Origin of the sequence: Pseudomonas sp. D1-36 (assembly GCF_051132205.1) — a bacterium.
In the GTDB taxonomy this organism is placed as follows: domain Bacteria; phylum Pseudomonadota; class Gammaproteobacteria; order Pseudomonadales; family Pseudomonadaceae; genus Aquipseudomonas.
In genome coordinates, this window is sequence record NZ_CP071674.1 from 3,728,629 (window position 1) to 3,843,971 (window position 115,343).

Annotated in this window: 89 protein-coding genes (2 of these 89 only partly in view); 43 read left to right on the forward strand and 46 right to left on the reverse strand. The window is 61.7% G+C overall.

The window, feature by feature from the left end; all coding sequences use genetic code 11:
• The 4 genes from ligA to J3P76_RS16560 all read right to left on the reverse strand — a co-directional run.
• Window positions 1-1,800 carry the 5' portion of an NAD-dependent DNA ligase LigA gene (gene ligA, locus J3P76_RS16545; RefSeq protein ID WP_434650489.1) on the reverse strand. 558 nt of this gene lie to the left of the window's left edge, so only the first 1,800 of its 2,358 coding nucleotides appear in the window; the start codon lies at window positions 1,798-1,800; its stop codon lies off the left edge, out of view.
• A gap of 137 nt (window positions 1,801-1,937) precedes the next feature.
• Complete coding sequence (zipA, locus tag J3P76_RS16550; protein WP_434610511.1) at window positions 1,938-2,783, reverse strand: cell division protein ZipA; 846 nt, start codon at window positions 2,781-2,783, stop codon at window positions 1,938-1,940.
• A gap of 258 nt (window positions 2,784-3,041) precedes the next feature.
• Window positions 3,042-6,530 (reverse strand): chromosome segregation protein SMC, encoded by a 3,489-nt coding sequence (gene smc, locus J3P76_RS16555; RefSeq protein ID WP_434610508.1) that lies wholly within the window; start codon window positions 6,528-6,530, stop codon window positions 3,042-3,044.
• Window position 6,531: 1 nt separating this feature from the next.
• Entirely contained in the window at window positions 6,532-7,191 is a 660-nt protein-coding gene (locus tag J3P76_RS16560) for a GntR family transcriptional regulator (protein ID WP_420764728.1), read from the reverse strand.
• Between the two features lie 362 nt (window positions 7,192-7,553).
• On the opposite strand from J3P76_RS16560, the gene xdhA reads away from it, so the two are divergent.
• The 4 genes from xdhA (at window position 7,554) to guaD (ending at window position 13,674) form a co-directional block, all read left to right on the forward strand.
• Window positions 7,554-9,008 (forward strand): xanthine dehydrogenase small subunit, encoded by a 1,455-nt coding sequence (gene xdhA / locus J3P76_RS16565; RefSeq protein ID WP_434563224.1) that lies wholly within the window; start codon window positions 7,554-7,556, stop codon window positions 9,006-9,008.
• Entirely contained in the window at window positions 9,001-11,400 is a 2,400-nt protein-coding gene (gene xdhB / locus J3P76_RS16570) for a xanthine dehydrogenase molybdopterin binding subunit (protein ID WP_434700991.1), read from the forward strand. The genes xdhA and xdhB overlap by 8 nt, the downstream gene beginning before the upstream one ends.
• 112 nt (window positions 11,401-11,512) lie before the next feature.
• On the forward strand, window positions 11,513-12,349 hold the full coding sequence (gene xdhC / locus J3P76_RS16575; protein WP_434563220.1) for a xanthine dehydrogenase accessory protein XdhC: 837 nt from the start codon (window positions 11,513-11,515) through the stop codon (window positions 12,347-12,349).
• Window positions 12,350-12,369: 20 nt separating this feature from the next.
• A complete protein-coding gene (gene guaD / locus J3P76_RS16580; protein WP_434700992.1) occupies window positions 12,370-13,674 on the forward strand; it encodes a guanine deaminase in 1,305 nt (434 codons plus the stop codon).
• Between the two features lie 116 nt (window positions 13,675-13,790).
• Here guaD and J3P76_RS16585 read toward each other — a convergent pair whose 3' ends face one another.
• Window positions 13,791-14,555, reverse strand: coding sequence for a GntR family transcriptional regulator (locus J3P76_RS16585; protein WP_420764733.1), 765 nt, complete (start codon window positions 14,553-14,555; stop codon window positions 13,791-13,793).
• A 242-nt stretch (window positions 14,556-14,797) separates the two neighbouring features.
• Between J3P76_RS16585 and J3P76_RS16590 the strand changes: the two genes are divergently transcribed.
• The gene (locus J3P76_RS16590) at window positions 14,798-15,988 is read left to right on the forward strand and encodes a benzoate/H(+) symporter BenE family transporter (RefSeq protein ID WP_434563216.1); all 1,191 of its coding nucleotides are present in this window, start codon (window positions 14,798-14,800) and stop codon (window positions 15,986-15,988) included.
• 158 nt (window positions 15,989-16,146) lie between these two features.
• Here J3P76_RS16590 and J3P76_RS16595 read toward each other — a convergent pair whose 3' ends face one another.
• Window positions 16,147-16,491, reverse strand: coding sequence for a YggL family protein (locus tag J3P76_RS16595; RefSeq protein ID WP_249875505.1), 345 nt, complete (start codon window positions 16,489-16,491; stop codon window positions 16,147-16,149).
• A gap of 233 nt (window positions 16,492-16,724) precedes the next feature.
• Between J3P76_RS16595 and dacB the strand changes: the two genes are divergently transcribed.
• Entirely contained in the window at window positions 16,725-18,191 is a 1,467-nt protein-coding gene (gene dacB / locus J3P76_RS16600) for a D-alanyl-D-alanine carboxypeptidase/D-alanyl-D-alanine endopeptidase (protein ID WP_434675100.1), read from the forward strand.
• Window positions 18,192-18,321: 130 nt separating this feature from the next.
• Here the strand turns inward: dacB and J3P76_RS16605 are convergent, their stop codons facing one another.
• Together J3P76_RS16605 and rlmKL are read right to left on the reverse strand one after the other, a co-directional pair.
• On the reverse strand, window positions 18,322-20,706 hold the full coding sequence (locus tag J3P76_RS16605; protein WP_434700993.1) for a sensor domain-containing diguanylate cyclase: 2,385 nt from the start codon (window positions 20,704-20,706) through the stop codon (window positions 18,322-18,324).
• Window positions 20,707-20,847: 141 nt separating this feature from the next.
• Window positions 20,848-23,118, reverse strand: a complete 2,271-nt coding sequence (gene rlmKL, locus J3P76_RS16610; protein WP_434650472.1) for a bifunctional 23S rRNA (guanine(2069)-N(7))-methyltransferase RlmK/23S rRNA (guanine(2445)-N(2))-methyltransferase RlmL — start codon at window positions 23,116-23,118, stop codon at window positions 20,848-20,850.
• Between the two features lie 532 nt (window positions 23,119-23,650).
• Between rlmKL and rmf the strand changes: the two genes are divergently transcribed.
• Window positions 23,651-23,866 (forward strand): ribosome modulation factor, encoded by a 216-nt coding sequence (gene rmf, locus J3P76_RS16615; RefSeq protein WP_003223300.1) that lies wholly within the window; start codon window positions 23,651-23,653, stop codon window positions 23,864-23,866.
• A gap of 206 nt (window positions 23,867-24,072) precedes the next feature.
• On the opposite strand, the gene J3P76_RS16620 is transcribed toward rmf, so the two are convergent.
• Window positions 24,073-25,092, reverse strand: a complete 1,020-nt coding sequence (locus J3P76_RS16620) for a quinone-dependent dihydroorotate dehydrogenase (RefSeq protein WP_434610490.1) — start codon at window positions 25,090-25,092, stop codon at window positions 24,073-24,075.
• Window positions 25,093-25,326: 234 nt separating this feature from the next.
• On the opposite strand from J3P76_RS16620, the gene J3P76_RS16625 reads away from it, so the two are divergent.
• The 8 genes from J3P76_RS16625 to cobA all read left to right on the forward strand — a co-directional run bounded on the left by J3P76_RS16625 (window position 25,327) and on the right by cobA (window position 37,030).
• Window positions 25,327-26,538 carry a CmpA/NrtA family ABC transporter substrate-binding protein gene (locus J3P76_RS16625; RefSeq protein ID WP_434700994.1) on the forward strand — a complete coding sequence of 404 codons (1,212 nt, stop codon included), beginning with the start codon at window positions 25,327-25,329 and terminating at the stop codon, window positions 26,536-26,538.
• 14 nt (window positions 26,539-26,552) lie between these two features.
• Complete coding sequence (locus J3P76_RS16630) at window positions 26,553-27,128, forward strand: ANTAR domain-containing response regulator (RefSeq protein ID WP_420764740.1); 576 nt, start codon at window positions 26,553-26,555, stop codon at window positions 27,126-27,128.
• 332 nt (window positions 27,129-27,460) lie between these two features.
• On the forward strand, window positions 27,461-28,672 hold the full coding sequence (locus J3P76_RS16635) for a nitrate/nitrite transporter (RefSeq protein ID WP_025212688.1): 1,212 nt from the start codon (window positions 27,461-27,463) through the stop codon (window positions 28,670-28,672).
• A gap of 9 nt (window positions 28,673-28,681) precedes the next feature.
• Complete coding sequence (locus J3P76_RS16640) at window positions 28,682-30,352, forward strand: protein kinase domain-containing protein (RefSeq protein ID WP_434610487.1); 1,671 nt, start codon at window positions 28,682-28,684, stop codon at window positions 30,350-30,352.
• Between the two features lie 427 nt (window positions 30,353-30,779).
• Entirely contained in the window at window positions 30,780-33,233 is a 2,454-nt protein-coding gene (gene nirB / locus J3P76_RS16645; RefSeq protein WP_434700995.1) for a nitrite reductase large subunit NirB, read from the forward strand.
• The gene (nirD, locus tag J3P76_RS16650) at window positions 33,230-33,550 is read left to right on the forward strand and encodes a nitrite reductase small subunit NirD (protein ID WP_420764744.1); all 321 of its coding nucleotides are present in this window, start codon (window positions 33,230-33,232) and stop codon (window positions 33,548-33,550) included. Before nirB ends, nirD begins: the two co-directional genes overlap by 4 nt.
• Window positions 33,547-36,264: a nitrate reductase gene (locus tag J3P76_RS16655; protein ID WP_434700996.1), complete on the forward strand. Its 2,718-nt coding sequence runs from the start codon at window positions 33,547-33,549 to the stop codon at window positions 36,262-36,264. The genes nirD and J3P76_RS16655 overlap by 4 nt, the downstream gene beginning before the upstream one ends.
• 10 nt (window positions 36,265-36,274) lie before the next feature.
• Window positions 36,275-37,030 carry a uroporphyrinogen-III C-methyltransferase gene (gene cobA / locus J3P76_RS16660; protein WP_434675107.1) on the forward strand — a complete coding sequence of 252 codons (756 nt, stop codon included), beginning with the start codon at window positions 36,275-36,277 and terminating at the stop codon, window positions 37,028-37,030.
• 187 nt (window positions 37,031-37,217) lie between these two features.
• Here cobA and J3P76_RS16665 read toward each other — a convergent pair whose 3' ends face one another.
• The 8 genes from J3P76_RS16665 to ppsA form a co-directional block, all read right to left on the reverse strand.
• A complete protein-coding gene (locus J3P76_RS16665; protein ID WP_058542369.1) occupies window positions 37,218-38,252 on the reverse strand; it encodes an OmpA family protein in 1,035 nt (344 codons plus the stop codon).
• A gap of 107 nt (window positions 38,253-38,359) precedes the next feature.
• Window positions 38,360-38,950, reverse strand: a complete 591-nt coding sequence (sigX, locus tag J3P76_RS16670; RefSeq protein WP_420764747.1) for an RNA polymerase sigma factor SigX — start codon at window positions 38,948-38,950, stop codon at window positions 38,360-38,362.
• A 91-nt stretch (window positions 38,951-39,041) separates the two neighbouring features.
• Window positions 39,042-39,866 (reverse strand): mechanosensitive ion channel family protein, encoded by an 825-nt coding sequence (locus tag J3P76_RS16675; RefSeq protein WP_045155488.1) that lies wholly within the window; start codon window positions 39,864-39,866, stop codon window positions 39,042-39,044.
• Between the two features lie 2 nt (window positions 39,867-39,868).
• Window positions 39,869-40,114, reverse strand: a complete 246-nt coding sequence (locus tag J3P76_RS16680) for a CrfX protein (protein ID WP_420764748.1) — start codon at window positions 40,112-40,114, stop codon at window positions 39,869-39,871.
• 63 nt (window positions 40,115-40,177) lie between these two features.
• On the reverse strand, window positions 40,178-41,173 hold the full coding sequence (locus J3P76_RS16685) for a zinc transporter ZntB (protein ID WP_420764749.1): 996 nt from the start codon (window positions 41,171-41,173) through the stop codon (window positions 40,178-40,180).
• A gap of 25 nt (window positions 41,174-41,198) precedes the next feature.
• Window positions 41,199-41,690 (reverse strand): ribonuclease E activity regulator RraA, encoded by a 492-nt coding sequence (gene rraA, locus J3P76_RS16690; protein WP_420764750.1) that lies wholly within the window; start codon window positions 41,688-41,690, stop codon window positions 41,199-41,201.
• Window positions 41,691-41,818: 128 nt separating this feature from the next.
• Window positions 41,819-42,808, reverse strand: coding sequence for an alpha/beta fold hydrolase (locus J3P76_RS16695; protein WP_434628388.1), 990 nt, complete (start codon window positions 42,806-42,808; stop codon window positions 41,819-41,821).
• A 136-nt stretch (window positions 42,809-42,944) separates the two neighbouring features.
• Window positions 42,945-45,320, reverse strand: coding sequence for a phosphoenolpyruvate synthase (gene ppsA / locus J3P76_RS16700; RefSeq protein WP_434611545.1), 2,376 nt, complete (start codon window positions 45,318-45,320; stop codon window positions 42,945-42,947).
• 184 nt (window positions 45,321-45,504) lie between these two features.
• Between ppsA and ppsR the strand changes: the two genes are divergently transcribed.
• Window positions 45,505-46,323 carry a posphoenolpyruvate synthetase regulatory kinase/phosphorylase PpsR gene (gene ppsR, locus J3P76_RS16705; protein ID WP_420764752.1) on the forward strand — a complete coding sequence of 273 codons (819 nt, stop codon included), beginning with the start codon at window positions 45,505-45,507 and terminating at the stop codon, window positions 46,321-46,323.
• Window positions 46,324-46,444: 121 nt separating this feature from the next.
• On the opposite strand, the gene J3P76_RS16710 is transcribed toward ppsR, so the two are convergent.
• The 4 genes from J3P76_RS16710 to J3P76_RS16725 all read right to left on the reverse strand — a co-directional run bounded on the left by J3P76_RS16710 (window position 46,445) and on the right by J3P76_RS16725 (window position 50,299).
• Window positions 46,445-46,672, reverse strand: a complete 228-nt coding sequence (locus tag J3P76_RS16710) for an MbtH family protein (protein ID WP_420764753.1) — start codon at window positions 46,670-46,672, stop codon at window positions 46,445-46,447.
• A gap of 83 nt (window positions 46,673-46,755) precedes the next feature.
• Window positions 46,756-48,165: an aspartate aminotransferase family protein gene (locus tag J3P76_RS16715; RefSeq protein ID WP_434563195.1), complete on the reverse strand. Its 1,410-nt coding sequence runs from the start codon at window positions 48,163-48,165 to the stop codon at window positions 46,756-46,758.
• 122 nt (window positions 48,166-48,287) lie between these two features.
• Window positions 48,288-49,619 carry an ATP-binding protein gene (locus J3P76_RS16720; protein ID WP_434610473.1) on the reverse strand — a complete coding sequence of 444 codons (1,332 nt, stop codon included), beginning with the start codon at window positions 49,617-49,619 and terminating at the stop codon, window positions 48,288-48,290.
• Window positions 49,619-50,299: a response regulator gene (locus tag J3P76_RS16725; RefSeq protein WP_420764756.1), complete on the reverse strand. Its 681-nt coding sequence runs from the start codon at window positions 50,297-50,299 to the stop codon at window positions 49,619-49,621. Before J3P76_RS16725 ends, J3P76_RS16720 begins: the two co-directional genes overlap by 1 nt.
• Window positions 50,300-50,511: 212 nt before the next feature.
• On the opposite strand from J3P76_RS16725, the gene J3P76_RS16730 reads away from it, so the two are divergent.
• The 4 genes from J3P76_RS16730 (at window position 50,512) to dsbG (ending at window position 54,893) form a co-directional block, all read left to right on the forward strand.
• Window positions 50,512-51,450, forward strand: a complete 939-nt coding sequence (locus J3P76_RS16730) for a sel1 repeat family protein (protein WP_434700997.1) — start codon at window positions 50,512-50,514, stop codon at window positions 51,448-51,450.
• 103 nt (window positions 51,451-51,553) lie between these two features.
• On the forward strand, window positions 51,554-53,281 hold the full coding sequence (dsbD, locus tag J3P76_RS16735) for a protein-disulfide reductase DsbD (RefSeq protein WP_434700998.1): 1,728 nt from the start codon (window positions 51,554-51,556) through the stop codon (window positions 53,279-53,281).
• Window positions 53,281-54,150, forward strand: a complete 870-nt coding sequence (locus J3P76_RS16740; protein ID WP_434610468.1) for a TlpA family protein disulfide reductase — start codon at window positions 53,281-53,283, stop codon at window positions 54,148-54,150. The genes dsbD and J3P76_RS16740 overlap by 1 nt, the downstream gene beginning before the upstream one ends.
• Window positions 54,126-54,893 carry a thiol:disulfide interchange protein DsbG gene (gene dsbG, locus J3P76_RS16745; RefSeq protein WP_434610466.1) on the forward strand — a complete coding sequence of 256 codons (768 nt, stop codon included), beginning with the start codon at window positions 54,126-54,128 and terminating at the stop codon, window positions 54,891-54,893. The genes J3P76_RS16740 and dsbG overlap by 25 nt, the downstream gene beginning before the upstream one ends.
• A gap of 48 nt (window positions 54,894-54,941) precedes the next feature.
• Here dsbG and J3P76_RS16750 read toward each other — a convergent pair whose 3' ends face one another.
• Both J3P76_RS16750 and J3P76_RS16755 read right to left on the reverse strand, forming a co-directional pair.
• Window positions 54,942-55,754 carry an alpha/beta fold hydrolase gene (locus J3P76_RS16750; RefSeq protein ID WP_434610463.1) on the reverse strand — a complete coding sequence of 271 codons (813 nt, stop codon included), beginning with the start codon at window positions 55,752-55,754 and terminating at the stop codon, window positions 54,942-54,944.
• 277 nt (window positions 55,755-56,031) lie between these two features.
• Window positions 56,032-69,018, reverse strand: coding sequence for a non-ribosomal peptide synthetase (locus tag J3P76_RS16755; protein ID WP_434700999.1), 12,987 nt, complete (start codon window positions 69,016-69,018; stop codon window positions 56,032-56,034).
• A 282-nt stretch (window positions 69,019-69,300) separates the two neighbouring features.
• On the opposite strand from J3P76_RS16755, the gene J3P76_RS16760 reads away from it, so the two are divergent.
• A complete protein-coding gene (locus J3P76_RS16760) occupies window positions 69,301-69,849 on the forward strand; it encodes an RNA polymerase factor sigma-70 (RefSeq protein ID WP_039589001.1) in 549 nt (182 codons plus the stop codon).
• Window positions 69,850-69,952: 103 nt separating this feature from the next.
• Here J3P76_RS16760 and J3P76_RS16765 read toward each other — a convergent pair whose 3' ends face one another.
• The 3 genes from J3P76_RS16765 to J3P76_RS16775 all read right to left on the reverse strand — a co-directional run bounded on the left by J3P76_RS16765 (window position 69,953) and on the right by J3P76_RS16775 (window position 72,527).
• Complete coding sequence (locus J3P76_RS16765) at window positions 69,953-70,966, reverse strand: GNAT family N-acetyltransferase (RefSeq protein WP_434610459.1); 1,014 nt, start codon at window positions 70,964-70,966, stop codon at window positions 69,953-69,955.
• Window positions 70,967-71,033: 67 nt separating this feature from the next.
• Complete coding sequence (locus tag J3P76_RS16770) at window positions 71,034-71,828, reverse strand: substrate-binding periplasmic protein (protein WP_434610457.1); 795 nt, start codon at window positions 71,826-71,828, stop codon at window positions 71,034-71,036.
• Window positions 71,829-71,867: 39 nt separating this feature from the next.
• On the reverse strand, window positions 71,868-72,527 hold the full coding sequence (locus tag J3P76_RS16775) for a TetR/AcrR family transcriptional regulator (RefSeq protein ID WP_434610455.1): 660 nt from the start codon (window positions 72,525-72,527) through the stop codon (window positions 71,868-71,870).
• A gap of 213 nt (window positions 72,528-72,740) precedes the next feature.
• Between J3P76_RS16775 and J3P76_RS16780 the strand changes: the two genes are divergently transcribed.
• A complete protein-coding gene (locus J3P76_RS16780; protein ID WP_434563176.1) occupies window positions 72,741-73,283 on the forward strand; it encodes an exonuclease domain-containing protein in 543 nt (180 codons plus the stop codon).
• A 79-nt stretch (window positions 73,284-73,362) separates the two neighbouring features.
• Window positions 73,363-73,647 (forward strand): pyrimidine/purine nucleoside phosphorylase, encoded by a 285-nt coding sequence (locus J3P76_RS16785; RefSeq protein WP_003183665.1) that lies wholly within the window; start codon window positions 73,363-73,365, stop codon window positions 73,645-73,647.
• A gap of 87 nt (window positions 73,648-73,734) precedes the next feature.
• Here the strand turns inward: J3P76_RS16785 and J3P76_RS16790 are convergent, their stop codons facing one another.
• Window positions 73,735-74,544, reverse strand: coding sequence for an MOSC domain-containing protein (locus J3P76_RS16790; RefSeq protein WP_434610452.1), 810 nt, complete (start codon window positions 74,542-74,544; stop codon window positions 73,735-73,737).
• Between the two features lie 71 nt (window positions 74,545-74,615).
• Complete coding sequence (locus J3P76_RS16795; protein ID WP_039588994.1) at window positions 74,616-75,539, reverse strand: chemotaxis protein CheV; 924 nt, start codon at window positions 75,537-75,539, stop codon at window positions 74,616-74,618.
• 482 nt (window positions 75,540-76,021) lie between these two features.
• On the opposite strand from J3P76_RS16795, the gene J3P76_RS16800 reads away from it, so the two are divergent.
• The 3 genes from J3P76_RS16800 to J3P76_RS16810 all read left to right on the forward strand — a co-directional run bounded on the left by J3P76_RS16800 (window position 76,022) and on the right by J3P76_RS16810 (window position 78,264).
• The gene (locus J3P76_RS16800) at window positions 76,022-76,489 is read left to right on the forward strand and encodes a hypothetical protein (RefSeq protein WP_420764767.1); all 468 of its coding nucleotides are present in this window, start codon (window positions 76,022-76,024) and stop codon (window positions 76,487-76,489) included.
• 225 nt (window positions 76,490-76,714) lie between these two features.
• Window positions 76,715-77,608 (forward strand): sensor histidine kinase, encoded by an 894-nt coding sequence (locus tag J3P76_RS16805; protein WP_434564091.1) that lies wholly within the window; start codon window positions 76,715-76,717, stop codon window positions 77,606-77,608.
• Window positions 77,605-78,264: a response regulator gene (locus J3P76_RS16810; RefSeq protein ID WP_420764768.1), complete on the forward strand. Its 660-nt coding sequence runs from the start codon at window positions 77,605-77,607 to the stop codon at window positions 78,262-78,264. Before J3P76_RS16805 ends, J3P76_RS16810 begins: the two co-directional genes overlap by 4 nt.
• On the opposite strand, the gene yegS is transcribed toward J3P76_RS16810, so the two are convergent.
• The gene (yegS, locus tag J3P76_RS16815) at window positions 78,248-79,165 is read right to left on the reverse strand and encodes a lipid kinase YegS (RefSeq protein WP_420764769.1); all 918 of its coding nucleotides are present in this window, start codon (window positions 79,163-79,165) and stop codon (window positions 78,248-78,250) included. The genes J3P76_RS16810 and yegS overlap by 17 nt on opposite strands.
• Window positions 79,166-79,513: 348 nt before the next feature.
• On the opposite strand from yegS, the gene J3P76_RS16820 reads away from it, so the two are divergent.
• Window positions 79,514-79,822 (forward strand): hypothetical protein, encoded by a 309-nt coding sequence (locus tag J3P76_RS16820; protein WP_434563170.1) that lies wholly within the window; start codon window positions 79,514-79,516, stop codon window positions 79,820-79,822.
• A 60-nt stretch (window positions 79,823-79,882) separates the two neighbouring features.
• On the opposite strand, the gene J3P76_RS16825 is transcribed toward J3P76_RS16820, so the two are convergent.
• Together J3P76_RS16825 and moaB are read right to left on the reverse strand one after the other, a co-directional pair.
• A complete protein-coding gene (locus tag J3P76_RS16825) occupies window positions 79,883-81,070 on the reverse strand; it encodes a molybdopterin molybdotransferase MoeA (RefSeq protein ID WP_420764839.1) in 1,188 nt (395 codons plus the stop codon).
• Between the two features lie 22 nt (window positions 81,071-81,092).
• A complete protein-coding gene (gene moaB, locus J3P76_RS16830) occupies window positions 81,093-81,632 on the reverse strand; it encodes a molybdenum cofactor biosynthesis protein B (protein WP_434610448.1) in 540 nt (179 codons plus the stop codon).
• A 78-nt stretch (window positions 81,633-81,710) separates the two neighbouring features.
• Here moaB and mobA point away from each other — a divergent pair, with 78 nt between their 5' ends.
• Entirely contained in the window at window positions 81,711-82,313 is a 603-nt protein-coding gene (gene mobA / locus J3P76_RS16835; RefSeq protein ID WP_420764772.1) for a molybdenum cofactor guanylyltransferase MobA, read from the forward strand.
• Window positions 82,314-82,388: 75 nt separating this feature from the next.
• Window positions 82,389-82,610, forward strand: a complete 222-nt coding sequence (locus tag J3P76_RS16840; protein WP_039588986.1) for a YgdI/YgdR family lipoprotein — start codon at window positions 82,389-82,391, stop codon at window positions 82,608-82,610.
• 82 nt (window positions 82,611-82,692) lie between these two features.
• Here J3P76_RS16840 and J3P76_RS16845 read toward each other — a convergent pair whose 3' ends face one another.
• The 3 genes from J3P76_RS16845 to J3P76_RS16855 form a co-directional block, all read right to left on the reverse strand.
• Window positions 82,693-83,583: a pseudouridine synthase gene (locus J3P76_RS16845; RefSeq protein WP_434610445.1), complete on the reverse strand. Its 891-nt coding sequence runs from the start codon at window positions 83,581-83,583 to the stop codon at window positions 82,693-82,695.
• Window positions 83,584-83,656: 73 nt separating this feature from the next.
• Window positions 83,657-83,977 (reverse strand): transcriptional regulator, encoded by a 321-nt coding sequence (locus tag J3P76_RS16850; RefSeq protein WP_420764774.1) that lies wholly within the window; start codon window positions 83,975-83,977, stop codon window positions 83,657-83,659.
• Between the two features lie 90 nt (window positions 83,978-84,067).
• On the reverse strand, window positions 84,068-84,307 hold the full coding sequence (locus tag J3P76_RS16855; RefSeq protein WP_420764775.1) for a glutaredoxin family protein: 240 nt from the start codon (window positions 84,305-84,307) through the stop codon (window positions 84,068-84,070).
• 191 nt (window positions 84,308-84,498) lie between these two features.
• Between J3P76_RS16855 and J3P76_RS16860 the strand changes: the two genes are divergently transcribed.
• On the forward strand, window positions 84,499-86,211 hold the full coding sequence (locus tag J3P76_RS16860) for a cation:proton antiporter (protein WP_434563164.1): 1,713 nt from the start codon (window positions 84,499-84,501) through the stop codon (window positions 86,209-86,211).
• A 7-nt stretch (window positions 86,212-86,218) separates the two neighbouring features.
• On the opposite strand, the gene J3P76_RS16865 is transcribed toward J3P76_RS16860, so the two are convergent.
• Window positions 86,219-87,427, reverse strand: coding sequence for an ammonium transporter (locus J3P76_RS16865; protein ID WP_434563162.1), 1,209 nt, complete (start codon window positions 87,425-87,427; stop codon window positions 86,219-86,221).
• A gap of 340 nt (window positions 87,428-87,767) precedes the next feature.
• Between J3P76_RS16865 and J3P76_RS16870 the strand changes: the two genes are divergently transcribed.
• From J3P76_RS16870 to J3P76_RS16900, 7 genes are all read left to right on the forward strand, one after another.
• On the forward strand, window positions 87,768-88,082 hold the full coding sequence (locus J3P76_RS16870; protein ID WP_434610441.1) for a DUF883 family protein: 315 nt from the start codon (window positions 87,768-87,770) through the stop codon (window positions 88,080-88,082).
• Window positions 88,083-88,084: 2 nt separating this feature from the next.
• Window positions 88,085-88,474, forward strand: coding sequence for a phage holin family protein (locus J3P76_RS16875; RefSeq protein WP_434563160.1), 390 nt, complete (start codon window positions 88,085-88,087; stop codon window positions 88,472-88,474).
• Window positions 88,471-88,806, forward strand: coding sequence for a hypothetical protein (locus tag J3P76_RS16880; protein ID WP_420764780.1), 336 nt, complete (start codon window positions 88,471-88,473; stop codon window positions 88,804-88,806). Before J3P76_RS16875 ends, J3P76_RS16880 begins: the two co-directional genes overlap by 4 nt.
• A 150-nt stretch (window positions 88,807-88,956) precedes the next feature.
• Window positions 88,957-90,285 (forward strand): deoxyguanosinetriphosphate triphosphohydrolase, encoded by a 1,329-nt coding sequence (locus J3P76_RS16885; RefSeq protein WP_434563156.1) that lies wholly within the window; start codon window positions 88,957-88,959, stop codon window positions 90,283-90,285.
• 346 nt (window positions 90,286-90,631) lie between these two features.
• Complete coding sequence (locus J3P76_RS16890; RefSeq protein ID WP_420764782.1) at window positions 90,632-91,258, forward strand: response regulator; 627 nt, start codon at window positions 90,632-90,634, stop codon at window positions 91,256-91,258.
• An 11-nt stretch (window positions 91,259-91,269) separates the two neighbouring features.
• Window positions 91,270-94,890 carry a transporter substrate-binding domain-containing protein gene (locus J3P76_RS16895; protein WP_434701000.1) on the forward strand — a complete coding sequence of 1,207 codons (3,621 nt, stop codon included), beginning with the start codon at window positions 91,270-91,272 and terminating at the stop codon, window positions 94,888-94,890.
• 74 nt (window positions 94,891-94,964) lie between these two features.
• Window positions 94,965-97,913, forward strand: a complete 2,949-nt coding sequence (locus tag J3P76_RS16900; protein ID WP_434610434.1) for an HD domain-containing phosphohydrolase — start codon at window positions 94,965-94,967, stop codon at window positions 97,911-97,913.
• Here J3P76_RS16900 and J3P76_RS16905 read toward each other — a convergent pair whose 3' ends face one another.
• Complete coding sequence (locus J3P76_RS16905) at window positions 97,914-98,396, reverse strand: GAF domain-containing protein (RefSeq protein WP_434563150.1); 483 nt, start codon at window positions 98,394-98,396, stop codon at window positions 97,914-97,916. It lies immediately after the preceding gene.
• A complete protein-coding gene (locus J3P76_RS16910) occupies window positions 98,393-99,283 on the reverse strand; it encodes an ATP-binding protein (protein ID WP_434563148.1) in 891 nt (296 codons plus the stop codon). The genes J3P76_RS16905 and J3P76_RS16910 overlap by 4 nt, the downstream gene beginning before the upstream one ends.
• A 163-nt stretch (window positions 99,284-99,446) precedes the next feature.
• Here J3P76_RS16910 and J3P76_RS16915 point away from each other — a divergent pair, with 163 nt between their 5' ends.
• Window positions 99,447-101,768 (forward strand): response regulator, encoded by a 2,322-nt coding sequence (locus tag J3P76_RS16915; RefSeq protein ID WP_434701001.1) that lies wholly within the window; start codon window positions 99,447-99,449, stop codon window positions 101,766-101,768.
• On the opposite strand, the gene J3P76_RS16920 is transcribed toward J3P76_RS16915, so the two are convergent.
• The 3 genes from J3P76_RS16920 to msrB form a co-directional block, all read right to left on the reverse strand.
• On the reverse strand, window positions 101,752-102,213 hold the full coding sequence (locus J3P76_RS16920; protein ID WP_434563144.1) for a MarR family winged helix-turn-helix transcriptional regulator: 462 nt from the start codon (window positions 102,211-102,213) through the stop codon (window positions 101,752-101,754). The two genes, J3P76_RS16915 and J3P76_RS16920, sit on opposite strands and share 17 nt — an antisense overlap.
• Window positions 102,210-102,695, reverse strand: coding sequence for a glutathione peroxidase (locus tag J3P76_RS16925; RefSeq protein ID WP_434701002.1), 486 nt, complete (start codon window positions 102,693-102,695; stop codon window positions 102,210-102,212). The genes J3P76_RS16920 and J3P76_RS16925 overlap by 4 nt, the downstream gene beginning before the upstream one ends.
• A 265-nt stretch (window positions 102,696-102,960) precedes the next feature.
• The gene (gene msrB / locus J3P76_RS16930) at window positions 102,961-103,356 is read right to left on the reverse strand and encodes a peptide-methionine (R)-S-oxide reductase MsrB (RefSeq protein WP_420764790.1); all 396 of its coding nucleotides are present in this window, start codon (window positions 103,354-103,356) and stop codon (window positions 102,961-102,963) included.
• 220 nt (window positions 103,357-103,576) lie between these two features.
• Between msrB and J3P76_RS16935 the strand changes: the two genes are divergently transcribed.
• Window positions 103,577-104,788, forward strand: a complete 1,212-nt coding sequence (locus J3P76_RS16935; RefSeq protein WP_420764791.1) for a pyridoxal phosphate-dependent aminotransferase — start codon at window positions 103,577-103,579, stop codon at window positions 104,786-104,788.
• A 301-nt stretch (window positions 104,789-105,089) separates the two neighbouring features.
• Window positions 105,090-105,977 (forward strand): protease HtpX, encoded by an 888-nt coding sequence (htpX, locus tag J3P76_RS16940; RefSeq protein ID WP_003183732.1) that lies wholly within the window; start codon window positions 105,090-105,092, stop codon window positions 105,975-105,977.
• 48 nt (window positions 105,978-106,025) lie between these two features.
• Here htpX and J3P76_RS16945 read toward each other — a convergent pair whose 3' ends face one another.
• Window positions 106,026-106,730 (reverse strand): thiopurine S-methyltransferase, encoded by a 705-nt coding sequence (locus J3P76_RS16945; RefSeq protein WP_434610428.1) that lies wholly within the window; start codon window positions 106,728-106,730, stop codon window positions 106,026-106,028.
• Window positions 106,731-106,834: 104 nt separating this feature from the next.
• On the opposite strand from J3P76_RS16945, the gene J3P76_RS16950 reads away from it, so the two are divergent.
• Entirely contained in the window at window positions 106,835-107,602 is a 768-nt protein-coding gene (locus J3P76_RS16950; RefSeq protein WP_434563140.1) for a DODA-type extradiol aromatic ring-opening family dioxygenase, read from the forward strand.
• A gap of 200 nt (window positions 107,603-107,802) precedes the next feature.
• Here the strand turns inward: J3P76_RS16950 and J3P76_RS16955 are convergent, their stop codons facing one another.
• Both J3P76_RS16955 and J3P76_RS16960 read right to left on the reverse strand, forming a co-directional pair.
• Window positions 107,803-109,476 carry a DEAD/DEAH box helicase gene (locus J3P76_RS16955; RefSeq protein WP_030141884.1) on the reverse strand — a complete coding sequence of 558 codons (1,674 nt, stop codon included), beginning with the start codon at window positions 109,474-109,476 and terminating at the stop codon, window positions 107,803-107,805.
• A 465-nt stretch (window positions 109,477-109,941) separates the two neighbouring features.
• A complete protein-coding gene (locus J3P76_RS16960; protein WP_434610425.1) occupies window positions 109,942-110,697 on the reverse strand; it encodes a spermidine synthase in 756 nt (251 codons plus the stop codon).
• Window positions 110,698-110,838: 141 nt separating this feature from the next.
• On the opposite strand from J3P76_RS16960, the gene J3P76_RS16965 reads away from it, so the two are divergent.
• Window positions 110,839-112,185: a class II 3-deoxy-7-phosphoheptulonate synthase gene (locus J3P76_RS16965; protein WP_420764795.1), complete on the forward strand. Its 1,347-nt coding sequence runs from the start codon at window positions 110,839-110,841 to the stop codon at window positions 112,183-112,185.
• 132 nt (window positions 112,186-112,317) lie between these two features.
• Here the strand turns inward: J3P76_RS16965 and J3P76_RS16970 are convergent, their stop codons facing one another.
• Window positions 112,318-113,547, reverse strand: coding sequence for a winged helix-turn-helix domain-containing protein (locus J3P76_RS16970; protein ID WP_434610421.1), 1,230 nt, complete (start codon window positions 113,545-113,547; stop codon window positions 112,318-112,320).
• 64 nt (window positions 113,548-113,611) lie between these two features.
• Entirely contained in the window at window positions 113,612-113,833 is a 222-nt protein-coding gene (locus J3P76_RS16975) for a DUF1127 domain-containing protein (protein WP_420764797.1), read from the reverse strand.
• Window positions 113,834-113,930: 97 nt separating this feature from the next.
• Here J3P76_RS16975 and J3P76_RS16980 point away from each other — a divergent pair, with 97 nt between their 5' ends.
• Window positions 113,931-114,785: a LysR substrate-binding domain-containing protein gene (locus J3P76_RS16980; protein WP_420764840.1), complete on the forward strand. Its 855-nt coding sequence runs from the start codon at window positions 113,931-113,933 to the stop codon at window positions 114,783-114,785.
• Here the strand turns inward: J3P76_RS16980 and J3P76_RS16985 are convergent.
• On the reverse strand, window positions 114,775-115,343 hold the 3' portion of the coding sequence (locus tag J3P76_RS16985; RefSeq protein WP_434701003.1) for a sulfite exporter TauE/SafE family protein. The gene runs 181 nt beyond the window's last position; the window shows 569 of its 750 coding nt (coding positions 182-750); its start codon lies off the right edge, out of view; it ends in the stop codon at window positions 114,775-114,777. The genes J3P76_RS16980 and J3P76_RS16985 overlap by 11 nt on opposite strands.

Consider the following 115,343-nt stretch of genomic DNA (forward strand, 5'->3'; position numbering starts at 1 on the left):
CAGGCCATGGCGCAGCAGATCCTTGATGACCTGGCGATTGTGCGGGTCTTCGAAGAAGCTGTGGATCTCGTGGGCAACTTCCAGGCCGACATCCGGCAGGTACGTCAGCACCTGCGGCAGCGCCGCCTGCACGCGCTCCAGTGAACCGAGGGAGCGGGCCAGGACCTTGGCGGTCTCCTCGCCCACGTCGGGAATGCCGAGGGCGTAGATAAAACGCGCCAGACTCGGCTTCTTGCTGTCGACGATCGCTGACAGCAGATTCCTGCTCGACAGCTCGGCGAAGCCTTCCAGGTCGACGATCTGCTCGAACGTCAGCGCATACAGGTCAGCCGGCGACCCCACCAGGCCTTCGTCCACCAATTGTTCAACGCTCTTCTCGCCCAGCCCTTCGATATCCATGGCCCGGCGCGAGACAAAATGAATGATTGCCTGCTTGAGCTGCGCGCCACAGGCCAGGCGACCGACGCAGCGGTACACCGCGCCTTCGCTGACGGTTTCACGGCCCTTGCTGCGCTTGATCAGTTGCGTGCGTTCGACGTGGGAACCGCAAACCGGACATTGCTGCGGCACTGCCACCGGACGGGCATTGACTGGACGACGCTCGGTGACGACTTGCACCACTTGCGGGATGACATCACCGGCTCGGCGAATGATCACCGTGTCGCCGATCATCAGGCCCAGGCGCGCCACCTCGTCCATGTTGTGCAACGTGGCGTTGGCCACCGTCACGCCAGCCACCTTGACCGGCTTGAGCCGCGCCACGGGCGTGACGGCGCCGGTGCGGCCGACCTGGAACTCGACGTCCAGCAGTTCGGTAAGCTCTTCGCTGGCAGGGAATTTGTGAGCGATAGCCCAGCGAGGCTCCCGCGCGCGAAAACCCAGTTCGCGCTGTGACGCGATGCTGTTGACCTTGAACACCACGCCGTCGATTTCGTAGGGCAGCGAACTGCGCCGCTCACCAATGTCACGGTAGTAATCCAGGCATTCGTCGATGCCGTGGGCCAGCTTCAGCTCGCGGCTGATGGGCATGCCCCAAGCCTTGAGTTGTTTGAGATTGCCAATGTGGGTATCGGCGATGTCCGACGTCACCTGGCCGATGCCATAGCAGCAAAACTCAAGGGGACGATTGGCGGTTATCCGGGAGTCCAACTGGCGCAGGCTGCCTGCGGCAGCGTTGCGGGGGTTGGCGAACGTCTTGCCGCCCGCCTCCAGCTGGGTGGCGTTCAAGCGCTCGAAACCGGCCTTGGACATGTACACCTCGCCGCGCACCTCCAGCACCGGTGGCCAGCCGCTGCCTTGCAACTTGAGAGGAATGTTGCGCACGGTGCGCACGTTGACGCTGATGTCTTCGCCCGTGGTGCCGTCACCGCGCGTCGCGCCGCGCACCAGCATGCCGTCTTGATACAACAGGCTGACCGCCAGGCCATCGAGCTTCGGCTCGCAACTGTATTCCACCGCCGCGCCGCCGCCGAGCAAATCGCCCATGGGCAGGTCGAGGCCTTCGGTCACTCGCCGGTCGAACTCGCGCAAAGTGGTTTCGTCGAACACGTTGCCCAGGCTGAGCATCGGGATTTCGTGACGCACCTGGCTGAAGGCCGACAGCGCCACGCTGCCGACTCGCTGGGTCGGGGAATCGCTCGTCACCAGCTCCGGGTGTTGTTCTTCCAAGGCTTTGAGCTCATGGAAAAGACGATCGTACTCAGCGTCCGGAATGGAAGGTTCATCGAGGACGTGATAGCGGTAATTATGCTGGTCCAGCTCGGTGCGCAGCTCTAGGATGCGGGTTTCGACGGCGCTCATGGTGTTCTCTCATAAAGCAAAAGAGCAGCCTGGGCTGCTCAATTTTCTCAAGACGTTGAGGGGTACTTCGCACCCCAGCGGGAGCAAGCTCCCTCGCCACAAGAGGCTCTCCAACCAAGGGGAGCCGATCTCATCGCTCAACGCTTCTGGGTCAGCGCACGGCGTTCGAATTCGACAATGCGCTGGCGGTAGTGCTCGATGGTCTGAGCCGTCAGCACGCTGCGTTGGTCGTCCTTCAATTCGCCGTTGAGCTCCTGGGCCAGCTTGCGCGCAGCGGCCACCATCACGTCGAAAGCCTGCTTGGGATGACGCGGGCCTGGCAGGCCCAGAAAGAAGCTCACCGCCGGCGTGCTGAAATGATCGATGTCGTCCAGGTCGAACACGCCAGGCTTGACGGCGTTGGCCATGGAGAACAACACCTCGCCATTGCCTGCCATGCTTTCGTGGCGATGGAAGATGTCCATCTCGCCAAAACGCAGGCCGCTTTCCAGGATGTTCTGCAACAGCGCAGGGCCCTTGAAGCCGGCCGGGTCGCGGCAGATCACGCTGATCACCAGCACTTCTTCGGCCTGGGCCTGTTCCCTGTCGCCGCTGGATGACTTGCTCTCGTCCGGGAAATCACCGTCACGGCTGTTGAAGCTCGGCCCGCCATCGAGGTCGAGGTTCAGGTTCAAATCACCCTGGGACGGTTCGCTGTTGCGCTTGCCGCGCTTGGAACCCGACTCCCGTGGCTCACGGGCAGGCGCGCTCATGGACGGCAAATCGTGTTCGTCCAGCTGCGGCTCCTTGTGGGTGTCCAGCACCCGGGGCGGGCCCAACAGCTCGGCGCTGTCATCCTCATCGGGGAGGTTCGACAGGCTGCGATCCAGGCGAAACTTGAGTTTGCCCTTGCCGCCGCGCATGCGACGCCAGCCGTCGAAAAGAATACCGGCAATGACAATGATGCCGATGACGATCAGCCACTCGCGCAGACCGATTTCCATTTAATCCCGTGCCTCTATAAAAATGCTGAAAAATAAGGGGCTTAGCTATTTGCAAACCGCTTTAAAACGTGGCGCCAACTCTATGTTCTGAATGGCGTTTTGCCCACGCATACGAAAAATTGACATTAAACTAGCACGACCAAAGATAACTTTACACCGTCTGTCGCATAGGCTTGTGCCCAATCTGTGAATTGAACATCAGCCCCAAGGGTAAAAAACACCTACAGCGTTCAAAACAGAAGCCCTGCGAGCCTTTGTTCAGGCGTCCACCATGGCCATGGCCTCCTCCACATCCACCGCCACCAGCCGCGAACACCCCGGCTCATGCATGGTCACGCCCATCAACTGGTCGGCCATTTCCATGGCGATCTTGTTGTGGGTGATGTAGATGAACTGCACCGTTTCGGACATTTCCTTCACCAGCCGTGCGTAACGGCCGACGTTGGCGTCGTCCAGTGGTGCGTCGACCTCATCGAGCATGCAGAACGGCGCCGGGTTCAGTTTGAAAATGGCAAAGACCAGAGCCAGCGCCGTCAGCGCTTTTTCGCCGCCGGAGAGCAAATGGATGGTGCTGTTCTTCTTGCCGGGAGGACGCGCCATGATTGTCACCCCTGTATCGAGTAGATCTTCGCCCGTCAGTTCCAAGTAGGCGCTACCGCCACCGAAAACTTTTGGGAAAAGCGCCTGCAAACCGCCGTTGATCTGATCAAAGGTATCCTTGAAGCGGTTGCGGGTTTCCTTGTCGATTTTGCGGATGACGTTTTCCAGGGTCTCCAGCGCCTCCGCCAGATCGTCGTTCTGAGCGTCCAGGTAACGCTTGCGCTCTGACTGCTGCTGGTACTCGTCGATGGCCGCCAGGTTGATTGCCCCCAGGCGCTGGATGCGCTGGGCGATGCGTTCAAGTTCTTCCTCGGCGTCCTTTTCGTTCGCCCCGGCCACCAGGGTGGCGAGCACGCCGTCGAGGTCGTAGCCGTCTTCCAGCAATTGGTCCTGCAAGGCTTTGCGCCGCACCGTCAAGGCCTGCCACTCCATGCGCTGCTGCTCCATCTGGCCACGGATCAGCTGCGATTGCTGCTCGGCCTGGCTGCGGCGCTTCTCAGCGTCGCGCAGTTCGCGGTCGGCATCCTCCAGGGCAATCTGTGCAGTCTTGAGTTCTTCGTCGACGCTCATGCGTTTGTCGAGCAACTCTTCGAGCTTGAGGCGCAGTTCTTCCAGTGGCGCCTCGCCCTCTTCCAGGTTGAGGCTCAACTGCTCACGCTTTTCGGTCAGGCGCTCGGACTGCATTTCCAGACGTTCCAGGGCCTGGCGTGTGGAATCGTGCTGGGCCCTGAGCGAGCCCAGGCGTACCGCCAACTGATGGGCATGGTCTTTGTGCTGGCGCGCTTCCTGGCGCACGCGGTCCAGGCGTTCACGCAGGCTGTCGCGCTGGGCCAGCAGCAATTCACGCTGTTCGGTATCCACCGCCATCGCATCAAGGGCTTCTTGCAATTGCAGGCGCGCCTCGCCGATCTGTTCGTGTTCCAACGCCCGCTGCTCGCCCAACTCGGCGATTTCTTCGTCAAGACGGGTACGACGCAGGGCCAATTGTTCGACCTTGGCCTTGCCGGCAGACAGCTGCGCCTTGAGTTCGCCCTGCTGGCGCGCTTCATCTTGCAACAGCCGACGCAGGTGTTCGCGGCCGTTTTCCTGTTGGCGCTGTTGCGCCCGCAGGTTCTGTAGTTCGGTTTCCAGGGCTTCGACGCTGGCCTCGCGCTCTTCGCGCTCGGCGGCCAGGCGCTGGATTTCCTGGCCTCGGGCGAGCATGCCGCTCTCGGCTTCAGAGGCCCGGCGAACCCGCAGGAAATGCCGCCCGACCCAATACCCGTCGCGGCTGATCAGGCTTTCGCCGGCTGCCAATTGCCCACGCAAGGCCAAGGCGTGCTCGAGGCTGTCCACCGGCTTGACCTGCCCCAGCCAAGGCGACAGGTCGACCTGGGCTTCGACCTTGTCCAACAGACTCCCTGGCACCCGCACGCCGTCGCCGGCCGGGCTGAGCAGGCGCAGATCGCCCTGGCTGAAACCGGAAAGATCGAACCCAGCGAAATCATCCACCAGCACTGCTTGCAGATCGGCGCCCAGCACGGTTTCCACCGCCAGTTCCCAGCCGGCATCGACCTTCAAACCTTCGGCCAGGCGCGGGCGCTCGGCCAGGTGCTGGTCGCGCAGCCATTCGGCGGTGCCGGTGCCTGGGTCCAACGCGGCTTGCTGCAAGGCCTCCAGCGAGGCCAGCCGACCGTTGAGTCGCTGCAATTCGCCCTGGGCCTGTTGCTGGTTCTGCAAGGCCAGCTGCAAGGCTTGGCGCAGTTGTTCAAGGCGTTCGACCTGGGCATCTTCGCTGGCCTGCAGGTCTTCGAGGGTGGCTTCGCTGGTCGCCAGTTGCTCGCTCAGCTCCAGAATCGCGGCGTCTTCCGGATCCGCGGCGAGCAAGGCGCGCTCTTCAGACAGGCGACGCTGACGTTCGGCCAGGCGCTCCATGCTGGTTTCCAACTGCTGGATGCGCGACTGCTGGACTTCTGCCTGGCGCCGCGGCTCGGCCGAGGTCAGGTTGAAACTGTCCCACTGCTCTTGCCAACCATGCATGGTCAACTCGGCTTCTTCCAGGGCTGCGGCTGCCTCTTCGGCGGCGGCGCTGGTGAGTTCCTGCTCCGGCGTGAGCCGCTCCAGCTCCTCGCCGAGGGTCAGCAACAAGGTGCGATCGTGGCCCAGGTGGGATTCGGTTTCCAGGCGTGCGCGCTCAGCCTCCTTCAAATCTTCCTGCAACTGGCGCAGGCGCTGCTGGCCGTGCTGGATGCTTTGCTCGACCCTGGCAATGTCGCCTCCCACGGAATAGAAGCGCCCTTGCACCAGGTTGAAGCGCTCGGAAAGTTCATGGTGCCCGTCGCGCAGGCGCTCGATGGCGGCATCGGCGTTGCGCTGCTCGGCGACCAACGCTTCGAAGCTGACTTCCTGGTTGCCGATGATCGCCTCGCGCTGGCCCACCTGTTCGTTCAACGCCTGCCAGCGCAGGGCCGACAGTTGGGCCTTGAGCTGGCGCTCTTCGGCTTTGTATTCCTGGTATTTCTTTGCCGCCTCGGCCTGGCGATGCAGGCGTTCGAGCTGGCGCTCGAGTTCTTCACGCAGGTCAGTCAGACGCGCGAGGTTTTCGTGGGTACGGCGGATGCGGTTCTCGGTCTCGCGACGCCGTTCCTTGTATTTGGAGATGCCGGCGGCTTCTTCGATGAAGTTGCGCAGGTCTTCGGGCTTGGCCTCGATCAGCTTGGAGATCATGCCCTGCTCGATGATCGAATAGCTGCGCGGTCCCAGGCCGGTGCCAAGGAAGATGTCGGTGATGTCCCGGCGACGGCATTTGGCGCCGTTGAGGAAATAGCTGTTCTGGCTGTCACGGGTCACTTTGCGGCGGATGGAGATTTCCGCGTAGGCCGCGTATTCGCCGATGAGGGTGCCATCGGAATTATCGAACACCAGTTCGATGCTGGCCTGGCTCACTGGCTTGCGGCTGGTGGAGCCGTTGAAGATGACGTCGGTCATCGACTCGCCGCGCAGGTTCTTGGCCGAGCTTTCGCCCATCACCCAGCGCACGGCGTCGATGATGTTCGACTTGCCGCAACCATTGGGCCCGACCACCGCCGCCATGTTGCTGGGGAAGTTCACCGTCGTCGGGTCGACGAAGGATTTGAACCCCGCCAGCTTGATGCACTTGAGTCGCACGTCAGGCCGCCGTCAGGGCCGAAACCACCAGATCGCAACTGCGCTGGGCGTAAGCCGTCAGCACAGTGCGGATCTGCGGCAGATCACGGGCCAGCACGGCCGCGAGCAGGCGCTGGAACAGGTCGAGGAATTCGCTCATTTCCGCCTTGCGCTGCTCAAGAGCCAGGAAATAGGCGCGGCTCATGGCCGGTTGCAGGTTTTCAACGGTTTCCTGCAGATAAGGGTTGTTGGCAAAGGGATAGGCTGCTCGCATCACGCTGAAGCTATCGTCGACGAACGTACGGATGTCCTGGCGCTCGTAGGCTTCCTTGAGGCGCTGCTGGATCGCCACGAACGGCGCCATGTCGGCCTGCTCTTTCCAACCATGCGCCACTGCATTGCCCAGCAGGATATAGAGCTCGCTCATCAATGCGCAAAGGCTGCGCACCTTGTGTTCGGTGAGCTCGGTGACGTGGGCGCCACGGCGCGGCAAGATGGCGATCAGGTGACGCCGCTCCAGGATCAGCAAGGCCTCGCGGACCGAACCGCGGCTGACATTGAGCGCCAGCGTAACCTTCTGCTCCTGGATGCGCTCTCCCGGCTTCATTTCGCCGCGAATGATGCGCTCGGCGAGATGATGGGCGATTTGCTCGGCGAGGCTGTCCGGGGCCTTGAACGTCATGGTTGTCCTTCAAACTCTTCGATCTGCACAAGCGGCGCAGTGTAGCGCACTCAATACGTCATGGCGCAGGGCCTCCACCGGGTTTTGGCACGATATAAGCAAAATTTTTGGCGTCTTTCTGGAACAGATCCCTGTGGGAGCGAGCCTGCTCGCGAAGGTGCCGGGGCAGCTATGCATTTATTGACCGATATATCGCTTTCGCGAGCAGGCTCGCTCCCACAGGGTCAATACTCAGGTAGCAAGTTGTTTATCGACCAAACCGCTTTTCTTGACCTTTAAGTCAGAAAACAATTGACCGAAAAGTCAGAACTGCTAAATTCAGCTCACGTCGATACAACAATAATGAATCTGCGAGGCCTTCCGTGATCCAGTTTTTACTCAACCAGGAACTCCGTAGCGAGCATGCCCTGGACCCGAACCTGACCGTGCTCAATTACCTGCGCGAACACGTTGGTAAACCCGGCACCAAGGAAGGCTGCGCCAGCGGCGACTGCGGCGCATGCACCGTGGTGGTGGGCGAATTGGAGACGGACGCAGAAGGTGGCGAGCGTATTCGCTACCGCAGCCTCAATTCGTGCCTGACCTTCGTCTCGTCGCTGCACGGCAAGCAATTGATCAGCGTCGAAGACCTCAAGCACGATGGCCAGCTGCACAGCGTCCAGCAGGCGATGGTCGATTGCCACGGTTCGCAATGTGGTTTCTGTACCCCGGGCTTCGTCATGTCGTTGTTCGCCCTGCAAAAGAACAGCGAGCAGCCCGACGCCCATAAGGCCCACGAAGCGTTGGCCGGTAACTTGTGCCGCTGCACCGGTTACCGGCCGATCCTGGCCGCCGCCGACCAGGCCTGTTGCGCCAAGCAGCCCGACCAGTTCGACGCCCGTGAGGCCCAGACCATTGCCCGCCTCAAAGCCATCGCACCGACCGAGACCGGTGAACTCAACTGCGGCGACAAACGCTGCCTGGTGCCGCTGACCGTGGCTGACCTGGCCGACCTCTACGACGCCTACCCACAAGCACGGCTGCTGGCCGGCGGCACTGACCTGGCGCTGGAAGTCACCCAGTTCCACCGCACCCTGCCGGTGATGATCTACGTGGGCAACGTCGCCGAACTCAAGCGCGTCGAGCGTTTCGATGATCGCCTGGAAATCGGCGCGGCCACCGCGCTTTCCGATTGTTACGAGGCCCTGCAAGCCGAATATCCGGACTTCGGCGAACTGCTGCAGCGCTTCGCCTCGTTGCAGATCCGCAACCAGGGCACCCTGGGCGGGAACATCGGCAACGCCTCGCCCATTGGCGACTCGCCGCCCCTACTGATCGCCCTCGGCGCGCAGATTGTGCTGTGCAAAGGCCAGACTCGCCGCACCCTGGCCCTGGAAGATTATTTCATCGATTACCGGGTCACCGCCCGCCAGGAAAGCGAATTCATCGAAAAGATCATCGTGCCCCGGGCCAGCGCCGAGCAAGCGTTTCGCGCCTACAAAGTCTCCAAGCGCCTGGACGACGACATTTCCGCCGTGTGCGCGGCGTTCAACCTGCGCATCGACAACGGCATGGTCCGCGAGGCCCGTGTGGCCTTCGGTGGCATGGCCGCGACCCCCAAGCGCGCCAAGCACTGTGAGGCCGCCCTGATCGGCGCGCCCTGGACCGACAGCACCCTCGAACGCGCCTGCGCGGCCCTGGCGGAGGATTTCACGCCTCTGTCGGACTTCCGCGCCAGCAAGGAATACCGCCTGCTCAGTGCCCGCAACCTGCTGCGCAAATATTTCATCGAACTGCAAACGCCCCACATCGAGACTCGGGTGACCGCTTATGTCTAATCATCACGCCGTAGAAAAGACCCAAGCCGAACTGGCGCAACTGTTCGCCCGCGACCTCACCACCGGCGTGGGCCGCAGCGTCAAGCATGACAGCGCCGCGAAGCACGTTTCAGGCGAGGCACAGTACATCGACGACCGCCTGGAATTCCCGAACCAATTGCACGTCTATGCACGGCTCTCGGACCGCGCCCACGCGCGGATCCTGCGCATCGACACCGCGCCTTGCTACGCCTTCGAAGGCGTGCGCATCGCCATTACCCACCAGGACATCCCGGGCCTGAAGGACATCGGCCCGTTGCTGCCCGGTGACCCGCTGCTGGCGATCGACGATGTGCAGTTCGTTGGTCAACCCGTTCTGGCCGTTGCCGCCAGGGATCTCGAAACGGCGCGCAAGGCAGCCATGGCGGCCATAGTCGAATACGAGGACCTGGAACCGGTGCTGGATGTGGTCGAGGCGCTGCGCAAGCGGCATTTCGTGCTCGACAGCCATACCCACCAGCGCGGCGATTCAGCCACGGCGCTGGCAAGCGCCGAACATCGCATCCAGGGTTCACTGCACATCGGCGGCCAGGAACATTTCTACCTGGAAACCCAGATTTCCTCGGTGATGCCCACCGAAGACGGCGGCATGATCGTCTACTGCTCGACCCAGAACCCCACCGAAGTGCAAAAGCTGGTGGCCGAAGTGCTCGGCGTGTCGATGAACAAAGTGGTGGTGGACATGCGTCGCATGGGCGGTGGGTTCGGCGGCAAGGAAACCCAGGCCGCCAGCCCGGCGTGCCTGTGCGCCGTCATCGCGCACCTCACCGGCCAGCCGACCAAGATGCGCCTGCCCCGGGTCGAAGACATGCTGATGACCGGCAAGCGCCATCCCTTCTACATCGAATACGACGTCGGCTTCGACAGCACCGGTCGTCTGCACGGCATTGCCTTGGAACTGGCTGGCAATTGCGGCTGCTCGCCGGACCTGTCCGCCTCGATCGTCGACCGAGCGATGTTCCATGCCGACAACGCCTACTACCTGGGCGATGCAACGATCAACGGCCACCGCTGCAAGACCAACACCGCCTCGAACACCGCTTACCGTGGTTTCGGCGGCCCCCAAGGCATGGTCGCCATCGAAGAGGTGATGGACGCTATCGCCCGTCACCTGGGGCTCGACCCCCTGGCGGTGCGCAAGGCCAACTACTACGGCAAGACCGAGCGCAACGTCACGCATTACTACCAGACCGTCGAGCACAACATGCTCGAAGAGATGACCGCCGAGCTTGAACAAAGCAGCCAATACGCCGAGCGCCGCGAAGCGATCCGCCGCTACAACGCAGGCAGCCCGATCCTGAAAAAGGGCCTGGCGCTAACGCCGGTGAAGTTCGGCATTTCGTTCTCCGCCAGCTTCCTCAACCAGGCCGGCGCGTTGATTCACGTCTACACCGACGGCAGCATCCACCTCAATCACGGCGGCACAGAGATGGGCCAAGGCTTGAACACCAAGGTCGCCCAAGTGGTGGCCGAGGTATTCCAGGTGGAAATGGACCGCGTGCAGATCACCGCGACCAACACCGACAAGGTGCCGAACACCTCGCCCACCGCCGCGTCCAGTGGCGCCGACCTGAACGGCAAGGCGGCGCAGAATGCCGCCGAAACCATCAAGCGGCGCCTGGTGGAGTTCGCCGCGCGGCAATACAAGGTCAGCGAGGAAGACGTGGAATTCCACAACGGCCACGTGCGGGTGCGCGATCACATCCTGACCTTCGAGGCACTGGTTCAACAGGCGTATTTCGCGCAGGTCTCGCTGTCGAGCACCGGTTTCTACAAGACCCCCAAAATCTACTACGACCGCAGCCAGGCCCGTGGCAGGCCGTTCTACTACTACGCCTACGGCGCGGCGTGCGCCGAGGTGATCGTCGATACCCTCACCGGCGAGTACAAGATGCTGCGCACCGACATCCTTCACGACGTCGGCGCCTCGCTGAACCCGGCCATCGACATCGGCCAGGTCGAGGGCGGATTCATCCAGGGCATGGGCTGGCTGACCATGGAAGAACTGGTGTGGAACGACAAGGGCAAGCTGATGACCAATGGCCCGGCCAGCTACAAGATCCCCGCCGTGGCTGACATGCCATTGGATTTGCGGGTCAAGCTGGTGGAAAACCGCAAGAACCCCGAAGACACGGTGTTCCACTCCAAGGCCGTGGGCGAGCCGCCGTTCATGCTCGGCATCGCCGCTTGGTGCGCCATCAAGGACGCCGTGGCGAGCCTGGGGGATTACCGGCATCAACCGAAGATCGACGCGCCGGCGACGCCGGAGCGGGTGTTGTGGGGGTGTGAGCAGATGCGGCAGTTGAAGGCTGTGAAGCCTGCGCAAGCCGAGGTCGAGTTGGCTTCACTTTAAACCGCGGCGCGGCCTTCGCGAGCAGGCTCCCCCACAGGGACCGCGTTCCAAATGTGGGAGCGAGCCTGCTCGCGAAAACGGCCGAACAGACAACAGAGATGTCGAGGTGAACATGTACAACTGGATCAGCGCCCTCGCCGACCTGCAAACCCGCGGAGAACCCTGCGTGCTGGTGACGATCATCGAAGAGCTTGGCTCCACGCCGCGCAACGCCGGTTCGAAGATGGTCATCAGCGCCAGCCAGACGTTCGACACCATCGGTGGCGGTCACCTGGAATACAAGGCCATGGAAATCGCTCGGCAGATGCTCGCCAGCGGCCAGCAGAACACGCATCTGGAGCGTTTCAGCCTCGGCGCCAGCCTTGGCCAGTGCTGCGGCGGCGTCACCGTGTTGCTGTTCGAACCCATGGGGCAGGTCCAGGCGCAGATCGCCGTGTTCGGCGCCGGCCATGTCGGCCGGGCCTTGGTGCCGTTGCTGGCAAGCCTGCCCTGCCGGGTCCGCTGGATCGACTCGCGGGAGGCGGAGTTTCCTGAACAGTTACCCCATGGTGTGCGCAAGATCGTCACTGAAGAGCCATTGGATGAAGTCGACGACTTGCCCGCCGGCAGCTACTGCATCGTCATGACCCACAACCATCAGCTCGACCTGGAACTGAGCGCCGCGATTCTCAAGCGCAACGACTTCGCCTATTTCGGCCTGATCGGCTCGAAGACCAAACGGGTCAAGTTCGAACACCGCTTGCGGGATCGCGGCTTCGACAGCGGCACCCTGCAACGTATGCGTTGCCCGATGGGCATTGGCGAAGTCAAAGGCAAATTGCCTGTGGAAATCGCCATCTCCATCGCCGGCGAAATCATCGCCACCTATAACGCGGATTTCGGCCAGCACACCTCGCGCGCCGAACCCATTGCCAAGTTGCTGCCGGTTTCGCGCCGCAGCCAGCGTTAATCTTTTTATCGAGACAGACCATGCCCCTGACACGCAAAGCCTACCGCGCCGCCCTGCTCCACAGCCTCGCCGACCCGGTCGAAGTTGGCATCGAGGCGTCCTATGAATATTTCGAGGATGGCCTGCTGGTGGTGGAAAATGGCCAGATCAGCGCCATCGGCCACGCCCATGAGCTGCTGCCGACCCTGGCGGCGGATATCGAAATCGCCCATTACCCGGATGCGCTGATCACTCCAGGCCTCATCGATACCCATATCCACCTGCCTCAGACCGGTATGGTCGGCGCCTATGGCGAGCAACTGCTGGACTGGCTCAACACCTACACCTTCCCCTGCGAAAGCCAATTCGCCGACCCGGCCCACGCCGAGGCAGTGGCGGATATTTTCGTCAAGGAACTGCTGCGCAACGGCACTACCACGGCCCTGGTGTTTGGCAGCGTGCATCCCCAATCGGTAAATGCATTTTTCGAGGTGGCCGAGAAGCTCGACCTGCGCATGATTGCCGGCAAGGTGATGATGGACCGCAACGCCCCGGACTATCTGGTCGACACTGCCGAATCCAGCTACACCCAAAGCAAGGCACTGATCGAGCGTTGGCATGGCAAGGGTCGCCTGCACTACGCCGTGACGCCGCGCTTCGCGCCGACCAGCACCCCGGAGCAACTGACCCTGGCCGGCCAGTTGCTCAGTGAATACCCGGACCTGTACATGCAGACCCACATCAGTGAGAACCTGCAGGAAGTGCAATGGGTCAAGGAATTGTTCCCGGAGCGCAAGGGATACCTGGACGTCTACGACCACTACCAGTTGCTCGGCGAACGTTCGGTGTTCGCCCATGGCGTGCACCTGTGTGACGACGAATGCGCGCGCCTGGCCGAGACCGGATCGGCCATCGCCTTTTGCCCGACGTCGAACTTCTTCCTCGGCAGTGGCCTGTTCAACTTGCCGATGACGGAGAAGCACAAAGTGAACGTGGGCCTGGGCACGGACGTGGGCGGCGGCACCAGTTTTTCGCTGCTGCAAACCCTGAACGAAGCCTACAAGGTCATGCAACTGCAAGGGGTGCGGCTGAGCCCGTTCAAATCGCTGTACCTGGCCACCCTCGGCGGGGCCCGGGCCTTGCGCCTGGACGACAAGATCGGGACGTTGCAACCGGGAACGGACGCGGATTTCCTGGTGCTGGACTACAACGCCACGCCATTGCTGAGCTATCGCCTGAAGCAGGCCAAGGACATTGCCGAGCGGTTGTTCGTGCTGATGACGCTGGGGGATGATCGGGCGGTGGCGCAGACTTATGCGGCGGGTCGGTTGGTGCACCAGCGGTAGGTTGTATTGCCTGCCAGGACGCTATCGCGAGCAAGCTCCCACAGTGGATTTGTGGTGTACACATAACCCTGTGGGAGCGAGCTTGCTCGCGATTGGCGGTATGACTGGTTCAACCCTCAGAGCTTGGCAGGCGAACGCCCCGGCTTCTTGCTCTGCAACAGGTGCGAGAACACCGCGTGCAAGTCATCCGACGCGCTTTCTTCGTCGAGGTTGAGCTTGCTGTCGATGTGGTCCATGTGATGCATCATCAGGTTCACCGCCAAGGCCGCGTCACGGGCCTCGATGGCGTCGATCAATTGGGTGTGTTCGTCATAGGAACAGTGCGAGCGGTTGCCGCTTTCGTACTGGGCAATGATCAACGAAGTCTGCGACACCAGGCTGCGCTGGAAACTGATCAGCGGTGCGTTTTTTGCCGCCTCGGCCAGTTTCAGGTGGAACTCGCCCGACAGCCGGATGCCGGCGCCACGGTCGCCACGGGAAAAACTGTCGCGCTCGTCGCTGACCATCTGCCGCAGCTCGGCAAGCTGCTCGGCCGTGGCGTGCTGGACCGCCAGCTCCGTGATCGCCTTCTCCACCATGCGCCGGGCGAAGAACACCTGGCGGGCCTCTTCGACACTTGGGCTGGCAACCACCGCGCCACGATTGGGCCTCAGCAACACCACGCCTTCATGGGCCAGGCGCGACAGCGCGCGGCGAATGATCGTGCGGCTGACCCCGAAAATCTCCCCCAGCGCCTCTTCGCTCAATTTCGTACCGGGCGCCAGGCGCTGTTCGAGGATGGCCTCGAAAATGTGCGCATAGACAATATCGTCCTGGGTTCCGCTGCGGCCGGCTTTGCCAGCTCGCGGTTGTTTCTTGAGGGGCTGCAACTGTTCGTTCATGGGCACTCGAGTCGGGAGAACTGCGGCGATTTAACCGTGACTGTAATACGGCACAGCGGGTCGCTGGCAAGTATCGCGTAAAAAACACGGCGATTGTACACAACCTCTGATGGCAACACGACTGTACGGCTGTTTGCGGACACGGCTGTATCGCGACCGGTCGGTGCGTTGAGTTTAGGCTTTAAACCCGAACCTGTGGCGCCACTCGCCCAGTCAATCTACAACAAGGACCGCCGCCCACCATGACCGAAGTCACGACCGCGCCACTTCGTCCATTGGCCGATACATCGCCCTCGGCCATCGTTGCCGGTTTCATCGCCATGATGACCGGTTACACCAGTTCCCTGGTGCTGATGTTCCAGGCCGGACAAGCGGCGGGCCTGACCACCGGGCAGATTTCCTCGTGGATCTGGGCCATCTCCATCGGCATGGCGGTGTGCTCCATCGGTTTGTCGCTGCGCTACCGCACGCCCATCACCATCGCCTGGTCGACACCCGGCGCGGCGCTGCTGATTACCAGCCTCGGCGGCGTAAGTTATGGCGAGGCCATCGGCGCGTACATCACCTGCGCGGTACTGGTCACGATCTGCGGCCTGACCGGCAGCTTCGAGCGCCTGGTCAAGCGTATTCCTGCCTCCCTGGCGGCGGCGTTGCTGGCAGGCATTTTGTTCAAGATCGGCAGCGAGATTTTCGTCGCGGCCCAGCACCGCACCGGTCTGGTGCTGGGGATGTTTTTCACCTACCTGATCGTCAAGCGCCTGTCGCCACGTTATGCGGTGCTGGCGGCACTGCTGGTCGGCACGGCGCTGTCGGGCGTGCTGGGGCTCCTGGATTTCAGCGGTTTTGCCTTGGAAGTCGCGACGCCGGTCTGGACCACGCCGCACTTTTCCCTGGCCGCCACCATCAGCATCGGCATCCCATTGTTCGTGGTGGCAATGACCTCGCAGAACATGCCCGGCATCGCGGTGCTGCGCGCCGATGGCTACAACGTACCGGCCTCGCCGTTGATCACCAGCACCGGCATCGCCTCGCTGCTGTTGGCGCCGTTTGGCTCCCATGGCATCAACCTCGCTGCGATCAGCGCAGCGATCTGCACCGGGCCGCACGCCCACGAAGATCGCAACAAGCGCTACACGGCGGCCGTGTGGTGTGGAGTTTTCTACGGAATTGCCGGGGTTTTCGGCGCGACACTGGCGGCGTTGTTCGCGGCGCTGCCCAAGGAACTGGTGCTGTCCATCGCGGCGCTGGCCCTGTTCGGGTCGATCATCAACGGCCTGAGCATCGCCATGAGCGAAGCGAAGGAACGGGAAGCGGCGCTGATCACCTTCATGGTCACGGCGTCGGGGCTGACGCTGTTTTCCATCGGCTCGGCGTTCTGGGGAATTGTGGCGGGGGTGTTGACGTTGCTTATCCTCAACTGGCGCAACGCTTAAAAGCATCGCGAGCAGGCTCGCTCCCCCAGGGGACTTGTGTCGCTCACATAACCTCGTGGGAGCGAGCCTGCTCGCGAAAGCGGCCTGAAGGACGACAATTACTTAACAGACAGGCACAAAAAAACCGGCACCTGTGAAGGTCGCCGGTTTTTTTAACATCAAGCCTTCGAATTGATCGGCTTTTCCGGATACCACACGTCCAGCAACGGGCTGACTTCAACGCTGGTCAGCTCAGGACGGGCCTTGAGCCAGGCTTCGACGGCAGCGCGCTGCTCTTCGGTAACCGAGCCACGCTTCTGCAGGCAAACCAGGCCGTAGTCGTCACCGCCGACATAACCCAGGCCGTTGGCTTCCATGGCTTCTTTCAGGAAAGCGTCGAGGAAAGCGTCAATAGCCTCATCGGCCAGATCTTCTTTGAAATCCAGGTTCAGTTCGAAACCCAGCTCTTGAAATTCATCCACGCACAGCTTTTTGCGCAGACGCTGGGAACGGTTAGTCGCCATTGAAACAATCCTCATAAGTAATAACGGCCGGCACTTTACCAGTTTGGTGCGTCGATTGCCCGACTCATCGGGCATCTGTGCCTACCGTCGGTAAAAAAATACCGCTTCGGCGGGCTTGGGCACGGCACAAGCCGTTGCGCCTTGGGGCATAATGCCGAACTTTCATGACCGTTGAGGACGTTCATTTTCATGTCCTCGTCTTTTCTCCCCTCGCCTGCAGGGTTTTACTTCACATGATCAAATCTTTGCGTCCACTGCTTCTGGCCAGCCTTCTTCTTCCCCTGGCCTTTCCGGTCTCCACCAGCGCCGCCACCATCAACACCGCCCTGTCGCCCAATGTGCAAAAGGCCCTCAAGAACAGCAAGCTGCAAGACAACGCCCTCTCCCTGGTGATGGTGCCGCTCAACGGCCCCGGCACCCCGACGCTTTACAACGCCGACGTCTCGGTGAACCCGGCGTCCACCATGAAGCTGGTGACGACCTACGCGGCCCTGGAAATGCTCGGGCCGAACCACCAGTGGAAAACCGAGTTCTACACCGACGGGACCCTCAGCGGCGGGATCCTCAACGGTAACCTGTACCTCAAGGGCGGCGGCGACCCCAAGCTGAACATGGAGAAGCTCTGGCTGTTGATGCGCGATTTGCGAGCCAACGGCGTGCAACAAGTCACCGGCGACCTGGTGCTCGACCGCAGCTTTTTCATCCAGCCGCAATTGCCCGAGTTCAACGACGACGGCAACGATGTGAACAAGCCCTTCCTGGTCAAGCCCGACTCGCTGCTGGTCAACCTGAAGGCCCTGCGCTTCGTGGCCCGCAATGACGGGGGCCGGGTGCTGGTGTCGGTGGAGCCTCCCATTGCCAACATCCGCATCGAAAACGTGGTCAAGGCCGCCAACTCCAAGCAATGCACCGGCGGCGTGCGCTACAACCCGGTGGCCCAGGCGGACGGCAGCATGACGGTGACCGTCAGCGGCCAGCTCGGCGAGGGTTGCAGTTCCCAGACCTACCTGTCGCTGCTCGATCATGCCACCTACACCGCTGGCGCCGTACGGGCAATCTGGAAAGAACTGGGCGGCAGCATCCAGGGCAACGACCGCCTGGCCGCGACCCCGAAGAGCGCCAAACTGTTGGCCCGGGCGTTCTCCCCGGACCTGGCGGAGATCATCCGCGACATCAACAAATACAGTAACAACACCATGGCCCAACAACTGTTCCTGAGCCTGGGCGCGGAGTTTCGCAACGAGGCCGACGGTGACGACGCCAAGGCGGCGCAACGAGTGGTACGCCAATGGCTGGCCAAGAAAGGCATCACGGCGCCGCACCTGGTGATGGAAAACGGCTCGGGCCTGTCCCGCGCGGAACGGGTCAGCGCCCGGGAAATGGCGGCGATGCTGCAAGCGGCATGGCGCAGCCCGTACGCGGCGGAATTCGTCAGCTCGATGCCCATCGCCGGCACCGACGGCACCATGCGCAAACGCTTGAAGACCACTGCCATGGCGGGCGAAGCCCACATCAAGACCGGCACGCTGAACACCGTCCGCGCCATTGCCGGCTACAGCCGTGACATCAATGGCAATACCTGGGCGGTGGTGGCCATCCTCAACGATCCGAAGCCATGGGGCGCTTCCTCCGTGCTGGACCAGGTGCTGCTGGACCTGTATCGCCAGCCGAAACTGCCCCAGGCAGCGTCGCTGCTCTGAGCCAGGCCCCAACACCAACCCAATGTGGGAGCGAGCCCGGTCGCGATTCGGTTGACCAGCACACATCAATGCTGGTTGAGACACCGCTATCGCGAGCAAGCTCACTCCCGCAGCGGTTAGCGTGAAGCCATTATGCCAACTGCACCTCGACCCGATCCCGTCCTGCCTGCTTGGCCGCGTAAACCCCAGCGTCAGCCCGCAGCAGCAACGCATCGGCGCCTTCGCCGGCGCGCCAACTGGCCACGCCAAAACTGGCGGTGATGATGCCCACGTCGTCAATCGGCGCGCTGCGAAGACCATCCCACAACCCCAACGCCAGCGTGTAGGCGCTTTCGCTGTCGGTATCCGGGCATAGCACCACGAACTCCTCCCCGCCCAGCCGGCAAAACACATCGGTGCGGCGCAGTCGCTGGGTGATCCGCTGGCAGACCGCCTGCAACACCCGGTCCCCCACCGCATGGCCGTGCTGGTCGTTGATACGCTTGAAATGATCGATATCGAGCATGACCACCGTCAGCTCCCCGGAGCCACGTTCGACCCGGGTCATTTCCGCCGTCAGGCGCTCCTGGAAATAGCGCCGGTTGCGAATCCCGGTCAAGGCGTCGGTGACCGACAGCGCCCGCAGCTCTTCCTCGACGCGCTTGAGGTCCGAGATGTCGGAAATGTAGCCGTGCCATAACACGCCGCCGCCGGGCAACTGTTCGGGAGTCGCCTCGCCACGCACCCAACGCAGCCCGCGATGCGGCAGTTGCACCCGGTACTCCTCCCGCCAGGGGCTCAAGGTATCGGCCGAGGTGCGAATCGACGCGCGTACCCGTGCGCTGTCGGATGGATGGATACGCGAGAAAATCGCATCAGCGTGCCGCACCAGCACATCAGGCTCCAACTCATAAATGTCGCGGATGCCATCGCTGGCGTAGATCACACTGAACCCGCCGTTGAAATCCATCTTGAATTGATAGATGCCGCCAGGCACATGGGCGCTGAGTTTCTTCAACAGCAGATCCCTCGCCGCCAGCGCTTCGTGGACGCGCTTGCGCTCGGTGACGTCGATGCAGATCGCCAGGTGCCCGACCCATAATCCCTGCTCATCGAGCACCGGCGTAGCCAACATGTTGACCGTCAGGTGACTGCCGTCGCGGCGCACCAGGGTCCACTCACGAGCCTGTTGTCCACTTTGTTCGCCGCCCTCAAGCAGCATCGCGTGACATGTCGGGATCGGTTTTCCAAAGCGGGCCGCCAGTTGTGCGGCCCGGTGTTGCAACTCGCGGGGAACGTGGAGGCTCTCCAGGGTCATGCTTTGCAGGACGTCACAGCTGCGGTAGCCGAGCATCTGTTCGGCGCCGGCATTGAACGTAGTGATGACACCGCGCAGGTCGGTGGCGATGATCGCAACCTGGGTCGCGGCATCGAGCACGCCCCGCAGTTGGCCGTGGGTGCCGCGCAGTTCCGACTCCCGGGCCCGCAATTCCCGGGTGCGCTGCTCCACCAGTGCCAGGGCCCGCTGCCGTTGGCTGACCAGCGTATAAAACAACGCGCTCAGTAACAGGCTGAGCAATGCGCCCAGCACTGTCAGGCTTGTCACGCTGGAATGGTTGCTCGACAGGAACAGGCGGCTGGGACGCAATTCGACCCGGAAGTCCCGGTCCGCGAGGCGCAGTAACCGGGTCGCTGCCAAATCGCTTTTGCCCGGCTGGTCCGACGTCTCGTACAGCACCTCCCCATGATCGCCATCGGACAGGTCGATCACACGCATCGACAGATTGTCGCGGCCCGGCGCAGGCAGGTCATCGGCGACCAGCTGGCGCATGCTGACGGCGGCCACCACGTATCCGAACGGCTCACCGGCCAGATGCCGACTCACGGGGGCTGCGAGCACGACCCCGCGGGAAAAGGCCGGGTCGACCCCTATCAGGTTAACCGGTTGGGAAACCACCAGGGCGTTACGCTGGCGGGCCCGCTCCAGCGTCACACGGCGTAACGGCTGCGAAAGAAGATCCAGGCCCAGCGGCGAGCCATAGGACGGTTGGCTCTGGACGTACAGCACCGGTACGTATTCGTCCCGTTCTATGGCCGGGTGCAACATACCGGCTTCATCCTGTTCGCGAATGGCATAGGTGCCAGACACCTCGGCCCGCGCCTGTTGTTCAAACGGCTGCCGATCGTCCCGAAAGACCCGGGGCGCCCAGGCAAAGGCCCGGGTGCGCCGCAGCAGGGCTTCGGTGTAGCCATGGAACTCGCTGTTGGAAACCCCGGAGGAGTTGGCGAAGAAACGTCTCAGGCTGTCGAGGCGTTGCTCCTGATCCTGGAAACGTTCCTGGAGGCGGCTATAACGCTCTTCGGCTTGCAGTTCGAAGCGCTGGCGCAATTGCTGGTTGAACAGGTTCAGCGTGCCCCAGGCCAGCAAACCGGTCAGCAGCAAGCCCGTCATCAGGACCAGGGACGCCACTAGCCATGCCGAAACATCTTCACTGATAAAGCCCAGGATTCTGGGACGCACCTGATGTAATGCCATACACATAACTCAGAAAGGGACCAGGCATATGTACAGCCCCGGCCACAGCCTAGTTATAGCTATCTGCCATCACTTTAGCCAGCCCCAATGATGCCCGGGAGCCTTGTATTTCAAGGCTTCGCTGGATCCAATGCCTCGAGATCAGCGCGCCATGATTTTCCAGGCGCGGTGGATTTTGCCGTTGCGGGCGAAATCCGGGTCGATGGTCTTGGCGGTGATTTCCTCCACCGCATAACGCTCGGCCAGGTTTTCTTCGAGCTGGAACTTGCGGAAGTTGTTGGAAAAATACAGCACGCCGCCCGGCGCCAGGCGCGCCATGGCCAGGTCGAGCAGTTGCACGTGGTCGCGCTGCACGTCGAACACGCCTTCCATGCGCTTGGAGTTGGAGAAGGTCGGCGGGTCGATGAAGATCAAGTCGTACTCCTCGCGACTGGCTTCAAGCCAGGCCATGACGTCGCCCTGCTCCAGGCGGTTCTTGTCCGAAAAGCCATTGAGGGACAGGTTGCGCCGCGCCCAGTCCAGGTAGGTTTTCGACAAATCCACGCTGGTGGTGCTGCGCGCACCGCCCTTGGCGGCGTGGACGCTGGCGGTCGCGGTGTAGCAGAACAGGTTCAGGAAACGCTTGCCGGCTGCCTCCTTCTGGATCCGCAGGCGCATCGGCCGGTGGTCGAGGAACAACCCCGTGTCCAGGTAATCCGTGAGGTTGACCAACAGCTTCACGCCGCCTTCGCTGACCTCGGTGAATTTGCCTTGGGCGCTCTGGCGCTCGTACTGTTTGGTGCCGCTCTGGCGCTCGCGGCGCTTGATGACCACGCGGCTCTTGTCGACATTCAAGGCCTGGGGAATCGCCGCCAGCGCATCGAACAACCGGGCCGAGGCCTTTTCCGGATCGATGGATTTGGGCGCGACGTATTCCTGGACGTGCACCCAATCGTGGTACAGGTCGATGGCCATCGAGTATTCGGGCATGTCGGCATCGTAGACACGATAGCACTCCACGCCCTCACGCTTGGCCCACTTGCTCAGCAACTTCAGGTTTTTTTGCAGCCGGTTGGCAAACATCTGCCCGCCTTCGCTCAGGCGCGCCTGCTCGATCACCGGGGCGGGTGCCGGGGCTGGCTTGATGGGGTTGCCGTTCTTGTTGTACTGGCGCTCCTGGGGGACATCCGGGGCCTGGTCGTAGGCGGATTGTTCACGCTCGGCCTGGCGTTGTTCCGGGGTGCGACGCTCGCCCGTGACGAACTGATCCGGCAGCACCTTGATCAACAGCAGCTTGCAGGGCAAGGCGCCGTTCCAGAACGAATACTGCTTGTGGCTGCGAATGCCCATGCGCTTGCCCAGGTCCGGCGCGCCGGTGAACACCGCCGCTTCCCAGTTGAGGCAGGCCTGGCGCAGGCGTTCGCCGAGGTTCTGGTAGAGATACAGCAGGCTGGCTTCGTCGCCCAGACGCTCGCCATACGGTGGGTTGCAGATCACCAGGCCCTTCTGGTTCTGGTCCGGGCGTGGTTCGAAAGTGGCGACTTCGCCCTGGTAGATCTTGATCCACTCGCTCAGGCCCGCGCGTTCGACGTTGTTGCGGCCCGGCTGGATCAGCCGTGGGTCGGCCTCGTAGCCACGAATCCACAACGGCGGCTTGGCCAGTCCGGCGGCGGCGCGCTCGGTGGCCTCCTCATGGAGCTTGCGCCACAGCGCCGGCACATGGCCGAGCCAGGCGGTAAAGCCCCATTGCTGACGACGCAGGTTGGGCGCCATGTCGGCGGCGATCATGCCGGCTTCCACCAGGAACGTGCCGACGCCGCACATCGGGTCGGCCAGCGCCCCGCCTTCGGCGGCAATGCGCGGCCATCCGGCGCGGATCAGGATCGCGGCGGCGAGGTTTTCCTTCAATGGTGCGGCGCCTTGCTGCAAGCGATAGCCGCGCTGGTGCAGGCTGTGGCCCGAGAGATCCAGGGAAAGGATCGCTTCGCCACGGTCCAGGCGCAGGTGGATGCGCAGGTCCGGGTTGAGCTTATCGATGGAAGGACGGTCGCCCGAAGGGGTGCGCAATTTGTCGACGATAGCGTCCTTGACCTTCAAGGCGCCGAAATGGGTGTTGTCGATGCCCGAGCCGTGACCGCTGAATTCCACCGCCAGGGTGCCATCGGGCAGCATGTGGTCTTGCCAATCGACATCCAGTACGCCGTGGTAAAGGTCTTCAGCGTCCTTCATCGGGAAGCGCTTGAGCACCAGCAACACGCGGTTCGCCAGGCGCGACCATAGGCAGAGCCGATAGGCTGTCTCCATGTCAGCGCTGCCGCGAACGGCCGAGGTGTGCTCGCGCGCCTCTTCAAGGCCAAGCCCGACGGCTTCCTCAAGGAGCAGGCCTTCGAGGCCCTTGGGACAGGTGAGGAAGAGTTCGAAACGGTCGGACATGGGATTTCCAGAGCCTTTGGCTAAGTGGGCCGGGCAACGCATTGCCGGGCCGGGTTCAATCAGGTGCTTTTCTCAAGAGCACCCGCGTGGCACGAGCGTGTGCCGTTCCGTACTCGCCGCTCAGGTTCAAAGAGCTTAGATGCGTGTACAGATAAAAAAATTCTGTGCAACAAATTGTGAAAAGTCACCCCTTTCGTCGAATAGTACCCGAGTGCAACAGGGGGACATTCTCATCCGACCATGGCGACCGCCTTTCGGCGCAGGGCTGATCATACAGGGGTCTTGCTCAAAAGCGGGTATTGAACATCATGTTACTTATCGCACTAGCATCTTTAATGTTACGTGCTTATGACAAAACGATCATTCCATCCGTGTGACGCTTTGGTTAGAACTCACCACAGGTTGACGTCGCAACGGCGTCAACACCTCGGCTCGTCACGCCGGCAACGAGCCGCCAACGGCAGAATGATTCTGCCCCGGCCTCAATAGAGGTCGACGCTAAGCAACAGTCAACAAGTGAGGGCAACACCCTATGAGAAGACTTAAGCGTGATCCGTTGGAAAGAGCATTTTTACGCGGTTACCAATATGGCGTTGGTGGTAAATCCCGTGAGCTTTGCCCCTTTACTCTACCGTCGGTACGTCAAGCCTGGATCAATGGCTGGCGGGAAGGACGCGGCGACAACTGGGACGGTATGACCGGCACTGCGGGTATCCATAGACTCAACGAACTTCACGCCGTCGGCTGACACAGGGCTTATTACTCAAGAACTCGACAATTTGACATCCAAACCGATTTAACCACGCACGTCCCATCCGGACGGCGGGCTACGGCCCAAGGGGCTCCTTCTGGAGCCCTTTTTAATGCCCGGGATTCGCGGATTTGAGCTGAAAACACTGGTGTGGCGAGGGGAGTTATCCCCTCGCCACAAATGGACCTCACCAACCTGAGGAATCACCCCAACGCCGCAATCGCATCCACCGCCTCTCGAATCAGCGCCGGCCCCTTGTAGATGAAACCCGAATAAACCTGCACCAGGCTTGCCCCAGCGGTGATTTTCTCGGCGGCATGCCGGCCTTCGGTGATCCCGCCCGCCGCAATGATCGGCAAGCGTCCCGCCAGTTCACCCGCCAGGATTTTCACGGTATGGGTGCTCTTGTCACGCACCGGCGCACCAGACAAACCGCCCGCCTCGTCACCGTGTTCCAGCCCTTCGACGCCTTCGCGTCCCAGGGTGGTATTGGTGGCAATCACCGCGTCCATGCCGGTCTCGATCAGGGCCTGGGCCACTTGGACGGTTTCCTCGTCGCTCATGTCCGGGGCGATCTTGATGGCCAACGGAACATGCCGGCCATGGATAACCGCCAGCTCTGCGCGGCGCCGGGCCAGATCGGCGAGCAATTGCTTGAGGGAGTCACCAAATTGCAGGCTACGCAGCCCTGGGGTGTTCGGGGAGCTGACGTTTACGGTGACATAGCTGGCATGGGCGTAGACCTTGTCCAGGCAGATCAGATAGTCGTCGACGGCGCGCTCCACCGGGGTGTCGAAATTCTTGCCGATGTTGATGCCCAGCACGCCCTTGTACTTGGCCGCCGCGACACGGGCCAGCAGATGATCGACGCCCAGGTTGTTGAAGCCCATGCGATTGATGATCGCCTCGGCCTGAGGCAGACGGAACAATCGTGGCTTCGGGTTGCCCGGCTGTGGCCGCGGCGTCACGGTGCCGATCTCGACGAAGCCGAAACCCAGTTGCGCAAAGCCGTCGATGGCGGCGCCATTCTTGTCCAGGCCCGCCGCCAATCCGACCGGGTTGGGAAATTCCAGGCCCATGACCGTCACCGGCAGTTTCGCCGCAGCCTTGCACAGCAGACCGTTGAGGCCCAAGCGCCCGCCCGCGCCGATCAGGTCCAGGGACAGGTCGTGGGAGGTTTCCGGGGAGAGTTTGAACAGCAGTTCACGGGCCAGGGTGTACATGGGCGGCTTTGACTCGGGCGACGAAATGAGGCCGCGATTATAGCCGCGCAACGGCGTCGCAAGCGAGGCGCTCGCACAAAACCGCAGCGCTGGCATATGCCTTGCACCTTTTTGGTCATCAGCGCCCCATGCCAACGACGGAATGAGTGCCGCACTGTTTCAAAGGACAACGGCGTCGGCGTCCGGCCTTCCTTGGCCCGGACACGGCGCTTTTTGATGTGGAAGGTGATATCGATGAATGAAGTTCCAGCCACGCCCCTGGCCTGGGTCAATGGCAGCGATGCCCCGGAAAAAAGCGCGATCAATCTTGGCTTCATGGCCCTGAGCGACTGCGCCCCGGTGGTGGTGGCCGCCACCCAAGGCTTCGCCCAACCCTACGGCCTGACCTTGAACCTCAAGCGCCAGGCGTCCTGGGCCAACCTGCGGGACAAACTGGTCAGTGGCGAAATCGACGCAGCCCACAGCCTGTACGGCCTGATCTATGCCGTGCACCTGGGCATCGGCGGCGTCGCGCCCACCGACATGGCCGTGCTGATGGGGCTGAACCAGAACGGCCAGAGCATCAACCTGTCCCACGGCCTCCAGGCCCAAGGCGTGACCAGTCCTGAGGCACTGGAACAGCACGTGCACCAAACTCGCCCGAAACTGACGTTCGCCCAGACGTTCCCCACCGGCACCCACGCCATGTGGCTCTACTACTGGCTCGCGGCCCAGGGCATTCATCCTTTATCAGATGTCGACAGCGTCGTGGTGCCGCCGCCGCAAATGGTCGCGCACCTGCAAGCTGGTCGTATCGACGGCTTTTGCGTGGGCGAACCCTGGTGCGCCAGCGCGGTGAAGCAGAACCTTGGTTTTACCCTGGCGACCACCCAGACGATCTGGCCCGATCACCCGGAGAAAGTCCTCGCTTGCACCCGCGCTTTCGTCGAGCAATACCCCAATACCGCCCGGGCATTGGTCATGGCGATCCTCGAAGCCAGCCGTTTCATCGAGCAAAGCGTCGAGAACCGTCGCAGTACCGCGCAATTGCTCAGCGCGCCCGAATACCTCGATGCGCCGCTGGAATGCATCGAGCCGCGCCTGCTGGGCATCTACGCCGACGGCCTGGGCAACAGCTGGCAGGATCCCCATGCCATGCGCTTCCACGGAGGCGGCGAGGTGAACCTGCCATACTTGTCCGACGGCATGTGGTTCATGACACAGTTCCGCCGCTGGGGCCTGCTGCGCGAAGACCCGGACTACCTGGCCGTCGCGCGCCAGGTCCAGCAACTCGAGCTGTACCGTGAAGCCGCTGCGACACTGGGCATGACGCCCCCAGGCCAGGACATGCGCAGCAGCCAACTGATCGACGGCACCACCTGGGACGGCACGGACCCGGCCGGGTACGCCCGCAGCTTCAAACTGCACGCCTTGAGCGATGCGGCTCCCCTTCTCGCCAGCCGCTGACAGGAGCCACGATTATGCTGCGTATCCTGCTGATCAACGACACCGCGAAAAAAGTCGGCCGCCTTAGAGCGGCCTTGATTGAGGCCGGCTTTGAAGTGATCGACGAATCCGGCCTGACCATCGACCTGCCAGCGCGCGTCGAAACGGTGCGTCCGGACGTGATCCTGATCGATACCGAGTCACCCGGACGCGATGTGATGGAGCAAGTAGTGCTTGTCAGTCGCGACCAGCCGCGACCGATCGTCATGTTTACCGACGAGCACGATCCGGATGTGATGCGTCAGGCCATCAAGTCGGGTGTGAGTGCCTACATCGTCGAAGGCATCCACGCCGCGCGCCTGCAACCGATCCTTGATGTCGCCATGGCGCGCTTCGAAAGCGACCAGGCCCTGCGCGCCCAACTGCTGGCCCGCGACCAGCAACTGGCTGAACGCAAGCGCATCGAACTGGCCAAGGGCATGCTGATGAAGATGAAAGAGTGCAACGAGGAACAGGCCTACACGCTGATGCGCCGCCAGGCCATGAGCCGCCAGCAGAAGCTGATCCAGGTGGCGGAGCAGATCATTGCGATGAATGAATTGCTTGGCTGAAAGCCTTGTAGTGCCTGGCCTGCCCCATTCGCGAGCAGGCTCGCTCCCACAGAATCGGTGAACGCCTCAAATCCCCATGTGGGAGCGAGCCTGCTCGCGATAGCCATCCCCCTCCCTCGGGTTGGCACAGATCTCGCTTAAGCAACCCCACAGGTAACCAACGGCGGTTGCCCCACCTACGACAAAGACGTCGCACACCCTCTTGCCACTCAGGCAATCCGGGTTGCGGCGTTTTTTTGTTTTGGTCCCGCGGGACCGGTGGTGCGACCACAGGCGGCGCACTGCTCAAAGCACTGACTCATTTCTCGAGACTTTTACAGCTGAGGTGCGCGATGAATTCAAGCTTCTGGAAATCCGGCCACACCCCGACATTGTTCGCGGCCTTCCTCTATTTCGACCTGAGCTTCATGGTCTGGTACCTGCTTGGCCCGTTGGCGGTGCAGATCTCTGCCGACCTGCACCTGACCACGCAACAGCGCGGCCTGATGGTCGCCACCCCGATCCTCGCCGGTGCCGTACTGCGCCTGTTCATGGGCCTGCTGGCCGACCGGATTTCGCCGAAGACCGCCGGCATGGTCGGTCAGGTGATCGTCATTGGTGCGCTGTTCTGCGCCTGGAAACTGGGCATCCACAGCTACGAGCAAGCGCTGCTGCTAGGCCTGTTCCTCGGTGTGGCCGGCGCTTCGTTCGCCGTGGCCCTGCCGCTGGCCTCCCAGTGGTATCCGCCGCAGCACCAGGGCAAGGCCATGGGCATCGCCGGGGCTGGCAACTCGGGCACCGTGCTCGCCGCATTGATCGCACCGGTCATGGCCGTGGCCTTCGGCTGGACCAACGTGTTCGGCTTCGCGCTGATCCCGCTGGTGCTGACCCTGGTCCTCTTCGCCTGGCTGGCCAAGAACGCCCCTGAGCGCCCCAAGGCCAAATCCATGGCCGACTACCTCAAGGCCCTGGGCGACCGGGACAGCTGGTGGTTCATGTTTTTCTATAGCGTGACCTTCGGCGGCTTCATCGGCCTGGCCAGCGCCCTGCCCGGCTACTTCAATGACCAATATGGCCTGAGCCCGGTCACGGCCGGCTACTACACCGCCGCCTGCGTCTTTGGTGGCAGCCTCATGCGCCCATTGGGCGGCGCCCTGGCGGACCGTTTCGGCGGCATCCGCACCTTGCTCGGCATGTACACCGTCGCGGCCGTCTGCATCGCTGCGGTGGGGTTCAACCTGCCAAGTTCCTACGCGGCATTGGCTTTGTTCGTCTGCACCATGCTTGGCCTGGGTGCGGGCAACGGCGCGGTGTTCCAACTGGTGCCACAACGTTTCCGTCGGGAAATCGGCGTGATGACCGGGCTGATCGGCATGGCCGGCGGCATCGGCGGCTTCGCCCTCGCGGCGGGCATGGGCGCGATCAAGCAGAGCACCGGCAGCTACCAGTTGGCGTTGTGGTTGTTCGCCAGCCTTGGTGTCCTGGCCTGGTTCGGCCTGCACGGCGTCAAGCGTCGCTGGAGAACTACTTGGGGTTCGGCCGCCGTCACCGCTGCTCGGGTCTGACCGCCCATCATGAGCCTGCAATTGAGTTTTGCCGAAGCCAGTGCCATCGGCCCACGGGAGGAGAACCAGGACGCCCTGCGCCTGGTGACCCCTGCCCCGGCCTTGGCCGCCAGCAAGGGTTACCTGTTCGCCATCGCCGACGGTGTGAGCCAATGCGCCGATGGCGGGTTGGCGGCGCGCTCTACTTTGCAGGCACTGGCGCTGGACTACTACGCCACGCCGCAAACCTGGGGCGTGGCCCAGGCACTGGACCGGCTGCTGTCGGCGCAGAACCGCTGGCTGCAGGCCAACGGTGGCGGGCAGCCGCTGCTCACCACCGTCAGTGCCCTGGTGCTGCGGGGCCGGCGCTTCACCCTCGCCCATGTCGGCGATTGCCGGGTCTACCGCTGGCACGCCGACAACCTGCAACGGGTCAGCGAAGACCATGTCTGGGAACAACAGGGCATGCAGCATGTGCTCAAGCGCGCCCTGGGGTTGGATCAGCACCTGATCCTCGATTTCCTGGACGGGGAGCTACACGAAGACGAAACCTTCGTGCTGCTCAGCGACGGTGTCTGGGCGGTACTCGGGGACACGGCCATCGCCGGCATCCTGCGCGACCAGCCGGACCTCAATCTCGCCGCGCAGACGCTGGTCAACGCCGCGCATCTGGCCGGTAGCCAGGACAACGCCAGCGCGCTGCTGGTGCGGGTCGATGCGGTGGGCGAAGCGAGCATCGGCGACGCGTTGATCCAATTGCAGCAGTGGCCCCTGCCACCTGCGCTGAAGTCGGGCCAAGTGTTCGAGGGCTGGCAGATCGAAGGCGCGCTCGGCCAGAGCCAGCAGTCGTTGCTCTACCGGGTACGCGATGGCCAGGGCCAACCCTGGCTGCTGAAAACCTTGCCCGGGCAGTTACGGGACGACACCCGGGCCGGCCAGGCGCTGCTATCGGAAGAATGGTTTCTCAAGCGGGTCGCGGGCAGGCAATTTCCGGAGGTGCATGGCGTGCCTCAGCGCCAGCATCTGTACTACGTGATGCGCGAATACCCGGGCGCGACCCTGGCCGAGCTGTTCAACCAGGGCGGTCCGCTGTCGCTGGCCCAATGGCAAGACCTGGCGCAGCGGTTGGTGCGAGCGGTGGGTCTGCTGCATCGAAGGCAGATCTACCACCGCGACATCAAGCCGGAAAACCTGCACCTGGGAGACGATGGCGAATTGCGCCTGCTGGATTTTGGCCTCGCGTACTGCCCCGGCCTGTCCGAGGACCAGGCCAACGTGCTGCCCGGAACGCCCAGCTACATTGCCCCGGAAGCCTTCGGCGGCAACGCCCCTACGGCGCAACAGGATTTGTATGCGGTCGGCGTGACCTTGTATTTCCTGTTGACGGGGCACTATCCCTACGGCGAAATCGAAGCCTTCCAGCGCCCGCGTTTTGGCGTGCCGATCAACGCCAGCCGCTATCGACCGGACCTTGCCGAATGGCTTGGACAAAGCCTGGAACGGGCCGTGGCGGCAGACCCCGCGCAGCGCTTTGAAACAGCCGAGGAATGGCTGTTGGTTCTGGAACAGGGCGAGCGGCGCAGCATGAGCGTAAGGCCCAGACCTTTGCTCGAGAGGGAGCCGCTGAAGGTCTGGCGGACGTTGGCGCTGGTGTCGTTGGTGGTGAATGTGGTGCTGCTGTTCCTGGTGTTTAACAGCTGAAATCCGGTCGCCCCCCATCGCGAGCAAGCTCGCTCCCACACTGGATCCTCAGTGGAAACAAAACCTGTGGGAGCGAGCTTGCTCGCGATGGCGGCCTGTCTACCACTACAAAGCTATCGGCCCCACGCTCCATTAGCGAGCAACACGCTTTGATTCGGTGCAATAAATTCCCCTCGGTTTCACCCGACCCGCCGATCACCCAACAAATCCGCGTTCCCGAAGCACTTGGCACAACCACTGCATAACCTCTCTCACCATACATAAAGCAACGCTTCAACGATGAAGGCGGTGCTTCCCGAGAGAACGGGACCAGGACAAAGGCGTCCTCGCTAGCTGTGCTAGCGGGACGCCTTTTTTTGTTTTCGAAAAATTGTCGAGCCAGCCTGACCGCCGTGATGAAACAGGCCTGAGCTTGCGGAGAACCCTGATGAAAAAACTCAAACTGGTAATGATCGGCAACGGCATGGCCGGGGTTCGAACCCTCGAGGAACTGCTCAAGTTGAGCAATGAGCTCTACGACATCACTGTGTTCGGCGCCGAGCCCCACGCCAACTACAACCGCATCCTGCTCTCACCCGTGCTCGCCGGGGAACAGACGTTCGAAGAAATCGTGCTCAACGACCTGAACTGGTATCAGGAAAACAACATCAAGCTGTTGCTCAACCGCAAGGTAGTAGAGATCGACCGGGTCAAGCGCCGGGTTATCGCCGAAGACGGCAGCGAAGCCGAATACGACCGCTTGCTCATCGCCACCGGTTCCACGCCGTTCATCCTGCCGATCCCCGGCAATACCCTCAATGGCGTGATCGGCTACCGCGACATCGCCGACACCCAGGCGATGATCGACACCGCCAGGACCCATAAACACGCTGTGGTGATCGGTGGCGGCCTGCTGGGCCTGGAAGCCGCCAACGGCCTGAAGCTGCGCGGCATGGACGTGACCGTCGTGCACATCGGCGAATGGCTGCTGGAACGGCAATTGGACAAGACCAGCGGCCAACTGCTGCAAACCGCCCTGGAAAGCCGTGGCCTGAAATTCCGTCTCAGCGAACAGACCCAGGCCCTGCATGACGCCGGCAATGGCCGTGTCGGCTCGGTACAGTTCAAGAACGGCGACGTCATTCCCGCCGACCTGGTGGTGATGGCCGCTGGCATCCGTCCCAACACCGAGCTGGCGGAAAAATGCGGCATCCCGTGCAACCGCGGGATCCTGGTCAACGACACGATGCAGACCTACGACCCACGCGTTTACGCCATCGGCGAATGCGCCAGCCACCGTGGCACCGCTTATGGCCTGGTGGCGCCGTTGTTCGAACAGGCAAAAGTCTGCGCCAACCACCTCGCGCAACTGGGTTTCGCCACTTACAAGGGGTCAGTCACGTCGACCAAGCTGAAAGTCACCGGCATCGACCTGTTCTCCGCCGGCGACTTCATGGGCGGCGAAGGCACCGAGACCATCACCCTTTCCGACCCGATCGGCGGCGTCTACAAAAAGCTGGTGATCAAGGATGACGTGCTGGTCGGTGCCTGTCTGTACGGCGATACGGCGGATGGCGGCTGGTATTTCCGCCAGATCCGTGAGAATCACGCCATCAGCGAGATCCGCGACCACCTCATGTTCGGCGAAAACGCACTTGGCGATGTAGGCCATCAGGGCCAGGACAAAGCCATGAGCATGGCCGACACTGCCGAAGTCTGCGGCTGCAACGGCGTGTGCAAGGGCACCATCGTCAAGGCGATCCAGGAACACGGGCTGTTCAGCGTCGATGACGTGAAGAAACACACCAAGGCCGCCAGTTCCTGCGGCTCCTGCGCCGGCCTGGTGGAGCAGATCCTGATCAACACCGTGGGCGGCGCGGCGGACGTCAAGCCGAAAAGCGAGAAAGCCATCTGCGGCTGCAGCGACCTCAACCACGGCCAGATTCGCCAGGCGATCCGCGACCAGCATCTGCTGACCATCGCCGGAACCATGAGCTACCTGAACTGGCGCACCCCGAACGGCTGCGCCACCTGCCGACCTGCGCTGAACTATTACCTGATTTCCACCTGGCCCGGCGAAGCCCAGGACGATCCGCAGTCGCGCCTGATCAACGAACGCGCCCACGCCAATATCCAGAAAGACGGTACCTACTCCGTAGTGCCGCGGATGTGGGGCGGCGTGACCAACCCGTCCGAGCTGCGGCGCATTGCCGATGTCGCCGACAAGTACAACGTGCCCATGGTCAAGGTCACTGGCGGTCAGCGCATCGACTTGCTGGGCATCAAGAAGCAAGACCTGCCCGGCGTGTGGAAAGACCTCGATATGCCGTCCGGCCATGCCTACGGCAAATCCATCCGCACGGTGAAGACCTGCGTGGGCAGTGAGTTCTGCCGCTTCGGCACGCAGAACTCCACCCAGCTTGGCATCGAGCTGGAACATGACTTGTTCAATATGTGGTCGCCGCACAAAGTGAAGCTGGCTGTCTCCGGTTGCCCTCGCAACTGCTCGGAAGCAGGCATCAAGGACGTAGGCATTATCGGCGTCGATTCCGGCTGGGAGATGTACATCGGCGGCAACGGCGGGATCAAGACCGAGGTCGCCGAGTTTTTCGTCAAGCTCAAGACCGCCGAAGAAGTACGCGAATACAACGGTGCTTTTCTTCAGCTGTACCGCGAGGAAGCCTTCTACCTCGAACGCACCGTGCACTACATGCAGCGGGTCGGCATGGAGCACATCAAGAAAGCGGTATTGGAAGACCCGGAGCGGCGCAAGGCCCTCAACGAACGTCTGAAGTTTTCCCTGTCCCTGGAACAGGACCCTTGGAAACAGCGGCTGGAACAGCCTCAACTGAAAAAAGAGTTCGAGGCCATCCCCGTGAAAAACCTGGAGGTGCCGGCATGAACTGGCTGGATATCTGCGCGTTGGACGAAATCAACGCCCTGGGCTCACGCATCATCCAGGGGCCGAAGGGCGATATCGCGATTTTTCGTACCAGCGACGATGAAGTTTTCGCACTCGACGACCGCTGCCCGCACAAGGGCGGCCCATTGTCCCAAGGCCTGATCTACGGCAAGCGCGTGGCCTGCCCGCTGCACAACTGGCAGATCGACCTGGAAACCGGCCTGGCCCAAGCCCCGGACGTGGGTTGCGCCCACCACCATGCGGCCCGGGTAGAGAACGGCCGGGTCATGCTGGCCCTGCGGGAAGCAAGCTCATGAGCCGCCAGACCACAGCCTCGACCTGCTGTTATTGCGGGGTCGGTTGCGGCGTGTTGATCGAGCATGACGGCGAGCGGATCCTCGGCGTCAGTGGCGATCCTGCCCATCCGGCCAACTTCGGCAAACTGTGCAGCAAGGGCTCGACGCTGCACCTGACCGGCGACCTCGCCGCCCGCGCGCTCTACCCCGAGCTGCGCCTGGGCAAAGGCCTGGCCCGGGCCCGCACCGACTGGGACAGTGCGCTGGATCATGCTGCCAGTATTTTCGCCGAGACCATCGCCGAGCACGGCCCGGACAGCGTGGCCTTCTACATCTCCGGTCAATTGCTCACCGAGGATTACTACGCCTTCAACAAACTCGCCCGGGCTCTGGTGGGCACCAACAATATCGACAGCAACTCGCGGCTGTGCATGTCCTCCGCCGTGGTGGGCTACAAGCGAAGCCTCGGCGCCGACGCCCCACCTTGCAGCTACGAGGACCTGGAACTGAGCGACTGCGTGATGATCGTCGGCAGTAACATGGCCTACGCCCACCCGATCCTGTTTCGTCGCCTCGAAGAAGCCAAATCCCGCCGGCCAGAGATGAAAATCATCGTCATCGACCCCCGGCGCACCGACACCTGCGACCTGGCGGACCTGCACCTGGCGATCCTGCCGGGCACCGACGTCGCATTGTTCCATGGGATTTTGCACCTGCTGTTGTGGGAAGACTGGATTGATCGCAGTTTCATCAAGGCACACACCGAAGGCCTCGCGGACCTGAAGAACCTGGTACGCGACTACACGCCCGCCATGGTCGCCCAGCTGTGCGGTATCAGTGTCGAGCAACTGCACCAATGCGCCGAATGGGTCGGCACCTCTCCCAGTTTCCTGTCGTTGTGGTGCATGGGCCTGAACCAGTCCACCGCCGGCAGCGCCAAAAACAGCGCACTGATCAACCTGCACCTGGCCACCGGACAGATCGGCCGTCCGGGCGCGGGCCCGTTTTCCTTGACCGGCCAGCCCAACGCCATGGGCGGCCGCGAAACGGGCAGTCTGTCCAACCTGCTGCCCGGTCATCGCGAAGTAGCCAACCCGGAACATCGCGCTGAAGTAGCCGATTACTGGGGCGTCGAACAATTGCCGGCAACCCCCGGCCTCAGCGCCATCGAGTTGTTCGAGCAGGTGCGCAACGGCAAGATCAAGGCGCTGTGGATCGCCTGCACCAACCCGGCCCAATCAATGCCTGACCAGGCCGCCATACGCGAAGCCCTGCAAGCCTGCCCATTCGTGGTATTGCAGGAGGCTTTCCGCACCACCGAGACCGCCACCTTCGCCGACCTGCTGCTGCCAGCGGCCAGTTGGGGTGAGAAAGAAGGCTCGGTCACCAACTCCGAGCGGCGCATTTCACACGTTCGCCGGGCAATAAACGCACCGGGTGAAGCACGTCCGGACTGGGCCATTACTGTGGATTTCGCACAACGCCTGGAAAAACGTCTGCGCCCTACCTCCTCAAGCCTGTTCGGCTTCGAAACACCGGCGCAACTGTTCGATGAATACAAGCAGCTGACCCGTGGTCGCGACCTGGACCTGTCCGGTATCAGCCACGCGCTGATCGATCAGCTTGGCCCCCAGCAATGGCCTTTCCGCGAAGGCGCTACGGTCGGCACCGCCCGTTTATACGTAGACGGCGTGTTTCCTACGGAAAGCGGCCGGGCTCGGTTTGTAGCCGACCCCTATCGCGCCGCCAAGGAATTGCGTGACGCGCGCTATCCGTTGACCCTGAACACCGGCCGCTTGCGTGACCAGTGGCACGGCATGAGCCGCACCGGCACCGCCGCGCAATTGTTTGGCCATGTCAACGAAGCGGTGCTCAGCCTGCATCCCGACGAGCTGCTTCGCCATCGCCTGCAAGCGGGCGACCTGGTCAGCCTCAAAAGCCGTCGCGGCAGCCTGATCGTGGCGGTGGACAGCGACGAAAGCGTGCGCCCCGGACAGGCATTCCTGCCCATGCACTGGGGCGACCGGTTTCTCAAGGGCGGGGTCAACGTCCTGACTCAACCGGCGTTCGACCCTTTGTCGAAGCAGCCGGAGCTCAAGCACAGCGGCGTGCGCCTGGAACCGGTGAACCTGCCATGGCAGCTTTTCGCCTTGGTCGAAGGCGATGTTCAACAGCATCTGGAGACTTTGCGTCCTCTGTGTGAGGCGTTTGCCTACGTCAGCCTTAGCCTTACCGGACGTGAACGTCCCGCATTGCTGATTCGCGCCGCCAGCGCTGCTGCGCCCGCACCGCAACTGCTCCAGGCGATCGACGAGCAACTCGGCCTTATCGACGGGCCCGTCTTGGCCTATGACGATCCGCGCCGCTCCATTGGCAAGCGGGTGCGGATCGAAAACGGCCGCATCACGGCCATTCGGCTGGCCGGAGAAACCCTGGCTCGCCATTGGCTGCAGAACCTGTGGCTCGAAGGTCGCGCCGACGAGCAACTGCGGCGCTGGCTGCTGGCCCCCTTGAGCGCGCCACCGGGCAACACCGGTGCCGCCATGGGCGGCGGGAAAACCCTGTGCAATTGCATGAATGTCAGCCAGCGCGCGGTTTGCGCGGGTATCGAGCGCGGCCTGGATCTGCAGGGCCTGAAAAACGAACTGGGTTGCGGCACACAGTGCGGTTCCTGCGTACCGGAAATCAAACGCCTGCTGGTTGCCAACGCGCAACCGCTGGCGGCTATCTCGTGAGGAAAACACTATGAACGCAAAAGTCTGGCTGGTAGGTGCGGGTCCTGGCGACCCTGAATTGCTGACCCTCAAAGCCGTGCGCGCCATGGGCGAAGCCGACGTCGTGTTGATCGATGACCTGGTCAACGAGGCAGTGCTGGAACATTGTCCGGGCGCACGCATCATCGCCGTGGGCAAGCGCGGCGGTTGCCGCTCCACGCCACAAGCGTTCATTCATCGACTGATGCTGCGTTATGCCCGCCAAGGCAAATGCGTGGTACGCCTCAAGGGCGGCGACCCGTGCGTTTTCGGCCGGGGCGGCGAAGAAGCGCAGTGGCTGCGCGAACACGGGGTCGAGGTGGAACTGGTCAATGGCATCACGGCGGGTCTTGCCGGAGCCACCCAATGCGATATTCCACTGACCTTACGCGGCGTTGCCCGTGGCGTGACGCTGGTCACTGCCCATACCCAGGACGGCAGCAGCCTGAACTGGCAAGCCCTGGCCCAGGGCGGGACGACCCTTGTGGTGTATATGGGGGTGGCGAAACTGAGCGAGATCCGTGAGCAATTGCTGGCGGGCGGTATGGCGGCGAATACACCGGTCGCCATGATTGAAAACGCCTCCCTGCCCCACCAGCGCGACTGCCGCAGCGACCTGGCATCGATGGAAACCGACGCCAGCGCGTTTCAACTCAAGAGTCCGGCGATCCTGGTGATTGGTGCGGTGGCGGGTGTTGCCGAATTGCCCGTTTCTGCGCAGACCATGGCCCAGGCTCTAGCGGTCTAACTTACGACGATTACCAATGTGGGAGCGAGCCTGCTCGCGATTGCAATCGATCAGCCACTTGCAGGGTGACTGATACACCGCAATCGCGAGCAAGCTCGCTCCCACAGGTCCTGCACAAGCCGTCCCATTAAATCCCAGACAAAGAAAAACCCGGCCTAAGCCGGGTTTTTCTAGTGCTGTGGGCTAATTACTTAGCTTGAGCTTCAACCTGCGCTTCTACGCGACGGTTGACTGCACGACCAGCTTCAGTGGCGTTGTCGGCAACTGGGCGGGATTCGCCGTAGCCAACAGACTGAACGCGGGACGATTCAACACCGTACTGGTTGGTCAGAACTTGCTTAACGGCGTTTGCACGACGCTCAGACAGTTTCTGGTTGTAAGCGTCAGGACCGACGGAGTCAGTGTGACCTTCAACAGTGGTGCTGGTGGATGGGTACTGCTTCATGAAATCAGCCAGGTTCTTGATGTCGCCATAGCTGTTTTCTTTAACGACCGACTTGTCGAAGTCGAACTTGACGTCCAGCTCAACACGTACGACTTCAGCAACAGCTGGGCAGCCATCAGCGTCAACGGTTACGTTGGCTGGGGTGTCAGGGCACTTGTCGACGTTGTCGCACACGCCATCGTTGTCGCTGTCGGAGCAGACTTCAGCAGGTGCTGGAACTGGAGCAGCAGCTGGCTTGGAGCCGCCACCGAAGTTCACACCGATACCGACGCTAGGAGCCCACTCGGTGTCGCCCTGGTCGATGTTGTACTGAGCTTCAACGCCAGCACGGGCGTAGAAGTTGTCGGTGAAATACAGCTTGGCGCCGCCACCAACGTTGGCGAAGGTAGAACGGTTACGACCGTTGCTGCCATTCTGGTCGATGCTCTGGTCGGAGAAACCGGCCGAAACGTAAGGACGCAGCATGTCGCCTGGGTTGTTGAAGTGGTACAGAGCGTCCAGAGCGGTGTTCGCGCCCTTGACGTTGGTGCCATCGTCGGTACGTGCGTTGTGCACTTCGTCGTAGGCCAGACGCAGTTCAACGTCGTCGGTCAGGAAGTAACCAACCGAACCGCCGAACAGGTTGCCGTTGTTCTTGAAATCACGAGCGCTGTCGAACATTTCTTTCTTGGCGAAGCCTTCGATTTCAACTGCGCCTTGGCCTTGTGCCAGAGCGCCGAACGAAGTGGCAGCAATCAAAGAACCAATGGCAAAGCCCAAGGTGTTTTTCAGTTTCATCCGTTAAATCCCCATCTGGTGATTGTGAAGCAGTCCCGCAAACCGGGGGACAACTCGGCGGCAAGTCTATCAGAACTTGCCTACACGTAAGAGATATTTGCGCTGAACTAAGTTTCAGCTATGCCCGCAAATTTCTCACGCAGCTTATCGAGCGCGCGCTTATAACGCATTTTTGTCGCGCTCAGACCCATGTGCATTATGTCTGCGATCTCCTGGAATTCCAGTTCTGCGACAAATCGTAGCACCAGAATTTCCCTGTCGATCGGGTTCACATAAACCAGCCAGCGATCGAGTCCACCCTTTTCCTCGGGCTTGGGCGCCTTTTCCTCGGACGCTTCCTCGAGAGGGTCAAGGCTCAACGCGTCCATCAACCGACGCTTTCGCCGCTCCTTGCGATACTGTGTGATGCATTCGTTGTAGGTGATGCTATATAGCCACGTCTTGAACTTCGATTTCCCCTCGAAGTTCTTCAAGCCGTACAGCACCTTCAACATCACCTCCTGACAGACATCATCAGCATCACGATCGTTCCCAAGATATCTTGCACAAACGTTAAATAATGTTCGCTGGTAACGGCGCATCAACTCTTCGTATGCGCGTGTGACGTGAAACAGCTCCGAATGCGCGCGCGCGACCAACTCCTCATCGGAGAGATCACGGGGGTCGTAGCGCGTGGATAGCGATTGGGGTTTGTTCAAAACAAGTCGGGCCGACAGTCTAGGTCAATGTGCGCCGCAGCCTGCGGTACCAGGCATTTTGCGGCGGCATACATTAGCAGGATTTGCCGGGTTAGCGGCTACTCACATGCTGTTCCAGCAGAATCCGATTGGACAGCGACACCAGCTCGCCTTCCTCGGTCAGCAATGTAGTCTTCACCGTGCCGATCTCTTCGATCTGGCCTTCGACCTCTCCAACACGCACTTGTTGCCCAACCTCGTAGAGCTCACGCACATAGATTCCCGCAAGAATCTGACCGGCGATTTCCCGGCTTCCCAACCCCATGGCCAGCGCAACCGCCAGACCAACGGTAATCAAGACAATCACAATCACATGGTTGAGCAGGTCAGTCTTGACCTCCAACTGGCTGATCGCGACCGAAATACTGATGATGATCACCAGGCCCTGGGCAATCCGTCCAAGTCCCGAAGCATAATCGAGCCCGACACCTTCGGCGGCGCCGCGCACCAGGCCGTTGGCCAATTGCGCCAGCAACACGCCCACCAGCAACACCAAGGCAGCGCCGAACACCTTCGGCAAATACAGCGCCAGCATGTCCAGGGTCGCTGAAACGCGCTCCAGGCCCAGGGACTCAGCCGCGGAAACCAGGAATATAAGCAGCACGAACCAATAGACGATCTTGCCCACCAAGGTCGAGATCGGAACCTGGATGCCGCCACGGGACAAAAGCTTGGTCAGGCCGGTGCCGCCCATCAGGCGATCGAGGCCCAATTTGGCGAGCAGCTTGGACAGCAACGTGTCCAGCAGCTTGGCCACGACAAAACCCAACAACAGCACCACCAAGGCGCCGAATAGATTGGGAATAAAGTTAGCTATCTTGGTCCACAACGCAGTCATTGCCGTGACGAGGCTCTGGGTCCAGAGATCAAGTTCCATATTCAGTCAGCCTTATCAGCGGTGCGAGTAACAGGTTTGCGACGGGAAACCGGCGAGACGTGGGCCGACCCGTTGTTCAGGGCGATCATCAGCGCTGGCACCCAACGGCCCAGCAGGCTGAACAGATCGCCGGCGCCCACCTGGCGGTTGGCGGTTTTGAGTACACGGCCCAGGCATGCATCGTCGTCCCGGCTGGACGGCGAGGCCTTGAGCATGTCGCGCAGAGACTGTTCAAACGGATCGTGCATACGCACCTCTCGTGATGTCTGTGGAAGACGCGATCAGATTTCGTCGGGTCACATGAAACCCCATCACACCCAACGCAAACGGCGAAACAGCCACCATTGCCCCAGCGCAACGCAGACCATCAGCAGGCAAGCGACGAGGAAACCATAGGGGCTCTCGGAAAACGGAATGCCGCCGACATTGATGCCCAGCAGCCCCGTGAGGAAACTCATCGGCAGGAAGATCCCAGTGATGATGCCGAAGCGGTACATGGTGCGGTTCATGCGCACTGAAAGGCGCCGGTCCTCGGCCTCCAGTACCAGCCCCACGCGCTCGCGAGTCAGTTCCAGCTCTTCGAGGTAGCGGGTCAGGCTGTTGTTCAATTCATTCCAGTAGTCACCGTCGTCCTCGACGAACCAGGGCAACTTGATTCGCGACATCTGGCCGAAAATATCCCGTTGCGGCGCCAGGAATCGCTTCAGCCCGGCAGCCCGGCGACGGATGTGCAAAATGGCATCGTGCTCAGGCGTATACCGTTCGTCGGTATCGAGCTTTTCTTCCTCGGTGTCGACAATTTCCGACAGGCACGTCACCAGGTCCTGCACCTTATTGGTCAGGTACTGCGCCATATAAAGGATGAGTTCCGAAGCTGTCCGGGGCCCCTTGCCCTCGGACAGCTCGGCCAGCAGCTCATCGGTGGCGCGCAAAGGGCGCAGCCGCAGGGAAATCACTCGCTGCGCCGCCGCAAAGATGCGCACCGACACCATGTCTTCCGGCTCGGCCCCCGGATTGAGGTTGATCCCACGCAAAAACAGCAGCAGTTCGGCGTTGGGCAACGGCAGCAGTCGTGGACGGGTGTTCTCTTCAAGCAGCAGATCGCAGTTGAATTCACTCAAACCACTGGATTTGCGCAGCCACGTATGGGTTTGCGGATGACTGCGGTCCCAATGCAGCCACAGGCTTTCATGGGCCTGCAGCTGCAGATCGTCAAGTTCGGTCCGGGCTATCGAACGCGCGCCACCTTTACCATCCAGCACCAGGGCATGCACCAGCCCCCATTGCGCGTTTTCTTCCTCGAACATCCTCATCCCTTATGGCTGCAACGCTTTATTCAGGCATCTTCAACGGGCTCGGCGAGACAATCACGCCGTTATTGTCCGCATAGACATATTCACCCGGACGGAACGTCACGCCAGCAAAGGTGACCGCCACATTGAGATCGCCGATGCCACGCTTGTCGGTCTTCATCGGATGGCTGGCCAGGGCCTGGACGCCGAGGTCGGTCTGGGCAATGACGTCGACGTCGCGGATGCAACCGTAGATCACCAACCCTTCCCAACCATTTTTCGCGGCCTTTTCCGCCAGCATGTCTCCCAGCAGCGCCCGACGCAGGGAACCGCCGCCGTCGACCACCAGCACCTTGCCGTCCCCCTTGAGCTCGACCTGTTCCTTGACCAGGGAATTGTCTTCGAAACACTTGATGGTCACTATCTCGCCACCAAAGGAATCGCGGCCGCCGAAATTGCTGAACATCGGTTCCACCACTTGCACGAGGTCTGGATAGGCATCGCACAGGTCAGGCGTGAGGTAATGGTTCATCGAACAACTCCTGTATGGGCTGGAACGTCGGGCTGAAGTGAACCGCTGTTTGTGACCGGAACAGCGGAACGCGTCATATCTTAGCCGCAAGCAGTCCAGAGCGAAATGCCCACCTCAGAGCCTTCGCGTCAAACCGCCTCCGCCAGGTGGGGTTGATCCGCCGGCAACGGTCCGCGCTGATCCTCCAGCCACCGAGCCACCAATGGCCAGACCTCGGCCTGGGCGGCTTTACTGACGAGCATTTCGACGTGGCCGAAATCATCGCCGAAGCCTTGTTCGCGCCCAAGGCAGACAAATTGCTTGTGCTCGGAACCGATCTGCTCGAACAGTTTGCGGCATGCCCAGGTAGGATCCTGCTGATCGCCGGCGGCGCTCACCGCCAGCACCGGCACCTGCACGTCGGCCAGGCCCGCCCACCAGTTTTTCTCGGCATCGCCGAAACGCCCGAACAGGCCATACCAGCGCAGGCTCTCCAGGGCCAGGCCGATGGGCTCATCTTCTGGGCCGCGCTTGAGCCTTGAACCGGACAAATGGGCGAAACGCTTGAGGATGAAGCGCCCGCTCCATTCAACCGGGGGAATTTTCAGTGGCCAATAGGTACGGCTGACCTGTGTACCAAAAAATGCCGCCGATGCAACGGCAGGCGCGCCCAGGTAATGGCCGCCCAAGGCCGCTGCCAGGGTGATGCCGCCCAGCGAGTGACCGATCCAATGGGGCACCTGCCCGCTCTGCTCGCGCACGAAGGCGCCGATGGCCGGCAAGTCATACCGGGCGTAGTCGGCCACGCGGTTGTTGCGGTAGCCCTGGTTTCGTTGGGATAAGCCATGCCCGCGCATTTCGGGAATCCAGACATCGAACCCCAACCGCGCCAGGTGCGCCCCCAGCCCCAGCCCCTTGGGCGAATACCAGAAGCGACGGTTGGAAAAATTGCCGTGCAACAGGATCACCGGGACACCCCGGGTTTCGCCGACATCGGCCATGCCCAGCCGGGTGACGGCCAGCTCGACGCTGTAGTCGGGGCTGTTACCGGGTTTCAAACGATAGACATCTTCGCTCAGATCGCCACGCCGCTCGGCGCTGATCAGGGCGACAGGAAATAGGTTGCTGCTGCTTTGCATGATCTTCTTGCACAAAAAAGGGCGGCTTCCAAATGGAGCCCGCCCTACTTCAAATCAAAAGGGGCCGGAAGACTGGCCGCCGGATACCACAAGGAATTACCCCGGCTTACATTACCGATCAGGCCCCTTCACTCGATCAGACCGCAGCCTGCCCCTCAGCCAGGAAGAACCAGGTTTCCAGTACCGAGTCCGGGTTCAACGAAACGCTTTCGATACCCTGCTCCATCAGCCACTTGGCCAGGTCCGGGTGGTCCGAAGGGCCCTGGCCGCAGATGCCGATGTACTTGCCGGCCTTGTTGCAGGCGGCGATAGCATTGGCCAACAGCTTCTTGACCGCCGGGTTACGTTCGTCAAACAGGTGGGCGATGATCCCCGAATCGCGGTCCAGACCCAAGGTCAGTTGGGTCAGGTCGTTGGAGCCGATGGAGAAGCCGTCGAAGAACTCGAGGAATTCTTCGGCCAGGATCGCGTTGGACGGCAGTTCGCACATCATGATGACGCGCAGGCCATTCTGGCCACGGGCCAGGCCGTTTTTCGCCAACAGGTCGACCACTTGGCTCGCCTCGCCGAGGGTGCGCACGAACGGCACCATGATCTCGACGTTGGTCAGGCCCATCTCGTTACGCACGCGCTTGAGGGCACGGCATTCGAGTTCGAAGCAATCGCGGAACGATTCGCTGATGTAGCGCGACGCACCACGGAAGCCCAGCATCGGGTTCTCTTCTTCGGGCTCGTAGAGTTTGCCACCGATCAGGTTGGCGTATTCGTTGGACTTGAAGTCCGACAGCCGCACGATGACTTTCTTCGGCCAGAACGCCGCCGCCAGGGTGCTGATGCCTTCCACGAGCTTCTCGACGTAGAAACCGACCGGGTCGTCGTAGCCGGCAATGCGCTTGTCGACGCTGTCCTTGATGTCCTGTGGCAGGCCGTCATAGTTCAGCAGTGCCTTGGGGTGCACGCCGATCATGCGGTTGATGATGAACTCCAGGCGGGCCAGGCCCACGCCGGCGTTCGGCAGCTGCGCGAAGTCGAAGGCACGGTCCGGGTTGCCGACGTTCATCATGATCTTGAACGGCAGCTCCGGCATGGCGTCCACGGAGTTCTTCTTGATGTCGAAGCCCAACTCGCCTTCGAAGATGTAGCCGGTGTCGCCTTCGGCGCAGGAAACGGTCACGCCCTGGCCGTCCTTGAGCAGTTCGGTGGCATTGCCGCAACCGACCACGGCCGGAATGCCCAGCTCACGGGCGATGATCGCCGCGTGGCAAGTGCGTCCACCGCGGTTGGTGACAATGGCGCTGGCGCGCTTCATCACCGGTTCCCAGTCCGGGTCGGTCATGTCGGAGACCAGCACGTCGCCGGCCTGGACCTTGTCCATCTCCGAGACGTCCTTGATGATCCGCACCTTGCCGGCGCCGATGCGCTGGCCGATTGCGCGGCCTTCCACCAGCACGGTGCCGGTTTCCTTGAGCAGGTAGCGCTCCATGACGTTGGCCTGGGTGCGGCTCTTCACGGTTTCCGGACGGGCCTGCACGATGTACAGCTTGCCGTCGTCGCCGTCCTTGGCCCACTCGATGTCCATCGGGCACTTGTAGTGCTTCTCGATGATCATCGCCTGCTTGGCCAGCTCGCTGACTTCGGCGTCGGTCAGGCAGAAGCGCGCGCGATCAGCCTTGTCGACATCGACGGTCTTGACCGAACGACCCGCCTTGGCTTCGTCGCCATAGACCATCTTGATGGCCTTGCTGCCCAGGTTGCGGCGCAGGATGGCCGGACGACCGGCTTCCAGGGTGCCCTTGTGGACATAGAATTCATCGGGGTTCACCGCGCCTTGCACGACGGTTTCACCCAGGCCATAGGCGCCGGTGATGAACACGACGTCACGAAAGCCCGACTCGGTGTCGAGGGTGAACATCACGCCGGCGGTGCCGGTTTCGGAGCGGACCATGCGCTGCACACCGGCGGACAGGGCGACCAGTTTGTGGTCGAAGCCCTGATGCACGCGGTAGGAAATGGCACGGTCGTTGAAAAGGGAGGCGAAGACTTCCTTGGCGGCTCGGATGACGTTTTCCACGCCACGGATATTCAGGAAAGTCTCCTGCTGGCCGGCGAACGAGGCGTCCGGCAAGTCTTCGGCGGTGGCCGAGGAGCGTACGGCGACAGCGATGTCGGGGTTGCCTTCGGAGAGCTTGGCAAAAGCCGTGCGGATTTCGCTGTTCAGCTTCTCGGGAAACTCGGCTTCCATGATCCATTGGCGGATCTGGGCACCGGTCTTGGCCAGGGCATTGACGTCATCGACGTCCAGGGCGTCGAGCGCATCGTGGATCTGCTGGTTCAGGCCGCTCAGTTCCAGGAAGTCACGATAAGCCTGGGCGGTCGTGGCGAAGCCACCCGGCACCGATACTCCGGCGCCCGCGAGCTTACTGATCATCTCGCCCAGGGATGCGTTCTTGCCCCCCACATGCTCTACATCATGGACGCCGAGCTTATCGAGGGAAACTACGTACTCTACCAAGGTGATCTCTCCACTGACTGTGTTGGAAAAGCTCAAGGTACCGGCGGCTCCAGGGGAGCGCTCACCGGCGATATGGCCTGGACCTGGAAAATAAGTGAGAATGCGGGCCACGGGCGGCCGGCAAATCGCGCCTATCATATCCAAGAATCGTGACTAGCTCACTAGCTTAAGGCCCAAGGCGCAAATGAAACGATCTGCTTTCTTTATCTCCGACGGCACCGGCATCACGGCCGAAACGCTGGGCCAGAGCCTGTTGGCGCAGTTCGAGAACATTACCTTCACCAAGCTGACACGCCCCTACATAGACAGCGTCGACAAGGCGCGGGCCATGGTACAGCAAATCAATAAAGCCGCCGAAAACGACGGTTTTCGCCCGATTATCTTCGACACCATCGTCAATCAGGACATCCGTGAGATTCTCGCAACGTCCAATGGTTTCATGATCGACATTTTTTCCACGTTCCTGGCGCCCCTGGAACAGGAACTGAGCGAACATTCTTCCTATTCGGTCGGCAAGTCCCATTCCATTGGTCACAACTCCAACTACATGGAGCGGATCGAGGCGGTCAACTTTGCGCTGGACAACGATGACGGCGCCCGCACGCATTATTACGACAAGGCCGACCTGATCCTAGTGGGTGTGTCGCGGTGTGGTAAGACGCCGACGTGTCTGTACATGGCGATGCAGTTCGGCATCCGCGCGGCCAACTATCCGTTGACCGAAGACGACATGGAGCGCCTGCAACTGCCCAATGCGTTGCGCGCCCACCAGCACAAACTGTTCGGCCTGACCATCGACCCGGACCGCCTCACCGCGATCCGCAACGAACGCAAGCCCAACAGCCGCTATTCGAGCTACGCCCAGTGTGAGTTCGAAGTGCGCGAAGTGGAAAACCTGTTCCGGCGGGAGAACATTCCCCATATCAACTCCACGCATTTTTCCGTGGAAGAGATATCGGCGAAGATCCTGGTGGAGAAAGGCGTGGAGCGGCGGTTCAAATAAAACCCGCAACACCACAAAGCCCTGCGGGAGCGAGCCTGCTCGCGATAGCATCACCTTGGTCTGACTGAAAGACCCAGTTGCCTGCATCGCGAACAGGCTCGCTCCCACATGTGTCCGCGGTCTACTGCGCTAAGGCCGCCTGCTCTTCCATCTTCTTGCGCAAACTCAACGGGCGCATGTCGGTCCAGACCTCTTCGATATACGCCAGGCATTCCTTCTTGAAGCCGCTTTTGCCGACCGTACGCCAGCCTTCCGGGATGGCTTTGTAGTCCGGCCAGATCGAATATTGTTCTTCGTGGTTGACCACGACCTGGAAGAGGATGTCCTCGCGATCGAATACTGAAGTCATGGTGTTTCTCCGTCATTGCTCAAGGTTCGCCGCGCCACGGGCGCAGCCAAGTTATGAAAGGAACGTACCGGGCCGAGGGAAAATTAGGCATCGGCCACGGCGGCTTCCAGGGCGCGCCGGAAAATGTCGGCGACCCGATCGATTTCCGTCGCCGTGATAATCAATGGCGGCAGGAACCGCACCACGCCGCCCTGTCGGCCGCCCAATTCCAGGATCAGCCCACGCTTGAGGCACTCGCGCTGCAAGCGTGGCGCCAGACGCGCATGCACCGGTGGGTGACCCTGGGTGTCCGGCACGCCCGCAGGGTCGACCAACTCGACGCCGAGCATCAGGCCGCGACCGCGAATATCGCCCATCTGCGGGAAATCCCGTTGCAGGATTAGCAAATGCTCGCTCAAGCGCTCGCCCATGGCGGTGGCGTGGGCCGGCAGGTCGTGTTCCACCAGATAACGCATCACAGCGCAACCGGCTGCCATGGCCATCTGGTTGCCCCGGAACGTGCCGGCATGGGCGCCCGGCGCCCAGGTGTCGAGCCAGTCGCGATACACCACGACCGCCAGCGGCAGGCTGCCGCCGATGGCCTTGGACAGCACGACCACGTCCGGGACGATTCCGGCATGCTCGAAGGCGAACATCTTGCCGGTCCGGCCGAAGCCACTCTGGATTTCATCGACAATCAACGCCACCCCGGCCTGCTCGGTGATCCGCCGCAAGCCACGCAGCCAGTCGAGGTCGGCCGGTACGACGCCGCCCTCGCCCTGCACCACTTCGACGATGACGGCCGCTGGCAATTGCACGCCGGCCTCCGGATCGTTCAGCAGGTTTTGCAGATAATGCAGGTTGGCCTTGACGCCTTCCGCGCCACCCAAACCGAACGGGCAGCGGTAATCGTAGGGATACGGCATGAACTGCACGCCGTTGCTGAGCAAGGCGCCCAAGGGCTTCTTCGGCCCCAGGCTGCCCATCAGGCTCAACGCACCCTGGCTCATTCCGTGATAGCCACCCTGGAACGACAGCACCGTGCTACGCCCCGTCGCGGTACGTACCAGCTTGAGCGCCGCTTCTACGGCGTCGGTGCCGGTGGGGCCGCAGAACTGGATCTTCGCCTCGGCGACCAGGGCTGCCGGCAACAGGCCGAACAGATCCTGGACAAAGCGGTCCTTCACCGGCGTGGTCAGGTCCAGGGTATGCAGGGGCAGTTCATCGGCAAGCACTTGCCGGATCGCCTCGATCACTACCGGGTGGTTGTGCCCGAGCGCCAGCGTGCCGGCGCCAGCCAGGCAATCGATGAAAGTACGGCCCTCGACGTCTTCGACGTACAGCCCCTTGGCGCGTTTGAGCGCCAGGGGTATGCGTCGGGGATAACTGCGTGCATTGGATTCCTGGCGGTTCTGGCGCGCCAGCAACGGTGATTCGTCGAATTGGTAAAGCGTCTCGACCGGCGTGGAGCCGCCTCGTACTGTCGACGCTTCGATAGGACTTGTGACTGACATGTTCTCGACCCCGCAATGAGTGACCAAACGGCGCACCGGGCAGGTGCGCATTCGCAGCGCACATGCAGGTTTCCTGTTGTGGGAACGCATCAGCGAGGCACGGATTTACTGCCTCGGGCTATCTACTGAGTCAAAGAGGCTTGCAGCGGCACGGTCAGCTCGACCCGCAGCCCGTCCGGGCGGCTATCGAACTGCAAGCCGCAGCCGCATCGCTGAACGATGGCCTGGACGATCGCCAGCCCCAACCCGCAACCTTCGCTCTGCCCAGTGCGCCAGAAGCGCTGCGTCAGGTGCTGGACATCGTCGGCGGCAATGCCGGGCCCGTGGTCGCGTACCTGGAAACGCACGCGCTGGCCCACCATTTCCAGGTTCAGCTCGACGTCAGTATCGTCCGGGGTATGGCGCAAGGCGTTGTCCAACAGATTGCGCAGCGCGGCTATGGACAAGACCGCCGGCATCTGGACCGGCGCATCGGACAATTGCGGCGAGACATGCAGCCTGATTCGCTGGGGAGCGCCATTGGCCGCGTCCTGGATAGCCAGCCGCGCGACTTGCGCGGCATTGCATTGCACACCGTCGTCGAACGACAGGCTGCCCTCGACCCGGGCCAGCAACAACAATTGTTCCAGGGTACGGTGCAACCGATCGGCGCCCTCCTCCGCCCGCGCCAGGGACTGGTCGCGAGCGGCGCCGTCGGTCATGCGCGCCACCTGCAGGTGCGTCTTGATGGCGGTCAAGGGGCTGCGCAATTCATGGGCCGCGTCACCGGTCAGGCGGCGCTCACGTTCGATGGCCTTGCCGATGCGCAGCAGCAGCTGGTTCTGGGTTTCCAGCAAGGGTTGCAACTCGCTGGGCAACGGCTGGATCTGCAACGGCTCCAGGGAGTCCGCGTTACGCCGCGTCAACGCATCGCGCATGCGATTGAGCGGCGCCAAGCCCTGGCCGACGCCTAGCCACAACAGGCACAGGCAACCGAGCAACGCCACGCCGACCGGCACCGACGCCGCCAACAGCACCGACATGTTCAAGGCTTCGCGTTCAATCTGGCGGTCGGCGGTGGTGATACGCAAGTCGCCACGGGCCAGGGTGAAGCTGCGCCACGGCGCGCCATCGATCATCTGGTCATGAAAGCCCATCTTCTCGGCTTCCAGCGGTTGTCCCGGGGTGTCGTGGCTGCGTGCCAGGATTTCGCCCCGCAACGAGGTAACCTGACAAGCCATGCCCCCCGGGACGCTCAGTTGTTCGGCGCTGAAATGCGTACCCTCACCCTTGCTGGGCACCGGCGGCAATTGCTCCAGCAGCCCGGCGACCATCTGTGCCGAGGCGACCAGGCGCTGATCGAGAGAAAACATCATCTGATTGCGCAGGTCGCTGAGCATCCACGCCGCCGCCAAGGCCCAGATCAGGGCAAATGCCGCGCCCAGGGTCAGGCTCAAGCGCAATCGCAGGCTCATCACTTGGAAGATTCCCCGCCGTCGGCCGGCCCCAGGCGATAGCCCAGCCCGCGCACCGTCTCGACAACGCCATTGCCCAGTTTGCGTCGCAGGTGGTGGATATGGACGTTGAGCGCATTGCTTTCCAGCTCGTCATTGAAGCCGTAGACGCTGTCCTTGAGTTGCTCGGTGGAGAGCACCCGGCCACGGCTGTGCAACAACGCCTGCAATAGCGCCTGCTCGCGCCGGGAGAGGTCAACCGGCTGGCCGTCCAGGGTGGTTTCCCGGCTGCTGGGGTCATACGTCAGGCGACCATGTTCGATCAGGTTGACGCTGCGCCCGGCAACGCGCCGCAACAACGTATGCAGGCGCGCCGCCAGCTCGCGCAGGTCGAAGGGCTTGAGCAGATAGTCATCGGCGCCGGCCTGCAAGCCGTCGACACGGTCGGTCACCGAGTCCCTCGCGGTCAGGATCAGCACCGGGATTTCCAGGCCCTGCTGGCGCAATTGCTTGAGCAGCTTGAGGCCATCTTCATCGGGCAAGCCGAGGTCCAGCACCATGACATCGAACGTCGCCACGCCGACCATGGCCCGCGCCGCCGATGCCGTGGCGACGTGCTCGACCGTCAGGCCTTGAGCCGTGAGCCCGGCCACGATGCCGCTGGCAATCAGCGCATCATCTTCGCATACCAATACGTGCATGAACGCTCCATGGGCAAAAGCCGCGATTGAACCAAGTGAACATTAAGGCGCAATTATGGCAGCCCGCAAAGCCGTGGGTGCGAGGCATACCAGTAACCGTTGGAAACATTCGAACCCATCGCCATACATATATACCGCACCCGAATGGACCGTCGCTTTTACTTTGGTACCCGCTGGACACATATTTTCCTTATCGAAGCAGGTATCCCAACATGTATACGCATACGAACGCGCTGCTCAGTTACGCCGACTTTGTCACCGCGATCCAAAACCTGGTCGACCATGTAAAAAAGCAACGAACAATGGCGACAAACGAGGGCCTGGAGTTATACAACCTGGGAGAATTCAACAGGGCGAAACTCCATCTATTGATAGCTGCCACGGATGGCAACAAAGAAGCGCAATATGCCTTGGCGGAGGTGCTGAGGCGTGACGCCGGAAACATGACCGAAGAGGCGCGAAACTGGTACCAAAAGGCTGCTGGTCAAGATCATTTCTACGCCCTGCTGCGACTGGCGGACGGAACGTCGTTGGCCAAGGCCAAGGCATTGGCTGAAGCCAACGCAGACCCGGCTGAGCGCCTGCTACAGCTTTACGAATTGACGGGGGACATCGAGTCGTTGAGAAAATCCGAGCGAGCCGGTTCCTCCGAGGCCAAATGTATCCTGGCTTACTCGTATGGAAGGGATGAAAAACTCGTCCCCTCCGGCCTCACCCCAACGGCTGAACAGACGAGACTCCTGCTGGAGGCCGCGATTGCGGGCTTGCCCAAAGCCATGGCGTGGTACCCCAGACTGTTAACAGTACGCGATAAGACAACCAGACGTGCCTGGCTGGAAAAGAGGCTTCAGCTCAATGATGTCAATGCCTTGCTGGACTACGCCTTTGCGATCTCGACGGAATACGACATGGACGAGGATGAACAGGAATACGGCTACGAAAAAGACCTTGTCAAAGCCTACGCTCTGCTCTGGCTGGTCAGTGATACAACGCGCCAATTCAAGCGCCACGCTGATACTGTCAAAAATCTCGCCCACCTCGAAGCGCAATTGACCGCGCAAGAAATCACCGACGCCAAGCAACAGGCCCAAGCGTGGAAACTGAGCCATCCCCCGATGTCCGAATACCGGTTAACCTATCAGGAATTCTGATTGGCCCGACGGGTGCCGGCACGTTTGTAGGCTGGCGTTAACTTAAGGTTAATCGCCAGCCGCCACTGTGCGCCTCACTCTCCTGGTTCTAAGGCTCTACCCCATGCGTCGATTGTTTTTGCTGTGGCTGTTTCTGATCTCGGGCCTGGCCCAGGCCGCCAATCCCTTCGAAACCAAGCCCGACTTCCTGCCGGTGGAAAAGGCATTCGTCTTTACTTCCGAACGCCTGGACTCCGGTGAAACCCAGTTGTTCTGGCAGATCGCCGACGGGTATTACCTGTATCAGCAGCGGCTCAAGTTCGATGGCCTGGCCGAAGCGCAGAAACCGAAGCTGCCCGAGGGCGAAGCCCACAGCGACGAGTTCTTCGGCGACCAGCAAGTCTACCGCCAGGCATTGGAGCTGAAGATTCCCGCCGGGGCTACCGGCAAGGTCAAGGTCGGTTTCCAGGGCTGCGCCGATGCGGGCCTGTGCTATCCGCCCCAGACCCAAATCGTAGACCTGGGCGGCGCCGCACCGGTGGCAAGCACTGGCGAGGCGCAAGACCAGGCGCTGGCCAACGGCTTGCAGCAGCGCACGCTGGGCTGGAGCCTGCTGGTGTTCTTCGGCCTTGGGCTGTTGCTGGCGTTTACCCCTTGTTCGCTGCCGATGCTGCCAATCCTGGCGGGATTGGTGGTGGGTAGCGGCGCCGGCCCCCGGCGCGGCCTGGCGTTGGCCGGCAGCTACGTGATCAGCATGGCGATGGTGTACGCCGCCATGGGCGTGCTTGCTGCGCTGTTGGGAGCCAATCTGCAGGCATTGCTGCAACAGCCGTGGTTGCTGGGCACCTTCGCGGCCATCTTCGTTGTATTGGCACTGCCGATGTTTGGCTTTTTCGAACTGCAACTCCCAGCCGCCCTGCGTGATCGCTTGGAAAACGCCGGCCGCCAGCGCCGCGGTGGCAGCCTGGTGGGTGCCGGCGTTCTGGGAGCCCTGTCCGGTCTGTTGGTAGGGCCGTGCATGACTGCGCCGCTGGCCGGCGCGCTGTTGTACATCGCCCAGAGCGGCAACGCGCTGCATGGCGGCCTGATCCTGTTCACCATGGGTGTCGGCATGGGCCTGCCGCTGTTGTTGCTGGTGACCGTCGGCAATCGTTTCCTGCCCAAGCCAGGCGCCTGGATGAACCTGCTCAAGGGCGTATTCGGCTTCCTGTTCCTGGGTACCGCGTTGCTGATGATCCGCCCAGTCATCGACGGCTCGCTGTGGATCGGCCTTTGGGGCGCTCTGCTGCTGATTGCCGCTTACTGCGCCTGGCGCCAGACCCAGGGGTTCGGTCGCGCGCCCTATCTGTGGGGCAGCGTATCGCTGCTGTTCGGGTTGTGGGGAAGCCTGCTGGTGGTCGGGGCGGCGGGAGGCAGCGACGATCTGTTCAAGCCGCTGGAGGTCTACAGCGGTGCCCAGGGCAATGCGACTGCCCAGGCCCACGACGCCTTCATCACCGTCAGCGAGCCCGCCGCCCTGCAACGGGAATTGGACAGCGCCAAGGCCCAGGGCCAATGGGTCCTGCTGGACTACTACGCCGATTGGTGCGTGTCGTGCAAAATCATCGAGAAACAGGTGTTTGGCCGCGCCGAAGTCATGGCCGCGCTTAGCGACGTGCGCCTGCTGCGCCTGGACGTCACTGCCGACAACGCCGCCAGCCGAGCGCTGCTCCAGCGCTACCAGGTGCCGGGCCCGCCCAGCCTGCTGTGGATCGGGCCCGACGCAGAAGAACGCCGTGGCCAGCGCATCACGGGCGAGATCGATGCCAAAGGCTTCCTGGAGCGTTGGAACCTGACCCGGGATGCAGGCTGATGCTGACCTTTACCCTGGGCACCTTTGCCATCGCTATCCATCACCTCCTGTTGATCAGCGCGCTGGCATTGGCGACGTTCGTCGGCTGGCGAGTGGCCAAGCGCGGGGGCGAGAACCCCGAGTCGGTGCTGTTCGTGCTGTTTTTGCTCGGGCTGCTCGCCGCGCGAACAGGTTTTGTCGTGGCGTACTGGAACCATTATCGGGACGACCTCTGGCAGATCGTCGATCTGCGCGATGGCGGTTTCCTTGCATGGCCGGGGATATTGGTGCTGTTGGCCGCGGCGCTGCTGTGGGCGCGGCGCCGACCGACCCTGCGCCGGCCATTGGGCTTTGGTGTGGGCAGCGGCCTGCTGTTCTGGCTGGTGGCGACAATGTCATTGACCATCTATGACCAAGGCACGCGGTTGCCGGAGATCGAGCTGCGCAACGCCGACGGCCAAACGGTGAAACTTACCGACTATCAGGGCGGGCCTCTGGTGGTCAATCTGTGGGCCACCTGGTGCCCGCCCTGCCGTCGCGAAATGCCGGTGCTGGAAGCCGCTCAACTGGAACGCCCGGACTTGACTTTCCTGTTCGTCAATCAGGCCGAAAGCATGCATAGCGTCAGCACTTACCTCGCCACCCAGGGCCTGAGCCTGCACAACGTGCTGTTCGACGGCAGTGGCCGTCTCGCCCAGGCCGTCGGGTCAATGGCCTTGCCGACGACCCTGTTCTACGGCGCCGATGGCCGCCTGCTCGGCAGTCACCTGGGTGAACTGTCGGAAGCCAGCCTGGCCCGCGCCCTGGAAAATTTCGAAACGCCGGGTCCAACCTCGGCGATCCCACCTTCTACAAGGAAACTGCCATGCCCCGCCTCCACCACCTGCTGACCCTGGCTTTCGCCGGCGCGTTGCTGCAGGCACCGCTGCTTCACGCCGAAGAATTGCCAGCGGCCATCAAGAAGATCGAAGCCAAGGGCGCGAAAATCGTCGGCACCTTCCAAGCACCGGACGGCCTGCGCGGCTACGCGGCGCAATACCAGAACCGTGGGATGGCGCTGTACCTGACGCCGGACGGCAAACACGTCCTGCTGGGCAACCTGTACGACGCCGACGGCAAGGACTTGAGCGCCGAACCGCTGCAAAAACTGGTCTATGCCCCGATGGCCAAGGAAATCTGGGCGAAAATGGAGGCCAGCAACTGGATCGCCGACGGCAGCAAGGACGCACCGCGCACCGTGTACCTGTTCAGTGACCCCAATTGCCCGTATTGCAACATGTTCTGGGAACAGGCCCGGCCGTGGGTCAAGGCCGGCAAGGTGCAGTTGCGCCACATCATGGTGGGCATCATCCGCGAAGACAGCCCCGGCAAATCGGCCGCCCTGCTCGCGGCCAAGGCGCCAGAAAAGGCGCTGGCCGACCATGAGAAAGCCGGCAAGGGCAGCTCCCTCAAGCCGCTCAAGGAAATACCACCGGCCATCCAGGCGAAACTGGACGCCAATCAGCAATTGATGGACGAGTTGGAGCTGTCCTCCACGCCAGCTATTTTCTACCTCGATGACCAGGGCGAACTGCAACAGCAGAAAGGCGCGCCGTCGTCGGACAAACTGGTGGAGATTCTCGGGCCTAAGTGATCCGGAACACTGAACTGTGGCGAGGGGATTTATCCCCTCGCCACAAAGTCAGTGCATCCGTTTCAGAAATCCCAACAACGCTTCAGTCACACATTCCGGATTCTCCAGGTTGGATATATGCCCCGCCTGCGCAATCAGCATGTGTTCGCAGCCGATCAGCTCGGCCATTTCCCGGGCCTCGGACGGTGGCCGCGGCTTGTCCTGGTCGCCACACATCACCAGCGTGCGCCTGGCATCCAGTTCAGGCAGGCGCGACAGGATGTCGTCCCGACCAAAAATGATCCGCCCCAACGGCACGATACTGTCCCTCAGGCGATCCGTTGGCAGCGCGGCCAAGGTGGCACGGAACTGCTGGTAGAGCGCCGACCGCGGATCGATGCCCGGCCGGAAGAAAATCGGCACGATGATATCCAGCAGCGGCTCGGGCACGCTGCCACTGGCCTCGATCTTGTCGAACAGTGAAAAATAATACTGGCGGGTCGGTTCCGGCTCTACCCCGACGTAGGTGTCCATCAACACCAGCGAACTCACTCGCTTAGGCGCTGCCAGCGCCAACCGCGCTCCCCACATTCCGCCCACCGACAGGCCGACCAGGTTGAAGCAGTCGATATCCAGGTGATCCATCAACGCCAGTGTCTGGCGGGACAGGTCGTCCAGTGAGGTCATGCCCTCGGGAAGTCGTCCGGATTGCCCGTGGCCCCATAGCTCCGGGACGATGACCCGATAGTGTTTCGACAGGGCATCGACCTGTGGCGCCCACATGCTCTGGTCCCACAAATAGCTGCTACCCAGCACCACTACCGGGCCTTGGCCCTGGTCCAGGTAATGGAGCGGTTGTCCGTCAATCGTTGCAAAGGGCATCGGTGACCTCCTTGTTTGGCAATGGAATGGCCCAGGGGAGACTGCCGTGACCCGCACTGAGCGTCAACCGCTGGGCTAAACCGCTTCGTAACGACCTGTAAGGTCTGACAGTAGATAAACGCAGCCACTGACGATAGCTCGACGGTTCGATCACAAAACCGCGACAAAAGTCTCGCCCCCCATCGCGAGCAGGCTCGCTCCCACATTTTGATCTCTGGACTCCGATCCATTGTGGGAGCGAGCCTGTCGCGATGAGGCCGCGACAGGCATCACAGCACTACAATCCCTCCAACTCCGCCATCAGATCATTCAACCGGTCCACTTTCTCCTCGGTCATTTCGCTGGCTTGCAACCCCGCAATGTATTCAGCCAATTGCTCCACGGTGCTGCACTCGAACATCGCCCTGAGCGGCACGTTGCGTTGCAAGGCCTTCTGCACGCGGGAGGCAATTTGTGTCGCCAGCAAGGAGTGCCCGCCCAGCTCAAGGAAATTGTCCCGCGCCCCCACCCGCTCGACCTTCAACACTTCGGCCCAGATATCCGCCAGGGTCTGCTCCAGCGCATTGGCGGGCGCCTGGTAGTCGTGGCCGTGCAACTGGCCGATTTCCAACGCCGGCAGCCCCTTGCGATCGAGCTTGCCGTTGGCATTGAGGGGCAAGCGGTCGAGCCACAGCCAGTGCAGCGGCACCATGTATTCGGGCAGCTCGCTGCGCAGGCGCTGTTTGATCCGATCCAGGCGTTCGCTCGGGCTGAGCGTCGAGTCGGCAGCAACCAGATAGCCCACCAGATGCTTGCCATTGACGCCCTCCTGCACCCCGACCGCCGCGTCGCGGACTTCGGGCTGCTCATGCAGCCGTGCTTCGATTTCCCCCAGTTCGATGCGGTAACCGCGGATCTTCACTTGATGATCGATGCGCCCGACGTATTCCAGCACGCCATCGCTGCGGCGGCGCGCCAGGTCGCCAGTGCGGTACAGCCGCTCGCCCGGCGCGCCGAACGGGTTGGGCACGAAGACCGGCGCCGTACGCAACGGATCGCCGACATAACCACGCCCCACTCCGGTGCCGGCGACGCACAACTCGCCCACCGCGCCCAACGGCACCAGTTCCAGCGCGCCGTCGAGCACGTACAAACGGTTGTTGTCGGTCGGCGTGCCGATGGGCAGGTAGGTGCCACGGGTCGAGGCCATGTCGACCCGGAAGAACGCCACATCATCGGAACATTCCGCCGGTCCGTAGGCATTCACTAGGGCGATGTCGGGGTAACGTACCAGCCATTGATGGGCCAGTTCCGGTGGCATCGCTTCGCCGGTGGGCAGCATCCAGCGCAAGCCATCCAGACCGGTGTGCTCCTGGGCGAGCATGCCCTGGATCAACGAAGGCACGCTTTCCAGCACGGTAATGCCCTGACGACCCACATGGTCCAACAGTCCTTGGGGATCGTGAGCGATGGCATTGGGCACGATGTCCACCCGGGCGCCGAACAACGGGGCGGCCAGGAACTGCCACACCGAAATGTCGAAGCTCTGGGACGCGGTCTGGGCGATCACGTCCGTTTCATCCAGCGCCAGGTACGGCACTTTGCTGAGCTGGTTGTTGAGCATGCCGCGCTGCTGCACCATCACGCCTTTGGGCAAGCCGGTGGAGCCAGAGGTGTAGATCACATAGGCGAGGTTGTCCGGCCCGCTGTAAACGCCAGGATTGTCCACCGCCGTATCACTGCCCTGGACGTCTTCCCAGACCAGCAGCTTCGGCCTCCCGGCACAGGCGAACTCTTCCAGCAAGGCCAACGCCTGTTCGCGACAAGCTCTCGTGCACACCAGCAACGGCGTGCGGCTCAGCTCGATGATGCGGCTCAGGCGTTGGCTCGGCAGGCCTGGGTCCAGCGGCAGATAACCGCCGCCGGCCTTGAAGCTGCCGATGATCATGCCCAGCAAGTCCAGGCCGCGCTCGGCCAGCAGCGCCACCGGCTGGTCGAGACCGACGCCCGCCTCGATCAGCCCATGACCGAGGCGGTTGCTGCGTTCGTTCAACGCGGCGTAAGTCCAGCTGTCGTCCTGGCAACTGGCGGCAATGCGTTGCGGATGAGCCGCCACCCGGGCCTCGAACAGCTCCACGTAACTCTGCTCCAGCGGATAGGCACGTTCGCTCTGGTTGCAGCCCTCGATGAGGAAAGTCTTTTCTTCAGACCCGATCAGCGCCAGCTCGGCCATGTCACCGTGGAAACCTTCGATCAGCGCCAGCAGCAATCGCTTGAACTCACCCAGCAGCCCCTGGACCGTCGACTCATTGAAGTAACGCTGGTCGTAGGACAGGTGCAGTCCGAGATCGTCGCCCGGGTAACACACCGCCGTCAGCGGGAAGTTGGTGTGGGTGCGCCCTGAATCCGAGGTGGCGTTGAGGCTCTGGGCGCGGTCCAGCACCGAGACTTCCACCGGCGCGTTCTCGAACACGAACAGGCTGTCGAACAACGGCTGGCCCTTGGGCAGTTCGCTGACCTCCTGGATGCTCACCAGCGGCAGGTATTCGTACTCGCGCAGTTGCATGTTGCTGTCCAGCAAACCGTTGAGCCATTGGCGCACGCTGCAACGCTGGTCATCCGACGGAATCTGCACTCGCAAGGCGACGCTGTTGATGAACAGCCCCACCGTGCGCTGCATGTGCGGCAGCTCCACCGGACGGCCGGCCACGGTGACGCCGAACAGCACGTCGCGATCGCCGCTGACCCTACGCAGCACCAAGGCCCACGCGGCCTGGGCGAAGGTATTGACGGTCAGCTGATGGGCCTGGGCCAGCTCGCGCAAACGCGCACCGTCTCGAACGTCGAGCCGGGTGTAGCAATCGCCGACGACCATGCCGCCGCTGTCACCGGCGTGCTCGCGCAGGAACGGTCGATCCGCGGGGATCGGCGTGGTCCGCTCGAAGCCTTGCAGGTTCTTCTGCCACCACTGCCGGGCTTCGGCCAGGCTCTGGTGTTGCAGCCAACCGATGTAGTCGCGATAGCGCGGCGGCACGGCCAGGTGGGGCTCGCGCTGTTCGCCAAGGGCCGTGTAGATTTCGAAGAAATCGTCCATCAGCAGCGAACGGCACCACGCATCGATGAGGATGTGGTGGTTGCTCATCATGAACCAGTAACGCGCCGCGCCAACCCGGATCAAGCGCAAGTGGAACGGCGCCTCGTTCAACAGATCGAAACCGGCCTCCCGTTCGCTCTTGAGCAGCGCCTGGAGTTTGGGCTCCTGGGCGTCGTCGGGTACTTGCGTCCAGTCGAGGTATTGCACCGGCGTGCGGCCGGGTTTGTGGATGACCTGCAGCATGTCTTCACCGACATTCCAGCAGAACGAGGCGCGCAAGGCTTCGTGACGGGCGATCACCGCCTGCCAGGCTTGGGCGAAACGCTGAGGGTCGAGTTCACTGTTGATGCGGTAGCGGTCCTGCATGTAGTACAGGCCCGTGCCCGGTTCCAGCAAGGTGTGCAGCAGCATGCCTTCCTGCATCGGCGTCAGTGGGTAGACGTCTTCGATCTCCGCGGCCGGCACCGGCAGGTTGTCCAGTTGCGCCTGGGTCAGTTTCGCCAGCGGGAAGTCCGACGGCGTCAGGCCGCCCGCCTCGTCCGTCAGGCAGTGTTCGATCAAGTGCTGCAGTTCGTCGAGGTAAGCGTTGGCCAGCACGGCGATGCTCTGGCGGTCATGGCGCTCGGCACTGAAGGTCCAGCGCAGCGCCAGTTCGCCGCCGCTGACCTGGCAGTCGAGGCTCAGCTCGTTGGGCAGCGGAGCGTCGGGGTCGTGAATCGCGCCAAGCGGCTCGTCCAGCGGTCGGAACAGCGCGTCCTGGCCGAGGGCATGGTCGAGCTGGCCGAGGTAGTTGAAAGTGACCATCGCTTGCGGCAGGCCGGCCATCGCCTCGCGGGTGCCGCTGTCTGTCAGGTAACGCAGCACGCCATAGCCGAGGCCCTTATGGGGCACGGCGCGCAGTTGCTCCTTGATGGCTTTGATCGAGGTGCCGATATCATCGGCCGATGGGCTCAGGCGCAGCGGATAGACACTGGTAAACCATCCCACGGTGCGGGTCAGATCGATGTCATCGAACAGCGCCTCGCGACCATGACCTTCGAGCTGGACCAACGCCGAATCGTGATTGCTCCAACGGCACAGCACCCGGGCCAGCGCCGTGAGCAACAGGTCATTGACCTGGGTGCGGTAGGCACTGGGCGCCTGTTGCAGCAATTGCCGGGTGCGCTCGGCGTCCAGGCGCAGGCTGACGATGTCGGCATGCCGTTCCTGCCGCCCGCCGTCGGGACGCGCGCAAGGCAGTGTCACCTGCGGACCACTTAACTGACCTTGCCACCAGCTCATTTCCTCGCGCAGGGATTCGCTACCGGCGTAGGCCCGCAAACGCGCGGCCCAATCACGCAAGGGGCTGGTCTTGGCTGGCATTTGCAGCGTTTGTCCGGCGACGCATTGGCGGTAAGCCGTTTGCAGATCGTCCATCAGCACCCGCCATGACACACCGTCCACCACCAGGTGGTGAATCGCGATCAGCAGGCGCTGCCGACCGTCCGGTAGCTGCGCCAGCACGGCCCGCAGCAGCGGCCCAGTCGCCAGTTCGAAGCCACGCTGAGCCTGGGCAAACACGGTTTCGCAGGCGTGCGGCGAGCCCACCGATACCGTTTCCAGCAGCGCTCCCTCGAACACTGGCTGATGCTCGGCGCGCCACTGACCGGCGCTGTTGCCAAAGCCCAGGCGCAAGGCGTCGTGCTGCTCGAAAACGGCGCGCAACGCTTGCTCCAGACCATCCGCTTCCAAGGGCGTGGTCGGCTCCAGCAACAACGCCTGGTTCCAATGTTCACGGTTGGGTATTTCGTTGGCCAAGAACCAGTGCTGGATCGGCGTCAACCCCGACTCACCGCTCAACAACCCTTGCTCGGCGCTCACCTGTTCGCTGCGAGTTGCGACCGCCGCCAGGGCCTGCACGGTCTGGTGCTGGAACAGGTCGCGTGGCGTGAAGTGGAGGCCCTGTTGCCGGGCCCGGCTGACGACCTGGATCGACAGGATCGAATCGCCGCCCAGCTCGAAGAAGTTGTCGTTGAGGCCGACCTGCTTCAGGTTCAGCACGTCGCACCAGATTGCCGCCAGCGCTTGCTCCAAGGCATTGCTCGGCGCCACGTATTGTTGGCGATTGAGCTCCGGATCCGGCATCGGCAAGGCGCGGCGGTCGAGCTTGCCGTTGGCGGTCAGCGGCATGCTCGCCAGCAGGATCAAGTGCGCGGGCACCATGTAGTCCGGTAGCTGCGCCCTGAGGTGGTTCTTCAACGCTTCGCGCAGCGACGCTTGCCCGGCGGCGTCCTGAGCGGCGATGTCGGTGGCCAGATAACCGGCCAGTTGCTTGCCGCCGGGCATGTCCAGGGCCAGTACCACGGCCTCGCGCACGGCATCGTGCTCCAACAAACGGTTTTCGATTTCCCCCAGCTCGATGCGGAAACCGCGAATCTTCACCTGATGGTCGATGCGTCCAAGGTACTCCACCTGGCCGTCGGCGCGCTGGCGCACCAAATCGCCAGTGCGATACAACCGTCCGCCATTGGCGGCAAACGGGTCGGCGACGAAACGCTCGGCGGTCATGCCCGGGCGCTGGTGATAACCCTGGGCCAGCCCGGCGCCGCCAACGTACAACTCACCGGTCGCGCCCTGCGGCACCAATGCCAGGTCGGCGTCGAGAATGTAGGCGACCCGAGCACCGATCACGCTGCCGATCGGCACGCTGCCGGCGCCCTCCTCCAGTCGCTCCGGGGCGAGGCTCGCCAGCGGCATGACCACGGTTTCGGTCGGCCCGTAGGCGTTGAAGAATAGATCCGGGCTGAATGCGGCGCGGATACGCTGCAAATGCTCGCCGGTCAGGGCCTCACCACCGGTGATGCACATGCGCACCGGCAGCGTCTGGCCCTGGGTCGCCAGCCATTGCGACAATTGGCTGCCATAGCTGGGGGTGAAACCGAGGATATTGATGCGGTGTTGGCGAATCAGGCCGCAGATTTCCTCGGCATCCCACTGGCCCTGAGCGCGCAGCACCACGTGGGCCCCGCTGAGCAAGGGCACCAGCAAGCGCTCGGTGGCGGCGTCGAAATTGATCGAATAGAAATGCAGCTCGCAGTCTTCGGGGCGCATGCCGAAGCGCTGGATCACCGCCTGGCAATGCATGGCGATTTCGCCGTGGGACACCACCACACCCTTGGGTTTGCCGGTGGAGCCGGAGGTGTAGATCAAGTAAGCCTGGTGTTGCGGCAGATTGATCAGCCCTGGTGACTGGTCGGGGTAATCCGCCACGGCCGCGCTGTCGTCTTCCAGGCACCAGCGCTGCACGCCTTCCGGCAGTGGGCCTAGGGCCTGGAACATGGCCCGATCGCTGAGCAACAGACCGACGCCGCTGTCCTCGATCATGTAGAGCAAGCGGTCCAGCGGGTATTCCGGATCCAGCGGCACGTAGGCGCCACCCGCCTTGAGGATCGCCAGCAAGCCGACGACCATTTCCAGCGAGCGCTCCAGGGCCAGGCCCACGCGAACCTGAGGCCCGACACCACGTTCGCGCAACATCCAGGCCAGGCGATTGGCCCGGCGTTCGAGTTCGCCATAGGTCAGGGTCTGCTCGGCGAACGTCAGCGCCGGCGCGTCCGGGCGCACCCTGGCCTGTTCTTCGAACAATGAATGGATGCATCGATCCAGGCGATGCTCGCCCGGTTCTTCGCCCAGACTCTCGAGCAACTGCCGCTGTTCGCCGGCCTCCAGCAACGACAGCTCGCTCAGCCGCCGGGCCGGATCCACCAGCAGCGCTTCCAACAGGTTGCGCCAGTGCCCGGCCATGCGGGCAATGCGTGGCTCGTCGAACAAATCGGTGCTGTAGGTCAGGCAGCAACCCAGGCGCCGGTCCAGATCGGTGACTTCCAGGTTGAGGTCGAACTTGGTGGCCCGCGCATCGTTGACCAGATAGTCGACGCTCATGCCGGCCAGCGTGCGGCTTTGTTGGAATTCCCACCGCTGCACGTTGCACATCACCTGGAACAGCGGGTTGTACGCCGCGCTGCGCGGTGGCTGCAACGCTTCCACCAGATGATCGAACGGCAGGTCCTGGTGGGACTGGCCCTCGATCACGGTGTGGCGCACCTGCTCCAATAGCTCGCCAACGGACATCTGCCCGTCGAGTTGGCAACGCAGCACTTGGGTGTTGAGGAACGCGCCGATCAACCCTTCACTTTCCGGACGGATGCGGTTGGCCACCGGCGCGCCGATGCGCAGGTCGGTCTGGCCGCTGTAGCGATAAAGCAGCACGGCCAGGGCAGCGGTCACCGTCATGAAAAGGGTCAAGCCATGCTCGGCGTTGAAGGCACGAACCCGTGCGGCCAAGTCATCGCTGAGGTCGAAACGGAACAGTTCGCCGCGATGGCTTTGTACCGGCGGACGCGGGCGGTCCCCCGGCAATTCCAGCAAGGGATGTTCGCGGCCCAGCTGCGCGGTCCAGTAATCGAGTTGGCGTTGGCGCTCGCCGGATTCCAACCACTGGCGCTGCCAGGCGCTGTAGTCCAGGTACTGCACCGGCAACGGTTCCAGCGGCGACTCGCGATCATCGATAAAGGCTTCGTACAGCGCGCTTAGCTCCCGGGCGAAGATGTCCATCGCCCAGCCCTCGGTGACGATGTGATGCAGCGTCAGCACCAGGTAATGTTCGTGCTCGGCGGTCTTGACCAGGCATGCCCGCAGCAGCGGCCCGGTTTCCAGGTCAAAGGGCTCGTGAGCTTCGCTGTCGGCCAGTTGCTGCACCCGTTGCTGGCGAATGTCGGCGTCGAGCATGGAGAAGTCCTTCCAGTCCATGCGCAGGCCCGTCTCGTCGTGTACGTGCTGGCGAGGCACGCCGTCGACGCTCGGGAACGTGGTGCGCAAGGTTTCATGGCGCAGGATCAACGCCTGCAACGCCGCTTCGAAGCGCCCGACATCCAGCACCCCGCGCAGCCGCGCCATGCCACCGACGTTGTAGGCCGGGCTATGCGGTTCCATCTGCCAGAGGAACCACATGCGTTGCTGGGAATAGGACAACGGCACCGGTTGGCTGCGGTCGACTTTCTCGATCGGCGGCTGACGGTTGGTCCGGCCGCTGGCCTGGATCAACCGCACTTGCTCGGCGAACGCTCCCAGCTCACTGGCTTCGAACAACGCACGCAACGGCAGCTCGACATCGCAGGCCTGGCGCGTACGGGAAATGATCTGGGTCGCCAGCAACGAATGGCCGCCCAGGGCGAAAAAATCGTCCCTCAAGCCGACGCGGGCAAGGCCCAGCACGTCGCGCCAGATCGCGGCGATCTGCTGTTCGAGAGCGCTGGCCGGTTCGACGTGTTCGCGCACCTGCCATTGCGGCTCGGGCAAGGCACGACGGTCGAGCTTGCCGCTCGGGCTCAGGGGCATGGCGTCCAGGCGCAGCAGTTGGGCGGGCACCATGTAGTCAGGCAGCTCACTGGCAAGGGCGTTTTTCAAGCGCGCGGCCTGGACGATATCGTCTTCATCAAGGACTGCTGCGGTGTAATAGCCGATCAACTGCGGACCGGCCGCCGTATCGCGCACCAGCACCGCCGCCTGGGCGACGCCGTCCTGGGCCAGCAACCGCGCCTCGATTTCCTGAGGTTCGACGCGGAAACCGCGCAGCTTCACCTGCTGATCGAGGCGGCCGAGGTATTCGATGACGCCGTCGGCACCCCAGCGCGCCCGGTCCCCGGTCCGGTAGAGCCGCGCGCCCGCCAGCCCTTGGGGGTCGGCGACGAAGCGCTCCGCGGTCAACCCGGGGCGCCCGAGGTAACCCCGGGCCAGGCCCAGGCCACCGATGCACAGCTCACCCGGCACGCCGGCGGGCACGGGATTGAGTTCACTGTCGAGGATGCGGCACAGCACGTTAGTCAAGGGACGGCCGATGGGCGAGCGCTCGCCATCTTCTGCGGTGCAGTGCCAATGAGTGACGTTGATCGCGGTTTCGGTCGGGCCATAACGGTTGTGCAATTGCGCCGCCGGCAACTGCGCCAGCACCCGGTTACGCAATTCGGCTGGCAAGGCTTCGCCCCCGGAGAAAATCCGCCGCAGGCCGGTGCAACGGGCACTCAACGGCTCGTCGATAAACAGGCTGAGCAACGGCGGGACGAAGTGCAGCGTGGTTACGCCAAACTGCTCGACCAATTGAGCGATGCGGTGCGGGTCGCGGTGTTCCCCCGGGCCGGCCAGGACCAATCGGCTGCCAGCGATCAGCGGCCAGAAGCACTCCCACACCGACACGTCGAAACTGATCGGCGCCTTTTGCATCAACACGTCGGTTTCATCCAGCTCATAGGCGGCCTGCATCCACTGCAAGCGTTCAGCCAGGGCCGCGTGGGTATTGCCGACACCCTTGGGTTGGCCGGTCGAGCCGGAGGTGTAGATCACGTAGGCCAGATGATCGCCGTGCAGGTGCAACCGCGGCGGGTTGCTCGGCCATTGCTCCAGGTGCAGCGCATCCATGGCGATGACGCTGACGCCCTCGCAGGCCGGCAAGCGTTCGAGCAGCGCGGTTTGGGTCAGCAGCAGATCGACGCCGCTGTCGTGGAGCATGTAGGCCAGGCGTTCGCTCGGGTAATCGACATCCAGCGGCACGTAGGCGCCACCTGCCTTGATGATCGCCAGCACGCCAACAAGCAATTGCGGCGAGCGCTCGGCGGCAATCGCCACGCACACGTCCGGGCCCACGCCTTTGTCCCGAAGATAATGGGCCAGCCGATTGGCCTGGGCGTGCAATTCAGCGTAGTCCAGCGAGCCGCCATCCCACTGCAATGCCCTGCGTTGCGGTGTGAGCCGGGCCTGGTCATTAAGCAGTTCCGGGAGCCATTGCGTGGCGGGCGCGCAGGGTGCCGCCGCCCAACGCTGCTGCTGGGCGAGTTCATCGGCGCTCAACAACGGCAAATCGCCCAGGGCCTGCTGCGGATCAGCGCAGACCGCCCGCAGCAAACTGCAAAAGTGCTCGGCCAGGCGCGCGATGGTTGCCGCCTCGAACAACTCGTCTGCGTAGTCGAACGACAGTGTCAGCCGACCGTTGCGGTCTTCTTCGCTGTGCAACTGCAGGTCGAACTTGGCCTCGCGGCTGTGCCATGGCAACTCATCCGCCAACAGTCCCGGCAGACGCCGCAACGCGCCGAGGTCCCGCTGCTGGTGGTTGAACATCACCTGGAACAGACCTTGATCGCGAGCCTGGGGAAAGGCTTCCAACAGCTGTTCGAAGGGCAGGTCCTGATGGGCCTGGGCGGCGAGCGTCGCCTCCCGGGCCTGGGCCAGCAGCGCGGCGAAGGGTTGACGCGAATCGGTTTGCGCACGCAGCACCTGAGTGTTGATGAAAAAACCGATCAAGCCTTGGGTTTCCAGGCGCGGGCGGTTGGCGTTGGGTACGCCGACGCGAATGTCGGACTGACCGGTGTAGCGCTGCAACAAGGCCTGGAACGCCGCCAGCAACAGCATGAACACCGTCGCGTCATGGGCCTGGGCGATCTGGCGCAGAGCATCACTGAGTGACTTGTCCACGCGCAGGCTATGGCGCGAGGCGCTGCGACGCAGTTGGGCACTGCGCGGGTGGTCGGTGCCCAGCGCCAGGGTCGGGTGCTCGTCGCCCAACTGCTGTTTCCAATACGCCAGTTGGCGATCGGCTTCGCCCTGGGCAAGCCATTGCCGTTGCCAACTGCCGTAGTCGGCGTATTGCAGCGGCAACGGCGCCAGCGCGGCGATTTGTCCTTGGGACGCTGCGGCGTACAGTCGCGAGAATTCTTCGATCAAGACATTCATCGACCAGCCATCGGCAATGATGTGGTGCATCGTCACCAACAGCAGGTGATCGTCTTCCGCCAGGCGCAGCAAGGCGACCCGCAGCAGCGGGCCTTTTTCCAAGTCGAATTGAGTGGCTGCTTCGTCTTCGCGGATACGCTGGGCCTGGGCTTCGCGTTGATCGGTGGCCACGTCGCTGAGGTCGATCACCTGGAGATTGAACTCGCCGGCCGGATCGATCCGCTGCAGGGCCACGCCGTCGCGCTCCAGGAACCGTGTGCGCAAGGATTCATGGCGCTCGGTCAATTGTTGGAGGCTGGCGCGCAGCGCTTGTTCGTCCAACTCACCGCGCAGGCGCAGAGCGCCGGGGATGTTGTAGGCGCGGCTGGCAGGGTCCAGCTGCCAGGTCAGCCACAAACGGTTCTGGGCCAGGGACTGCGGCAGGGCTTCATCGCGCGCCAACGCTTTGATGGCGCCTTGGGCCTGGCCGCCGTCCTGTTGCAGATTTGCCACTGCCGTCGCGAACGCGTCCAGGGTTGGCGCTTCGAAGAGCAGGCGCAGGTTGAGTTCCAGACCAAGCACTTCACGCAGCCGCGCAATGACTTGGGTGGCTGCGATGGAATTGCCGCCCAACAGGAAAAAATGATCGTCGCCACGAACCCGCTCAACGTGTAGCTGCTCGCACCAGAGGCGGCCGATCAATTCTTGCAGCTCGGATGATGGCGCGGTTTCATCGCCGGTTTCAGCCTTGGCCGAGGGGAACCGTGCATAGCTGTCGAGGCTGGCGTCCGCCAACCGGGCGCGGCACGCCGAACGTTGCAGTTTGCCGCTGGACGTCTTGGGCAGCGCCCCCGGGTTGAGCAGCACCACCACGCTCGGCGCTTGCTGGCAGGCGTCGGCCACGGCCTGGCGAATCGCGTTGATCAAGGCGTCGGGGGGCAGGATCTTCTGTACGCTACGGCTGATTTCAGCAGCGATGCCGATGCCTTCCTCGCCCGCCTCATCGACGGCGAAGGCGGCAACCCGTCCTTTGCGCACCACTTCCACTTCCCGTTCGATGGTTTGCTCGATGTCCTGGGGGTAGAGGTTGTGCCCGCGCACGATCAGCATGTCCTTCAGGCGGCCGGTGATGTACAGCTCGCCTTCGCGCATAAAACCCAGGTCGCCGGTGCGCAGCCAAGTGCGGCCGTCATGCTGGACGAAGGTCTTGGCGCTGGCCTCGGGGTTGCGCCAGTAACCGTGGGCGATGCTCGGGCCGGCGGCCCAGACCTCGCCCACCTGGCTGTCGGCCAGCGGTTGCAGGGTGTTGGGTTCGACGATCAGCACCGCATGATCCGGCTGGCTCACGCCACAACTCATCACCGCGCAGCCCTGCCCCGGCTCGGCACGGTTTTGCGTCAAGGCTGCATCGTCCATGCGCATCGATGGGATGCCTCGGCCACGTGGCGTGCCGGCCACGAACAACGTCGCCTCGGCGAGCCCGTAGGAGGCCATGAAACGGTCGGCCGTGAAGCCGCACGCAGCAAATTTCCCGGCAAAGCGCTCCAGGCTGTCGAGGCGGATCGGCTCGGAGCCGGAATAGGCCACGCGCCAGCCACTCAGGTCGAGGCGGCTCAGGGCGGACTCACTGACCCGTTCGCTGCACAAGCGATAGGCGAAGTCCGGGCCGCCGCTGATGGTGCCGCCGTACTCGCTGATCGCTTCGAGCCAACGCAACGGCCGGGCGAGGAAATAGGCCGGCGACATCAGCACGCAAGGCACGCCGCTGAAGATCGGCTGTAGCAAGCCGCCAATCAGGCCCATGTCGTGGTAAAGCGGCAGCCAGCTGACGATGACATCGTCGGGGTTCACATCGATGCCGAAGCCACGGCGGATCAACAGTTCATTGGCGACCAGGTTGCCGTGGCTGACCTGCACGCCCTTTGGCAAGGCGGTGGAACCGGAGGTGTATTGCAGGAAAGCAATGTCATCGCGTTGCAGCTGCGGCGCTTGCCATTGCTCGGCGCGGGTCGGATCGAGCGTATCGACGCACAGCACCGGCGGTGCCGATTCGATGGCTTGCAAGGTGTCGCGCAGGTCAGCGGTGGTCAGCAACAGCCGCGGCTCGGCATCGGCGATGATCGACAGCAAGCGCTCCTGATGATGCCGACGGGAGGATTCCGGCGGATAGGCCGGTACGGCGATCACGCCGGCATACAGGCAACCGAAGAATGCCGCGACATAATCCGGGCCGCTGGGGAACAACAGCACCGCTCGATCAGCGAATCGGGCCTCGGCCTGCAAGGCGGCGGCGATGGTCCGGGCGCGTTGATCCAGGTCGCGATAACTCAACACCACGCCCTGCTCCGGGGTATCGGCCAGGAAGCGCAAGGCCACCTGATCCGGGGTCAACGCGGCGCGGCGCTGGAGTGCGTGAGCCAGGGTGCGGGGAAGTTCGAACGCGTCGGTCATGGGGGGTTCCTGCCTGAAATTCGGCTTGCAAGTGGTCACCCATGGGGACGGATAACACCGGCAAATAATTAGTCGGCGACCTTGTCCTCACGCGGGTGGCAGAACTGCAAGCCATCACGCGCCGCGGCAACGGGTCGCAGCTATCGGGCTGGACTTCCTTTCATCAATAATTCTTCTTCTCAATTGACAATAATTATCATTACGCCTAATTTGGCCGTCGATGTGTAGGACATGTCCGCCGGACCGGTCGTCCTGCTAACTATTTGCAGCAAGGTGAATTCCATGACGGAACAAGTATCCACAAGCAGGTGCGACTCACCGCTACTCCAGGCATTCGTCGATAACCGAACCATCCTGGTCAAGATCGCAGCGCGTATCACGGGCTGCCGGTCCCGGGCCGAAGATGTGGTCCAGGATGCGTTTTTCCGGTTGCAGTCGGCGCCCCAGATCACCTCGTCCTTCAAGGCCCAGCTCAGTTATCTGTTCCAGATCGTGCGCAACCTGGCCATCGATCATTACCGCAAGCAAGCGCTGGAACAGAAATACTCGGGGCCGGAAGAGGAAGGGCTGAACGTGGTGATCCAGGGTGCTTCGCCGGAAACGTCTCACATCAACTTCTCCACGCTCGAGCACATTGCCGAGGCCCTGACCGAGTTGCCGAGCCGCACCCGCTATGCCTTCGAGATGTATCGCCTGCACGGCGTGCCGCAGAAAGACATCGCCAAGGAGCTGGGGGTCTCGCCGACGTTGGTGAACTTCATGATCCGCGATGCCCTGGTGCATTGCCGCAAGGTGTCCGGGGTGCGTGGAGATACCTTCGCTCGGCGGTGATTCCGCGGGGCTGACCGAGCAAGCTCACTCCCACGCAAGCGTCGTCGCAGTGCATGTGGGAGCGAGCTTGCTCGCGATGGGGCCTTGAGAATTGCGGTGAGATTTACATCAACGAACACCGGTCAAAAAACCGCTCGCGCCCCAGGATCATCAGCGCCGCTCGCTTGTGCGGAAAGTCGAATTCCTTTTCGCAGTGGAAACACTGGTTGTGCAGATGCCCGATCATGCGGGCGTTGTCGGCCCGGGGCTCGGCCACCACGCGCTGGGTGCGCGGATCGTCCAGAAACAGATAGTGCACCAATGCCGACAGCCAGCTGGCGACCTTATGCGGGCCACGGTGTTGTTCCTCGCCCACCAACATGTGAATGCCACGGTCATAATCGTTGGCCTGGTAGAACGGCGCGATTCGATCCTCCTTGGCCCAGTAGGCCTCGAAATAGGCGAATGGCTCGTCGCTGAAACAGCCGATCAGCGTCAAGACCCGAGGGTCGTGCTGCAAGTTGCCCAGGTACTCCCGGTGCTGCTCCAGGCTACCCTCCTCCTGCCAGAAGCTGGCGACCCGAGGGCTGTTCTGCCAACGATTGAAACGCGTCAGGTCCTGCTCGATTTCAAGGGTTCGCAAGGACACCCAGGCGCCCAGCCGCGCGTCGAAACGCCGATACACCTCGCCCCGAGGCTTGATGGGCCGGCGAGGATGACGCTTGCCATCGGTGATGATCATCTGTTGCGGATAACTGCCACTGAACGACTCCCCCAGCCAGGGCTGCGGCAGTTGCCAGAACAGCGTACGTTCGCATGCGTATTCGTTGGGTTGCGCGGTGCCCACCAGCAGGCCGCTGAGCAACGCTTCACCAGGACGCTCGTCAAGATGCCAGACCAGGCACTGGCAGCCCGGATCCCGGGTAAACAGCCAATAGCAGGCCGCCCAAAGCGCCGGCCCCACCGGGCGCCCGTTGGTTTCCTGCAAATGCACGTGCAAGGGCGCGCCCCGTTCCAGGCGCAGCCGGATCAGCGGCGCGCCTTCGAGCATCAGGCTCAGGTGACGTTCGGTTTCATCGGCGCCCAGGCAGCGACCGCCGGGCAAGGGCAGCGTCGCTGCAGGATTGAGGTCAGGCATTGAAGGCTCACGTATTCGTCGGTAATCAACGTGTGACGTGAGCCGGAAGGGGAAATTTAGTGTCGCCTCAGTGGCGAGGGGTCGACACGAGCTCGATCTGGTAGGGCATGAAAATCTCCAACAGCTGCCCGCTGTCTCTCAACTTGCCCAGCAATTGCCCAAACGCCTCCCCGGAGATCGGCGCCTGGGGTCGCAGCAGCGCGAAATGGTGATAAATCTGGTCGATACGCTCGGACACGAGCAGTTGCGGAGCGACTTGAGGATTGCGCAGCAGATAGTCGCTGAGGTACGAACGGGTCACCAGCGCAACGTCCGCGCGCCCACGCAAGACCATTTGCAGATTGCTGTCATGGGAATACGTCAGCGTGGCGTTGAACTGGCCGATCAGGAACTTGGGATCGGCATTGAACTCGGCAAAAGCGTAGTGATAACCGCTGAACAGAGCCAGCCGCTTGGCCCGCAGGTCCGCGAAATAGCTCTGCTGGCGGTCAGGCAAACGCTGGGTCACGAAGATCTCCGCATCCTCCAGGCCCATGTCCACCGTGGTATGCGGCACATCCTGCCAACCCCAGTCAGGGTTTTCGAAGATGGCCATGTCGATCCGGCCTTGCTTGAAATCATTGAAGCGCCGCGGGATCGAGGTAGGGACGAGCACAAACTGGTAATCGGCCTGGGCGCGATTCAACGCCTCGACCAGTTCCGGTAGCAGGCCGGTGTCCGCACCTTTTTCGGGTCGAACGGTATAGGGCGGAAAATGTGCCGCACCGATCCGGACCAGCTGCGCCGCCTCGACGGGCAACATCCATAACAAGGCCAGAGCAGCCAGAACGCGCGAGGTCACCCCCATCGGCGAAAACGTCAAGATAACCACTCCCCCAGAAGTCCGTTCAATTTGTTCACGCTAGGCGGTTTCAGGCGCTTGGCCAGCCGCTGGTTTATCGTTTTCTTGCAATACCAGAATCAGCGCCTGGTCAGCCAATTGATCAAGGCTCAGGCTACCTCCGGCGCGAAACCAGGTGGAGGTCCAGGACAATGCACCTGTCAGGAAACGTCGGGTAACGAATACGTCCCCGCGAATATACCCGGCCTCCTTGGCCTCTCCCAGGACTTCAAGCCACACACGTTCGTAGATATCACGCAAGGCCAGCACTTGCCGCTGCCCTTCCTCGGACAAAGAGCGCCATTCGTAGACCAGCACCGCCATCGCCTCGCCGTTTTCCCCCGTGATCGATTGCAATTCACAGCGGATCAACGCCAGCACCCGCTCGCGAATGCTGCCGCCCTCTGCCAGGGCTGCCCGCATCATCGCGGTGTTGTAGCGGACGGTCTCTTCCATCACCGCCCACAGAATTTCGTCCTTGCTTTTGAAATGATGAAAAATACTGCCCGACTGAATGCCCACGGCGCTGGCCAGATCCCGCACCGTGGTGCGCTCGAAGCCTTTGTTGCGGAACAGGTGGGCGGCGGTCTGGAGCAGTTTGCCGCGAGCGCTGTCCGGATCGGTCAGTTGCCCGGCGTCGACCAGCTCACGCATCACGTCCAAGGCTTTTTGCTCGTTCACCTACTTTGCTCCTCAGTCGAACGATCAATGCGCGGCCACTCTCAGAATCGCAGTGACACGGCAATTTAAGCTGGCCGGGGCAACCAAGCAAGCGCTCGGGCGCAAGAACCTGCGCTCGGTCCTTCGTGTCGGCGCCTCACGATAGGGCTAGGCGCAAGCGCCGGGTTTGACTACGCTCAAACCCATCAGCACGTCGATACCGGGAACTCTGCAATGCCTCACTGGCTGGTGATTGATCTGGAGGCCACCACCGATGAAGGTGGCTGGCCGGTAACCGAAATGGAAATTATCGAAATCGGCGCGACCCTGGTGAATCGAGACGGCCGGGAAATCGATCATTTCCAGCGGTTCGTACGGCCGCTGAGGCGACCGCTGCTCACCCCTTTCTGTCGCTCGCTGACCCACATCAGCCAGGCCAACATCGACAGTGCCGGGCCTCTGACCGAGGTCTGGCCGGCGTTCGAACATTGGCTGGCGCCCTACCACCCCAACCTGGAAGGCTGGGTCAGTTGGGGCGACTACGATCGCAAGCAGCTGCTTCAGGAATGGCAGCAACAGCGATTGCACAGCCTCCTCGGCCAAGTGCCGCACATGAACCTCAAGCAACGTTTTGCCAAGGCCCGCCGGTTGGAACGACCGTTGGGGCTCAATAGCGCGCTGCAACTGGCCGGGCTGCAATTTTGCGGACAACAGCACCGCGCGCTCGAGGACGCCCGCAATACAGCGCGACTATTGCCTCTGGTGCTGACGGGCTGACCCGGCGTAGCAGATGACGGCCCGTGTGGCCTTGTGCATACTGGCCGGCCTTTTTCAGCCCTTTCTCGAGGAATCGCCCATGTTCAAAGTCAACGAGTACTTCGACGGCACCGTCAAGTCGATCGCGTTCGGCACTGCCGAAGGCCCCGCGACCATCGGCGTCATGGCACCGGGCGAATACGAATTCGGCACCGCCCAGCGGGAAATCATGCACGTCGTTTCCGGCGCCCTGACCGTGAAACTGCCTGACAGCACCGACTGGGAAACCTTCGCGGCCGGCAGCCAGTTCAACGTCCCGGCCAACAGCAAGTTCCAGCTCAAGGTCGCCGTCGACACGGCTTACCTGTGCGAATATCGCGGCTGAGTCGGACCGTAGCGAGGGCGCTTGCCCCCACGGCAAAAGCGATTGCGTGTTAAATGAAATGCCCGTGTCCAATGACACGGGCATTTTTTATTCCAGCACTTCGACCGGCATGCCCACTTCCAGGCTGCCGTTACCGTCATTGACCAGGTTCTGCCCGAACATCGCACCGTCCGGGGTCGAACGGTACTGCAGCAACGTCGCGAAAGGCTCGCGCTGCGGATCGCGCTCACCGGTCTGCGGATCGATCGTGGTCATGATGCAGCGCGAGCACGGCTTGACCACGCGCAACTCAATATCGCCGATACGGATACGCTTCCAACCATCTTCGGCGAACGCCTCGCTGCCCTCGACCACCAGGTTCGGACGGAAACGCAGCATTTCCAGCGGGCGACCTACCCTGCCAGACAGGTCCTGCAATGAGGCCTGGCCGATCAACAGCAAGGGAAAACCGTCGGCGAAGGCCACCTTGTCATCGTCCTTGCCATACCCGGCGGCTGTGGTGCGGGCCAACTCCACTGGCACATGCACGAGCCGGGTAGGATTGCCGATGAACGCGCTGACCCAGGCAGCCGCCTCGTCGCCCGCATCCGGCACGCGCAACGTGTCGCGCCAGATGATCACGCCGCGCCGCTGTTCTTCGTGGGCAGGCGGCAACGGCACTTCGATGACGCCATGGCCCGGCGCACTGAGCGTAAGGCCACCCGCCTCGTTCCACAGCGCCGAAAGCTGGCTCATTTTCGCCACGGCTCGCTGGGTCAGGAACCGTCCGCTGGCCTCATCCACCAGCATCCAGCGACGATCACCGTCGAGCCCGAGCTTGTCCAGGCCAATCCCTTGGACCTGCTGCCCCTTGCCGGACTTCAACGGATAACGGTAAAGCGCACTCAGCCGCAACATGATCGACGTTCCTGGTGGCGAAAAAACGCAACCTTATACGAGCCGGTCGATGAAACAAACCCGGATTGGCTTCAGTCGAGCATCAACCGTTGGCGTACTACATCAACGAGCTTGTCCGGCTGGAATTTGGAGAGGAAATTGTCACAGCCGACCTTCTTGACCATCGAGTCGTTGAAGCTACCGGACAGCGAGGTGTGCAGCACCACATAGAGCCCACGCAGCCGCGGGTCGTTACGGATTTCGGTGGTCAGGCGATAGCCGTCCATCTCTGGCATTTCCGCGTCGGTGAAGATCATCAGCAACTTGTCAGTCATCACCTCGCCGGAATCAGCCCAGGCCTTGAGCATGTTCAACGCCTTCAAGCCGTCGCTGGCGATGTGCATCTTCACGCCCAACTGGCCCAGGGTATCGCGCAACTGGGAGAGCGCTACGTTGGAATCGTCCACCAGCAAGACTTCGCGACCACGGGCGCGCTCCAGCACCGGGTCTTCGAGTTTGTCTCGGGAAACCTTGGCGTTGTAGGGGACGATCTCCGCCAGGACCTTCTCCACGTCGATGATTTCCACCAACTGATCGTCCACCTTGCTGATGGCCGTCAGGTAATGCTCGCGGCCGGCGCTGGTCGGCGGTGGCAGGATGGCTTCCCAGTTCATGTTGACGATGCGGTCCACGCCCCCCACCAGGAACGCCTGGACCGAGCGGTTGTACTCGGTGACGATGATGGTGCTGTTCGGCCCGGGCACGAGCGGACGCATGCCGATGGCCTGGGACAGATCAATGACTGGCAACGTCTGGCCCCGCAGGTTGACCACGCCGCAGACGAAAGGATGGCGCTGGGGCATCAAGGTCAGCTTCGGCAGTTGCAACACTTCCTGGACCTTGAACACGTTAATGGCAAACAATTGCCGCCCTGCCAGGCGAAACATGAGAATTTCCAGGCGATTCTCACCCACCAGTTGGGTTCGCTGATCTACTGTGTCGAGAATGCCGGCCATCGATGACTCCTGGGCTTGTTCGGATGAATCTTGTAAAGGCTTATCGGCTGCCGGGGCCGGATCTTGACCCCGACACGAAATACTCCCTTCGGGGATTGATGTCACATTAACATCATGGTTTACTGGCGTTCCGTTTTCATCCGTTATTTTTTCGCTGCGCGACTCCGGTTTGCGCACGAAGTTCCCCTGCCTAAGGGATTCCCCTAGGCACAATCAGGTCCAACCTGATATTCGCGCTATCCAATAGCCATTAATGTGACGCCATTCTCATTGCTGAACGGAGTCAGGCTTTTGTGCGCCATCGCAGGACACCGAACCTCATGCCTTTCGGCTGATCCCGCCCGTGCAATCGTTTGCGAACAGCAGCCCTTTGCCGGATCGCATGGGCGCGCCGGGCGTATTGGTTCGTTGTCGGCCATGAGATCCAACCGTTCGCCACGCGCGATTTACTTTTCGCCTGACATGATGTTGTGGAGATAAGCATGCCGAACGATCGCAAGAATTGGAGCCAGCGCCTTCCTGAGTTCCTGGTCGAAGCCGAGACCCTCTTGGCCAAGTCAGAGGAATGCCTGAGCCACCTGCAATTGATCAGCAACGATAAAGACGCCATTGATTGCATGCTCAGCACGCTGCTGAAGCTGGCAAACAAGGCCGATGCGCTGGCGCTGGAGGCCGTTTCGGAGTTTTCACTGCATATCCACGGCTTGCTCAGCCATGCGCAGGACATGGAACTGCATGAGCAGGCGCTGGTCGCGCTCAAGGATTGTTTCACGCTCATGGCCTGGCAGCTGGAGCTGGTCGACCACACCACCGGCAAACTGGGCCTGGACAACAGCGAACAGACGTCGCTGATCGAAGCCTTCGCCTTCCAGGTGGGTCAGAGCCCTTGTCAGGCGTTACAACCACCGCGCCCGCTGGCATTGGTGCCCTACGCCCAGAAACAAGCATGAAGCTGCCTGTCGCTGCCTGGTGCCATGTGCCCGGCGCACGGAGCTTTCGGGCCGCCAAGCCGAGCGCGACCAACGATATTTGAAGTGGTACTATGTCTCGCGTCGTTCGCTTCAACCAGCCGCCGCCAACTGAAGCAATCCCCGACCTGAAACGTTTACCCGACCCGGCCCGTCAGATGCGCTGACCGGCTTGCCCGCAGCGAACACCCATTGGCTCCATCCGCTATGTACGCCAGCTTCAAGTCATTCATTTCCTGGCCACCTTCCCGAGAAAACGCCCGCCGGTTCACGCTGTTGCTGTGCATCTGCTCGACCCTCGGTTGTCTGTTGGCTTACCTGTCGGCCCTCACGGTGCCGTTGAGCTTGCTGGTGCTGAATGTCGCAGCCCTTGCCTGTGTCTGGATCCAGTATCGGTTGTCACGAAAATCCATCAAATTCCAGCCGCAGGAACTCGCTGACCGGCTGCTTGAGGTCCAGGAAAACGAGCGCCATCGCCTCAGTCGCGAACTGCACGACGACATTGGCCAATTGCTGACAGCGGCAAAACTGCAGAGCGAATGGCTCAAGCGTCGCATGCCGCAAGAGCTGCAAGGCCAATGCTCCGTGCTCAGCGAGACGCTGGAAGAAACGTTGAACAAGGTGCGCGACGTGTCGGCGATCCTCAATCCAAGGCAACTGACCAGCCTGGGGCTCGAAGCCAGCCTGCGCGCGCATCTGCTCAAGACCCTGGCTAATACCCCCGTAAACTGGAGCCTGGATTGCCAGCAACGCATGACGGGTATCCCGGAAGAAATGACAGTGGCGGCTTTTCGGATCACACAGGAAGCGGTCACCAACATCCTGCGCCACGCCCAGGCAAAAAACCTGCTGGTACGCCTGCAACGACTGCCCGAAGGGCTGACGCTGCTCATCAGCGACGACGGCCGGGGCTTTGTCCCCGCCATCCATCCCGCCCGCGAAGGGCAACGCGGCATGGCCGGCATGTCGGAACGGGTCGAACAACTGGGCGGCGCCCTGAAGGTAACCAGCGAGGCCGGCAAAGGCACGCATATCGAAGCTCGCTTTCCCTGGGCGCCTCGCACCCTGGAACGGGCCAGCAAGAATAAGGTTCTCCATTGACTTGTAATTTGCTTCTGGTAGATGACCATTCGCTGATCAGGGCCGGTGTGCGCGCCCTGGTCCTCGACCTGCCTGGCTACGCCGTGGTCGGCGAAGCCAATGACGGCGCCCAACTGTTGGAGCTGGTAGAACGACTGAACCCCGATATCGTGCTGCTGGATATTTCCATGAAAGACACCAGCGGCCTGCAAGCCTTGCAACAGCTCAAGCAGGTCCGCCCCCAGAGCAAGGTGTTGATCCTGTCAATGCACACAGACCCAGAGGTGATCATGCAGGCGCTGGAGTCCGGAGCCCATGGCTATCTGCTCAAGGACGCCACTCCCACCGAGCTGGAGCACGCCCTGGAAGCGCTGCGCAACAACGAACGCTACCTGAGCCCGGCCATCGCCCATACCGTGATCAACCAGGCACTGACCCGGGTGCAGAAACAGCCGCCCCATCCTGCCCCGACCCATAACCTGACGGCGCGTCAGCTGGAGATCCTGCGGTTGATCGTGCGTGGCAAGTCCACCCGGGAAATCGCCAACGGCTTGAGCCTGAGCATCAAGACCGTGGAAACCCACCGCGCCCAGATCATGAAACGCCTGCAAATCCATGACGTGGCGGGCCTGGTGCTGTTTGCGGTGCGCGAGCAGATCATCAGCCTGGACGATTGAGCAATCCGGGGGATCCCAATAGCGGCGAGTCCACCGGCAGATGCACCCGCAGTGCCTTGGGACGCAAGGTAAAACGCAGATCATCGACCTGTAGTGGTTCGCCATCCAGATTGATATCCAGTCCCTGGGCTACCTTGATTTCCACCCAGGGCAAGCGTGCCCGCACGAACATGTTGTCGATACCCAGGCCACCGGCCAGCAGGTCCTTCAGCGTGCTCACCACCTCCTGCGGCGCCGGCAGGATACTGATATCAAGCAGCCCGTCATCGGCCAACGCCTCCGGACACAACATGTGCCCCCCGCCGGCCTGCCGGCCATTGCCTATCCCCAGCGCCAGCAGATCGCCGCGCCATTGGAAACCAGGCCCTTGCAGTTCGCCATAGGCTGCACTCAGCTCACCGAACCTTGAAAGGCCGGTGAACAGATAGGCGGCCCCGCCGAGAATTTTCTTCAAGTCTTCCGAGGTGTTCGCTGTTACCTGGCTACCGAAGCCGCCCGTGGCCATGTTAAGGAAAATCCGCCCGCCGACCTCACCCAGATCGACCGCCCGAGGCTCAACCTCCAGCAAGTCCAGGGCCCGCTCCGGCTCCAGCGGGACACCGGCGGCCCGGGAAAAATCGTTGGCCGTGCCCAGCGGCAGCAATACCAGGCTGGCATCGCCAGAGTGCTGGGCAATGGCCTCGGCAATATCGCGCAAGGTCCCGTCGCCGCCACCGGCAATCAACTGGGTATAACCGGCCGCCAGTGCTTCCTCCACACATCGCCGGGCATCACCAGCTTCCCAAGTCAACCGGACCGCGAGGTCCCAACCCTGTTTGCGCTTGAGCATCACTGCGGCGCGAACCTCTTCGTTGAGCGCTTGCTTGCCATGCAGGATCAATAGCGCCTTGCCTTTGCTCATTGTTGTCTCCGTCATTGGAAAGAAGGTTCAGGAAATGGGACCGCTCATTCACTGGAAAAAGCCCAGCCTCCTTCAATTTATATGAAAAAGCATGGCGTTCGGGCCGATGCCACGAAGGTGGGGACAGCCTTCCCATGGCTTTTTCTTATTCAAAGAATTTTCTTACAAGACGTGGCGAATCAGCTCAATTGACCCCCTGGGCATATTGAGACACCTTGGCATTCTGTTGCGTTTAACCGGCAAACGATCATTTAGACAAGGATGTGTCACCCATGGATGGATATGTCACGGCCCGTAGAGGCCCGCTGAATCGCTCGATTAATCATGGCCACAGGGAAGGAACGTCCTATGCGCAGCCATGAATGCAAGGTGTCGCCCCGCCACTTCGTATCCTTCGGGAGCGAGCGGGCCGACGCCAAAAACGAAGGCAAAAGTTGCAGTAATCCCGCTGGAGGAATTGATTTGGAACCGCGCGTCGTTGAACTGGAAACCCACCTCAAGTACATCCGCAGGGACATGGATGAAATTCGTACCGACGTCAAGGCGGTTCGCCACCGACTTGCCTATCTGGCAGGCGCGGCGGCGGTGGTGGTCGGCCTGCTGGGGTGGGTCGCGAACAGCCGTTTCGATCAACTGGTGATGCTACTGTCGCGATGAAGGCAAAACCGCAACGGCCCGAGCCCAGCTCAGGCCGTCGCCAATGAATGCGATGCAGGACTAACCCAGCACCTCGCTCAAAGGAATGAAGCCCACTTCATCGCCTTCGACCAACGTCCGCTCTTCGAGGACCTCGACCAGTCCGTCGGCCCAAGCTGCGCTGCGCAGGACTCCCGAACTCTGGTTGCGATAGATGATTGCTCGACCATTTTCGATGCGGCCTCGCAAGTATTCGCGCCGGCTGCCAGCCTTCGGCCAGGCGAAACCGGCCGGCACCTTGAACTTGAGGGGCGCCACTGACTGAACGCCCTGGCGTCGCAACAGATAAGGCCGAGCCAACAACGCGAAGGTCACCAGCGTCGAAGCAGGGTTCCCGGGCAGGCCTATGACCGGCACGTCGCGAAAATGCCCAAATGTCAGGGGTTTTCCCGGCTTGATGGCAAGTTTCCACAGCGTCAGCTCGCCTTCCTCACGAAGGGCGATGCCCAGGAAGTCAGCCTCCCCCACCGATACACCGCCAGTCGACAGGATCAGGTCGACATCCGACAGTTGGGCCAGGCATTTGCGGGTAGTGGGCAGGTCATCGGGCAGGATACCTGCATCGATAACCTCGCATCCCAGGCGTTGCAGCCAACCACAGAGCAACACGCGATTGCTGTTGTAGATCTGGCCCGGCCCAAGGGGCTGGCCAGGCTCCACCAATTCATCGCCCGTGGACAGGACCGCAACGCGCACCCTGCGCACGACTTCCAACGATGCACATCCCAGGGAGGCCGCCAGCCCAAGCTCAATCGGGCCCAGGCGGGTGCCGGCACAAAGCACCCGTTCGCCAACGGTCGTTTCCTGCCCTTGAGGGCGGATATTCTGCCCGATCGCCAGGGGCTGGATGAACCGCACCCGCTGGTCATCCTCAAGCTCGACGTTTTCCTGCATCTCGACGCAATCGGCGCCGACCGGAATCGGCGCACCAGTGAAGATCCGCGCGCAGGTTCCCGCGACCAGGGGCTCCGGAGCCTGCCCGGCGAAAATCCGCTGGCTGACCACCAGTGGCTCGCCGCGCCAATCGGCCAGGCGTAACGCGTAGCCGTCCATGGCACTGTTGGGCCAAGGCGGCAGGTCGAGCGTCGCCACCAGATCTTCGGCGAGGATCCGCCCCTGCGCTTGCGCCAGTGAAACCCGCTCACGCTCGACGATTGGCGAAGCCGCCGCGCTTTGGAGCAAGCGCTCCAGCGCGACTTCGACGGCCATCAAGGCACCGGTCTTGCCCGGTTTACCCACGGGATTCACAAGGGGCCGCCTGTTTCAAATGGGCTACGAAGTTACACGGCCGGTGCCGCGCATCCAGTTGCTCGGCCAGTATGCCGTCCCATCCGGTGCGCACCGCATTGGTGGAGCCCGGCAAGCAGCACACCAGCGTCCCGTTGGCCAGCCCGGCCAGTGCCCGGGATTGAACGGTGGAGGTGCCAATGTCCGCCACGGATATCTGCCGGAACAACTCACCGAAACCGTCGACCTGCTTGTCCAACAGACACACAACGGCTTCTGGAGTACTGTCACGGCCGGTAAAGCCGGTCCCCCCGGTGATCAGCACCACCTGCACCACCTCGTCGGCAATCCAGGCGGCGACTTGCGCGCGGATCTTGTACAGATCATCTTTGAGCAGCACCCGGGCCGCAAGATTGTGCCCGGCTTCCGAGAGCCGGTCGACGAAGACCTGGCCCGACGTGTCGGTTTCCAGGGTACGGGTATCGCTGACAGTCAGCACCGCGATATTGAGCGGTACGAAAGGTACATCAGCCTTGGGTTTCATAGGCTCGTCCAGTTGTAGGGGAAACAGCCTGGTGTTATATCACAGCGCCCGATTTTTTCGCCCGTGTGGAGACACCTCATGACCTTGAACAATCCTCTGCCGCCCTGCTCCATCCTGCTCCTGGCGGGCGGACGCGGGCAACGGATGGGTGGACAGGATAAAGGGCTGCTGGAGTGGCAAGGCAGCCCATTGATTGCTCATCTGCATCGGCAGACCCGGGCCATGAGCGATGACTTGATCATTTCCTGCAACCGCAACCGGGAGCGTTACGCCGCGTACGCCGATCAGTTGGTGCATGATGACGAGGGTGATTTCCCCGGCCCGCTGGCAGGCATACGGGCGGGCCTGAGGGCGGCACGCCATCCGTATCTGTTGGTGTTGCCATGCGACGTGCCGCGAATCGACACCAGCCTGCTCGAAGGCATGCGGGAAACGGCAAGCCGACACCCGGACAAGCCATTGATGGTTCGTCATGGCGAACATTGGGAGCCGCTGTTGTGCGTCATCCCGCGAGCCTTGGCCAATGACTTCGAACAGGCATGGAAAGAAGGCGAACGCAGCCCCGGCCGGATCATGCGCACGTTGCACGCGGTCCCATTGCAATGCCCGGCCGACGATCCCCGGCTGGCCAATCTCAATACGCCGGAACTCCTAGCCCAGCACAAAGGCGTGTCAGATTGACACTAGCCAGGAACTTGCTCGCGATGTATACGTCTGAAGGTCAGTAACTTGAAGAAATCCTTTCGGAGAAACACCATGACTCAACGGACCCTCGCTACTTTCATGCTCGCGCTGGGCCTCGCCACTCTCGCCGGGTGCGCATCGCCAACAGTGATTACCTTGAATGACGGTCGCGAAATCCAGGCCGTCGACACGCCACATTATGATGAAGACAGCGGCTTCTACGAATTCGAACAATTGGACGGCAAGCAGACTCGCGTGAACAAGGATCAGGTTCGTACCGTTAAAGACCTGTGATCCTCAGCGTCAAAGCCAGATAAAGAAAAGCCCGCAATGGTTATTGCGGGCTTTTTTGTTGCCTGCTCGAACCGTCGGCTCGCTACCACCCCAACGAAATCCGACTTTCAAAGTCCCGTTCCTGCCCCGTAAGCGGATCGATGAAACGCACACCTCGAGCCAGCAGCTTGAGCGGATTGGCAAAGTCATCCACGGCGTCTCGCACCACGTCCGGATAGAACGGATCGTTACAGATAGGCGCGCCCAAGGCGTTCATATGGACCCGTAGCTGGTGTTTTTTCCCGGTGACCGGATACAGGCCGTAGCGCCATAGGTCCCCGTTTTTTTCAAGCACTTCCATGGCCGTTTCGGTGTTGGGCTCGCCCGCCCCCTCCTGCATGCGAAAAAAGGGTTCGCCATCGACCATCCGGCTTTTGTGTATGCGGGGAAACGTCAATCCGGGCAATGCGGGAGCGATGGCTTGGTAGAATTTTTCAATCCGTCGCGTTGGAAACAAGGCTTGATAACGCGAGCGGGTGTCCGGATTGGCTGAAAACAACACCAGCCCGGCGGTGTGCCGATCGATGCGGTGCAAAGGCACCAGTTGGGGATTGTCCAGGCGATGAATCAGCCGTCGCAACAAGGTCTGCTCAACGTACTCGCCCGCTGGGGTGACCGGCAGGAAATGTGGTTTGTCCGCCACGACCAGATGTTCATCGACATACAGAATCGACTCCATCACCGGGATCGGCTTTTCGTCCGGTACTTCCCGAAAGTAATGGACGCGCAAGCCTTCCCGGTATGGCAGGTCGGCGCGGATTGCCTTGCCCTCGGCGTCCAGCACCCGGCCTCGAGCGATGCGATCGAGCCACTGCTCGCGGCTGATCGCGCTGAAGTGATCGCACAGGCAATCCAATACCGTCTGCCAGGGGCCGGGCGGCAGGTAAAGCGTGCTGGCCTGATGCTGAGCTGCGGAAAACGATGGACCGGACATTAAAAAATTCTTCAGCCTGTTGCGGACTGGGCATTATCCGACAGTCACACGAGCCAGCCCAGCAATGATTGCCTCATGCAAGGATTGGCGCCGGCCTCGTCGCGGCCTCGGTGAACTCCTTCAGCCAGCGCAGCACCTCGACCGCCTCCCAGCGCCCCGGATCGTACAGCGCATACAACAGCCCCTGATAACCCACCACATCCAGCTGCTTGTGGTAGCCGGCACGCTGGAACAGCGCCTCGATCTCGGCAAAACATGTGTTGAAGTGAAGTTTATTGAAGGGCGTCTTGCCTTCGGTCACCAGCCCGTCCAGACGCAATTCCAGGACCGCCTCGCGCACAACGTCCACGGACATCCGGTTCACGCTGTTTTTCAGTTGTTCGACATTGACCAAGGGACCTACTCCAGATAACTGTATGGGCATACAGTAACCGAAGAACGTCTTTTCGCCAATCGCGACGTAGGGACCCAGCCGATGGAAGGTTCAACGTAAAAATGCAGCAACCCGGTCTGGATCGTCGAAGGGCCAGTCCAGTTCGGCGCCTGTATCAACCCTGCGCAGCACTGGAATGCGCAGCCCGTAGGCTTCGGATAAGGCCTCGCTTTCGGCGATATCCACCAACTCCACCAATAATCCATATTCGACGAAAGGCATCAGCACGCTCTCGGCGACTTCACACAGATGGCAACCCAGGGTGCCGAACAGCTGGCATTCAGGAAGCATGGCAGGTAGACCCAAAAAAGACAGTTCGCCATTCTAGGCCCACCTCACGCAACCGTCGAGCCGGCTAAAATGCCGCAGATTATGTCGGTAAAACGCTGATGCAAATCACTGTGCTGAAATGACTTTCCAGTGATGCTCAAGTTTTTTGTTGTTCTACGCTGGATCCAGCAAGCCCTGAAACGGAGTGTCTCTTGTACGCCAACCTGCTGATCATCCTTGCCTCGTCCCTGGTGGTCATCGCCCTGTTCAGGCGACTGCGCCTGCCGCCGGTACTCGGTTACCTGTGCGTGGGCCTGGCCGTCGGGCCCACTGCGCTGGACTGGGTCAACGACAGCGAAGAGCTGCCGGACCTGGCTGAGCTTGGGGTGGTTTTCCTGTTGTTTTCCTTGGGGCTGGAATTCTCGTTATCGAAAATGCTCGAGCTGCGTCGGGTGGTGTTTGGACTTGGCAGCCTTCAGGTCCTGGCTTCTGGGTTGCTATTGGGCGTGCTGCTGGCAAGCAGTGGTGTGCCGATGACGGCGGCCGTGTTGCTTGGTGCCGGGCTGGCCTTGTCGTCTACCGCCATTGTCAGCAAGGAACTGACCAGCCTGGGGGAAATCTTCACCAGCCACGGCCAGAACGCCATAGGCGTGTTGCTGTTCCAGGACGTCGTCGCCGTGTTGCTCCTGACCCTGGTGCCGGTATTTGCCGGCAGCAGCGAACACCCGTGGTATTGGGCGTTGCCGTTGACTCTGGGCAAGACCCTGGTGCTGTTTGGCGGCCTGTTGTTGGCCAGCCGACTATTGCTGCCACGGCTGTTCCATGAGGTGGCAGCCTCCCGGTCCGCCGAACTGTTCGTGCTGCTGGCCCTGGTGATCGTGTTGTTGACGGCATGGCTTACGCACCTGCTGGGTCTCTCCCCCGCCCTGGGAGCGTTCCTGGCCGGCATGCTGCTCGGAGAGAGCCACTACCGGCACCAGATCGAGGCCGATATCCGACCGTTCCGCGACATCTTGCTGGGGCTGTTCTTCGTCAGCATTGGCATGCTGATCGACCTGCAATTGTTTGTCGACGATGGCCTGTTGATCCTCGGGCTCACCCTCGCTCTGATGCTCATCAAGGGCAGCGTCGTGGCCGCCCTGGTGAAGTGGCGCGGCAGCGACGGCGAAACCGCCTGGCGCAGCGGCCTCGCCCTGGCCCAGGGCGGTGAATTCTGTTTCGCGCTGATGGCGCTGATGCAACAGAACCGACTCATGCCAGGGGATATCGGCGGCCTGCTATTGGCCGCCACCTTCTGCTCGATGCTGTTGACGCCGCTGTTGCTGCGCGCCGCACCCGGCCTGGCCGCGCGGCTGCACCGAAAACCCAACGAAGAGGCGCAACTGGACCAGATCAGCGCTCTCAATGCCGACTTGTCGAGTCACGTAATCATCTGCGGGTATGGCCGGGTAGGACAATCGATCGGGCGCTTTCTGCGCCGGGAGGGCTTGGCGTTCGTGGCCCTGGATGATGACCCGGTCATCATTCGTGAAGCGTCCGTCGGCGAACGATGCGTGCATTACGGAGACTCACGCAGAGCCGACCTGCTGGCCGCCGTAGGGCTGGGTCGCGCAAGGCTGCTGGTCATTGCAGTCGACAAGACGGACATTGCGATGACCGTGCTGAGGGAGGCCCGGCGGGTCAACCCGCAAGTGCCCATCCTCGTGCGCACCCGGGACGACAGCCAACTGGCCGAGTTGCAGGCAGCCGGAGCCACCGAGGTGGTTCCAGAACTGCTGGAATCGAGCCTGATGCTGGCCTCCCATGCGCTGATCATGCTCGGGCTGCCCGAACAGCGGGTGCGGCACCATGTGGATCAAGTCCGTCACGAGCGCTATGGCTTGCTCCATGGCTTCTATCCCGGCAATCAGGACAAGGAGCCCTAGCACAGGCTCAGTCCTGACTGACCGCTCCGATCTTGTGAATGGACAAGTCGGCCCCGTAGTACTCTTCTTCCTGAGTCAGCCGCAAGCCCAGCACCGCCTTGATCACACCGTAGACCGCGAAACCACCGACCAGGGCGATCAACACGCCGAGGGCGGTGCCGACGAACTGGCTGGCGAGGCTTACCCCGCCCAAGCCACCCAAGGCGTCCTGGCCGAAAATCCCGCAGGCGATACCGCCCCAGACGCCGCACAGCCCATGCAGGGGCCAGACGCCCAGCACATCGTCGATTTTCCACTTGCCCTGGGCCGCGGTAAAACACCAGACGAACAGACCGCCAGCAATTGCGCCGGTCACCAGGGCACCCATCGGATGCATCAGGTCGGAGCCGGCGCAGACCGCCACCAATCCGGCCAGCGGGCCGTTGTGCAGGAAACCGGGGTCGTTGCGCCCAACGACCAGTGCCGTCACGGTCCCGCCGACCATCGCCATCAACGAGTTGACCGCCACCAACCCACTCACGCCGGGCAAGGTCTGGGCGCTCATCACGTTGAAGCCGAACCAGCCGACGATGAGAATCCACGACCCCAGCGCCAGGAACGGAATGCTCGAAGGCGCGAAGGCCACCAGACGACCGTCCCGGTAACGCCCGTTTCGCGGTCCGAGCAGGAGCACCGCGGCCAGTGCCAGCCAGCCGCCCATGGCGTGCACCACCACGGAGCCGGCAAAGTCATGGAAGCTGGCACCAAAGTGCGCTTGCAGCCAAGCCTGGAAACCGAAATTGCCATTCCAGACCAGACCTTCGAAAAACGGATAGACGAACGCCACGATCAGCACCGTGGCGCATAACTGCGGGACGAACCGGGCACGCTCGGCTATCCCGCCAGAGATAATCGCCGGGATCGCGGCGGCGAACGTCAACAAGAAGAAAAACTTCACCAAACTGTAGCCGTGGTCGGCACTGAGAACTGCCGCCGGTTGCAGGAAAGTCACGCCGTAGGAAATCCAATAACCAATGAAGAAATAGGCCAGCGTCGATACCGCGAAATCGCTGAGGATTTTCGACAGCGCGTTCACCTGATTCTTCTGCCGGACCGTTCCTACTTCCAGAAACGCGAACCCGGCATGCATGGCCAGGACCATGACCGCGCCGAGCAGGATGAACAGCGTGTTGGAGCTATGGACCAGACCGTCCACAGCACTTTGCAGATTTTCCATGGTATTGGCAGACCTGAAGAAGTTGAAAAAGCACCGTGATGGTTCATCCCAGCCGGTCATGCACCAAGTTGAGACCGAACGACCGACCATAGGTGGGCAGCCGAACCGCTTTGGTGCATGAAACGCGACAACATGACGCCCCGCTTGGAGGTGCTTCGCCGGTTTTGATTATTTGGGTTAAGGTTTTCGGGCTTTCGCCCAGCTTCAGCGCACGGGCACACCTCGGCGCACCAGCACATGGCAAAGGGCGGAGCAAAAGTTGTACCAGTCAGTTTCACTGAACCTTCCGGTTGGGCTCATACTCGAACGCTTCAGACGTCACTTACGGAGATCCACCCTCATGGCCAGAACCCAGGCAAAGACTGCTCAAGAAACATTGATGGAAGATTTTCAGACGCTGGTCAAAGACACCGAACGATTGCTGGATCACACCGCCACGCTGGCAGGCGACCAGGCGGACGAACTGCGTGGCCAGATCCACGAAACACTGCTGCGCGCCCGCGAAACCCTTAAGTTGACCGAAGATTCAGTGCGTGAGCGCGGCCAGGCAGCCATGATCGCTACCGAAGAATACGTACAGGCCAATCCCTGGCAATCGGTCGGCATCGCGGCGGGCGTAGGCTTTTTGATCGGATTGTTGGCGACACGGCGCTGATCATGGGCATCGACGAATCCGGATCGCCCGAAACGGGCACTAAACCAACAGCGCGTCGCCTGGGCGCGGCATTCCTTGGATTGCTGCACAGCCACGTCGAGTTGTTCGGTATCGAACTGCAGGAACAAAAGGCTCGCACCGTCAGCCTGTTGTTATTCGCGGGGCTGGCATTGGTTTTCGGCCTGCTGTTACTGGTGGGGCTGTCGGCTCTGGTATTGATCCTGGTGTGGGATACCTATCGGTTAGCGGGCATCATCGGCCTGTGCCTGTTCTACCTGCTGGCGGCGCTGTTCTGCGGGCTTCGGCTCAAGGCAGCGATTTTTGATGAGTCCTCGCCTTTCCACGCCACTCTCGAAGAACTCGCCAACGACCGGGAGCGCCTGTTGCCATGAGTCGCCCAAATGCTCCTCAAGCCCGTACGCGGCAGGAAATGCGCAAGGCACTGGTGCGCCTGCGCATGGAGATGCATCGCCAGGAAATTCGTCAGGAAACGCGACAATTGCTGCACCCGTTGCAACGGGTACGCGGATTCACCCAGAGCTGGCACGAAGGGTTCGGCCTCAAGCACGCATCGCTTTGGGGCGTCGCCGCGGTGAGCCTGCTCGGCTTTCTCGGTGGCAAGCGAACCCGCAGTGGCCGCTCCGGTGGTTTGTCACGCCTGATCCGGCTGGCGACCGCCGTGCTTCCCCTGATCAAACTGGCCAAGAGTGCGCGCAAGCCTTGAGGCGAATCGACGGGCTCTTCCATCGAAGAGCCCTGTTCGACCGTCGACGCAGCAACACCCGGGCACAACTGATCGGGGTCCTGAGGCCTTGCAGGACGGCGCTCGAACCGGGAAGCTAGGACTTCGACTCATCAAACGGAGCAACCGGCCTTGGATTGGCACACCCTGCTGACGCGCGAACGCCTGGGAAAACCGCTGCACAGCCCGGAAGAGCTGGGCCGCAGTCCATTCCACAAAGACCACGATCGCATTATCTTTTCCGGTGCCTTCCGCCGCCTCGGGCGCAAGACGCAGGTGCATCCGGTTTCCAGCAACGACCATATCCACACGCGCCTGACCCATTCGCTGGAAGTCAGTTGCGTCGGCCGCTCCCTGGGTATGCGCGTAGGGGAAACCATCCGCGGCGCCCTGCCCGACTGGTGTGAGCCCAGTGATCTGGGCATGGTGGTGCAGTCGGCCTGCCTGGCCCATGACATCGGCAATCCACCGTTCGGCCATTCGGGCGAGGACGCCATCCGCTACTGGTTCCAACAGGCGGCGGGACGGGGCTGGCTTGACGCAATGAGCGAGGCCGAGCGCAACGATTTTCTCAACTTCGAAGGCAATGCCCAGGGCTTCCGCGTCCTTACGCAGCTCGAATACCACCAGTTCGACGGCGGCACCCGCCTGACCTATGCGACCCTCGGCACGTACCTGAAGTATCCCTGGACGGCTCGCCACGCCGATTCCCTGGGCTACAAGAAGCACAAGTTTGGCTGCTACCAGAGCGAACTGCCGTTGCTGGAGCAAATCGCCCATAAACTCGGCCTCCCGCAAATCGAGGATGAGCGCTGGGCAAGGCATCCGCTGGTCTACCTGATGGAAGCCGCGGATGACATCTGCTATGCGCTCATCGACCTGGAGGACGGCGTCGAAATGGACCTGCTGGAGTATCCGCAGGTGGAATCGCTGCTCCTGGACCTGGTGGGTGATGATCTGCCAGAGACGTACCGTCAACTCGGGCCGCTGGATTCGCGACGGCGAAAGCTGGCGATCCTGCGAGGCAAGGCCATCGAGCACCTGACCAACGCGGCGGCACGGGCATTCGTCGAGCAGCAGGAGGCGTTGCTCGCTGGCACGCTGCAAGGCGATTTGGTGGAACACATGCACGGCCCTGCCAAGCGTTGCGTATTAAACGCCAAGGACATGGCCCGCAAGAAAATTTTCCAGGACAAACGAAAGACCCTGAACGAAATCGGCGCCTACACCACGCTGGAGATCCTGCTCAACGGTTTCTGCGGCGCAGCCCTCGAACAACACGGTGGCCGTACGCCGTCGTTCAAGAATCGCCGGATTCTCGACTTGCTGGGCAATAACGCGCCCGATCCTCAAGGTTCACTTCACAGCGCCTTCCTGCGGATGATCGACTTCATCGCCGGCATGACTGACAGCTATGCAAGCGACATGGCACAGGAGATGACCGGCCGCACGCGCCAATAGCAGGCGATTGCAGCCGGCGATCGGTAGGGAAACGCGACCTGGCGCTCGCTTTGCAGCCTGCGCCTGGAGCCTTCCGGTTGTCAGCTCGTCATTTTCTGCCGCTGGGAAATAACGGCACAGTTTCTTTTCCCCAACTATTAAAAGCGCGGTTTTATATTCAATAAAATGTAAAACATGCCCTCCTCGCTCCACTTGCCTACCTGCCCCCCCTAAATACGTCGTGGTATCCCGCTTCTTTTTTTGTAGGAAACTTCTGAAATTGATCGTGCATGCCGGTCTCCCCGCACGAGTTAGCCTTAACTGGGCTAAGGTGCGCGCTTTATAAGAGCTCTAGGGGACTTTATTCATGAACTCCGTTTTCATTGTCGACGATCATCCGGTCATCCGCCTCGCTGTCCGAATGCTGCTGGAGCATGAAGGCTATAAAGTCGTCGGAGAAACTGACAATGGCGTCGACGCGATGCAAATGGTGCGTGAATGCATGCCGGACCTGGTCATCCTCGACATCAGCATTCCGAAACTTGACGGGCTGGAAATTCTCTCGCGCTTCAACGCCATGACCACGCCCCTCAAGACGCTGGTCCTGACGGCGCAATCGCCAACGCTGTTTGGCATTCGCTGCATGCAATCCGGGGCTTCCGGCTATGTCTGTAAACAGGAAGATCTCAGTGAACTGGTCAGCGCGATCAAAGCCGTATTATCCGGCTACAACTATTTCCCCAGCCAGGCACTTAACCCTGTTCGTCCAGATGATCCACGCAGTTTCGAGTTGGACCTGTTCAAAAGTGTCAACGACCGGGAGTTGATGGTATTGCAACTTTTTGCCCAAGGTCGGACCAACAAGGAAATAGCCAAAGGCATGTTCCTTAGCAATAAAACTGTCAGCACTTATAAAAAACGACTCATGCAAAAACTCAAGGTGAAGTCCCTCGTCGACCTTATCGAAATGGCAAAACGCAACGCACTGGTGTGAGAAACAACAGAATGCTCAAATGCATAAGCCGCTACTTTTTGTTGTTAGCCGCAGGACTCAATGCAGGGCTCCTCCTGGCGACAACGAATGTGCCTCAGGCCTACTCGCTGCTGAGTCGCGCGGCCGCGGATCATATCGAGATCAGGCTCGACGATACCCAGCGCGCCTGGCTCAAGGAACGTCGCGAACTGATCCTGGGAACCTCCGCCCCGGATTATCCGCCTTTCGACCTTTCCAGCAGTGGCCGCGACTACGAAGGCATGACCGCCGATTATGCCGGAGTCATCGCCAAGGCGACCGGCCTGCCAATGAACGTACTGCGGTTCGATTCGCGGGAAGCCGCCATCGCCGCGCTCAAGGCCGGAGAAATCGACCTGCTCGGCACTGCCAACGGGTTCGAAGCGCAGAATTCAGGCGTCGCTCTTTCGGCACACTACGCTGTCGATCAACCGGTGCTGGTCACCCGGACGAATGAAAGCCGCCCGCTGAACGAAGACCTCAAAGGGCTGCGGCTCAGCATGGTCTATCACTACCTGCCGTTGGAGGACGTCAAACAGCTATACCCCACGGCCCGCATCAACACGTATCCCTCCTACCAGAACGCGATCAATGCCGTTGCCTTCGGCCAGGCCGATGTCTTTCTTGGCGACGCCATCTCCACCCACTACATGATCAGCAAGGGGTACTTGAACAACATCCGCATGGCCAGCTTTGCCAAACACGAGGCACACGGGTTCGGCTTCGCGCTCCGGGAGGACGACACCCGCCTGTTGGACATCGTCAATACCACGCTCAACCAGATTCCCATTGCCGAACAAGCGGCAATCTCCAAGCGCTGGAGGGCAGGCAGCGACCTGTACCTCGCCGAGCATAAAATCCAGCTGACCGACCGCGAACAGGACTGGCTGGCTAGGCACCCGGTGGTCCGGGTGGCGGTGAACGAAAGATTCGCGCCCTTTACTTTTTTCGACCCAGACGGGGATTTCCACGGCATCGGCGCCGACCTGCTGGAATTGATCCGCCTGCGCAGCGGCTTGCGCCTGGATATCCAGCGTTATCAGGACGATGACGAAATGATCGCCGCGGTCCTCGGCGGCAAAGCCGACGTGATCGCCGCGTTGCTGCCTGGCAGCGAACGACAGAAATCGCTGAAATTCAGCCGTCCCTACATGGACAGCTCGTTTGTATTGCTTACGCGCAAGCAATCCGACACACCGGCGACGCTGGACCAGTTCGGCGCGCGGAGCCTGGCCGTTACCAAAGGCAACCCCATCATCGAATGGCTACGCAGCCAGTATCCAGACCTGCGAATTATCGAAACCATCGATTCGCAGCATGCCGCCCAGTCGCTCGCCGAGGGGCAAGTCGACGGCAGCGTGAACGCGCTGGTCATGGCCAACTATTTCCTGGCGTCCCATACGCTGCAGGGCAAGCTGCAGATCAGCAGCACCGTCGGCACCCGCGACGCCATGTTCTCCCTGGCCACGGCCAGGAACGCGACGGAGCTGAGCGCCATCCTCGATAAAGCCCTGACCAGCATCGACCCCGATGAACTGGGCGTGATCGATAACCGTTGGCGCGGCTATATCCCGGCCGCGGAAAGCACATGGCGCACCTACAACCGCCTGTTTCTCCAGGTCGTAGCGGGGGCCGGCCTTTTGCTGCTGCTCTCACTGGCCTGGAATGCCTATATGCAACGGCAGATCCGCCAACGCCAGCGGGCGGAACTGGCCCTCAATGACCAGCTCGAGTTCATGCACGCCCTGCTCAACGGCACGCCCCATCCCATTTATGTAAGAGACCGGGACGGGGTCCTGCAAAGCTGCAACGACAGCTACCTGGAGACGTTCGACGCAAGACGCGAAGACGTGATCGGCAAGGACATCATGCCCGGGGCCATGAGCAACGCCTTCGAAGCGCTGGAGTACCAGGCCGATTATCGACGCGTCATGGCCCAGGGCACCGCACAGATCATCGATCGGCCCCTGCACATCGGTGACCGCAAGCTGACGATCTATCACTGGATACTGCCTTACCGTAACTCCGCGGCCCAGGTGCAAGGGATCATCGGCGGTTGGATCGATATCAGCGAACGGCGACAGCTTGTCGAGGATCTGCGAGCCGCCAAGGAACAGGCCGACGACGCCAACCGGGCCAAGAGCACGTTCCTGGCCACCATGAGCCATGAGATCCGCACCCCCATGAATGCCGTGATCGGCATGCTCGAATTGGCGCTCAAGCATGCCGACAAGGGCCAGATGGACCGCGCGGCGATTGAAGTCGCATACGAGTCGGCTTCCGGCATGCTCGACCTGATCGGCGATATCCTCGACATTGCCCGTATCGAATCCGGCCACTTGGGCCTTGCACCCGAACGGGTCGACCTCAAGGCGCTGGTGCAATCGGTCATGCGGGTTTTCGAAGGACTGGCCCGGCAGAAAAACCTGGCGTTGTCGTTGCGATTCGAGCCAACCGAGGGTAACCCGGACGTGCTGATGGACCCGTTGCGATTCAAGCAGGTGATTTCGAACCTCATCAGCAACGCCCTGAAGTTCACCGAGCAAGGTGAAGTGAATGTCAGCGTGAGGCTGTCACGCACGATCGGGGAAGACACCCTTCGAATGCAACTGGACGTGCGCGACAGTGGCATCGGCATCAGCCCCGCCGACCTGCAACGCCTGTTCGAGCCGTTTGCCCAGGTCGACAATGGCAACCGGATGGCCCGCAAGGGCGCTGGGCTGGGCCTGGTGATCAGCCGCCACCTGTGCCAGGTCATGGGCGGTGAACTGCACATGAACAGCCAACCGGGCGCAGGAACCCAGGTCCGGGTTTGCCTGCCCTTGGCCATCCTGCCCGACGCAAAGGCTCGCGCCCCCGTCGCGCCTGTCGTTGAAACAGCCGCCTGCGCGCTGAACGTCCTGGTCGTGGACGATCATCCGGCCAATCGCCTGTTGATGTCGCAACAACTGGACTACCTGGGTCATCACCACCATGTCAGCCATGACGGCGAACAGGGATTCAAGGCCTGGCAGGAGGGGAATTTCGACCTGGTCATCGCCGACTGCAACATGCCGGTCATGAGCGGCTACGAGCTCGCCGGAGCAATCCGTCGACACGAGGCCGAGCAACGGCGGCCGCCCTGCACCATCCTCGGGTTCACCGCCAATGCACAACCCGAGGAAAAACAACGCTGCAAGGAGGCGGGCATGGACGACTGTCTCTTCAAGCCCATCAGCCTGAGCGCCCTGCATCAGTGGATGAGCACGATCAAACCCGGCGGCCGCGCCCACGCTTTCAACGTTCAAAGCCTGCAGATGCTGACTGGCGGCGACCCTGTCTCCATCCAGCGTCTGCTGGCGGAACTGCTCAGCAGCAATCGCGCAGACCGCCAGGAGCTACTCGACGTCGCCCGAGGGGCAAACCCACAGGCGATCACCGAGACAGCACACAAGATAAAGGGTGTCGCCCGTATCGTGCAGGCGACTTCATTGATCCAGCTGTGCGAGACACTGGAGCAGGCCTGCCAACAAGGGCTCGCGCCGGAACGCATCGATGAATGCACGCATGCCCTGGGCCGGGCGATGAGCGAACTGGAGCAGGCCCTGGAAACAGAGATCGCCAAGGCAAAATAACCGGTGTTTACTATGCTGTTCGCTCAGCAGTGCGTAGCCGGGGGCGATCTCCCCCAACACTTGGAGTGATGGAAATGCCCAGCGCACCGCGTCCGCAAAAACGCCGGTTTCCCCTGCACGTTCATATCAGTGTGATGTTCACGCTGCTCTTGCTGCTGACCGGTGTGGTGCTGGGCGTCTTCAACTATCGGCAAACCACCCAGATCATCCTGTCTGGCAGCGAACAGCTGTTCAATCGAATCGAACAGGACGTGCGCCTGGACCTGTACGACACTTATGAACCGATCCGCCATCTGCTGGGCCTGCTGGCCCACTACCCGGCGACGCGCGAACCGGGGATGGCCCAGCGACTGACGCTCCTCGCCCCCTTCACCCAGGCACTGCGGGACAACCCGAACCTGGCATCGCTGTACCTGGGCGATCGCGACGGCAATTTCCTGATGGTCCGGCCTTTGGGCTCCGAGGCCTCGAAGACGGCGATCAAGGCACCGGCTGCCGCGCGCTACGAGGTCTGGACCATCGAGCGCACGGCTGACGAAGGCCAGGTGCTCTCCCAATCATTGTTCTACGATCAGGCCCTGGCGCTCATCGGTCGCCGCGACAACTCAGGCGGGACCTTCGATCCGCGCAGCCGCGGCTGGTTTCGCAGCGCAATGGACACCTCCGAACAAATCACCACCGAACCCTACGTGTTTTTTTCCAGCCGCAACATCGGCACGACCCTCGCCCGCCGCAGTGGCGATCAGGCCGTCATCGGCGCAGACCTCACCCTGGCCGCCCTCTCCCAGACGCTGGCCAAGCACAAAGTAACCGCCAGTACCGAGATTGTCCTGGCTGATCTGCAAGGCAACGCCGTGGGTTATCCCGACAGCGGCCGGCTGGTGACCGACAGTCAGTCGGCACGCTTGATCAAGGCGCGCGACTTGCACCCAGCCATTGCCGCCGCGCTCGACAACGACACTGATACGCCGCGCCTGGAGGCGGCGGGACGCGAGTGGATCGTTTCTCGCAGCCACATGCAGGAAGGCGGGCCGAAGGGCCTGGAACTGGCGTTGCTGGTTCCGGAAGACGAGTTGCTCGCCGGCGCCTATCGCATGCGCTGGCAAGGCGCGCTGATCACCCTCGCCACCTTGCTGCTGTGCCTGCCCTTGGGCTGGCTGACCTCCAGGATTTTGGTCAAGCCATTGCGGGCCCTGGTGCAAGAAGCCGATGCCATCCGCAGTTTCAATTTCCACTACCCGGTGTCCCGTCGCTCCCCCGTGTTGGAGATTGACCAACTGGGCGTTTCAATGGCCCGCATGAAGGAAACCCTGGCGAGCTTTTTCGAAATCACCGCCAGCCTGCGCGCCGAAACCCGCTTCGCCCCGCTACTGGAGCGAGTGTTGTTCGAGACCGTGAAAATTGGCCAGGCCCAGGCTGGCCTGATCTACCTGCGCGAAAACGATGGCGAGCACATCAAGCCCTGCGGACTGGTCATCGACGGTTCCCCTCGGGACCCGCAAACCTTCGCCCTGCGAGGTTACTCACTGGACGCTGCGGACAATCCCCAATGGCTTCGCGAGCTGGCCGTCGCGCAAACCCTTGTATCGTCCCTGGGTTTCGAACAGGCGGGCGATTTGCGCAGTGTCCTGCTTGCGCTGGACGCGCCACGGGTACACCTGATCGGCATCCGCCTGTGCAATCGTCACCAGGAAACCGTTGGCGCGCTGGTTCTGCTGATCACCGACACCGGCACCGAAGCGGACCTGGAAAAGCTCCAGCCGGATCGCATCGCCTTCCTGCAGGCCGTGTCCGGCACCGCGACGGTGAGCATCGAAAGCCAGCGCCTGCAAGCCAGGCAAAAACAATTGCTGGACTCGTTCATCCAATTGCTGGCCGGCGCGATCGATGCAAAGAGCCCCTACACCGGCGGCCATTGCCAGCGAGTACCGGCCCTGACGCTGATGCTCGCCCAGGCCGCCGCCGCCAGCCCGGCGCCGGCGTTCGAAAGCTACCGCCCGACCGAAGACGAATGGGAGGCGCTGCACATCGCGGCCTGGCTACACGACTGTGGCAAGGTGACCACGCCCGAATACGTGGTGGACAAAGCCACCAAGCTGGAAACCCTGAACGACCGTATCCACGAGATCCGTACCCGCTTCGAAGTCCTCAAGCGTGACGCCTGGGTCGACTACTGGCAGGCGCTGGCAACCGGAGGCGAACCCTCATCCCTGGCAGAGCAACGCGACGCGACACTGGCCGCCCTCGACGATGACTTCACCTTTGTCGCACGCTGCAACCTGGGCTCCGAAGCCATGGCCGATGCCGACCTGCAACGCTTGCAAACCATCGCCCGCCGCACATGGACCCGGACCCTGGACGATCGCCTGGGGGTTTCCTGGGAAGAAAACCGCCGCCAGGCGCGCACGCCCAAGCCGACATTGCCCGTGAATGAACCGTTGTTGATGGACAAACCCGAGCATCTGTTCGAGCGGCACGAGGCCGAGTTGATTCCAGAGGACAATCCCTGGGGCTTCCAGCTCGATGTGCCGACCTGGAAATACAACCGCGGCGAACTCTACAACCTCAGCATCACGCGTGGCACGCTGACCCGCGAAGAGCGCTACGTGATCAACCACCACATGGTCCAGACCATCCTGATGCTCAGCCAGTTGCCCTTCCCCAGCCACCTGGAAAATGTTGCGGAAATTGCCGGCGGCCACCACGAGAAAATGGACGGCACCGGCTACCCCAAGCGATTGAAGCGTGAGCAGATGAGCCTGCCGGCTCGAATGATGGCGATTGCCGATATCTTCGAAGCCCTGACCGCGGCCGATCGCCCCTATAAAAAAGCCAAGAAGCTGAGCGAAGCCCTGGGCATCATGGCCACCATGTGCCGTGACGCCCATATCGATCCCGAGCTGTTCGGGCTGTTCATCGAAGAAAGAATCTACCTGCGCTACGCCGAGGCGTTTCTCGACCCGCTCCAGATCGATGAAGTCGACCCGGGCGACCTATTGCTCAGGGCTGGATTGAAAGCATGATCAGCAATCGGTCAGGCGCAGGAATATCGCCGCCAACTGTTCGATACCGGCCTGGTCATGCTCGCTGAAGCGCGCCAGTTTGGGACTGTCCAGGTCCAGCACGCCGACCAGGCGCCCGTCCTTGACCAGCGGCACCACCAACTCGCTGTTCGAGGCGCTGTCGCAGGCGATATGCCCGGGGAACGCATGCACGTCCTCGACGCGCTGGGTCTGGCGGGTCGCCGCAGCGGCGCCACACACGCCGCGACCGAAGGGAATCCTTACACAAGCGATCTGCCCCTGGAACGGCCCCAGCACCAGCTCATCGTTGCGATTGAGGTAAAAACCGGCCCAGTTGAGGTCGTCCAGCTGACTGAACAGGAACGCCGAGAACTGTGCGGCGTTGGCGATGAAATCGCGCTCATCCGCCAGCAGCGATTGCAACTGTGCCGATAACAAGCCATAGCCTTCGAGGCCTTCGCCAGTGCTTTTCAAATCGATCATGCATCTTGCTCCAGCAATTTCAGGCCCACCCAATAACGGGCAAATTGATAGGCGCAACGTCCGTTGCGATTGCCGCGTCCGGTCGCCCAGCGAACCGCTTGTATTTCCAGCGCCTCGTCACGCTGCCAGGCCAGCCCGGCCTTCGCCGCGAGCTCGCCGATCCAATGCTCCACCACGTCGAGAAAATGCTCTTGGGTGAACGGATAAAACGACAGCCAAAGCCCGAAACGGTCAGACAAGGCAATCTTGTCCTCCACGGCTTCGCTCGGATGAAGCTCGCCGTCGACCCGCTTCCAGTTCTCGTTGTCGCTTTCCTTTTCCGGCACCAGATGACGACGGTTCGAGGTGGCATACAGCAGCACGTTGTCCGGGGCCTGTTCGAGGGATCCGTCGAGCACGCTCTTGAGTACGCGGTAGTCACCTTCGCCGGACTCGAACGACAAGTCATCGCAGAACACCACGAAGCGCTGGGGCAATTTCGCCACTTGCTCGACCACCCGAGGCAGATCGGCCAGATGATCGCGTTCGATCTCGATCAAGCGCAGGCCCTGGCCAGCATGTTCGGCCAGCAACGCACGTACCAACGAAGACTTGCCCGTGCCGCGCGAGCCCCACAGCAAGGCGTGGTTGGCAGGCATGCCATCGATGAACTGCCGGGTGTTGCGCCCCAACTGTTCGACCTGGCGATCAACGCCAATCAGGTCCGACAAGCGCATATCGAGGCTGACCTGGAGCGGCAGGAGAAAACCGCCGCGCCCGTCGCGCTGCCAACGGGCGGCCAGGGTCTGGTTCCAGTCGATGGCGGGCCGTGGCGCAGGCAAAAAGGGCTCGATACGGGTCAGCACCGCATCGGCGCGTTCAAGAAAAGCAATCAATCGGGCGTCCACGTCTTTTCCTCGGACAGGTTCACGGTAATGATGACGCTACAGCGACGAAACGACAAAGCCGATGGCGGGTCTGTTTCACACACTACATACCGGCCGCACCGATATTCAGAGATGATCAGCTATGCTTGACCGGCGAAGGGAAACGTAAGTGGTTCACCATTCCATGGACATCAGGTTCACCCAACGGTTGTCGTACAAACAGGCCCGACTGACCGTCCTGGTGGGTTTCGTGCTGGGTACTTTATTAAGCCTGGGACAGATCGGCATCGATTATGCCAGCGAAGACGCATCGATCAACCGTGAAATCCTCTCGCTGTTGGAAATCAGCCACAACCCGGCCTCGCGCATCGCCTACAACATCGACGCCGAACTCGCTCAGGAACTGGCCCTGGGCCTGTTGCGCTCGCCGGCCATCATCGGTGCCGAACTCATCGACAACAACAATACGGTCCTGGCCAGCGTCAAACGTCCCGAGCTGCAGAGCAACAATCGGTTCATCAGCGACTTTCTCTTTGGCGCCCAGCGCCAGTTCGAAGACCGGCTCTACCTGACCCATCTGCCCGGCGAGTCCCTGGGAGTGTTGCGGCTGGATGTCGACACCTATTCGTTCGGCAGTCGCTTCCTGCGCCGGGCCGAGATCACCCTGCTCAACGGTTTCGCTCGTAGCCTGATCCTGACCGGCCTGTTGCTGGCGCTTTTCTACGTCATGCTGACCAAGCCCTTGGTGCGGGTCATCCGCGAGCTGAGCAGCCGCGACCCCAGTAGCAGCGAACAGAGCCCACTGGAATGCCCCTCCGGCCACCAATACGACGAAATCGGCGTGCTGGTTTCAGTCGCCAACCAGCAGTTCGAAAATATCTCCACCGAGATCCAGCAGCGACGCACGGCTGAAAACCGCCTCACCGATTACCTGGCGCAATTGGAAAATATCGTTTCGGCGCGCACCGCCGAACTCAAGGCCATCAATGCCCGCCTCAGCCAGTCCAACGAAGAACTGGAGGTCGCCCGGCGTACCGCCTTGGACATGGCCGACACCCGTTCTGCATTCCTCGCCAACATGAGCCATGAGATCCGCACGCCACTCAATGGCCTGCTCGGTATGATCGCCCTGTCCCTGGATGGCCCACTGACCGCTGAACAGCAGCAACAGCTGTCGATCGCCCACGACTCGGGCAAAGTGCTGGTCGAGTTGCTGAACGATATCCTCGACTTGTCCAAGTTCGATGCCGGCCAGCTGGAGCTCGAACGCATCCCGTTCGACCTGGGTTCCCTGGTCGAAGACACCGCCAACCTGCTTTCACAAAATGCCGCCCCGAGCGTCGAACTGGCGTGCCTGATCGAGCCGCAGTTTCCCGCGCAGGTACTGGGCGACCCGACCCGCGTCCGCCAGATCGTCAGCAACCTGCTGTCCAACGCATTGAAGTTCACCCGCTTCGGCCGGGTCGATGTGCGCTTGAGCCAGTATGAGGGCGGCGTGCGGATCGAGGTCTGCGACACGGGCATCGGCATCCCCCAGGAGGCCCAGGCGCGGATCCTCCAGCCGTTCACCCAGGCCGGCGCAGGCATTACCCGCCAGTTCGGCGGCACCGGGCTGGGGCTGGCATTGACCTACAACCTCTGCGAAGCCATGCAGGGCCGGCTCACGATCAGTTCCGAGGCCGGCTTCGGCAGCCAGTTCTGTGCCGACCTGCCGTTGCCTTGCCACACCCCTGCCGTCCCCGTCGTACGCTTGCATGGCAACGTCGTCGCCATCACCACCGCGAACAGCGGGCTGGCCGAACTGCTGGGCATGTTGCTACCCGCCTGGGGATTGGATTATGTCCAACGTTCCGTGGATGACGGGCTGCTGGGGCTCAAGCCCGACATCCTGATCACCGATTGCCCGGAATGCCTGTTCAACCTGCGGCCGACCTTCGACGCCACCATTCTGCTGGTTACCGCCTATGGCAGTTTCATGCCCAGCGAAGAAGCGAGCGCCCTCGCCCCATTGCTGCAACAGGCCCGGCCGCTGGCGCGCCATGCGCTTTATCAGGTCCTGCGTCGCGCCTTGCAAAGCGAGGCGACCACGATCAATGAGGCGCAGATCGACGCATTGCCGCCCACCCTGCGTGCTCGTGTCTTGTTGGTGGAAGACAACCCCGTCAACCAGCTGGTGGCCAAGGGCATGCTGGTCAAACTGGGTTGTGAAGTGGTTGTCGCGGCCCACGGCGCCGAGGGCCTGGATCAGCTCGAACAGCGGGAATTCGACCTGGTCCTGATGGACTGCAACATGCCGGTCATGGACGGCTACGAAGCCAGCCGGCAGATCCGCCGCAGCGGGCGCTGGCCCGACCTGCCGATTGTCGCGCTGACCGCCAACGCCATGCCCGAGGAACGTGAGCGCTGTCGGGCCGCCGGCATGAGCGACTATTTATCCAAGCCGTTCCGTCGCGAAGAACTGGCCGCATTGCTGGATCAATGGGTGTCCACTACGTCAGCGCTTTGATCTGGGCCAACAAATGATCGAGGCCGTCACGCAGCTCTCCCACGCGATCCAGATCAATACCGCTGTCACACAGCAAGCGAGCCTTGAGCGGGCCGACCTGCTCACGCAAGGTCCGCCCGCGCTCCGACAGGCTCAAATGCACTTCGCGTTCATCACGTGCCGATCGTTGCCGCTGGACCAGCTCCAGTTGTTCCAGGCGCTTGAGCAACGGCGTCAGCGTGCCGGAATCAAGCAGCAAGCGTTCGCCCAGGGCTTTGACGGTCGGTTGCTCCGGCGGGCTCACCTGCCATTCCCACAGTACGAGCATCGCCAGGTATTGCGGATAGGTCAGGCCAAGCTGATCCAACATCGGTTTGTAACCCCGAATCACCGCCCGCGACGCGGCGTACAACTTGAAGCACAACTGGCTGTCGAGCTTCAGCGAATCGACTGACAGATCATTCATTTGAGCAGGGCTTCGATCTCGGCGGTGAGGTCTTGGGGCTTGGTGGTCGGGGCAAAGCGCTTTACCACTTGGCCGTCCTTGCCGATCAGGAACTTGGTGAAATTCCATTTGATGCCCTTGGACCCCAGCACCCCCGGTGCCCGCTGCTTGAGCTGCACGAACAACGGATGGGCATTGGCACCGTTGACCTCGACCTTCTTGAACAATGGAAAGCTCACGCCGAAACTGAGCTCGCAAAACTCAGAAATCGCCCCCTCGTTGCCTGGCTCCTGCTTGCCGAACTGATTGCAGGGAAAACCCAGCACCACCAGCCCCCGGTCCTTGTAGGACTGCCACAACGCCTCGAGCCCCTTGTACTGCGGTGTGAAACCACATTGGCTGGCGGTATTGACCACCAACACGGCCTTGCCGGAAAAATCGGCCAGGGTCTTTTGCTCGCCCTTGATGGTCGTGCACGGGATGCTTAGCAGATTGTCGGTCATGAGGGCAGCTCCTGAAGAGGTTGGGAGAATGAAGATAGCGACCAATTAAATTGCGTGCAATTTAATTCTCGGAACACCTCATGGATCATGATGCTGCTGTGACTGTTGTGATGAGCCATGGGTGTTGTGGCGAGGGCGCTTTCTCCCGCTCGGCGGCGCAGCCGTCGTAAACCCAGCTGACGCGGTCCGTCTGGCAAACAGCGTTGGGGCGGCTGCGCCACCCAGCGGGAGCAAGCTCCCTCGCCACAAAGGACCGCGTAGAACGTTACTCCCGAGGCACGAGATCCAGGCACACCGAGTTGATGCAATAACGCAGGCCGGTGGGCGGCGGGCCGTCGGGGAAGACGTGCCCCAGGTGCGCGTCGCATTTGGCGCAGACCACCTCGGTGCGGATCATGCCATGGCTGACATCCCGCACTTCCACCACCGCGCTGCCTTCGATGGGCGCATAGAAACTCGGCCAGCCACAGCCGGAATCGAACTTGGTCATCGAATCGAACAACGGCTCGTTGCAGCAGATGCAGTGGTAAACACCGTCGGTCTTGGTCCCGTTGTATTTGCCGGAGAACGGTCGCTCGGTGCCTTTGAGCCGACAGACGTTGTATTGCTCCGGGTCGAGCATTTCACGCCACTCTTCAAGGGTTTTCTGCAACTTTTCCATCGTCCTACCTCGGCAATTGAAAAAGCCCGATCCGACGCTTTTCCGCAGATCGGGCGGCACGTATGATTGCGCCTCGTCAGGTGCCAGTCTGGCAGCCACGTCATGCGCATTCAAATGGATTGTGGCGCATCTACCGCGTCCGGCCCGGGCACAGACGCAGGATCCCCAGTACGGTAGTTCACACGCCGCCTGGATCGTTCATTTTCGGGAACACATCGCCATGCAGGTCAGCAAATCGAACAAGCTCGCCAACGTCTGCTACGACATTCGCGGCCCGGTGCTCAAGCACGCCAAACGCCTGGAAGAGGAAGGCCACCGCATCCTCAAGCTGAACATCGGCAACCCGGCGCCCTTTGGTTTCGAAGCCCCCGATGAAATCCTCCAGGACGTCATCCGCAACCTGCCGACCGCACAGGGCTACAGCGACTCCAAAGGTCTGTTCAGTGCGCGCAAGGCCGTGATGCAGTACTACCAGCAGAAGCAGGTCGAAGGCATCGGCATCGAGGACATCTACCTGGGCAACGGCGTGTCCGAGCTGATCGTCATGTCCATGCAAGCCTTGCTCAACAACGGCGACGAAGTCCTGGTGCCGGCGCCGGACTATCCGTTGTGGACCGCTGCCGTGAGCCTGTCCGGCGGCAACCCGGTGCATTACCTGTGCGACGAGCAGGCGAACTGGTTCCCTGACCTGGCGGACATCAAGGCCAAGATCACCCCGAACACCAAGGCCCTGGTGATCATCAACCCGAACAACCCCACCGGCGCCGTCTATTCCAGAGAAGTGCTGCTGGGCATGCTGGAACTGGCCCGTCAGCACAACCTGGTAGTGTTTTCCGACGAGATCTACGACAAGATCCTGTACGACGATGCCGTGCACGTCTGCACCGCGTCCCTGGCGCCGGATCTCCTCTGCCTGACCTTCAACGGCTTGTCGAAGTCCTATCGCGTCGCCGGCTTCCGCTCCGGCTGGATCGCCATCTCCGGGCCCAAGCATCACGCCCAGAGCTACATCGAAGGCATCGACATGCTGGCCAACATGCGCCTGTGCGCCAACGTGCCGAGCCAACACGCCATCCAGACGGCATTGGGCGGCTACCAGAGCATCAACGACCTGGTCTTGCCCCAGGGCCGGTTGTTGGAACAACGCAACCGCACCTGGGAACTGCTCAACAACATCCCAGGCGTCAGCTGCGTCAAGCCGATGGGCGCCTTGTATGCGTTCCCGCGCATCGACCCGAAAATCTGCCCGATCCACAACGACGAGAAATTCGTCCTCGACCTGCTGCTTTCCGAAAAGCTGCTGGTCGTCCAGGGCACGGCGTTCAACTGGCCATGGCCGGATCATTTCCGTGTCGTGACCCTGCCGCGAGTCGATGACCTGGACCAGGCCATCGGACGCATCGGCAATTTCCTAAAGTCCTACCGCCAGTAGCCCGGTCAGCGTGCGAGGCCCCTCGCCTCGCACGCTGTCTGATTCAGCAACATATCCGATCTTTGCGCGCCGGCAGGCCTTCTACACTGGGAAACCAGCGACCTTAGGAAGAGGAAACTCAACGTTCACGGGGCAAGGGCGACAAATCTCGATTCCACGATCACTTTCAGAAAAGTCTTTCAAACATTTAGGACGCGTGTAGGACACAGTTTGAAATAGTAGGCGAGTTGAATAGCCTGCGGCAGCACCTTATATACCCCGCATAACGCTACATCTTTAGCATGAGGAGATTGCTACCACCATGATGCGCATCCTGCTGTTTTTGGCCACTAACCTGGCGGTCGTGCTGATTGCCAGCATCACCCTGAGCCTTTTCGGCTTCAACGGGTTCATGGCGGCCAACGGGGTTGACCTCAACCTCAATCAGCTGCTGATCTTCTGTGCGGTGTTCGGTTTCGCCGGTTCCCTGTTCTCGCTGTTCATTTCCAAATGGATGGCGAAGATGAGCACCGGTACCCAGATCATCAGCCAGCCGCGCACTCGCCACGAACAATGGCTGCTGCAGACCGTCGAGCAACTGTCTCGCGAAGCCGGTATCAAGATGCCCGAAGTCGGGATATTCCCGGCCTACGAGGCCAACGCCTTCGCGACCGGTTGGAACAAGAATGATGCACTGGTGGCGGTAAGCCAGGGCTTGCTCGAGCGGTTCTCACCGGATGAAGTCAAGGCGGTGCTGGCTCACGAGATCGGCCACGTGGCAAACGGTGACATGGTGACCTTGGCGCTGATCCAGGGCGTGGTGAACACCTTCGTGATGTTCTTTGCCCGCATCATCGGCAACTTTGTCGACAAGGTGATCTTCAAGAACGAAGAAGGCCAAGGCATCGCCTACTACGTGGCGACCATTTTCGCCGAGCTGGTGCTGGGTATCCTCGCCAGTGCGATCGTCATGTGGTTTTCGCGCAAACGCGAGTTCCGCGCCGATGACGCCGGCGCCCGCCTGGCCGGCACCAGCGCCATGATCGGCGCCCTGCAGCGCCTGCGCGCCGAGCAAGGTTTGCCAGTGCACATGCCCGACACCCTGAATGCCTTTGGCATCAACGGTGGCATCAAGCAGGGCCTGGCCCGCATGTTCATGAGCCACCCGCCGCTGGAAGAGCGGATTGACGCACTGCGTCGCCGTGGTTGATCGCTAGAGCCTCAAAAAGCAGCCCGCAGCAATGCGGGCTTTTTTTTGCTATTCCAAGCGCGGGGGCGGACTTTTCAACGATGGGGTCATTGATTGCACCCCACGACTGGATACCAGATATACCCGCTCATCCAGCCGCTTCACGCCCGCCTGCAAGAACTTCCAACTCTCGCCCAGCACATCCTGTTCGTGCAAGACCTGCAACTCCCAAGCCCCACCCAGCAACCGCTGCACCTCGTCATGCCCTACCGAAAACGGAGGTCCAGGCATCTCGTCCTGGTTGTAATCCAGCGTGATCACCAGCCCGACACAGTCCGGCATTATGCTCTGCAGATGGGCCGCATACCGCTCACGCATCGGCTCGGGCAAGGCGATCAATGCAGCGCGGTCATACAACGTCGCGCAATCGGCTACGTCCAAAGGCGTTAACGCAAAGAAATCACCGCAACGGATTTCAATGGCGCCGGCACGAAATATCTTGAAGGCGCCCTCCTCACTCACGTTCGGCTGGAGCTGATGTTCCTGGAAAAAATCAGTGACGGCTTTTTCCGACAGCTCAATCCCCCGTACGGAAAAACCTTGTTGCGCCAACCACAGCAGATCCAGCGTCTTGCCGCACAAGGGCACCAACACTCGCGTCTCTTCAGGCAACCCCAACTGAGGCCAGAAACGCCGCAGGTAAGGGTTCACTTCAGGCAGATGAAAGCCGATCTGGTTGGTTGACCAACGCTTGTGCCAAAACTCGGGGTCCATGGGGTTCGCTCCATAAATTCGATCAAAACAGCTTAAAACTTGTATTAGATTTCGATCGTTGACCTGACAGAAGATGACACATCTTAACCCTCAGGAGCCCGTCGATGCTGCCCAGCCTGTTTATCTCCCATGGCTCCCCCATGCTTGCCCTGGAGCCCGGCGAAAGCGGTCCGGCCCTGACTCGCCTTGCCGCGCAGTTGCCCAGGCCCAAGGCCATCGTCGTTGTCTCAGCTCATTGGGAGAGTGATGAGCTGCTGGTCAGCGCCAACCCACGGCCACGCACCTGGCATGATTTCGGTGGTTTTCCACCCGACCTGTACAAGGTGCAATATCCCGCCCCAGGCGATCCTCGGTTGGCAACACAGGTCGCCGACCTGCTCAACGCCACGCAGCTGCCGGCACGCCTCGACACGGGACGGCCCGCCGACCATGGCGTCTGGGTGCCGCTGTCACTGATGTATCCCGAGGCGGATATTGCGGTGGTACAGGTCTCTTTGCCTAGCCGTCAGGGGCCAACGCTGCAAACGCGGGTGGGCCGCGCATTGGCAAGCCTGCGGGAACAAGGCGTGCTGGTGATCGGCTCCGGGAGCATCACCCACAACCTGCGGGACCTGGATTGGAACGCCGGCCCCGACAGCATCGAGCCGTGGGCCAAGGCGTTTCGCGATTGGATGGTTGCCAGGCTGGCGTCGAACGACGAGACGGCACTGCATGACTACCGCCGCCAGGCTCCCCATGCCGTGCGCAGCCACCCCAGCGACGAGCATTTGTTGCCGCTGTATTTCGCCCGCGGAGCCGGTGGTACGTTCAGCGTTGCCCATGCTGGATTTACCATGGGGACGCTGGGGATGGACATTTATCGGTTCGACTGATCGCAAACCGAGTCGCGCCAATCGCGAGCAAGCTCGCTCCCACATTGGGTCTTCGGCGCTCAAAAATCCCCTGTGGGAGCGAGCTTGCTCGCGATTGGCCTCCCCGCCGCTCGCATTGAAAAGCGCCAAACGACAGGCAAAAAAAATCCCCGAACCAGTCGGGGATTTTTTCGTGCTCGATCAATCAACCCGTAGGTCGATCAATCCTCGCGGTAGCGACGCAGCTTGAGCTGCTTGCCGGCCACGCGGGTGTCCTTGAGCTTGGTCAGCAACTTCTCCAGGCCATCTTCCGGCAGTTCCACCAGGCTGAAGCTGTCACGCACCTGGATACGACCGATGGCTTCACGAGCCAGGCCACCCTCGTTGAGGATCGCGCCCAGCAGGTTCTTGGCGGCAATGCCGTCACGAGCACCCAGCGCGGTACGGCAGCGAGCACGGCCTTCGGCCAACGGGATCGGTGCACGACGCTCGCGATCACCACGGTCCGGACGATCGCCACTGCGCTCAGGACGGTCGCCACGCGGTGCGTTGTTCGGCACCAGTGGGCGTTCCTTCTCGATTGCAGCCAGGTTCAGCGCTTGGCCGTTGGTGGCCTTGCGCAACAGGGCAGCGGCCAGGGCACGTGGGGTGCAACCGATGTCGGCGGTCAGGCGATCGAGCAGATCACCGTGGGTCGATTCGGCGTCAGCCACCAGCGGCGACAGGCTGTTGGTCAGTTTCTTGATGCGGGCATCGAGAACGGCCTGGGCGTCCGGCAGGCGGACTTCAGCGACCTTCTGACCCGTCACACGCTCGATCACTTGCAGCATGCGGCGCTCACGCGGGGTGACCAACAACAACGCACGGCCTTCGCGACCGGCACGGCCGGTACGACCGATACGGTGTACGTAGGACTCCGGATCGTACGGCATGTCGACGTTGAACACGTGGGTGATACGCGGAACGTCCAGGCCACGGGCCGCGACGTCGGTCGCCACAACGATGTCCAGGCGGCCATCCTTGAGGGAGTCGATCACGCGCTCACGCTGGTTCTGGGCAATGTCACCGTTCAGCGCGGCGGCTTTGTAGCCTTTGGCTTCAAGGGCGCTGGCCAGGTCCAGGGTCGCTTGCTTGGTGCGCACGAACATGATCAGGGCGTCGAAGTCTTCGACTTCCAGCAGGCTGAGAACGGCGGAAGTCTTCTGGTCTGCGTGAACCAGCAGGTGAGCCTGCTCGATCGCGGTGACGGTCTGGGTCTTGCTCTGGATCTTCACGTGCTTCGGATCGCGCAGATGGCGTTCGGCGATGGCACGGATCGATTGTGGCAAGGTGGCCGAGAACAGGACGGTCTGGCGAGTCTCAGGCATGGCCTTGAAGATGACTTCCAGGTCGTCCATGAAGCCCAGCTTGAGCATTTCGTCCGCTTCGTCGAGAACCAGGTGGTTCACGGTGGCGAGGACTTTTTCGTCGCGACGCAGGTGGTCGCACAGACGGCCCGGGGTGGCGACAACGATCTGTGCGCCATTACGGATTGCTTTCAGTTGTGGGCCCATCGGCGCGCCGCCGTAGACAGCCACAACAGTCACGCCTGGCATTTGCTTGGCGTAGGTTTCGAAAGCGGTTGCAACTTGTAGCGCCAACTCACGAGTTGGGGCCAGGATCAGAGCTTGCGGCTCGCGCTTGGACGGATCAATGCGGTGCAGGATCGGCAGTGCGAACGCGGCGGTTTTACCCGTACCGGTTTGCGCCTGACCAATCATATCGTGACCGGCGAGAATGATCGGGATCGACTGCTGCTGAATGGCCGAAGGCTCTTCATAGCCGGTAGCGACTACTGCAGCGACAATATTGGGATGAAGTTCAAGAGCGGCGAAGCCGCCGATTTCCTGGGTCATGGGTCTGCCTCTAAGTGCATCCGCAAAGACCCATGCTCCAAAGCTGCGCATGCCGTGTTGAGACTCAAGAGTCGCCCTGGCAGCTTTGTCGGCGGGGATTTGCGAAAACGAATGAATGAAAAAGAACGTCGCGGAAGCATCCGTTGTGCGGACATGCAACCGAAGCTGGCTTCGGAATATTGCGCTACCTTGACGCGGCCCGGCTAAAGGCCGGCGCGCACTATACCGGAATTCGCCCAAAAAGGGAGCTTTTTTTACTGAAACACTGTTGTAGGGCTCGCGACCAAAAGCCTTGGGGCAGCCGGCTAAAACGGTTCACTTGCGCTGGCGTTCCCCTGTGGCGAGGGAGCTTGCTCCCGCTGGGTCGCGAAGCGGCCCCATCGATTCCAGACTACTGACCCAGGCGTCTGCTTCGCAGCCGAGCGGGAGCAAGCTCCCTCGCCACAAAAGCCCTTGCAGTTCTGATCACGTCGCCGGGCGGATGGCCTTGATCAGCGATTGCAACGAATACCCCAATCGTGGCGCCAGCCCTTCGGCCCGGGCAACCAAGCCTTGCATGTCCAGCGCCTGGTCCAGGTCCGCCGGCACGATCAGGATCACGTTGCCCTCCTTCACCGGCAATTCCCAATAGTGTCGGTGGTACAGGCCACGCAACAATGCCGCGCCCAGGGGCTTGCCGTCATCGGTTGCCCATTGATTGATCACTAGCCAGCCGCCCGGGTTGAGGCGCTTCTGGCAGTTTTCCAGAAAACCCCACGCCAGATGGCCTACGCCGGGGCCGACATCGGTATAGAGGTCGACAAAAATCAGATCGGCCGGCTCCGCCGTTTCAAGCAGTTCCAGGGCATCGCCGACGCGGATGTACAAGCGCGGATCGTCATCCAGCCCCAGGTATTCGATGGCCAGGCGCGGCACCTCGGGGCGCAGCTCGATCGCCTCGACATCTTCCAGCGGCAGAAACTTGAGGCAGGCCTGGGTCAAGGTTCCTGCGCCCAATCCCAGGAAGAGCGCGCTTTCCGGCTGCTCGTGACACAACGCACCGATGAGCATGGCGCGAGTGTAGTCGTATTCGAGCCAGCTGGGATCGGCCGTGAACACGCAGCTCTGCTCGATGGCATCGCCGAACTCGAGAAACCGGTAGTCGGCCACTTCGAACACGCGAATCATGCCGAACTCGTCGTGCACCTCGGCGAGCAAATGCTCGACGCGCTCCTCTGTCATTTCATCTCCTGATGTTGCCGGGCGGCCATGGGCCTGCCCATACGGGGCGAAGGCGCGATTGTCCGCGAAGCAAGCGGAGCAGGTCACGCACTAATTTGCTGATAACATGAGCGCCCGAGCGTAAATCACCTAGAGATCATGATGAGCCAACCCTGGAGCCCTGACAGCTGGCGCGCCCTGCCGATCCAGCAGCAACCCCGATACCCTGACGCGGCGCATCTGCAACGGGTCGAGCAGACCCTGGCCAGCTATCCGCCACTGGTGTTTGCCGGTGAAGCCCGGGAGTTGCGCCGTCAGTTCGCCGAAGTTACCCAGGGCCGGGCCTTTCTGTTGCAGGGCGGCGACTGTGCGGAAAGCTTCGTCGAATTCTCCGCCGCCAAGATCCGCGACACCTTCAAGGTGCTGCTGCAGATGGCGATCGTGATGACGTTCGCCGCCGGTTGCCCGGTGGTGAAGGTCGGGCGCATGGCCGGCCAGTTCGCCAAGCCACGCTCCGCCAATGATGAAACCATCGACGGCGTAACGCTGCCGGCCTACCGGGGTGACATCGTCAATGGCATCGGCTTCGACGAGCAAAGTCGTGTACCGGATCCGGAGCGGTTGCTGCAGTCCTACCACCAGTCCACCGCCACGCTGAACCTGCTGCGTGCGTTCGCCCAGGGCGGCTTTGCCGATCTGCACCAGGTGCACAAATGGAATCTGGACTTCATCGCCAACTCGGCCCTGGCGGAAAAATACAGCCACCTGGCCGACCGCATCGACGAAACCCTGGCCTTCATGCGCGCCTGCGGCATGGACAGCTCGCCACAACTGCGTGAAACCAGTTTTTTCACCGCCCACGAGGCGTTGCTGCTCAACTACGAAGAAGCCTTCGTGCGCCGCGACAGCCTGACCAATGACTATTACGACTGCTCGGCCCATATGCTGTGGATCGGCGACCGAACCCGTCAGCTGGACGGTGCCCACGTCGAGTTTCTGCGCGGGGTGAACAACCCGATCGGCGTCAAGGTCGGCCCCAGCATGAACCCTGACGACCTGATTCGCCTGATCGACGTCCTCAACCCGGACAATGACCCGGGCCGACTGAACCTGATCGCGCGCATGGGCGCCAACAAGGTTGGCGATCACCTGCCGCAACTGCTGCGCGCCGTACAGCGTGAAGGCAAGCAGGTGCTGTGGAGCTCCGATCCGATGCACGGCAACACCATCAAGGCCAGCAGCGGCTACAAGACCCGGGACTTTGCGCAGATCCTTGGCGAAGTAAAGCAGTTCTTCCAGGTCCATGAAGCCGAAGGGACTTACGCCGGCGGTATCCACATCGAGATGACCGGGCAGAACGTCACCGAATGCATCGGCGGCGCGCGCCCGATCACCGAGGACGGCCTGTCGGACCGCTACCACACCCACTGCGACCCGCGGATGAATGCTGATCAGTCGCTGGAGTTGGCGTTCTTGATTGCCGAGACCTTGAAGCAGGTTCGGCGGTGAGTCTGTAGGTCCTTCTTCACCGGTTCAATCGCCTCGCGAGCAGGCTCGCTCCCACATTGGATTTGCTGTGTCACAAAGGCTGTAGTCACCGCAAATCCCTGTGGGAGCGAGCCTGCTCGCGAAGGGGCCAGCTCAGTCACTGGTAATTTCAGCCAATGCCACCGCCAACCGAACCCCACCCTCCCGCTGGCAATTGAGTTGAACCCGCTCCAACCCCAACCACCGGGCCATGCTCCACAGATTCGCCGCCAGCGCCAGCATGCCCTCCTCGTCCATCCCGGGCACCTCTTCGTGCACGGCATGCACGGCCAATTGCCCCAAAGCCCGCTCCGCCCGCAAATCAACCCGGGCGGCAATTCGCTCGTTGTGTAGAAACGGCAGGACGTAATAGCCATACACCCGCTTGTGTACCGGCGTGTAGATCTCCAGGCGATAGCGAAAATCAAACAGCCGCTCGGTGCGACTGCGCTCCCAGACCAGCGAATCGAACGGTGACAGCAGCGCACTGGCGGCAACCTTGCGTGGAATTTTCACGAGGGGGCGACACCAGGCCGGCTGTTTCCAACCCTGGACCTGACAGCGCAGCAGTGCTCCGGCCTCTTCCAGTTCAGCCAGCCGCTCGCGGGCGTCCGCCGGGCTCAAGCGAAAGTAGTCACGCAGATCCTTCTCGGTGCCAACCCCCAAGGCTTCGGCGGCATGAATCAGCAGTGTGCGCTGGGCCTGGGCTTCGTCCGGCAGCGGTTGCTGCAGGATCGAGGCCGGCAAGACCCGCTCCGGCAAATCATAGAGGCGCTCGAAGCCACGGCGCCCCGCCACCGTCACCTCGCCCGCCGCGAACAGCCACTCCAGCGCATGCTTCTCCGCGCTCCAGTCCCACCACGGCCCGGCCTTTTCCTGACGCGTGGACAAGCTGCCCGCGCCAATCGCGCCCTGGTCCCGAACAGATTGCAGGACTCGACCGATCACGTCTTGCTGCTCGCGGCCGAAACGCGCCAATTGTTGGTAGATACCTTCGCCGCGCGCCGCCCGAGCCATGCGCCAGCGCATCGACGGATACATCGTCATCGGCAGCAGCGAAGCCTCATGCCCCCAATATTCGAATAACGTGCGACGACGCCCCTGGCTCCAGGCAGCTTGATCGAGCAAATCGCGATTGTAATGACCGAGGCGGGAGAACAGCGGGAGGTAATGCGAGCGCACCAACGCGTTGACTGAATCGATCTGCAGGACGCCAAGGCGTTCGATCAGGCGGTTGAGGCGGGAGGGTTGGACCGGCGCCGACGGTAGCCGCCCATCGAATCCTTGGGCGGCCAACGCCAGACGCCGGGCCTGTTTGAGGGTAAAGGACAGAGTCGCGGGCATGGAGATCTCCTTGTCTGCTCGCAACCTACCTCACCACTAAGCGGTTTGTGTAGGGAAGGATGGCTCATTTGTGCATTGGGTCATCCCAGAATGGCCGGACCACTTCTTTTTCCACGTCGGCACGGCTGACGCCGATGTCCTTGAGCGCCTCGTCGCTCAGGCCGGCAAGCAATTCACGTTCATGGTGCAATTCATACCAGCGGCTAAACTTGTGCAGCAGATCGCTGAGGGAAAACCGGTGGAATGAGTGCTTGTCTATCGATACATACCCTTTCTGACCTTTCATCGTCATGTCCTCCGTTGGGGGTAGCTCAAGTCTCGCGCCAAGGCTAAGATCAATCCAACGAATGTTTCTTATGCAATACATCTCGGAGATTGATCCATTGTCGAGTTACCCGAGCATCGATACGGAAGTGCTGCGGACCTTTGTCGCGATCGCCGATCAGGGTGGTTTCACCCGTGCCGGGGAATTGGTCAACCGTACGCAATCCGCGGTCAGCATGCAGATGAAGCGCCTGGAGGAAGACGTGTTGCAGCGTCGGCTGTTCGAGCGCGACGGGCGACAAGTCAAGCTCACCGCCGAGGGCCAGGTGTTGCTGGGTTATGCCCGGCGCATCCTCAAGTTGCACAGCGAAGTGTTCAATACCCTGCGCGAACCCCATATGGTCGGCACGGTCCGCATCGGCACACCGGATGATTATGTGATGCGCTTTCTGCCAGGCATCCTGCAGCGCTTCGCCCAGTTCTATCCGCTGATCGAAATCGAGGTGCATTGCGAATCATCCAAGCAATTGCTGCTGCGCCAGGACCTGGACCTGTCCATCGTCACTCGCAAGCCTGGGGATGAAATAGGCCAGTTGCTGCGCAAGGAACGTTTTGTCTGGGCCGAAGCGGCGTGCTTCAACACCCATGAGCAAACGCCCCTGCCGCTGGCTATGTTCAACAGCGATTGCTTCTGCCGGCAGTGGGCCTGCAATGCGCTGGACGCCATGGGACGCGATTACCGCGTGGCCTATAACAGCTCGAGCTTGTCGGCGATCATGGCGGTGGTAGGCGCGGGCCTGGCAATCACTGCGCAACTGGAAAGCCTGCTGACCCCTGACATGCGCGTCCTCGGCGAGGCCGAGAACCTGCCGGAGCTGCCCGAGGCCAGCATCATGCTGATCCGCAACCTGCACAATCCGTCGCCGATCACCGAATGCCTGGCCGAACACATCGTGGAAGGCTTCAAACTTTAAAGATGAGCAGTACGGCGCACAGCACCAGGAAACCGCAGAACAGCCCACGCAACAGTCGCTCCGGCAAGGCGTGGGCGACCTTCACGCCCCAGCTGATGCTCATCAGCCCACCGACTGCCAGCGGCACGCCGATCCACCAGTCCACTTCATGATGAAACGCATAAGTGACAAGGGTCACGCCGGTACTGGGCAAGGCCAACGACAGCGACAGGCCCTGGGCAACTACCTGAGTCGTGCCGAACACACTGGTGAGGAACGGCGTTGCGACAACGGCCCCACCCACACCAAACAGGCCACCCATCGTTCCTGAAGCCGCACCCAACACGCCGAGCCATGGCCAACCGTGGCGCATCTGCGCCGAAGCGGGCGCCGTGGTGGTGAACATTCGGATGAGGTTATATGCAGCCAAAACAACCAAGAACACCACGAAGCCGATGCGCATGCTTTCGGCGTCAACGCCCACGGCCCAGATAGAGCCGAGCCAGGCGAAGCAGAATCCCATGGACGCCAACGGCAGGACATGACGCAACTCGATGCGATTGCGCTGGTGATAACGCC

Excerpts from the sequence above, each read along its gene's own strand:
- dacB (WP_434675100.1), top strand. The coding sequence starts at position 16,725 with ATGATCAAATCTTTGCGTCCACTGCTTCTGGCCAGCCTTCTTCTTCCC.
- J3P76_RS16845 (WP_434610445.1), bottom strand. The coding sequence starts at position 83,583 with ATGTCCGGTCCATCGTTTTCCGCAGCTCAGCATCAGGCCAGCACGCTT.
- J3P76_RS16710 (WP_420764753.1), bottom strand. The coding sequence starts at position 46,672 with ATGACTTCAGTATTCGATCGCGAGGACATCCTCTTCCAGGTCGTGGTC.
- J3P76_RS16640 (WP_434610487.1), top strand. The coding sequence starts at position 28,682 with ATGAGCCTGCAATTGAGTTTTGCCGAAGCCAGTGCCATCGGCCCACGG.
- J3P76_RS16765 (WP_434610459.1), bottom strand. The coding sequence starts at position 70,966 with ATGCCTGACCTCAATCCTGCAGCGACGCTGCCCTTGCCCGGCGGTCGC.
- cobA (WP_434675107.1), top strand. The coding sequence starts at position 36,275 with ATGAACGCAAAAGTCTGGCTGGTAGGTGCGGGTCCTGGCGACCCTGAA.
- J3P76_RS16965 (WP_420764795.1), top strand. The coding sequence starts at position 110,839 with ATGAGCCAACCCTGGAGCCCTGACAGCTGGCGCGCCCTGCCGATCCAG.
- yegS (WP_420764769.1), bottom strand. The coding sequence starts at position 79,165 with ATGAGCAAAGGCAAGGCGCTATTGATCCTGCATGGCAAGCAAGCGCTC.
- J3P76_RS16890 (WP_420764782.1), top strand. The coding sequence starts at position 90,632 with ATGAACTCCGTTTTCATTGTCGACGATCATCCGGTCATCCGCCTCGCT.
- J3P76_RS16855 (WP_420764775.1), bottom strand. The coding sequence starts at position 84,307 with ATGCTTCCTGAATGCCAGCTGTTCGGCACCCTGGGTTGCCATCTGTGT.
- J3P76_RS16665 (WP_058542369.1), bottom strand. The coding sequence starts at position 38,252 with ATGAAACTGAAAAACACCTTGGGCTTTGCCATTGGTTCTTTGATTGCT.
- J3P76_RS16720 (WP_434610473.1), bottom strand. The coding sequence starts at position 49,619 with ATGAGCCTGCGATTGCGCTTGAGCCTGACCCTGGGCGCGGCATTTGCC.
- J3P76_RS16915 (WP_434701001.1), top strand. The coding sequence starts at position 99,447 with ATGGACATCAGGTTCACCCAACGGTTGTCGTACAAACAGGCCCGACTG.
- ppsR (WP_420764752.1), top strand. The coding sequence starts at position 45,505 with ATGAAACGATCTGCTTTCTTTATCTCCGACGGCACCGGCATCACGGCC.
- J3P76_RS16740 (WP_434610468.1), top strand. The coding sequence starts at position 53,281 with ATGCTGACCTTTACCCTGGGCACCTTTGCCATCGCTATCCATCACCTC.
- J3P76_RS16685 (WP_420764749.1), bottom strand. The coding sequence starts at position 41,173 with ATGTTCGAGGAAGAAAACGCGCAATGGGGGCTGGTGCATGCCCTGGTG.
- J3P76_RS16960 (WP_434610425.1), bottom strand. The coding sequence starts at position 110,697 with ATGACAGAGGAGCGCGTCGAGCATTTGCTCGCCGAGGTGCACGACGAG.
- J3P76_RS16905 (WP_434563150.1), bottom strand. The coding sequence starts at position 98,396 with ATGATCGATTTGAAAAGCACTGGCGAAGGCCTCGAAGGCTATGGCTTG.
- htpX (WP_003183732.1), top strand. The coding sequence starts at position 105,090 with ATGATGCGCATCCTGCTGTTTTTGGCCACTAACCTGGCGGTCGTGCTG.
- dsbG (WP_434610466.1), top strand. The coding sequence starts at position 54,126 with ATGCCCCGCCTCCACCACCTGCTGACCCTGGCTTTCGCCGGCGCGTTG.
- J3P76_RS16605 (WP_434700993.1), bottom strand. The coding sequence starts at position 20,706 with ATGGCATTACATCAGGTGCGTCCCAGAATCCTGGGCTTTATCAGTGAA.
- J3P76_RS16730 (WP_434700997.1), top strand. The coding sequence starts at position 50,512 with ATGTATACGCATACGAACGCGCTGCTCAGTTACGCCGACTTTGTCACC.
- J3P76_RS16750 (WP_434610463.1), bottom strand. The coding sequence starts at position 55,754 with ATGCCCTTTGCAACGATTGACGGACAACCGCTCCATTACCTGGACCAG.
- J3P76_RS16715 (WP_434563195.1), bottom strand. The coding sequence starts at position 48,165 with ATGTCAGTCACAAGTCCTATCGAAGCGTCGACAGTACGAGGCGGCTCC.
- J3P76_RS16870 (WP_434610441.1), top strand. The coding sequence starts at position 87,768 with ATGGCCAGAACCCAGGCAAAGACTGCTCAAGAAACATTGATGGAAGAT.
- J3P76_RS16825 (WP_420764839.1), bottom strand. The coding sequence starts at position 81,070 with ATGGCCGTCGAAGTCGCGCTGGAGCGCTTGCTCCAAAGCGCGGCGGCT.
- xdhB (WP_434700991.1), top strand. The coding sequence starts at position 9,001 with ATGTCTAATCATCACGCCGTAGAAAAGACCCAAGCCGAACTGGCGCAA.
- J3P76_RS16755 (WP_434700999.1), bottom strand. The coding sequence starts at position 69,018 with ATGACCGACGCGTTCGAACTTCCCCGCACCCTGGCTCACGCACTCCAG.
- J3P76_RS16900 (WP_434610434.1), top strand. The coding sequence starts at position 94,965 with ATGCCCAGCGCACCGCGTCCGCAAAAACGCCGGTTTCCCCTGCACGTT.
- J3P76_RS16875 (WP_434563160.1), top strand. The coding sequence starts at position 88,085 with ATGGGCATCGACGAATCCGGATCGCCCGAAACGGGCACTAAACCAACA.
- J3P76_RS16800 (WP_420764767.1), top strand. The coding sequence starts at position 76,022 with ATGCCGAACGATCGCAAGAATTGGAGCCAGCGCCTTCCTGAGTTCCTG.
- J3P76_RS16635 (WP_025212688.1), top strand. The coding sequence starts at position 27,461 with ATGAATTCAAGCTTCTGGAAATCCGGCCACACCCCGACATTGTTCGCG.
- J3P76_RS16795 (WP_039588994.1), bottom strand. The coding sequence starts at position 75,539 with ATGGCCGGCATTCTCGACACAGTAGATCAGCGAACCCAACTGGTGGGT.
- J3P76_RS16935 (WP_420764791.1), top strand. The coding sequence starts at position 103,577 with ATGCAGGTCAGCAAATCGAACAAGCTCGCCAACGTCTGCTACGACATT.
- J3P76_RS16630 (WP_420764740.1), top strand. The coding sequence starts at position 26,553 with ATGCTGCGTATCCTGCTGATCAACGACACCGCGAAAAAAGTCGGCCGC.
- J3P76_RS16880 (WP_420764780.1), top strand. The coding sequence starts at position 88,471 with ATGAGTCGCCCAAATGCTCCTCAAGCCCGTACGCGGCAGGAAATGCGC.
- J3P76_RS16865 (WP_434563162.1), bottom strand. The coding sequence starts at position 87,427 with ATGGAAAATCTGCAAAGTGCTGTGGACGGTCTGGTCCATAGCTCCAAC.
- guaD (WP_434700992.1), top strand. The coding sequence starts at position 12,370 with ATGCCCCTGACACGCAAAGCCTACCGCGCCGCCCTGCTCCACAGCCTC.
- moaB (WP_434610448.1), bottom strand. The coding sequence starts at position 81,632 with ATGAAACCCAAGGCTGATGTACCTTTCGTACCGCTCAATATCGCGGTG.
- J3P76_RS16925 (WP_434701002.1), bottom strand. The coding sequence starts at position 102,695 with ATGACCGACAATCTGCTAAGCATCCCGTGCACGACCATCAAGGGCGAG.
- J3P76_RS16895 (WP_434701000.1), top strand. The coding sequence starts at position 91,270 with ATGCTCAAATGCATAAGCCGCTACTTTTTGTTGTTAGCCGCAGGACTC.
- mobA (WP_420764772.1), top strand. The coding sequence starts at position 81,711 with ATGACCTTGAACAATCCTCTGCCGCCCTGCTCCATCCTGCTCCTGGCG.
- J3P76_RS16625 (WP_434700994.1), top strand. The coding sequence starts at position 25,327 with ATGAATGAAGTTCCAGCCACGCCCCTGGCCTGGGTCAATGGCAGCGAT.
- zipA (WP_434610511.1), bottom strand. The coding sequence starts at position 2,783 with ATGGAAATCGGTCTGCGCGAGTGGCTGATCGTCATCGGCATCATTGTC.
- rmf (WP_003223300.1), top strand. The coding sequence starts at position 23,651 with ATGAGAAGACTTAAGCGTGATCCGTTGGAAAGAGCATTTTTACGCGGT.
- J3P76_RS16675 (WP_045155488.1), bottom strand. The coding sequence starts at position 39,866 with ATGGAACTTGATCTCTGGACCCAGAGCCTCGTCACGGCAATGACTGCG.
- J3P76_RS16695 (WP_434628388.1), bottom strand. The coding sequence starts at position 42,808 with ATGCAAAGCAGCAGCAACCTATTTCCTGTCGCCCTGATCAGCGCCGAG.
- nirD (WP_420764744.1), top strand. The coding sequence starts at position 33,230 with ATGAACTGGCTGGATATCTGCGCGTTGGACGAAATCAACGCCCTGGGC.
- xdhC (WP_434563220.1), top strand. The coding sequence starts at position 11,513 with ATGTACAACTGGATCAGCGCCCTCGCCGACCTGCAAACCCGCGGAGAA.
- J3P76_RS16595 (WP_249875505.1), bottom strand. The coding sequence starts at position 16,491 with ATGGCGACTAACCGTTCCCAGCGTCTGCGCAAAAAGCTGTGCGTGGAT.
- J3P76_RS16620 (WP_434610490.1), bottom strand. The coding sequence starts at position 25,092 with ATGTACACCCTGGCCCGTGAACTGCTGTTCAAACTCTCCCCGGAAACC.
- J3P76_RS16760 (WP_039589001.1), top strand. The coding sequence starts at position 69,301 with ATGACGGAACAAGTATCCACAAGCAGGTGCGACTCACCGCTACTCCAG.
- J3P76_RS16805 (WP_434564091.1), top strand. The coding sequence starts at position 76,715 with ATGTACGCCAGCTTCAAGTCATTCATTTCCTGGCCACCTTCCCGAGAA.
- J3P76_RS16840 (WP_039588986.1), top strand. The coding sequence starts at position 82,389 with ATGACTCAACGGACCCTCGCTACTTTCATGCTCGCGCTGGGCCTCGCC.
- J3P76_RS16920 (WP_434563144.1), bottom strand. The coding sequence starts at position 102,213 with ATGAATGATCTGTCAGTCGATTCGCTGAAGCTCGACAGCCAGTTGTGC.
- J3P76_RS16785 (WP_003183665.1), top strand. The coding sequence starts at position 73,363 with ATGTTCAAAGTCAACGAGTACTTCGACGGCACCGTCAAGTCGATCGCG.
- J3P76_RS16655 (WP_434700996.1), top strand. The coding sequence starts at position 33,547 with ATGAGCCGCCAGACCACAGCCTCGACCTGCTGTTATTGCGGGGTCGGT.
- J3P76_RS16790 (WP_434610452.1), bottom strand. The coding sequence starts at position 74,544 with ATGTTGCGGCTGAGTGCGCTTTACCGTTATCCGTTGAAGTCCGGCAAG.
- msrB (WP_420764790.1), bottom strand. The coding sequence starts at position 103,356 with ATGGAAAAGTTGCAGAAAACCCTTGAAGAGTGGCGTGAAATGCTCGAC.
- dsbD (WP_434700998.1), top strand. The coding sequence starts at position 51,554 with ATGCGTCGATTGTTTTTGCTGTGGCTGTTTCTGATCTCGGGCCTGGCC.
- J3P76_RS16950 (WP_434563140.1), top strand. The coding sequence starts at position 106,835 with ATGCTGCCCAGCCTGTTTATCTCCCATGGCTCCCCCATGCTTGCCCTG.
- J3P76_RS16560 (WP_420764728.1), bottom strand. The coding sequence starts at position 7,191 with ATGACGTTCAAGGCCCCGGACAGCCTCGCCGAGCAAATCGCCCATCAT.
- rlmKL (WP_434650472.1), bottom strand. The coding sequence starts at position 23,118 with ATGTCCGACCGTTTCGAACTCTTCCTCACCTGTCCCAAGGGCCTCGAA.
- J3P76_RS16975 (WP_420764797.1), bottom strand. The coding sequence starts at position 113,833 with ATGAAAGGTCAGAAAGGGTATGTATCGATAGACAAGCACTCATTCCAC.
- J3P76_RS16970 (WP_434610421.1), bottom strand. The coding sequence starts at position 113,547 with ATGCCCGCGACTCTGTCCTTTACCCTCAAACAGGCCCGGCGTCTGGCG.
- nirB (WP_434700995.1), top strand. The coding sequence starts at position 30,780 with ATGAAAAAACTCAAACTGGTAATGATCGGCAACGGCATGGCCGGGGTT.
- J3P76_RS16780 (WP_434563176.1), top strand. The coding sequence starts at position 72,741 with ATGCCTCACTGGCTGGTGATTGATCTGGAGGCCACCACCGATGAAGGT.
- J3P76_RS16590 (WP_434563216.1), top strand. The coding sequence starts at position 14,798 with ATGACCGAAGTCACGACCGCGCCACTTCGTCCATTGGCCGATACATCG.
- rraA (WP_420764750.1), bottom strand. The coding sequence starts at position 41,690 with ATGAACCATTACCTCACGCCTGACCTGTGCGATGCCTATCCAGACCTC.
- J3P76_RS16945 (WP_434610428.1), bottom strand. The coding sequence starts at position 106,730 with ATGGACCCCGAGTTTTGGCACAAGCGTTGGTCAACCAACCAGATCGGC.
- J3P76_RS16725 (WP_420764756.1), bottom strand. The coding sequence starts at position 50,299 with ATGCACGTATTGGTATGCGAAGATGATGCGCTGATTGCCAGCGGCATC.
- J3P76_RS16955 (WP_030141884.1), bottom strand. The coding sequence starts at position 109,476 with ATGACCCAGGAAATCGGCGGCTTCGCCGCTCTTGAACTTCATCCCAAT.
- J3P76_RS16820 (WP_434563170.1), top strand. The coding sequence starts at position 79,514 with ATGCGCAGCCATGAATGCAAGGTGTCGCCCCGCCACTTCGTATCCTTC.
- J3P76_RS16680 (WP_420764748.1), bottom strand. The coding sequence starts at position 40,114 with ATGCACGATCCGTTTGAACAGTCTCTGCGCGACATGCTCAAGGCCTCG.
- J3P76_RS16585 (WP_420764733.1), bottom strand. The coding sequence starts at position 14,555 with ATGAACGAACAGTTGCAGCCCCTCAAGAAACAACCGCGAGCTGGCAAA.